The organism is Flagellimonas nanhaiensis, from assembly GCF_003382275.1.
GTDB lineage: Bacteria > Bacteroidota > Bacteroidia > Flavobacteriales > Flavobacteriaceae > Flagellimonas > Flagellimonas nanhaiensis.
The window spans coordinates 1-115,343 of the sequence record NZ_QTJX01000006.1; the positions used below are offsets into that span (position 1 = coordinate 1).

Sequence of the window (115,343 nt, forward strand, 5' to 3'; positions counted from 1 at the left end):
TAGATCAAATCTGGGCAGTCCATTTGCCATGGTCAGTTTCATCCGGCGAAGGTGGGTCAGTTTACCCGGCTTATCCACTAAGGACTTAGGAAAATGATAAACCATAGCATCAACCAACTCTTTAATTTCTTCTAATTCATTATGTCTTGATATGGTAATTCTAACTCCGGTGTTTTTTACTGGAACTGCTGGAAAAATACCAAGATTGACGAAAAACCCTTCTTTCATTAACCGATTGACAAAGTTATAGCCAGTTCTTGGCATGCCTGTTCCAATGTAAAATACAGGGGTATTGTTATTGTCGATCAAAGGTAAATTGGTTTGTTTCAAAAGATCGTTGAAGTATTGCGTTCTTTCCTTTAGTTCTTTTTGGAACTTGTAGATTTCGGGTGACAGGTGAATTTTGGCCGAAGCTGTAGCCGCTGCCACAGATGCAGGTTCTAATTGGGCAGAAAAAGTTAAAGGTCCACCAAAGGTTTTGATTTTATCATACATCTTTTTATCCGAGCAAGCTAAAACAGCTCCACTAGCTCCGAAGGTTTTACTAAGTGTTCCAAACAATAACATTTGTTCATTCACTTCTCCTACCTGACTGAGAACATATCCCGTTCCATTTTTGCCCGTCCAACTCATTCCATGAACATCATCGAAATATAGGTGTAACTGTGAATATTTCTTAGCCAACTCCATTAATTCATTAACAGGAGCGTAGTCACCATACATGGAGTATATACCATCAGCCATATACCAAATTTTTCTCCTAGTATTGGAAAGGGACTTTATTTTATCTTCAAGCATATCTAAATGATTATGTCTAATCATTTCAATAGGAACACTTCGGGTTTTTAGAAGCTTCGCTGCGCTCTGTACGCTCCAGTGGACTTGATGATCTAAAATGATTGCGTCCTGGTCATCTACTGCACTGGGTATAACTCCCAAATGTCCAAGTGTACTATTCTTGGTAATTATTATTGGTGTTTGGTACATCTTTGCAACACATTCTTCTAATTCCTTGTAAAGAGGGTGTGATATGTAAGATTTGGAAAGTGGGAATTGAGTACCGTAACGTGAAATAGCTGAAATAGCTGCATCCTTCAATCGTTTATCCTGTTCTAGTCCAAGATAACCTGTAGTGCCAAAGTGAAACAACTTATTTCCTTTGATGATTATAGTTCTTCCAGGAAACTCATTTTCATCTGCATATAAATGTAAAACGCCTTCCTGTTTTGCATCGGTAAATACTTCATTTACCGTTTCTAAAAAATTGTTGTGCTTGATTTTTGCCATGTTCTATAGATTAAAGTCATAAAATTTAATGGCATTTGTGGGAAAATAAAAAGATGACGTTAATTCTAATCCCTTAGAGTCAAGTTTTAATCCGTAACAGTCAAGAAAATAGCACTATAAATGCCATTCAACGGGTATTAGTGAAGAATCAATTATTGATAATTTTGTAAATTTACAAAGAAAATTACCTGTTTTCTATTAATCATGTTAAATTATCTCAAAAATGAGTATGCAGAGTATATTCAACATGACGGCATAGTATGTATCACCTATAAAAATGGAATTAGTATAAACTTGGACGCCGCCGTTAAAATTGTTGAAGATAGGCTCTTGTTTCAGGAAGGCGACCCTTTTCCTGTATTATGTGATATTCGAGGTGTAAGGGAAGTAGACAAATCAGCCAGGGACTATTTAGCAATGGAAGGTTCCCTGTTAATAAAAGCTGTTGCGTTTATTGTGGAACCACCCTTGTCCGAAATCTTATCTAAGTTTTATCTTAAAACAAGTAATCCGCCCATACCTACAGAACTGTTTACTGAAAATTCAGAAGCGATGAATTTTTTGAATAAGTATTTATAGAGCGATATTAATTACATAATAAAATGAGTGCCCTTAGTAAGAGTGAAAGAATGCGAAGGATTAACCAAATGCTTTTGGAAATGGCAGGCGGGAATTTCTTTTTCAGACTGCCTCGAACAGATAAAAACGATAATCTTGAAGCATTAGGCTTAACTCTAAATATGCTTGCGGAAGAAATTCAAGAATCACTCATTCATCAGGGTTACGCAAACTCAAAAGGCATTACCAAACATATTATTCAGCTCTGCTTCATGTTGGATTCCAAGGGGAAAATTCGAATGATCAACCAAAAAGTTAGCACTCATCTTTCATTTTTGTACGCTGATATAATCGATAAGTCTTTTGAATCATTTTTAGATGAACCTTCTAAATTGAAGTGGAATCAGACATGGAGGTTTATAAAGAAAAAGAACTTCTATGATACATCTATTGACCTAACATTTATTTCAAAAGAAAAACTATTATTGCCAAATACTTGCTTTATAACAACATTCAGAGGTAAAACAGAGCAAGAAAGACAAACCTTTATTACCGTAGTACACCACATTAATGGGTATCATGAATTAGAAAAAAATCTTGAAGAGGGGGTTATTCAGTTTAAAGAAAAAGAGAATACACTTGCAGTTTCAGCAACAAAAAAATCTCAAAAACCAAAATTACGATTGAGTTTTGATGATATAAAAAAACTAAGAGAAGCGCATTCCATTATTATAAATAATCTTGAACAAGAACTTCCTTCCTTAAAAGATTTTGCCCTTCAGTTAGGTACCAATGAGTATAAATTGAAATACGGCTTTCGAGAATTATATGGGACAAGCGTATATCGTTTTCAAAAAAATGAACGACTTCGAAAAGCAAAAATGCTCATTCAATATAGTGGATTGACTTTTGAATCAATCGCCTTTAAAACTGGATTTAAAAGTCACGCGCATTTTACACGTACCTTCAAGAAAAGATACAATTTCTCACCACGAGAGTTACGAAAAAAGACCCAAAAGGACAGAGAACTATAACCAATACCCCTTCTGTCCAATAGATTAATCCCTTATAGTCAAGACTTTATCCCTAAATAGCAAATTTAAGTATCGATCTTTACCATATCAATTCAAATGATATGAATCGCTCTTTTATCTTCACACAGAAATACTTAAAATTCGTTAGTTTTTTATACATTATTTTGTTTGTATATACTGCCACGAGCAAGCTAATTCATATTGAGCAATTTCATGTACGTGTTGCAAAGATGCCGTTCATATCCGAGTATTCCAGTTTGATAGCGTGGAGTGTTCCTGCTATAGAAATTTTAATTGCCGGACTGTTTCTTTTTCCTAAATACATTTTGTCAGCCTTATATTCCAGTTTTTCCTTAATGTCAATTTTTACAGTCTATATAATTATAGTGTTAAGATATAGTGATTCTATTCCTTGTTCATGCGGTGGTGTTATTTCAACCATGAGTTGGAAGGAACATATATCTTTTAATTGCGGTTTTATAGCCCTTTCACTTATTGGAATTCTGTTGATTGAAAAAAACAAAAAATATGTAACAAATTGAAAATACTGATCAGTGGGAGGGGAAGCCGAAAACCTCAAAAATAGAGTAGGCTAAATTTAATTTAAAAAAAATGAAAAATAAACTTAAAAAATTTGTACTGCCAGCTTTCGCTCTTTTAATGGCAGTTAGTTTGGCATTTGCTACCGACGCAGAAGCATTCCTTGAAACTGGTTACATTCAAGGTCCAACAGGGCCAATTCAGGTTCAAGTTGATTGTAAATCAGAAATTATCGATCCTTGTCTTTATCTTGGTCAACATGTTTATGAGGATCCGCAGTTCTCAACGCCTATGAGAAAATCACAGCCATAGGGTTTTATGTAAAATGAAAAGGTGTCTTAAATAGACACCTTTTCTTGACTAATTCAAATAAAAACAAAATGAAAAAAATCATTTATCCAATTCCAAATACTTCCTTATCAATGGCTCCAATCGTGCTCCTCTTGCATTTTTATCAACTATGATCCCATCCTTATTTAATAACCATACCGTAGGATAAGAATTGATATTATACAGTGAGTGATAACTTACAGTTACATTTTTTCCTTTATCCAAATACTGTGGCCATGTTGCACCTTGCTTTTTAGTAATTTCAAGAACACGACCCTTTGACTTATCATTGTCCGCCGCTAATCCAATCACTTCAAATCCATGTTGTTGATATTTTTCATACATCTCTTGGACATGTGGCATCTCTCGAATACAAGGAGGACATCTAATAGACCAAAAATCAACAAGCACAACTTTACCTCTCATTTTACGCAAGTCTATTACAGAACCGTCGATAGCTGTAAATTCCATCTCTAATGGTTTGGAATAATCGATACTCTTTAAGGCAGCCAAATTAGCCCTAGCCATTTGATTTATTTTTTTATATCCTAGGGGACTATCCAACGATTGGTCCGAACTTGTCATTTGTAAAAAACTCTCCCAATAAGGCTGCGCCAAACTAGGTGATTTCTTAGATACTAACGCAATGAGTTGTTGAACGTAGGTTGCTATTATTGGCAAATCTGCATATCTCCTCACAAGATCCATTTGCCTTAATCGAAAAGGTTCCCAATAGTGCTTATCAAATTGCTCCCAATATCCGGCTTCCTTACCTTCTTTTTGTTTGTACAAGCCATTATATAACTCAAACGCCTGACGAAAATCTCGTGCTATAAGGCAAATCTCTATTAATAATTTTCTTTCCTGAGGTGCATCGGATTGAATAAATTCATCAGCCAATTCATTCCCTTTTTTCAGCCACTTATTTTGTGCATCCTTATCAATAGGCAACGACCTTAAACGTTCAAAATAAATGGGAGTACTATATGGTATTTCTTTTTCAAGGAAAACAGTCAAACTATCCGGTATTTTTTCTTTTAGAAAACGAGGTTCAAAATACATGTTAAAGAAAAACTTAAGTACCTCAAAATAATGTCTGTCTTCGGGATAGGACTCTAAAAAATTCTGCGCCAAACGAACTCGGTTTTTAACTACCCTCTCTTCAAACCTTATTTTTTCTAAAAACGAAGATTTTTCATAACGCTCACATTCTTCAGGATAATCACAAAAAAGTGCCTTCAAAGAATCAATTTGTTTAAAATCCTTTTCTGCTTGAGGATTTATTTCTGTAATATCTCTCTGATTAGTAGTGTCTGTTTTATTGTTTTCTGAGCAAGCAATAAACAGAAGCGATACTTGAAGCAGTAGAGCTATTTTATAAACTTTTAACTTCATAATATTCATCTTTAGTTTAACTCCATAACATGCTAATACCCTAAATTTTGCGGTAATAGATTGGGGTTGATTTCTAATTCGGACTCAGGAATTGGAAGTAGTATATGTGTTTCCTGCCAATTTGGTTTTACTAAACCAAGAATCGCCCCTGCATTCCCCGTTCGTTTTAAATCAAACCACCGGTGGCCTTCCTCTGTAAACAATTCCACGCGGCGCTCTTTCAGAATTGCCTCCAATAATTCATTCATGGAATTTGCAGTTGTATTGGGTAATCCAGCCCTGTTTCTGATTACATTTAAATCCAGTTGTGAACCTGAATTATTACCCAATTTAGCCCTAGCTTCAGCCCTTATCAGGTATTGCTCTGATAATCGAAATATGATGGAATATTCCAATGACTCGGTTTCGGTAAAGGGAGCTTTGTATTTATAGGCATAATGTAAAGTAACAGTTCCATCGCTGCTTGTTGCACTATTTGTCCAGTTGTTTAACCGCAAATCTCCAGGTTCAAAGGCATCTAATAAGGTAGTGGTCAACGCATATCGTTGCCCAGGAATCACTTGAATTATTAACTCATTAGCTTCATGGGTATTTATGGGATTATCCCCTGGCTTCAATTGCCAAAGTGTTTCTGAAGATTCCTTTAGAAAAACATTATTAATGTCAGATTCCAAAGAATGATTGGCAATGAGTTCACTTGAAGTCGTTTCTGCTAACTCCCAATTTTCGGTGTACAAATACATTCTAGCTAACAATGCCTTAACTACTGACTGATTCGGAAAAATATTTTCACCCGAAGCAGGAGTGTTTTCTAATAGCATTTCCGAACTTACCAGGTCAGAAATAATATTATTGGTTACTACAGATACTGGTAATCGTTCTACCGAATTATTTTCTAAATAATTGGTTGTGGTGATATAAGGAATATCACCATAAATGGCAGATAATAAACTATGCACATAAGCTCGAATAAATAGAGCCTGTCCTTTAAATCTATCTTTGTCATCGATGTTCAAGGAATTAGAGTTATCCACTCCTGCAATAATATCATTGGCGGCATATATCACATTATAACCGTTACTCCACCATTCTAAAAGAAGTGAATTTGAAGCAACAACGTTATGATTGTACAATTCCGCACTATTTACATCAAAACCATAATAATCAAGTTCATCACCGTAAATACCCATTAATGTTGTCAAGCCAAATCTTCCTGATACGATACCTTGTTCACGCATTTTAAAATAGATATTGGCAAGAGCTGATTCAACAGTGGCAGGGTCATTGAATACGGTTTCCGAAATCAATAAGTTCTTCGGTGGATCAGCTTCTACAAAATCACTGCATGATGTCAAACTGAAAATCATTGTGAATAGAAGCAGGCCGCTTATAATTCTGTGCTTAAAAAAGTTATTCACCAACTTTTTAATGCATATTTTGTTTTGTATATAATTCATAATATTTTGTGTTTCGTTAAAATTTTACCTGAAGTCCAAGGGTAATTTGCCTCAATGGTGGTAATCTTATACTTGAAGGTTGTTCTGGGTCCGGTCCATCATAATTTGTAAAGGTTAGTAAGTTCTGTCCTTGTAGATATACGTTTATGTCCAGAGCATTATTAATGGTAGGAAGCTGATAGTTCAAAGAAATGTTTCTTAATCGAATAAATGAGGCATCAGACACAGCCGCATTACTATCACTTTGATTCAGGTCACTCGGACCAACGCTTGGAGAAAGACCACCGGAGGCCAATTGTACCGAATTTGTGTCACCTTCTCCCTGCCATCTATCAAGTAAACTAACTGGGCCATTACCTCTAAATCCGGGAGTTGCTCGCCATCTTAAATTATTGAATGCCCTTTGTTTTTTAAACTGAAATAAAAAGTCAAGGGAAACATTCTTATAACTAAACGTATTACCAAACCCTCCATAGAATTTTGGCGCAAAGTCCTCAACCCACTGTCTATCATCAGGATTGCTAATAGCACCATCATCATTATAATCTTCAAATTGATAAAGACCCGTTTCTGGATCAACTCCTAATGAGTTATACAGTTTAACAATAGTTAGCGGTTTGCCAATAATAAACCGATTTGCAAATGCTGAATTTTCTAAGTCATCAAATTTTATCAGTTTGTTCTTGGGAATTGTCAAGTTGATTGTTGTAGTCCATTTAAAGTTTTTACTTTGAATGTTAATTGTTCGCAAATCCAACTCAAAGCCTGTATTCTCAACAGTGGCATCAAAATTCCCAGTTAGCTCTGAAAAGCCAGTGGTTGCAGCCAAAGGAATACCGATTAATTGGTTTGAAGAACGATTCCGGTACCAGGAAGTATTTAAAAATATGCGATCATTGAATAAGCCAAACTCCAATGCCGCTTCCAATTTTTGATTTTCTTCCCATCCAAACAGAGGGTTGAAAATCCCTGTTGGTTCTAAAATTGAAATTCCGTCATAATCAAAACCGGAGACGTTATAAGTGTCAAGGTATCTGTAATTTCCAATGTTATCACTTCCAGTAGTTCCATAGCTGGCACGCAACTTCCCAAAACTTAAAACGGAACTATCTTTAAAAACCTTCTCGTTTGAGAATATCCACGCCAATCCCACTGCACCAAAATTCCCGAACTGTTTTCCTGGACCAAAACGTGAGGAACCATCTCTACGCCCAGTTACGTTTATAATATATTTTTCTTTCCAGTTAAGGTTGATTCTACCAAAAAATGCCTGATAATTATATTCACTATCCGCATCCTCTAGGATTTCAATGGTCTCTGCTGCTGTTAAGTTTTGTATTAGATTATTATTTGGAAACCCTGTTCCCCGTTGTACTAACTGTTCAGAATTTTCTCTTTGAAAAGTTGACCCCAACAAAACTTTTAGTTTAATATTGTTCCATTGTTTTGACCAATTTAATTGAGGCTCAATTATCCATGATTGACGTTTAGAATTATTCATAGTTATTGAGGAATAATTTTGTGGTGTAAATCCGAATGATGGGTTTCGCGCAGAGGATGGAAGTGTCCTATAGGATTCCAAATCGGAGGTATTGAATCCTAAACTTGTTTTGAATTCAACATTTGGAAAAACCATATAGGACATTCCTGCATTAGTAATTAGGGTGTTTATTTTTACTTCATATACCTCTTCAAGAGACGCTAAGGGGTTATTCCATGTATTATTTTCCCAATTCAAATTGTCTTCATCATCAAAAAGCATAGGGGCATTTGGCTCTAGTGTATATGCTTGGCTAGTAAAGTCAGATCTTGGTAATAGGTTTTTTTCATTAGTATAAATGGTAGAAAGATTTATCTTAAATCGACTATCATTGGATTGGTGATTTATGTTGTTGTGGACAGTTGCTTTTTTATAATTGGCATCACCAGGAAAAACGGTGGTTTCTTTTTGATAGCCTCCGCTAATCAAAAACTGGGTATTCTGACCACCGCCTGAAACGGATAACTGTGCATTGTTTCTATAAGCTGTACCACCGATTAACTCTCTTTGCCAATCCGTATAACGGGTGTTATCCCAACTTTTAACATCTGGCCAGAAAAAATCGAATGCTGGATTGTCAAGAAATGGACCAAAACCATCGTTTGTAATTCCTTCTCTACGTAATTCAAGATATTGTTCCGTATTTAAGAGTTCTAAAAAGTTAGTGACTTTTCCAAGGGTACTGCCAATATTGGCCTTGAACTGGGTTTTTCCAACTTTACCTTTTTTGGTGGTAATTAATACTACCCCGTTCGCTCCCCGTGATCCATAAATAGCTGTAGCATCTGCATCCTTTAATACTTCTATACTTTTAATATCATTTGGATTAATAGCATTCAATGGGCTGATATTACCAGTAAAGATTTGTCCAGAAACGTCATTAGAACCCAATGATTGGGAACTGTAGGGAACTCCGTCTATAATAAATAAAGGGTCGGAAACACCATTAATAAAGTTCTTTCCTCTGATTTCAATATTAAAACCTCCTCCAGGAACACCAGATGATTGTACAATATTTACACCTGACAAATGACCTTGCATTGCAGCCAATGGATTATTTACAGGCTGCTTCTCAATGGACTTGGCTTTAATAGTTGCAATGTTTCCAGTGCGTTCTTTTTCCTTGACAGAGTAGTATCCTGCGTTTAATGTGATTTCACCCAACTGTGTGACATCATCCTCTAGTTGAACATTAATTTCTTGTCTTTGATTTATTGAAATAGTGAGGGTTTTGAAACCCAATGCGGAAAATACAAGTGTGTCATCTGGATTCGCTGAAACTTCATAAGAGCCATCAAAATCTGAAACGGCTCCTTTTTTGGTATTTAGAACCATGATGTGCACCCCAGCAATTGGTTGACCGTATTGGTCAGCTATTTTCCCTTTTATCAATTGATTTTGATACGCAGGCGTTGCCGCTAAAAGGGTTGTTAGAAAAGGGGTAAGAAATAGGAAGATTGTATAGGATAAGCACTGCTTACCTATACTCAGTTTGTTTATTTTCATAATTTTGTATTAGGTTGAACAATAAATTTTGTTTAATTATTAGCCTCCTAATAACCGTTCGAAAAGTTGGTTAGGAGGTTTTTTTGTATCTTATCTACTCATAGGCAATACTTTTGGTTTACTTGAAAAAATGGATAATAGTCTACTCGGACCATTTAGGGACTTGTTCTATGGATACAAAACAAGAGTCCAAATGATCTTGGTAAATCATGTCATCATTAGGCTTTAATCGTGATTTGTCCGGATTCAATTAAGCGTAGAATCGTTAGTTATGGGATAAAAATGGAATCGTAATCCGGAAAAGTGCAGCGTGATTCCCATAACTTATAAGCCTATATAGGGCATTTGGGCTTTTTTATATAAAGCAATTCGTAATTGGATTTACCAGACTGATAGATAATTCCGCTCCAATGATTGGGATAATTTGAATCAAATATTTTCAGGTATGGCGAACTAATTCTCAATAATTGTAAACAATTGGTTTATAAAACAGCCTTTTTAATTCTTGCGATTTCAAGGATAAAATTTAAACAAGTGCTAAGAAATGTTGAGTTAATCGACCAAAAAAATGAGCGTGGAACTCAACCTATCAGAAAGAGGGCTCTGGTAAGGGCCTTGCAACGATAAGAGAGCCCACGCCCGGGTCGTGAGCAAATCTACTTATCATCTCGTTGCAAAATTTACCAGATTTTCTTTCAGAGAATCAAAGCGACAGCTTCAAATATTTTAATACGAAGAATCGCAAAATTATTAAACAGTGTGCAATATATAAAAAATATTTTAATGCGGCAACAGAACACCGCATTTTTTTAACATAATTATGGCACTTTCAGAACTCAATAGAGTGAATGAAAAAAGAGTACAAAAAAGAGGTTTTAATTCTGTTTGGCAAACGTCTTAAAGAGCTTAGATCGCAGAAAGGTTTAAGTTTAAGAGAATTGGCGAATGAGTGTGATTTAGATAATAGCTATATTAGTAAAGTTGAGAAGGGTAAAATCAATATTCAATTTGGAACTATTGTTGAATTAGCTGCTGGCCTTAAGGTTCATCCTCACGAACTCTTCAAATTTGACCACGAATGGAGAGATGAAGCTTTTGAATAAGCACTCTAAATTTCCAACATCTCATATTACTATATTCCGGCACTAAACCCCATTTGCTGCCGAAATATAGTTTTTGTACTTTTGTGACAAACAATTGATTATCACAGAAACCACATTACATATAGACGCTCTTAAAAAACGATTTATAAACGTTGAGTCCATTTCCGTAAAAGATATTTTTCAATTCTATCGTAGTAAAGATGAATTTGTAAAAAAGAGTACCGTAGATTGGCGTATATATAAGCTCGTTGATAATGGTATTATACAACGTATCGGTAGGGGTAAATATAAATTCGGAAAGCAAAAGGAATTTACACCCTTAATCTCAAAATCCACAAAATCGTTATATAACAAGCTTAAAAGAGAATTCCCTTATTTGGAAATTTCAATCTGGTCTACTGAATGGTTAAGAGACTGGATGCTCCACATCCCCAGGAATCATGAAGTCATCATAGAAACCGAAAAAGGCACTGAAGAAAGTGTTTTCTATTACTTGTCCGAAATAAGGAAAAATGTGTTTTTAAATCCTTCAATTGACATATTGGACATGTATGCCAATGAGGATAAGGATAAAATTATAATTAGAAACCTCATAACTGATGCTCCTCTTCAAAGAACAAACAATGTTCAAATTCCATCCATTGAAAAAATAATTGTTGATTTAATTCTTGACACAGAGTTATATTCTAACTACCAAGGAAGAGATTTGGAAAGCATTATTGAAAATGTCTATAACCTATATTCTATAAAAGAGGATAGACTTTTACGTTATGCCAAACGCAGAAGAAAAAGAGAATATGTCGAAAGTGTGATAAAAGATATTGTTTAAATGATAGCACTCGATAGCCTTACTCCCGATTGGATTACATCTAAAATTAAAGAGTTCAAAGCTGACCCCATTATTGTAGAAAAGGTAATTCGCGCATTGGTTCTATTGGAAGCTCTAAAAAAGGAAAAGCTAGAATTTATTTTTAAAGGTGGTACTGCTCTAATGCTTATGATTCAGGAACCCCGACGATTCTCAATAGACATAGACATCATTGTAGAAAATAAGAAAGCTGATATTGAGGGATTATTAAATAATATCGTCGAGAGTACGGATTTCGTTAAATGGGAAGAAAATAAAAGACAGACGGTTTCAACCATCGAAAAGGCACATTATAAGTTATTTTATAAACCAGCCGTAAAAACGAAAGGGGATCTTAATTACATTCTCTTGGATATAGTATTTGAAGATAACCCCTATGTAGATGTTCAGGAAATTGATATTTCACATTTTCTATTGTTAGAATCAGGGTAACCTTTAAAAGTAACCACCCCAACATTGGGAGCTATCTTAGGAGATAAATTAACAGCTTACGGACCTAATTCAACAGGTGTTCCGCTCACAAAACCAATGGAAGCAATGAAGCAGATATACGATATTGCCGGGATTTTTGACCGTTTAGAATCTCTTAAAGGTGTAAAAGAAAATTTTATGAAAGTCGCACAAACCGAATTGGTCTATAGAGGTTTCAAAACAGAAGAATATGAGGTTATTTATAATGACATTGTAGATACATCCCATAACTTTTGTGTTTACGGAAGACTTAATAAAAAGACATTTGCTATAATGCGTTCTGGAGTAAGTAGGCTTAATAATTTTATTTATGGAGATCGCTTCAGGGAGCCCCAAGCCCAAATTGCTGTTGCTAAGGCATCCTATATTGTAAGTAAGCTGGAAAAAGACGAAGAGAGTTTAGAATTATTCAACCCAGAAGTTGATATGAAAGATTGGATTATTAGTGATCACAACTATTCGGCTTTGAATAAACTAAAAAAACACAACCTAGAGGCGTTTTATTATTGGTACAAAACTTTAGAAGCTTAAGCTAGCACTTTTTCGGCAGCACTTTTTATCTCAAAGATTTCTTGTCCTTCGTCCGGATAATGACATAACCAATCCTGTTCATCCAACCAATTGATGTAATCCTTATCTTTTTTCCATACATCTTTAACAAGTTGCCCTTTGTATTTTCCAAATGAAAACACTACACCTTTCCATTCACTCCTGTTACTTCTTGATTCTACATTCGGTTTAAATAATGCGTTGTATTCATTTAAAAGTCCTTCTTCTCTGCATCTATAATAGAGCCATTGAGGACGATACCCTTTTGCCTGCCTTCTTTGTTCCAGAATCTTTACCTTATCTACATTTGAGAGTTTGGCAAAATTATTTGAATGGGACTTACGAAAAGATCCAGACCTAAGTGATCTGAACAATAAAAATTCAAATATTTTTATAATAAATACAAACGCTATTCTCATGATTTGTTAGATCGGTTAAACAATTCAATTTGCAACAACTAGAATCAAAAACTAAACCAAAATTTAATTATTTATGGCATTTGCCCCAATTTATATTACTTATAATGAAGAGATTAACCAACTACTGATTGTTAAAGTTATCTCTTAGTTTTCTACACAGGTTTGAGTATAAAAGCATATAAGAACTTTTACTTATCGGTACATTAAAATCCCATTCCTCCAAATCTTTTAGTACTTCGCTTTTTCCTGTAAACCTATAAACCATAAAGTCAAAACTACTGGAATCCAACAATGCCTGTTCAGAGGAATTAAACAAGTCCATTGCCTCCTTATTCGCTGATAAAATATATTCCATTGTTACATTCATAAAAACTTGTAGTCAAAATCACCAAGGTAGAACAGTCTTTAAAATCATCCAAATCAAAAAGTTTGGTTTCCAGAGACTTTAATGAAATAATCCCTCACAGTCAAGATTTAATCCTTTAAAGTTAAAATTTGAAAGCTTTTCAAAACATTTAGAAACCTAACTTTTCCCAATATCAAATCTCTACAGCACAAGGCTTCGAACACCTCTAATTGAGGTGTTATCGAAACCAGGAAAGTTGCTCTTGATTATTAATTCTAGGGTATCAACTACTTCATGTATAGCCAGAGCCTATAAAAGCTCACGCCAATTGGCGTGAGCTTATCCGCTTATCACCTCTAACGTGAAAATTACCTGTTCTCTATTGGAGGATCAAAGAGACATATATAATGTGTATGCAAACATAACTAAAATTATCTGATTGTTGGCACAGAAACCAACATCAATTTATTTCATTCTTTAGAAATTAACGGTTTGCAAAAATTACCAGATTAACTTGAATAGTGAATTAAAAAATAATGAAAAATTCAGAATCTTATTTGGCGAAAACTTAAAAAAGATACGAAAGTCTAAAAATTTGAGTTTTAGGAAACTTGCGCAACGTTGTGACGTGGACCATGCGAACCTTAATAAGATAGAAAAAGGCACAATCAATATTTCTATGAATACCATATATGAGATTTCAAAGGGATTGGATATTCAGCCCAAAGAACTATTTGATTTTGAGATAAAATATGATATCGATTAAAACTATTCATGTATAACTTTGAGCCAATGCATTCTTTTATTTAAACATGGATTTAACTTCACTATGAATCTTTATGAAGTTTTTCTCCAAATCCAACGGTGTAACTTCTACTGACTTGGGTAGCTTCTTTTCAATCTGTGGGCGTTTAAACCTCACTTTTCTGTCTTTACCATCAGCAAAAACAATAAATTCACCTTGTTTCAATCTAAAGAAGATCTCTGCTCTTCTTTTCGGAACCTCTCTTTCTCCTTTAGTGATTCGAGCTTCCCATGACAGTCCGGTTCCCTTGCTAACACTCCTGGTTGGATTCTTAACAATCTCAAAGAAACGTTCGTAATATTTTGCGGTGTCCGGGTCGTTCACCTTTCCAAAAAACTGATACGAGAGATTACTGAGTATGGCTTTACTAGCTTTTTCTCCATATAGCATGTCATTTTGAATCTTATCCTGCATCACATAAACAGTGGAAATATTATAGCTTCTAAGTGTGGCCGGTATACGATGCATGTGCAACAACCTAATTGTTGATGCTTCCTCTAATAACAAAAATGATGGCAACCTGTTTCGCTCACTCATTTGTTTGGAAATAGTATGTAATACCGTAGCTATTACAGGTGATAAAGAGGCATCCTTTTTCGGGTTGTTAACCACACAAACCACAGAAGGATTTTCTGGGTTGTTGATGTCCAATGGAATATCATCCGAAGACAGAGCCATGAATATTTTTTTGGTGCTGATTTTTTTAAAGGCGTTTGCCAATGTACTTTTTACACCTGCTGTTTGACGTTCTGAACCCACACCACTAATAAAGGCATCTGCCATAGCTCTCGAAGTAATGTTGCCTTTCAGAAATTGTAATAGTCCTTTTGTATTGAGTTGTTGATATAGGGCAATTAAATGAGGTATTGTGCAATAGTCCTCATAATCTGTTTTTAGCCGCCAGATCAAACCGCTAATGAGCCCTTCAACAGCGTCCTTAAAAAATCGGGATGTACTATTATCATCGGAGTCTTTTGTCTCTAATAAGTTTTCCAGAAGTACCCTTGAAACTTCATAAACACTTTCTTCATCGGGTAAGTATTTTGGAGCAATGGGATTAACTCTGTAATAAATTGGGTCGAAGGACACAATGTAGAATTTGTTACCGCTGTTCAGGTATAGGGGATAAGCCATTTCTGTTATCTCAAAATTCTTATAATCATGAATAACTCCGCAAAACCTGTTATTTTTAAAATGCTTCATCAATCCAAAAATGATGCTCTCGGTCTTTCCGCTTCCTGCTGCAGCAATGATCGAAATACCCCTGCGAATGTTTTCAAGAACCAACTTGGAACCCCTGGTTTTCATCACTACTTTGTACTCCTTAATAATTGACGGACTTTTAGCGTTAACTCCGCTTAGGGCAAACATTACAACATTGATAAATTGCAAGGGAAGGAACATAAATATCAGTGCTTTTAATAACGACTGTAAATCGAGCTTGGTCGAATTAATTGCTGCTGCAAGAACCAGGAACAGCACTATTTTCAAGAACCCCTGTTTGACAAATTTGTTAAAGGCATAACTTATGAGTCCACCAAAGACCAATGCCGGAATAAGTATTTGAATTTGAACGTTCATAATCTAATCTAATTTAAACTCCAATGGAGCCAGAGTTAATAGCAGTTTCCACACCTCTTTTGAGTTTCATTAAAGCCTTATAAGCGAGCTGAACTTTATTGGTTGGGATTGTTGGAACATTCACCCCGGATTTAAATAACATTTTAAAAGCTGCTTGCTTTTCTGTTGTTGGCAATCCTGCCAACATAGCAAAAAACTGTTTTGGGTTTTTATCCAAAACATTTCTCGCCTTGTAACTCTCTACGAAGTTTCGTTTATAATTAAATTTCTTATCGAAAGTCTTTTCTGCAGCCGCAAAGAATTTGTCCCGGTTAAAACCTTGTTTTACTTTTTGTCCGTTTATAATGGTTTCTGCCTCCTTGTTTTTGGCCAGTGGAGATAGCTTATTTGAATTGGTTGCATCCTTATGGCTCACAATGATATGGACATGATTTTGCATGCCCTCTTTTTTCATTCCCCTTACAATTCGTTTGCCATTGATCTTATGAGGGGCATCCATTTCCAACCGTTTGATCTCTTTTTTAAGCACCTTGATATTCCCTTTAGCTTTACCAGATTCAATATCCCTTATCTCCCCTTGAAGTTTTAATATTTTCGTAGCGTAAGGTTGGTTTTCCCTAATCTCCTTATCGTTCCCCTTAAAGGTTCTTTCACGCTCGATCTTTGCAAAGTATTTTATGTCATCTATCTTTACTTCATTATTCCTATGAAATGAGGCAGCATAGTCTTTCATCATTTCCCTTATATATTCGCGTAACTTTTCAGGGTCATTGTTAATTGCTTTCAGTTCCCTTTGTGATGGACTGACCACTATTGAGTAAAATTTCGGATCTTTCTTGTTGAGCTTCGTGGTGTTCTTATCTATTTGTTCAATAACTTCTTCAGCGCTAATGCGATCATTATATTGATTAAAGAATTGTTCCTGATGTTCGGGGCTTATTTCCTCATTTTCTTTTTCCAGATATTTGACAAAATCACTAACGCTTCCACTAAAGTTTTCACCTTGTCGTTGTGCGCTGATTGCTATATACATACTTATAAATTTTTAATGGTTCGTTTATACTTTTCTATTTCCTCGGGGGTAAGCTCCATCTTCAGATAGTCCTTCCCAAAACTCACCTTGACTTCCTTTACCTGTTCCAGCACATACACAAAATCCAACTTCAAGGCTTCCATTTTTTCCATCAATCTCTCATACCTTATTTTTGGAATCGTAGTTTCTTCAATCCATTCTTCACTGCTGTCCTGGTCCTCAAATTTCTTTTCGATAAATTCAAAATCTTCTTCAAAATCTCCACCCCCATTCTCCGGTGCGAACTGCTGATCGAACAAAGATTGGAGCATTGCAACGGTGGGTAATGTTTGGCTCTTTTCAATATCCCTGATAATGGCAATGGCATTGCTAATTCTTCTTTTAATCCTGATTTCAATGGCAGCTAAACTACCATCGATGGAATCCAATGGAGAGATTTCATGCACCTCAAAAAAGTCCAGCATGGCACTCAAGGTTTCTGTATTGGACATGCTGAGTGTTTTAGAAAGGGTTCTGAACCTAAGCGCTGTTACCTTCTTAATATTGATCCCGGAAAACTCATATTTTGAGAATTTTTCCATTTTTTGCTGCAAATAATTACCTGTTTACTGGGGGTCTGGGCGTTTTTGCTGCAAACCGCCATATTTCACTTTTTACCCAACCCTTGAAAACCCTCATAAACAGGGGCTTTTCGCAGAAAATGGAGAATGTACCGGTGCGCCAGCACGGTACCCTCTTGCTTCTCCTTTTCGTTCGCCCTGCGAACAAAAATCCGAACCACTTGATTGTACCAATCAGTGGCATTGCATTCTAACAAGAATTGAAATGCATGGTCAAAAGGAAAGTCAAATCAAAAAATGGAATGACCATACATAGCCCAATCAACGGACTTGTATAAATATACCATCGTTTGAGAAAAAATGAAAATGTAAAACTATGCCAAATGAATACAATTGATGGCAATAGAAATTAAATTTCCAACAAAGGAAATTCAAGGCGTCACATTTAATAGAAATGACCATTAAAAAAGACTCTTTTTCAAGAGCCTTTTTGTAATGAGTTGATGTTAAAAATCAACTTAAATTAGGGTGCTGTTCTTTCGAGTATTCAAATTTGAACAACCACAAATTAATAACCAGATAAAAAGATTTGTCTGATACATTTTGCTCTGAGGTTTTAATAGCTTGTGATCTTCTCGCTGGAATTTCCAACACTCTTTTTACTCTTGCTCTTGTTTCCATAATGTAAATTTTTGAATTATCAATTATTTTACTGGAGACCTGGTTCCTTAAAAATTTCATCTAAAAAGGAAACGGAATAAATTTGCGTCGGCTGAGGATGTGGCTTTATGCCGTAGTCTTTTTTATGGGAATATTTTTCAGGGACTAACTTGCAGTCAAATGAATGTTAATTGACTATAACGGATAAAAACTTGACTCTAAGGGATTAGAATAGACATCACCACTTTGTATTCGTACATATAGATTTATATTATGTGCTTTTAATTTTCCGCACTATGAAAAACCAATTAATGTGTTTGTTTATTACGGTGTTCTTTTCTTGTTCAGAGCATCATACGACACCTAGTGAAGTTGCTCAAGTCGTTGTTGAGAGCTTTTATAAAAAGAACAATGATGCTCTTAAAAAACATACCACCAATGAAAGCTTTGAGTCCTTTTTATCGATTCAGGGATTTATTACCGACTCTGAAAATAAAGCTTCCGATTTTGCAGTAATTGAGGAAATAGCCGAAGGAGATATTGCGTGGGTGAAATTCACAACCTCCTATGAAGACAAACCAGAAACGTTCAAATTGGTTCTTGTTGATGGACATTGGAAGGTAACTGAAAAAGGGTTAAGGGAAAAGCCCCCTTTTGAATAATCAAGCCCCAAATTGGTTTTTGTGGGTTCGATACCTGTGAAAAACAAGAACACAAAAAATAGCCTTATGTTGTTAAGACTATTCCCTGTTTAATTCGTTTATATGCTAAAAGTATATTTATAGTTGTATAGATTCCTCATTACCTCTGAATCCAATACATTGGTATATTTTAACTGATTTCCTTCCGCATAGGCTTTTATCTGTTCCCCATATTGATGTTCCACATCTTTTTTAGACATTTCAAAAAGTCTTTTTTGGGTTTTGTCATCGAGGTTGTTAAAATTCAGGTGTATCATCATTCATGACTTTAAATTACAATAACCCCTCATCTGCAAAACTTAGGTACTCACCATTTGAACTAATTATCAAATGGTCTAACACCTTAATATCAAAAAAATTAGATGCTGCCTTAACCTTTGAGGTTAGTTCCAAATCTGCTTTACTTGGCTTTAGTTGCCCAGATGGATGGTTATGCGACATAATAATTCCAACGGAAAGAGACTTTAACACTGTTGCGAATAATATTCTAACATCCACATAGGTTGCGGAAATACCGCCTTTGGAAATTTCATAAATTCCTTTGACCTTATTCGAATTGTTCAACAATAAAATTTTGAAACTTTCTTGTAGTTCGATTGTTCCTTTGTCCCAAAATTCAAAAAGAAGTTTCGCAGCATCCTTAGAGCTGCAAATTTTTGGAGCATCAGAAATTTTAATCTTCTCTTTATAACTGATTTGTATTTCGTTGACTTTGGTTTTCATGATTCATCGATTTTGATTGAAAATGACAAAGGGTGAAACCTCGAATAGTAACACCCTTTTGTAATCTCATTAGTCGTTACCTCCCAACAAAAGGATTTCAGAAACAACCACTTCAGTAACATATCTTTTGTTACCTTCCTTATCCTCATAAGACCTAGAGGTCAGTTTGCCCTCTATGGCAATTTCTTTGCCTTTGGTTACGTACTTTTCAATGATTTCGGCTGTTTTACCCCATGCTACAAGGTTATGCCATTGGGTATCGGTTACTTTTTCTCCTTTACCATTTTTGTAGCTTTCATTGGTTGCCAATGAAATTTTAGCTACTTTTTTACCACTTTCTAAGTCTCTGATTTCTGGCTCTTGTCCAACGTTTCCGATTAACGTTACTTTGTTTCTTAATGTACTCATGATTTTAAAAATTTTAAGATTAATATTTCCCCAATTCGTTTTAAATTTTATGGGGTGTTTGTTTGATTCCTTGCGTGCGTAGCACAATAAATCAAGTGGGTTTTGTCAAGACTTTTAGGGAGAAATCAGGAGTGTATGCAACGTAGTTTTTACCTACGGGCTAAAAACAAGGCAGTAGAAACCTTATTTATTTCTAAAACTTGTACCAGTCTTGACAAGTTCCATAATGTCGTTAGCAATTCTTTCACACTGCCATACAAGGAAGCGTACGGGAAGTTAAGCGAGTGAAGTGTGGTCGTGCTGATTAGAATTGGTTATGACATGCCTGTTTTTCGATGCCCCGAAAAACCTTTTGGGCTTTATTTATTATTAACCCCATAAAATTATTGAGGTGGAAGTCTGGTTTTTTTGAGAATTATCGAGCAAAAGTTCAAGAGGCTTTTGCCGTTAATTCGGTTAAAAAAAATCACACTTTTACCTTTCCTATTAAGTCTCGTATAAGCTAGTAAAATCTGGAAACGTTTTGTCTGATTACCGAATTCCATTTGATGCACTATTTAAGGCGGACTCTATTTGCAATTTTGGACTGTAAATGAGGGGTTCCGTTCCAGTATAGCGGATCGGCTCCCGATATGAAAGGAGAAAATTGCGAATTGTGTCCAAGATTTTTGTAATGAAGCTCTTTTACCGAAATGGAGTAAAACGGAATGAAGCGTAAAAGTGCTGAGGCAAACAAATTGAACTCTTCTCCGTATATGGACAAGAGTTTTATTGATGTTGGTATATTAGCTCATGTTTTTAATGAATATTAAATCTAGAAGTACTGTCTTGGAAACAATTCAGCAAATAAAAAAGAGGAATCCCGTAAAAGGTATTCCTCTTAATTAAACAAAGATTATGCGCTGAGTGCTTTCACCTGTTTTTGAAGTTCGGCAACACGCTTTTCAAGACGTTGTTCGCGTTCACTTCTCTTGTCGGCATAAGCTTTCTCAATTTTTGCAATCTCTGTCTTATGGAAACCCTGCATTGCCGTGTAAAAAGAAATGTTTGTATAGTTGTTTATGTGATTGCTCTCTCCAAAATGAACTTGCTTGGTAAGTATAAATCGAATGAGCTTATGAAGCTTTTCTTTTTTGAAGTTCTTTTTAAATTGTTCTACTTGAACTTCTCGACTAACATTAGATGATTTTCCATAAAACGCTTTAAAGTTCTTCTGCTGTTCAAAGTAGCCAATATTGTTCTCAAAAAGTGTAATTGAAAACGCCACCATTTCATCTACAGTTAGTGGCTTTTTGGAATTTATATAATCCGTTTCTCGAATCATTTTTACCACTTCTTCAAACTGTTTGTTGTTCTCAATTTCCTTCTTACGTAATTCCCTGGCGTTTATTTTAGTAATTTGTTCTTCTGGAGTACAGTCTTCCATTTTCCTTTTTTCTATAGGAATTGTGGTCGGAGTAGTTTCAGTTTCTTCCTCCTGTTCAATTTTAACGAAAATCTTCTCGAATTTGTAACTGCCAGTATCAAAATAATATCCTTTTACAAACCCGTTTTCCTCAGCAGCATTAAACTGTCTTACTTCTTCGTTATAATCTTTAATCGCATCATTTAATTCCTCCTGAAGCTCTTGTTCGGTAAATTCTTTCCAATGGTAATCTTCTTTGACGCTTTTAGCAGTTGGCTTTTTTGGTCTTTTCAAAATGTCAATATCATCTAAAAGATAAACCGTCATTCCTTCTTTTTCCATTTGAGAAATTATGAGTTGATTTCCGTCTTGGTTAACCCAGTGTCTTCTTATATCAGGAACCAAAATTCGATTTTCTTTTTTAGCTCTTTCGATAAGATTTAAAAACACTTTCAACTTTTTGGTTTCATAACATGCTGATTTAGTACAAATCATTTTGCCATCACCGAATAGACTTCCCTGATTAATCGCATTGAAGGGGCACAAACTGCAAGCACCAGCTTTTGGAACTAGCTCTTTGTCATCGACTTTAAAAGGTGCCTTTGATAAGTCGTAGGTATTGTTCTCAATCATTCTTTTTATCTGACCGGCATTAAATTCCTTTCCCATTGTCTCCAGCATCATCTTTTGGTCTTCCGGTTCAAAAAGAGCCACACCAACACCCAATGAAAGGTTCATTTTGCCATTTCTTACGAAGCGTTTAAACCCTTCAATGAGTCCTGATAATTTGATACGTTGACGAACAAAACCTTCACCTCTACCTAGTCGCTTCGCAATCTCAGCAGATGTATATTTTTCCCTTAAAAATGCAATTGCTTCTGCTTCCTCAGTAGGTTCAACATCCTGACGCTGCAAGTTTTCGATAATTTGCAATTCCAGAACGTTGTTGTTTTCATATTCGCGGATAATTGAAGGAATCGTTTGTTTACCCGCTATTTTACTGGCACGAAATCGTCTTTCACCCATTACAATAATGTACTCCTTCTTGGACTTTCTGACTGTTATGGGTTGAAGTACGCCGAACTCCTTAATGCTGTCTGCCAAACCTTGCAAATTCAATTCATTATATGATTTCCTGGGTTGCTTTGGGTCGGGCGATATTAAACCCAAGTCCAAATTTTCAATCTTTAACTCAGGAATAACCATAGAAGTGGTCACATTTGAATCTTCGTTAGTGCCAGGTTGACTTCTTCTAGCAGTCCTTTTTGTTGCTGCATTACTTTTTACTTTTGTTTCCATGATTAAATTTTTTGTGTTAAACAATATTTAAGCATGGCTCCAAACGGAAGACAAAATTTTGGAGCGGAAAGGAAACGGAATAAATAAGCATGGGATAAAGAGGGGCTTTATGCCGTAGTCTTTTCCGAGAAAGATTTTGCGAGTTTAACTTTCGGGAATATTGTGTGATTATAAATTTACCTGACAAAAAAATAAAAGAAAATCGTTGCAACGGCTGTATTAAGAACCACTATACACGCACAGATTGCCCAACTAAATTGTGGAAATCCGTCAAACTGCAAACATTTTCATTTTTGTCAATACCAATATAGAATATGCCACCTTCGCGATAATTCTGACCACTTTTTTAAATCCATCTGTAAGCAGGTGTTTAAATTCTATAACGTTTTGTTTCTGTAATTTTTGCAACGGTATGTTTTTAAAGTTTTAAAGTTATTAAACTTGTATCCATTTCTTTTTTCAGATGGCTGAATAAGATGGATTGAATCTTATTCTAGAGTGATTTCAAATACTTCATGGAGTTGCGGGATATGGACGAGCCACTGTTTCTCATGTTCCAGTTTTACACGAAAGGCATCCATGGCAATGGGTTCCCCATGTATCAAAAACACTTTTTTTGGTCTACCCTCTAGTTCGGACAGCCAGTCCAATAATTCGCCCTGATCGGCATGGGCGGACAAGCTCTCAATATGATGGATCTGCGCTTCCACCGGATAATACTTGTTATATATTTTCACCTCATGAGTCCCTTCCAGCAGTTGCCTTCCTCTTGTTCCTTCTGCCTGATATCCAACCAGTAATACATGAGTAGAAGGATCATCTATTATCTGTTTCAGGTAGGTCAATACCCGTCCTCCGGTAACCATGCCACTGCCCGCAATCACAATTTTAGGGTTTGGGCTATCAATGGTTTTCCAGGTATCCTTATAGGAGGTGATAATGGTCTGGTGCCTATTGATATCGGCCATTGTTTCCGGTGTCAATTTATGCCAGGGGGTAAACCTTTCAAAAACGGAAAGCACATTGTTCCCCATGGGGCTATCCACATACACCGGGACATCTTCAATTCGTTTTTCAGAATGGAGTTTCCATAAAAGGTACATTAGTGTCTGTTGTCTTTCAACGGCAAAAGTTGGAATTACCAGTGTTCCATTCTCGTCAATGATCCTATCAACCAACTCAATGAGTCTATCGTTCACATCATCCAGGGGATGCAGTTTGTTTCCATAGGTGCTTTCCATGAACAGGTAATCGGCATGAATCGGTTTCTTTGGCGGGAACAACAGCACGTCATTAGGTCGACCGATGTCGCCCGAGAACACCATGGTCTTCCCATAGATTTTCAACTCTATGAAGGTTGCCCCTATGATATGCCCGTTATAGGAGCATTTAAAACCTATATGCTCCGACAACCATTCCCACTGGTCCAATGCAACCCCTTTAAAATAATGCAAGGTCTTCTCAACATCCCTTTGATCGTACAGTGGCAGAGCCGGTTGGTGCTTCGAGTATCCCGCTTTGTTGATCTCTTCAGCCTCTTCTTCATTGATCTTAGCGGTATCCTCCAGAATGATCTTGGCAATAGACAATGTTGGTGGTGTCGCCAAAATCTTTCCTTTAAACCCTTGCTTTACCAATTTTGGCAAATATCCTGTATGGTCCAAGTGTCCATGTGTCAATAGTACAAAATCAATTTTGGACGCATCAAAGGGAATGGGTTCCCAGTTGAGTAGCCTCAGTTCCTTTAGTCCTTGGAACAGGCCGCAATCGATAAGGATATTCATATCGGGGGTTTCCAATAATAGTTTTGACCCGGTCACGGTCTTGGCGGCACCTAAAAAATGTACTTTAACTGTTTTCACGATGTACTAAATTGCAAAGTTGTTTCATTTCATTGATAATTTTTGGGGTTCTCGATTCCGAAATCCCGAGATGGTCCAGCAGGTAGCTGTTTTCAAGCAATTGCTTGGCCAAAACGACATCCTTTTCCAATAAGAATTTCTTCTCGGTGTTTGTCAACAATGTTGAAACGGTTATGGGATACAGGGCAAGTCGGTCAATCCGATCCTTGAGCGAATTCCCTTCCGGGTAGCTCCAGGCCAGCAGGTTCAGGTTATTGCATTTGGCATACTGCGTGGCATCATCAGTGAACCGGGTATTGGTGGCTATCCAAATGCCTTCCAGGAGGCTCTGTTTATCCTCTTGCCATACGGCCTTGATATCGTTGTATCTTGAATGGATATAAAGGGGGATCTTAACATCACAATTGCGACCTTCCTCACTATGGAACTTGCACTCAATGAGATTGGTCATCCCATTTTTATTGACCATGACATCCACTTCATGGGCAATACACTTTCCTTGTACCGATTGTCTTATTTCCACCTTGTAACCCGAATACTGGAACAGCGCGGCTATGAAGTTCTCAAAGGGAAATCCGGTAGGACCCAATTCGAATATGGCTTTCTTAAGTTTGAACCTGGAGGCATAGACATGTTGTTCATTTTTTAAGAGGGCAAACGCCCGATTGTATATCTCCCTTGTTGAGATGCCCTGGTAGAGCTCATCCCTAACGATATCGATAATCCTTTGCACCACATGCTTGTCAGCTCCCGTCCTGGCCAATGAAGAGCGAAGCTTGCCGATTGAAAACCTGGCCTTTTCGCCATTGGCCTTTACTATTTCTATGGATTGTAATGTCATATTTTTATGGAAAAGCTACCATCCGGTAATATAATCGTGGTCATAATCAAACGGATGCTCTTTCAAGTAATCGAAAAGGGCCGCTTTGAACACCTGTACCTGCTTTCGCAGTATTTGGACTTCTTTTGCAAAGGCTATATGATTTTTTATATATGCAGGTTCCTCCAAGGAGTCACTTTGGAGCAACTTTGCCAAATCTTTTTCATGCTGCCCAAGATTTCCCAATACCTCTTCAGACAGCATCTTATTCATATTTTCGACATTCTTGAAAATCGCTTTTGCCTCAAGTCCCTTACTAGAGGTATCGTCCAATCTTTCATCAATCAAATCCTTTAAAAATGAAAGTTCATAATGGAAGAACTTTATTTCACTGATCCATGCTTTGGTTTCAAAGTGGATGGTGTCAAGCCCTATGGGAAGTAAATGGTCTGATTTCATTTTCTGTTGATTTTTAACAATTATTTAATGGGCACGACCAACAATGGGATTGGGCAGTGCTTTACAAGTTTTAAAGCGATATTCCCCATGAACATATTCTCCAACATACTATGACTATGGGTACCTATGACCAACAAATCCACTTCTTTGTCCTTGACAAAGCTCAGGATGGCATCTTTGACAGGGCCATTCATAACCTTTGTTTTAATAGACCCATCCCCTAAATGAACGGAGGTAGCTTTTAAGAATTTCTTAGCTTCATCTTTTAGGTTTTTGACACTTTTCAGGTTACTGTCGATCAAAAATCCTGAATACCCCATTATAGGATCATAATCTACTGAGTACATGGAAACATCATATACAACATGCACCAGGACCAGCTCTGCATTCAGAGCCTTTGCGTGTTGGTAACCAACTGCGGCGATCTTTTCAGCAGCAGGGCTTGTATCCAGCGCAATACATACACGTTTTTTCATTTTTTTTAGTTTATTCATTGTGCCAGAATCTCTCCCCGGTCATTGAGGACAATCCTATAATTTTGATTTTCAACATCAAAATCTGCCTCCCACTTATCTTTATCCAATTCCCTCCACACAACAAATTTTGCATTGGGAAATGTTGCGTTCAGACTTCTTACAACCGTCCTATTCGGTTTCTTTTGAGCAAAATCCACAATCCCAAAAATCAAATGAGTTAAGATTTTAACAAAAACGTTTTTCATCTTAAGGATCAACTATCAATCAAAATTTGCACCGGGTATCTTACATAATTTGCTGTGGCGGTTTACTCAACCCCATGGTCAGGTTCTTACTGAAATTGCCACAACAACACCTTTGACCAAACATTATAAAGGTACATACAGTCTCTGTTACGAACTGCTACTTAAGTAGCTAACCCAGGAAAAATAAAGGCGGGTTTGGTCGGCCAAAAGCATTTTGGTTCTATGGACGAATACATCGTTACTTAATATGATTAAAAGATTCATCTTGAGATCCTTGTCTTAATTTCATCCATCCGTTCCAAGGTTGCCTGATAGCCAATCTCAAATAGCTCTTCAGATTTTTTAAATGAAAAGGCACTGTATTTAAAGGCTTGCGGTGTTTCAATGGCAATGTGACATTTAGCAAGCCGTTCCTGGATTGTATTCCAGACGGCCAATTGCAAACATCGTTCGGTGATGGACAAAGCCCCTTTGATGCGTTTCACTTCCATATGGTTATTGATACTCACACCAATAACCACATCACAGTTGTCCAATAATGGCTCGACCGGTAAATTGTTGAGCAGTCCTCCGTCCACATAGGAATGGCCGTTCATTGTTATGGGTTTAAAAAGCAAAGGAATGGCACAGGACGCGCAAACCACATCGATCAATTGCCCTGAACCAATAATCTCCGATTTTCCTAAATTCAGATTCGTTACGGAAATATGCAAGGGCACCTCCAAAGTGTCAAAATCATCCTCAAGATAATATTGCAAAAAGGTTTTCAGTCTTGTCATTTCCGTCAATCCTCTGTTGATGAGTCCTATCTTGAAAACTTTTAAAAACCTATGACTTCTGGCCAGTTTGAGAATTTCAATCGGTGTGATCCCCCCGCAATACAATGCCCCTATTAACGCTCCTGCGCTTGATCCGGCAACTCGATCGGGAAAAATACCGTTCTCATTTAAAGCATGTAGCACCCCGATATGCACGGCCCCCCGAGCTGCACCTCCGGAAAGGACTATTCCGATTGAATCATCCATAAATACTTTCTATTTTAGAGGAACCCATACGTTCGGCGGCTCTCGCAAAAATGTTTTTCATACTTCCGAATTTTATACTAAGCTTCATATTACAAGTACCAACACCATACTCTGAATAGTTAAACACAGTGCTATATTTTGCGATTACCATAGCGATATATTTACTAAAGAAAACCAATGTTCTTTCATGGAGCTCCGTGGGCTTCCCGTTTTATATATTGATCCCAAAAACATACCCCACAAAAGCGGTCAATCCCATGGCTACGGTACCCCAAAATGTAATTCTCCATATGGCCCTGGATATGCTGGAGCCTCCCATTCTTGCTGACAGAATTCCCAAAAGGATCAAAAAAACAATTGCGGAACCATATAAATAATACGCCATATGGGAAAGTGGAAGAAATAAGGTCACCAATAGTGGCAATGCTCCTCCAGCGGTAAATGCCGTTCCAGAGGCGAATGCGGCCTGCAACGGATTTGCCTGGCTAATTTCATTTATACCAAGTTCGTCCCTTATGTGTGCCCCTAGTGCATCGTGAGCTGTCAATTCTTTGGCAACGAGCATAGCGGTTTCCTTTTTCAGCCCCCTACTTTGATAGATCTCTGCAAGACGTTGTAATTCAACCTCGGGCGTTTCCTCTAATTCTACTTTTTCACGTTCAATGTCGGCATTTTCGATATCGGTCTGAGAGCTCACTGACACATATTCCCCAGCCGCCATGGACAAAGCACCAGCCACCAGACCTGCCAGGGTCGCCAATACCACCGTGACCCTAAGGTCGGATGCCACTGACACCCCAATGGCTATACTTGCTGTGGAAAGGATTCCATCATTGGCCCCTAAGACAGCAGCCCTCAACCAATTGCTCCTGTGGATATAGTGGTTGGCCAAATAGTGTTCTAAAACATCTTCCATAACTCTGTTTCGTCTTATGTTTTAATCAAAGAAGGCTGATATCAGTACTACCGATACTATGGCCAATGACTTTGTGGCCCTAACAGGTAGGTTCCAAAAGTTGTCCTAACATCAGGGCCGCTTCCCGATTCTCTTCTCAAGTGTTTCTCATTTTGTATCCCAATTCATGGTGTTGTAGGTCCTTGTCCTCCCATTCTGCCATTTCCTTAAAAAATTGGGCCACGTGCTTTATGATCATTTCTTCTTTGATTTCATCAGGGTTAAAAATATTTATGGGTTCCGGCACCTGGCTCTCCATAATATTTTCAATAACAGGTAAAGCTATCCAAACTGATACTTTTCCGTTATAGATCTGCGTATAACAGAGGTATCCTCCATCTTTAAGAAAGGGGCGTTTGGTATTGGCAATCCGCTCATAGATGCCACTTTCCCGCTCTCCCTGTGTGAGGCATACCATTTCCATCCCTTCCAGTTTCTCCTCTTTATGGACTTCCGCGTTTACTCCTGTTTCCCTGATAATGGTGTTAAGAGTGCGAACAATCAATCTTTTGGTTTTTTGCCAGCAGTCCCTATTCTTTTGTACATTGGAAGCGGCTGTATCGTATTGTTCCAATTGTTTGTGAACCTCGCTTAAGTTCATAGCTGTATCATTAAAGTTATATTTACATTCCTCAAAAGAACATTACATCCGGTTAATATTGCGATGTATTGATCATTATCCTTTGGAACATCCCTTAAAGTTAAACACTAAGTTTCTGGTGAACTGCTACTTAAGTCACTAACCGTTAAAAAAAGACAATGTCTAATGGTTAATCTATGGAAAACCTGTTCTCTGAAATGTTCAAAAGGGTCTGAATATTTGCTATCTCGATATGTTTCCGTCCGGTTTGGATGGCTCCAAGTTTTTTAAGGTGCTGGATATGCCTATTGATGACGGCCCTTGTAGTACCCACGAGGTTTGCTATTTCCTCATTGGAAAGATCGTTAATGATTTCAAGCTTATTGGACTGCTCATTAATATTTCTCAACAGGACTTTACACAGACGAATCAAGGTACTGTTCAGGTTTGATTCTATGGAACTGTCTTCCAGTAGCCGTATTCTGTTTGCCAGGTAATGAAAAAAATTATTGTGGGCTACTGGGTTGACTTCAATCCAATGCCGCATTGTGCACAAGGGCAAGCTCAAAATTTCCAAATCTGTAAAAGCCTCCCAATAGACTATGTGGGGATTGGCATCGAATAAGGCGATCAAATCGAAAAGGTCACCTTCCTTTAATATAAAAATGGTATACTGACGGTCCAATAATTGATTTCTCCTGTATATCTTTAACTTTCCCGAAAGTATATAATGTATATACTCGGATTCCGTGCTTTCCTTGAATGTGTTTTTGGGCCATTTTTTTAGGTTCATCTCCCGCAGCAATGTATCAAGGACAGTCCGGTCAAGGCCGTCAAAGAGTTTGGAATTTCTAAAAGACTCCATACCTCTAAAATATAATGTACTATCCTTTTCTATCATCACGTTATAAATGACTCCCTAAAGTTACAAAACTCCAAGTTCATTTAGAAGTGTTATTTGCGCTGTTCCGGTCAGTTGTCGGCCATGGTTTTTACAAGGGTCACCAAGCCGATACCCAGAATGAGCAAGAGCGATATATTCTTGAATTTTTGTTGGGGAATATGGCTTAGAATTTTTTTCCCGATCAGGGTTCCCAACCATCCAATAACAATTAAAAAAGGAAGGTATAAAAGATCGTGTTTATGGATATAGCCATTTCCATAATAAACAAATGTGCGGGCAAAGTCTATCACAAAATCGATAAAGGCCGAAGTAGCAATAAATGCGCTTTTCTCCAGATTAAATGCTGCCATGGTCAGGCCTCTAATTGCACCTCCGGTTCCCAACAGTCCCGCTGAAAATCCGGACAGGACCCCTCCTGTTATCGCATTTCTTTTGTTGGGCATCACAATGATTTGTTTCTTTATTAAAAACAGTGTACTGAACACAACCAAAAAGAGGCCCAGTACAATCTCCAACACACTGCCCTCAACATATTTTGAAAGAAAGCCTCCAATCACCACAAACAGAACAGAAGGCAGTCCAATATTAAGAAGCAGTTTTTTATCAAGTCCTTTTTTGAACAAAACTATTTTACTGATATTACTGGACAGATGAAAAATAGCGGTCAATCCGAGCACGGATTGAAAATCAAAAAAGAAATTGCCTATGGGCACAAAAAAGACCGAAGAACCAAAACCTCCTATTGTACCAGCTATTTCAGCCAGCAATGCAAGTAATATGAATATATAGCTTATATCTTTCATTTATCCAATATACCATGGCATAAGCCATCCCAATACCATACCAGGGGTAGATCCATTACTAATTTGGACAAAAACGAACAAACCATCTTCTACTTAAGTAGCATAATCCAGATATTTTCGGAAGGAGCATTTATTGCAATCTTTAAATCTATAACTTAACTTTAAACCTAATTAGTAAACATTCTTTGAAGACTTACAAGCACTAATGTTATCTTTTTATTTGTAAATACGAAAGGGGATTCCTGTTTCTATTCTATGTAAAAAAGATGCTTTTCTGCTCTTAAAATGTTATTTTATTTTTACGAGGTTACTTCAAATCTGTATTTGAAGGGCTCTACAAATATTATTAAGTATCGAATGAATCTAATTGACATCTAATAATATTAGATAACGAAAAAAGCCGTATGTTGTACATATGTTGTACTTAAACAAAAAAAGCTTCTCATTTTTGAGAAGCTTTTAACATTTATTTAAGAAATAAATAAGTGCGGGTGAAGGGACTCGAACCCCCACGCATCGCTGCATTAGATCCTAAGTCTAACGTGTCTACCAATTCCACCACACCCGCAGGACATTATTTTTTTAACAATATTTTAAGAACTTTTCCTTGGCTAGATCCTAAGTCTAGCGTGTCTACCAATTCCACCACACCCGCGGAAAGGAGTGCAAATATAATTCAATTTTCCGATTTGCAAATGTCATGTTTTCAAAAACTTGTTTTTTGTACTTTTAGTACCCTTTTTATACAATACATGGAAAATATTAACGACTACATCAACACCAACAAAGACCGATTTATCAACGAACTTATTGAACTTCTAAAAATTCCTTCCATTAGTGCGGATACTGCTTTTTCGCAAGATGTACTTGAGACGGCGAGAGTCGTTGAAAGATCACTCTCAGAAGCGGGGTGCGACAATACCGAAATCTGCGAAACCAAAGGATATCCAGTTGTTTATGGAGAAAAAACCATCGACCCCAACCTGCCTACCATATTGGTATACGGCCACTATGATGTACAACCGCCAGACCCAATGGATCTCTGGGAATCCCCTCCATTTGAACCCGTGATAAAAGAAACCAAATTGCACCCAGATGGTGCCATTTTTGCACGGGGGGCCTGTGATGACAAAGGACAGTTCTACATGCATGTAAAAGCTGTGGAGTTTATGATCAAGAACAATACATTGCCCTGTAACGTCAAGTTCATGATAGAAGGTGAAGAAGAAGTGGGCAGTGACAGCCTCGCTGATTTTCTGAATGACCATAAGGACAAACTGGCCAACGATATTATTCTGATTTCCGATACAGGAATGATGGCAAACGATGTTCCTTCCATTACCACTGGACTTCGGGGGCTTAGTTATGTGGAAGTTGAAGTAACAGGACCAAATAGGGACTTGCATTCAGGAATATATGGAGGTGCCGTTCCCAATCCGATCAATGTATTGTCCAAGATGATAGCTTCCCTTCATGATGAAAACAACCATATTACCATTCCCGGTTTTTACGATAAGGTTGAAGCTCTATCAAAAGAGGAACGTGCCGAAATGGCCAAGGCCCCTTTCGATATAGAAGATTACAAAGAAGCTCTTGACATAGGGGATGTTTATGGAGAAGAAGGTTACTCAACACCTGAACGTTACTCCATTCGACCCACCTTGGATGTAAACGGTATTTGGGGCGGATATACTGGCGAGGGTGCCAAGACCGTAATTGCAAGCAAGGCCTATGCAAAAATTTCCATGCGTTTGGTTCCCCATCAAAATCCAGATGAAATTACCCAGATGTTTATGGACCATTTTCAGGCCATTGCCCCTAAAGGGGTCAAGGTAAAAGTTGCGCCACACCACGGCGGACTGCCTTATGTTACCCCTACGGATAGTATTGGGTATAAAGCCGCGTCCAAGGCCTATGAAAAAACCTTCGGAAAAACTCCAATTCCAGAACGTACCGGAGGAAGTATTCCCATTGTGGCTCTTTTTGAAAAAGTCTTGGAGAGCAAGACCATTCTCATGGGATTCGGGCTCGACAGTGATGCCATTCATTCTCCGAATGAACATTTTGGTGTCTGGAACTTTTTAAAGGGCATTGAGACCATTCCATATTTCTATAAATATTACACTGAGTTGGCCACAAGCTAATACGTAAAAACTGAAAAATGTCAGGCAAAAGTCTACCCATATTCATACTTGTAATTTTGTTTGCTTTTATAGGCTGTGAAGAAGTCAAAAAGGAAAACACCGACGAAACAACAAGTTTGTCAATGGATATTGAAGTCGAAAGAAAGGCTATTTTGGAAACGCTGAACAATGAGACCAAGGCTGCTTTTGAAAGGGACTATGATGCATGGCAGCAGAAATGGGTTCATGACCAAAGCATAACCAAAACATACCTGAATTTTTCTGAAAATACCTTTTCCGAATCAATTGGTTGGGACGAAATAAGTCAGTTTGTGAAAACGTTCATGGAAGAGCATCCTGAACCTGAGCCAGTTCCTGATTCATTGGAGAAAATTGATATCAGACTTTATGGAAATGGAGCTTGGGTGACTTATGAGCAACAAGATTCATTACGTGGCCTGAAACGAGAAACAAGACTCATGGAAAAAGTTAATGGAGATTGGAAAATTGCAGGCATGCAGACTACCATCTACGGGTTTGATACGAACGAAAATCAGTAAACAAATCAGTTGAGAAATAAAAAAACCACTTCTTTCGAAGTGGTTTTCTATTGAGTTTGGCTAGTTAAGGCAATTGCGAATACCCGTTCCTGGTCTTCCACAGGAAGTACTTCTCAAAAAGTACTTTGGAAAAGTCATAAATTACATTGGGTATCATAATTGCAAAATTCCGAGGCTTGAACAAGTGATCACTGATAATAATCACCTCTTTTTTACCGGCATCCATTACACAGATTCCTGGTATTTTACCCCAAGCCTTTCTTTTTAACTTGGTTTTTCCTTTCGTTACCCTAACAATGTTCTCGGCCACTATTTTACCCGTCTCATCTGAAGGATAGCCCGTTTTAGGACCGGAAAAGGGCACATTGCCAGGTTCAAAAGGAAGTTTTACATCCACTGCAATACCTGCAGACCAAACATTGGGATATTTGGGGTGTCTATAATCTTCGCCTACAGGCAAATAACCTGTCGCGGTAGGTTCCAGTTCTGGCGAGTTCATCACAAAATCAACTCCAACAAAAGGAGGCATCAACATAGTGAAATCACTTGGGAGCACCTCATCGGAGCTCAATACAACGGTATCCTTGGTCACTTCCTTGATACCCACCTCTGTACGGTAATGTATGTTGAACATCTTCATGAAGGACTTGAGCATGGTCTCACCTCCTGTCATACCATCAATTCCAAAATGCCCAAGGAAAGTTTCCGGTGTAACCCAATACAGGTCTACCTTCTTCCTGATCTTTTGTTCTCTCAACCACTTTTCAATATTGAAAAGAAACTCATAAGCCGCACCCATACAGCCAGCATTTTGTGTTGCACCAATTACAATAGGACCAGGATTCTTTTTAAAGTCCTCAAGGGCCTTTCTTGTTTTCATGGCACCGTCTGGTGTTCCGATATAATGGGCATGCTCGGCTACTCCAGGGGCCACATCAAACTTAACCTTGGGTCCAGTAGAAATAACTAAATGATCATAAGCATAATCACCTTTGGTGGTCATGACCACTTGACTTTCTGGGTCAACCTTTAGTGCTTCGGCCTGAACAAACTCCACACCTTTCTTTTCTAAGATGGTATCTTTTCTAAAAGAAATATCCTTGATCTCGCGGCGCCCAAATGGCACCCATATCAATGAAGGAATAAAAAGAAACAATGGGGATTTATCTATCACAACAACCTTATGTTCCTTTTTTCCTTTTCTCTTGATTTCTAAAGCGGCGGTGAGTCCAGCAAAGTTTCCGCCTATTACTACGGTAGTTGTCATCCTTTCAAATTTTATGAAATAAAAATACGTTTCAATACGCTCAAAAAACATGATAAAAGTCAGGTATTAAACCATAAATAAATGACTTTCAATTGGTTATAATCTCCTAAAAATCAGTTTTCAACATTTTATATGTAACAAAAGTGACAAAACTGCGTTCTAATAAAGGCAATCAAAAAACGAACACTATGATGATGCAACGCTTCTTTATTTTCTGCTCTGGAGCAGATACGGATATCCTACAAACATGTTCCAATGGGGAACGCAACAAATATGTTGGCATTGGAGCCACGGTTTTCTTTACCGCGGTCATGGCTTTCATTGCAAGCGGTTATGCCCTGTATACCGTTTTTGACAATATATACACCTCTATTTTCTTTGGTTTGATATGGGGCCTGTTGATTTTCAATCTGGACCGATACATTGTATCCACCATTAAAAAACGGGATAGTTTTAAAAGTGAACTGACCCAGGCCGTTCCACGAATCATTTTGGCAATCATAATTGCAGTGGTGATTTCAAAGCCCTTGGAAATGAAAATTTTTGAAAAGGAGATTGACCAGGTTCTCCTAGAAGAGAAAAACGCCATGACCCTTTCCAATAAGGAGCAACTGGCACTGCAGTATACTCCTAAAATTGAAAGTCTGAATCAGGAAATTGCAAATTTGAAGAGGGAGGTTGTACAAAAAGAGGTCGAGACCAATGCGCTGTACGACGTCTACATTTCGGAAGCCGAAGGAACCGCAGGCACCGGGTTATTGGGCAAGGGACCTGTTTACAAGGAAAAGCGCGAGAAGCATGACGCCTATTTGGCCGAGCTCAACACCTTGAAAGAGACAAACGCAACCAAAATTGAAAATTTGGAATCCCAAATCGCCGCTTTGGGTACTGATTACAATATGGCGGTCACCAATTCCCAACCTATTATTGATGGTTTTGACGGCCTCATGGCTAGAATCAATGCGCTTGGAAAACTGCCCTGGTTTCCCTCATTCTTTATTTTCTTGTTATTCTTGGCCATAGAAACAGCCCCGATCATTGCCAAACTATTGGCCCCTAAAGGGGAATACGATTATAAATTTGAGGAACAGGAAAGTGTAGTGGCCACCTGGGTTACCCAAAAAGTGGAGCAACGTAAGCTGCTACTCTCCACAGATGGTGCATTGAATGAGAAAATCTATGCCGACATCAAAAACGAGGAAGAGTTGTACCGCTATAAAAAGGAGAAGGCAGAGGAATTGCTCCGTCTCCAAGCTGATTCATTTCATAAGGTTCAGATAAAGGGACTATAACCACTTTACAAGGACAGTTTTAAAGGAAAACCTGTAACTTCAGGCGCTTATGCTGAATCCTCATCCATATTGGGTGATATAGATATTAGAACGATTCATATCCTTAAGTTGTACAAATACCAAAAAACAAAAGAAATTGACAAAAAGTATTTATAGATCAATAGTTGTAGCACTCAGTATTATTACAATTATTGGTTGCAATCAAAAAAAATCAGTTAAACAGAAAAATACATCTGAAATAGTTGAATACCATGCTAAAGAGTTTTTGGATGATGACAGAATTCATTCCGTTTCAATAGCGCTTTATGATAATGGGAAAGAGTATACTTTTCATTATGGGGAACAAACGCCAAATAAGAACAACCCTCCTACCGATAACACCCTGTATGAGCTTGCCTCAGTGACCAAAACATTTACTGGAACCATGGTTGCCAAGGCAGTTCTTGATGGTAAAGTATCACTCGAAACCGACATTAGAAGCTATTTGCCTCAAGAATATCCAAATTTTGAGTTCGATGGAAAAATAATAACCCTAAAGGATATTGTTACCCATACAGGTGGTTTCCCCAACTTTCCACCATCGATGGAAAATGAAGACAAGTTTTGGGAAGGTCTGCACCAGATAAAAATTAGTTCTAAGCCCGGAACGGAATTTGCCTATTCAAATACAGCTCCTGAAATTACTGCTTATATCATTGAACAGGCTTATGGAGTTCCCTATCAAAAACTTGTTCAGGACTTCATTCTGGATCCAAACGAGATGGTTTATACCAAATTTACACTTAACGAAAAAGACAAAAATTCGTTGATACAAGGTTTTAATGGAGATATAGAACCGCAAGAGCACCTACAGAACAATCTATGGGGTGGAATTGCAGGCTTACATTCAAATACAACAGACCTGATCAAATACATGAAGTACCACTTGAACGAAACAATCCCTGAAGTCAAAGAATCACATAAAAACTTTTTTAGCACCCAACACGGATTCGACATTGGTTACCATTGGAATATTTTAGAAATAAACAATGAAGTGTGTTATCGCCACCATGGGGGAATTTGGGGAATGCAGAATTGGTTGATGATTTTTCCTGAATCCAACGTTGGAATTGCAGTTTTATCAAACGCCAGTTTTGAGGGGATAGACGACAAGCTTGAAAAATTAGCATTGAACATCAAAAAGGAAATGAAATAACCGTAGTTCAATTGTGTTTTGGTCATCCAGACCTACTGAACATTAACTGCTCTACATTTTTAAACTGAAAATCTGTAACTTCACTTAGCTGTGCAGAACCCGTCCGAACGGCACGGGCGGACTTGTTTCAGTATCGGTAGATATAGCCCATTAAAACGAGACCATATCTTAAACGTTGGCAAACATTAGGAAAAATGACCCGAATTTTAATATTAACACTTATGCTATCATTTTTAGGATTTGGAAAAGGCAAAGCGCAGGAAAAAAAATCAACGGAAAAACAAAAAGGGATAATTGGCAGATATTATGAAAACGACTCGCCTGTTATTATGAAATTTGTGAACGAACTGCCGAATGAAAATACAATAAAAAAATTGCCATTTCTGACCGTTGTTTCCTGGAAATATGAAGGAACCAAAAATAATGGAATGCCACCTAAGGAGATTAACGAAAGAATGATTATTCTGGAAGAAGCATTGGAAACTTCAATGAATGAAACGGACATTTTTACTCACGCATACAGCAGAACTGGAAATAATTTGAAAGAGCTGGTTTATTACACCACCAAGCAAGACGATTTTATGACAATGCTAAATCGGACTTTGGAAAAACACGATGTTTATCCGATTGAAATAAATTTTTACGAAGACAAAGAGTGGACTGACTTTCAAAAGGTACTGAATGATTTCAAAAATAAATAACGTTTACCAACAATGTATAACCGTAATTACGGCGGATTCGACTTCGCCCGAACCCACTCGGAATTGCTAAAGGCTGCACTTAACCGACAAACAGTAATTTAAAACCCGTAACGGACAGTTATATGAGACCGATAAGTGTACCCTGTAATATCATTCAAGGTTATTTACAGCTTCCAAAGCCTGCTGAAGACTATCTTTCCAGTGTGGAATTTCAATACCAAAGGTATTTTTGATTTTTGATTTGTCCAATACACTGAACTTTGGGCGTTGTGCTGGTTGGGGATATACTTCAGAGCGGATAGGTTTCAAATCAATAGTAATATTAGATCCATCAAAGATAGTTTTAGCAAAGTCGTACCAACTAGCCACCCCTTCATTACTATAATGATACACTCCGTATTCGGTGTTTTCTGTTTCAATTAAATGAACAATCACTTTTGCAAGGTCCAGAGCATAGGTCGGCGTTCCCACCTGATCAAAAACCACCGAGAGTTCCTTACGCTCATTTCCTAACCTGATCATAGTCTTCATGAAATTATGGCCAAATTCAGAGTATAGCCATGAGGTCCTTAAAATGAAGTATTCCCTGGTATTATTGACTATGGCCTGTTCACCTTTGTATTTGGTATCGCCATAAACACTTATAGGTCTAGCGATATCGTCCTCAACATAAGGAGTCTCTTGAAAACCATCAAAAATAAAATCTGTAGAAATATGGATTAAAGTAACTTTATTCTCTTTGCAGGTGATGGCCAGGTTTCGAGCACCTACTACATTGACCTGATGAGCAATCTCCTTTTCTGTCTCTGCTTTATCCACGGCCGTATATCCCGCACAGTTTACACAATACGCATAGTTTGAAGACTTGAATTCTTTTTCTACCGCCTCAAAATCGGTAATATCCAGCTCCTTCTCGGTCTTGAAAACCAAATCCAGACCTTTGGTCTGCCCTTGATCTGCGAGTAGTTTTATACTACTGGCCAACTGTCCCAATGCTCCGGTCACCAATACCTTTATAGTACTTTTCATTCTGATTAGTTGGGAACGGTCATTTTAAATGAAGGCAACTCTTTGTCCTTTGCAGAAATGATCAATTCTTCCTCTGGCAGCATCCAATCTATATTCAACGTGGGGTCATTATAGATTATCCCGCTTTCCGAAGCAACATTGTAGAAGTTATCGCATTTATACGCAAAACGAGCGGTTTCACTTAAGGTCAAAAAACCGTGTGCACATCCTCTTGGAATGAACATTTGTTTTCTATTATCTGAAGAAAGTATGGTGGAAACCACCTTTCCAAAGGTTTTGGAATCTGGTCTAATATCCACTGCCACATCCAATACCTCACCCTCAATTACACGTACCAGTTTGGCCTGTGCATGTTCTCCTTGTTGATAATGGAGTCCCCGAAGCACTCCTTTTGTTGAAAGTGATTCGTTATCCTGAACAAAATTGGGTCGTACACCAAGGAGTTCTTCAAGTTTTTTTTGATTGTAGCTTTCAAAAAAATAACCCCTTTCATCCTCAAAGACTTTTGGAGTGATGATAAAGCAACCTTCTATTTCTGTTTTTTGCATTTCCATCCCTAACCTAAAGTCTCCAGTAATCGCTTGCTATAACCACTCTTTAAAAAAGGTTCGGCTATTTTCTTAAACTGCTCTTTGGAAATTAATCCCATCTTATAGGCCGAAGCTTCAATAGAGCCTACCTTAAGACCTTGTCTTTCTTCAATGACCTGAACAAATTGGGCCGCTTGCATCAATGATTTAAATGTACCTGTATCCAACCAAGCGGTTCCCCTATCCATAATGCTCACTTTGAGCTTTCCTCTCTTTAAATACTCTTGGTTGACATCGGTTATCTCCAACTCACCTCTGGTGCTGGGCTGAATGGCCTTGGCTATTTCAACCACATCATTGTCGTAAAAATAAATTCCAGGAACTGCATAATTGGATTTGGGCTTTTCGGGCTTCTCCTCAATGGAAATAGCATTGCCAGCTTCATCAAATTCTACCACTCCATACCTTTCTGGGTCATTTACGTGATAAGCATAAATAATACCGCCATCTGGGTCATTATTGGACTGCAGCAACTTCTCCAAACCGGTTCCATAAAAAATGTTATCACCTAAAATCAAGGCTACCTTGTCTTTTCCAATAAATTCCTCTCCAATAAGAAATGCCTCAGCTAAACCGTTAGGGTGTTCCTGCTCGGCATATTCAAATCGGCATCCATATTTTTTACCATCACCCAATAATTTTTGGAACAGGGGTAAATCCGAAGGTGTGGAAATAATCAGGATTTCCTTTATTCCAGCTTCAATGAGCGTGGAAAGCGGATAATAGATCATGGGTTTGTCATAAATGGGCATCAATTGTTTGCTCACCGCCAGTGTAACGGGGTGCAATCGTGTACCAGAACCTCCTGCCAAAACTATTCCTTTCATGTCTTTAGTTTTAAGCCAACCCCATGGCTTTTTTGTTTATGATTTTTTCCAAATACCAATCTACAGTCTTTTGTATACCGGTTTCAAAATTCTCATCAGCCTTCCAGCCCAACTCACTTTCAATTTTGGTGGCATCAATGGCATATCTGAAATCATGCCCTGCCCTATCCTCAACAAAAGCAATCAATTGTTTATAGGATTCCCCATTGTCCCTAGGATGTTTTTTGTCCAGAATATCACAAATGGTTTGGGCAATATAAAGATTGTTCCTTTCATTCCTCCCGCCAATATTATAGGTTTCTCCTGAAACTCCTTTTTCATAGGCCAAAGCAACTCCCTTACAATGATCTAAAACGTACAACCAATCCCTAATATTGGAACCATCTCCATAAATGGGAATGGATTCCCCAGCCAATGCCTTGCGAAGAATTGTAGGAATCAATTTCTCATCGTGTTGTTTTGGACCGTAGTTATTGGAGCAATTGGTAGTTACTACATTCATACCATAGGTATGATGGTAGCTTCTAACTATAAAATCTGATGACGCTTTTGAGGCACTATAAGGACTATTAGGTGCATATGGTGTTGTTTCCGCAAAAAGGCCCTCTTTTCCAAGAGTACCATATACCTCATCTGTAGAAACATGATGAAATCTGGATTCCCTATATGTTTCTTTATATTTTCCTGGAGCCTCCATCCAACGGTTCTTGGCCGTATCAATTAGATTAAATGTGCCAATGATATTGGTCTGCATAAAAGCATCAGGGCCAGCAATGGAATTGTCTACATGGGATTCAGCAGCAAAATGGACTACACTGCTAATATCATACTTTTCAAAAATTGTCTCAACCAATTTTCTATCACAGATGTTCCCTTTTATGAAAGTATAGCGTGTGTGGCTTTCCACCTCTGCTAAATTCTCTAGGTTTCCGGCATAGGTGAGTGCATCCAGATTAACGATATGGACATCCTCTCGCTCCCTTAAATAGTAGGGAATAAAATTGGAGCCTATAAAACCAGCTCCTCCCGTCACCAAAATATGCTGCATAGCAAGATTGTTTCAATCACAAAGTTACGCAAGTAAAGGAGAATCACATTTTGCCCAATTCTTCCCTTAGCTTTTTGGTCAACCCTGAAACTACCAATTCGTATGAGTGATCAATCAGTTCGTTGATTAAAGCTGGAGGTAGATTTTCCAAAAAAATGGTATTCCAGTGTTTTTTGCTCATGTGATAGCCCGGGATAATATCTCCATCGTGTTCTTCACGAAGTTCCACGGCCCGTTCTGGGTCACATTTGAGATTGCACTGTGGCGGTAGGCGCTCCAAAGCGATCAGGGCAAACATTTTGCCCATGACCTTGAATACCAAAGTATGCTCGTCAAAAGGAAATTCTTCGGTGACTCCCTTTTTGCTCAAGCAAATATGTCTCAATTCCTCAACATTCATTCTGGTATCCCAAATGAATCATAAACAATTACCTTTTCCCAGAGATCTTTACATTCATCAATAAAAATCAGGTGTGCTTCCTCTGCCTGGTAAGCTTCTTGGGCTTCGGCTGATTCAAATGTCACAATAAGTGAATAGGTGAAGGAGCCATCCACCACATCACGTATAGCTTTGGGCGGTGTCCCTATAAAGTTGGTCTTGGCGTACTTGGAGTTTTTAAGGAACTTTTTTAGCGAAGCTTCAAATCTGGTTTTGTCCGCACTGTTATCTGGATTTTTAAACCAAAAATATACGGTATGCGCAAAGGCAGGGTCAAAGGTTTTCATGTGGTCTTTGGTTTGTGCGCAACTGGTGGAAATTATCCCCACCAATAGCAAGATTATAATTTTTGTTTTCATATGGTTTTTATTCGTCTAAAAAGTGTTTTTCCCTATTTGAAATTTCGAGCGCGGAGTAATCCAACTTCCAGCCTATGGTCTCCACTATCTTCTCCACCAAAAGTACAGCTTGCAACGCTTCTTTTTTTGCCGTTTCCATTAAACCGCTTTCTGGTATTTTTTGTTTGATATGTTCTTTGGCTTCTTGATTAAGGTTGGTAAGGTCATCTGGAGAGAAGCTGTTGAAAAGGCCATTTTTAATATCATAAAACTGTAAGTCAGGTTCAATTGACAACACTTCTGGTTCTGGAAAGTTCTCCAAAATTATCCGTTTGTTCGAGTTGTCGGCCTTTAAATCCAGCTTGGTCAAATCATAACCAATCTGAGCCTTGGCCTTCACCACAATAAGCGCCTTTTTTTTGCTTCGCAAAAGGCTCATCAACCCTTCCTTGGTATTTTCATAATGATAGATCTCTGCAAAATCTCCCTCCACTGAAACCAACTTGCAGACACTACGGATTTTGTCGAGTAAAACCGTAGATTGTTGTTGGGTAAGCTCCTTGTTTTTTTTCCTTCGGAAAAGTGAAAAGAGCCAATACATCAATATTGCTCCAAGAACAAGACCCAAAAAAACTTCTATGATATCATCCACACCCTAAATATATGAGTTTACGCAATTCTTCAGGTTAATATTTTGTACAATACCGGTCTGCTCGGGCTTGCGTCATTTTCAAATGGAGCCACTTGAAGATTCAAGAAATATGTGCCATCTTCAACATCATTGGGCACATAGATGAACTCCGTAATGGTGGCACTCAATCTCTTCTGGCCATTTGTGCCCCAAAATGCATTATGTGCCAACATTGCCCCTCCGTCCTTTTCCTTGTCTACCGAAGGAAGGTCAACCAAAACATGTTCCACTTCTTTCTTTGCCAAGTATTTTGCGGCATCTTCCAAAAGATACGGTGGATTGGTATTTGAGTATTTCCTTGAACGTTTGTCCGCTAAATTGGGAAGCGTTCTAATGACCAAAGCTTCTCTTTTCTTATTTCCCAAAGCATATTTCAATTGTTTCTCCGAAATCACGAAATCATTGCCCATTTGTTCTGGAGCCACGGTTATGACTTCTGCCAAAAAGAAAAAGCGCTTTAAGTTCTGGTTTATCGAATGAAACGCTTCAGTAATATGACCCAAACATTCGGTATGCGTCACATGTGAATGCGGGTTGAACCAAATATCGTTGAAGTTGGTGGACCCTCCTTCAGAGACTTTACCAATAAACCCTTTCTCTCGGTGTGGCACCATCTTTGGATCGTCTAAATACCAGGCATTTATGTTGTTTTCTCCGCCAATCAATGGAATGGAAATGTCTCGGGGTTGCGACAAATCTACTTTGTAGTTTCTGGAATTGTGTTTAATAGTGGCAATCATAATCCCAAGTTAATCATAAATAAATCCGAAGCAATTCCATCTGCCAAAAACTTTCCTTTTTTGGTTGCCAACAACTTTCCATCTTCTGCAACAAGCAAATTGGTGTCCAAATATTTTTTTGATTGTTGATTGAGGTATTCCAAATAGTTATCTCCAAAATCTGTTTTGATCTTCTCCAAAGAAACTCCCCAAATAGTTCGCAAACCTGTCATTACATACTCATTGTACCTATCCATTTTGGATAAGGTTTCCACTTCGTTCGGAAGCTCATCCTTTTCCAAAGCTTTGATGTATTTGGTATTGTTCCGCACATTCCAACTCCTCTGCTCACCATCAAAAGAATGTGCGGATGGGCCTATTCCCAGATACTTTTTTCCCTGCCAGTAGGAAGAGTTGTTTTTTGAAAAGAAACCTGGTTTTCCAAAATTGGAAATCTCATAGTTTACAAAACCTTCCTTCTCCAACTTATCCGCTAGAATATAAAATTGTTCTTGGGCCTGTCGCTCATCCACATCTTGAATAATTCCCTTCTCAATAAATTTTTTGAGTGCTGTTTTGGACTCAATTGTAAGAGCATAACTGGAAATATGGGGAAGCTGAAACCCCAAGGCCTTTTCAATATTGGTTTCCCATCTCTTGTTGCTCATTCCTGGAATGCCATAGATCAAATCAATGGTGATATTTTCAAAATGTTCTTGTGCCAATCTGATACAATTTTCGGCCTCCTGGGCATTGTGGGCCCGGTTCATGAGTTTCAAGTCTTCATCAAAAAACGATTGGATTCCTATGCTCAACCGGTTAATTGGACTTTTAGATAATTGCGTTATGGCCTCTTTTGATAAATCATCGGGATTGGCCTCCAAGGTAATTTCAGGATTGTCGATCACATCATAGTTCTGGTACACGGATGCGATTAAACCCTCAATTTCCTCTGCACTTAAAATGGATGGGGTCCCTCCTCCAAAATAAATGGTCTCAATCTTTTCTTTTTGAAGTTCAGATTTACGCAATTCAATCTCACGTTGAAGTGCGTTCACCATAGCATCTTTTTTCTTGAATTGTGTGGAGAAATGAAAATCACAGTAATGGCAAGCTTGCTTGCAAAACGGGATATGGATGTAAATACCAGCCATTCAAATAACAATAATCAATTGACAATAATCACTTGACAATTCTTGTGGTTTTAAGTATTGAAAACATGATTTTTGAAAGTTCATCGGCTTCTACAATTAATTTCCTTGCAATTTCGTTTGAAACGTATTCCGAATCCTTTAGCAGGGACAACCAGTATTTTACCTCAAGACTTTCTTTGTACGCAATGGATATTTTGGCTGAGAAATCAGCCTTTGAAATTACACCATTTGCTTCCGACACATTGGCACCTATTGAGGTTCCTGAACGCAAAAGTTGTTTGGATAAAACATATTCTTTCTTATTTCGAGTAATCTTCTTGTGTAATTGTATGATGTTCAATGCAAAGTCATAGGATTTTTTCCATAATACGTTCTCTGAATGCATAAAAGTAGGTTTTGATTAGGGCAATTATATTTCAATGGAAACTGTTCATTGTTAATTGGTCATTGTCTCATTTAACTTTATTTGGGTTCTGCTTCACAAAAGCTTCCCAACCCGTATAGCTTTTGCCCACATCCAATCTTCCTTCATTGTAGAAATGACACACAGCCGCGGCCAACCCATCTGTACTATCCAGGTTTTTGGGCAAGGTCTTTAACTTAAGTAAACTTTGTAACATTTTGGCCACTTGCTCCTTGCTTGCATTTCCGTTACCGGTGATGGACATCTTAATCTTTTTGGGCATGTATTCGGTAATGGGAATCTGACGAGAAAGGCCTGCCGCCATCGCCACACCTTGTGCACGACCCAATTTTAGCATAGACTGCACATTTTTACCATAAAAAGGGGCTTCAATGGCAATTTCATCTGGATGAAAAGTATCAATCAACTCCAAAGTACGTTCAAAAATGAGCTTCAGTTTGGTATAGGGATCCGAATACTTTTTGAGCATCAGTTCATTCATCTGCACAAAGTGCATTTGTTTGTTGACCACTTTGATGATGCCAAAACCCATAACGGTGGTCCCTGGATCAATCCCTAATATTATTTTTTCCTTTATCAAGCCGTTAATTGGTATTGAGTATAACTGGAATCCTAAATCTCATGCTAACAGGACTTCCCCGCTTTATGGCGGGAGCCACGGTCAAATCTTTCAGCTTGCTCCTAATCTGGTCGTTGAGCCCTTCAATTTCTTCAAGCACCTGTGAATTGTCGCCTATTTGCTCTATGGTGATAAATCCGTGTTCGTCCACTTTAAATTCGATGACAATGGTATCATTTAAATCGTTTTGGACCTCAAAACTTAAACTGTCCAATGCTTGCGAAGCAATTTGTAGCATCTCTGCCTGAAAACAATCCCTTTGAATCTCTTTAGGAGCCATTTCATCACAAGCTTCAAAAAGTGGATATTTGTCCACGTCGTTCCAATCTATGGACAAAAGTTCATCGTCCACAAGTTTCTGGGTCTGGTCTTCCTTAGACATGAAAAGCTCGCATGAAGCAAGCAAGGCAACACAGGAAAAGAACAAAAACTTCCGCATAATGACCCCAAAGAATTTGGCTGAAATTACGACTTTTTAATCATTTAAATAATGCTCTTTGTTAATGCAACTGGCCATCCTGTAACAAATTGGGAGTATCTTTGTCTAACAAGCAAACACCCTAATGGACATAGCTTTAACGCTAATAGGTTTTTTTCTGATGCTCATAGGTATTTTGGGCAGTTTCCTTCCTGTTTTGCCCGGACCACCGGTAAGTTGGGTGGGATTGCTGTTGATCTATCTCACCAAAGCCATTCCAGATGACTGGTGGGTATTGGGAATCACCCTCTTTATTGCTCTTTTTATTACCGTTATGGATTATGTAATTCCCGCGATGGGCACCAAAAAGTTCGGGGGCAGCAAAGCTGGTATGTGGGGCACCATTGTTGGTCTCTTGGTTGCTATTATTTTTCCTGTCTTTGGGCCATTCGGAATTATCATCTGGCCATTTATAGGGGCGTTGGTGGGAGAATTGTTGAACAAAGCCAACCAAAAAACCGCTTTGAAAGCGGCTTTTGGTTCCTTTTTAGGGTTCTTGACCGGTACTTTTATGAAACTTGTGGTTACAATTTTCTATGCCCTATTTTACGTTTACCTAGCGATAAAATATGCAGGTGAAATATTCACTTTTTCCTAGTCCAACCACTGCACTTTCTCTTCAATAGGGGTTCTTGTCGACGTTTCTACTTCTCCATTGTAGTTCCCCATATAAAGAAAACCTAGACACTTTTCACCTTCTTGTAAGTCGAAGAATTCATCCATATACTTGATGAGACCCGGAGAGCTCCAATAACATCCTATCCCCAGTTCCGTACAACAAAGCCACATGTTTTGGACCGCCATGGCCGTTGCGGCCAATTCCTCCCATTCCGGTAAACTTTCATTGGGGTCTCGTTGCATACAAATAGCGATTACAGCAGCAGAACGTGTGGGGTTATCCTGTAGTTTTTTGATTTTAATCTGTTTAGGTTTAGGGTCAACCTGCTGGTATTTTTCGGAAAGAAATTCACCCAATTCCTCTTTCTTTTTTCCCATAAACACCTTAAACCTCCAAGGCTCTGTTTTTTTGTGCGTAGGCGCCCAATTGGCCGCTTCCAAAATTTGATGGATTGTCTCCTTGGCAATGGGTCTGTCATTATATTGAACTGGAAAAACACTACGTCGGTTCTTGATTAAATCAAATATCATAACTGTTTTTTTTGAGCTTATAAAGTTAAGCTATGCTTCGCTTTTCTTTAAACTTCCAGAAGCAAATCCAAACAATTTCGCAAAGCAGGATTTCTATTATCAGATTTCCAGACCATAGATAGTACCGCTTTTTGTTTGATTCGCTTTAGTTCAATGAATTTCACTTTCATTTGGAAACCATACTGCAATGCGGTTGGCACAATGGCGATACCCAATTTATTCTCCACCAGCTTGAAAATGGTCTGTGCATGCACAGACTTATGGGAAACGTTGGGGGTAAATCCACCGTCCTCGCAGATGCTCATTACCGTATCAAAATACAAGGGACTATAATCTTGTGAAAAAAGAATAAAGTTGTCCTGGGCCACTTGCCTTATTCCCTTAAAGTTTTTTTCATCCAAAGGATGATCTTCAGGCAGAACCAAGGAAAATGTGTCTTCAAATACTGGTTTTATTTGAAGGCCCTTGGGCACTCTGGCCATACGAACAAATCCTAAATCCAATTTATCCCTAACAATAGCACTTATTTGGGCCCTGTTGGAAAGCTCATCTAAACTTGTATGTATCAAAGGATGTTTCTCCTTCATATCCAAAAGCAATTTGGGAACCACATTTTGCATGGCAGAACCCAAAAACCCAATGCGCACCTCTCCCATATGTCCTTTGCCCACCAACTTCAACTGTTTCTTGGTTTGCTCCAAATGGTTAAGGATAAATTCAACTTCTCCTTTCAGATAATTTCCCGCAGGTGTCAACTCCACCTTCTTTTTATCCCGCACAAAAAGTTGGGTTTCCAGAATTTCTTCCATTTTCTTAATCTGAGTGCTTAATCCAGGTTGGGAAATAAAGAGCTTTTCAGCTGCTTTCCTATAATGCAACTCCTCTGCAACAGCCAAAAAGTAAACAAAGTGTCGTAGCTCTAATTGATAATCCATAGTTATTAAATAATACAAAAATAAGTATTGGCAATTATTAATAATACATGATAATTTTATCTTATTCAAATTAATAGCATGCAACTACCCGAAACTTTTCATTTTGGCGAACATCATCTTACCACAGGCATAGCCATTGGTATAGCCGAGCACAAGATAAAAGCTGTACTCACCGACTCCTGTTTGGAAAAAATAAAGGCCAGCTGTCAACGAGTTCAAAACATTGTAGACAAAGGAGATACCGTGTATGGAATCAACACTGGGTTCGGTCCTCTGTGCAACACCAAAATTTCCAAGGAAGACACTAGAATATTGCAATCCAATATTTTGCAGAGCCATAGTGTGGGTGTTGGCACCCCGATTTCCGAGCAATTGGCCAAATTGATGCTCATTCTTAAAATTCACGCCCTATCCAAAGGGTATTCTGGTATTGCCGAAACCACAATAAAACGTATGCTTTGGCATATGGAAAATGATGCTATTCCTGTAGTGCCTTCTCAAGGTTCCGTGGGTGCATCTGGAGATTTAGCACCACTATCGCATCTGTTTCTTCCTTTGATTGGTTTGGGTAAAGTAACCTATCAGGGAAAAACCATCTCAACACAAAAACTCTTTGACAAAACAGGATTGACTCCACTGGAATTGGGCCCAAAAGAAGGTTTGGCATTGATCAATGGCACCCAATTCATCGCTGCCCATGCTGTACTAGTAGTTCAAAAGCTCCAACATTGTCTTAGGCATGCCGATATTATCGGAGCCATGATGATTGAGGGACTCCAAGGTTCCATAAAACCATTTTTTGAAGAGCTACACCAGCTCAGACCCTTCAAGGGGAACCAACATGTGGCTGGAAGAATTAGAACTTTGTTGCAGGGTTCTGAAATTTTAGAGGACCATATTGATTGCGAACGAGTGCAAGACCCCTACTCTCTTCGATGCATTCCGCAAGTTCACGGAGCTTCCAGAAATACCTGGTTACATCTCAAAGAACTCTTGGAAACCGAATTGAACTCGGTAACGGATAATCCCATCATCATAAATGATGAACTTACCATTAGCGGAGGTAATTTTCACGGACAACCTTTGGCCATGGCCTTGGATTATGCCGCACTAGCTGCTTCGGAATTGGGTAATATATCCGATCGAAGAATATACCTCGCCCTGGAAGGCAACAGTCCCGGGGTTCCCAAATTATTGATGGAGGATACCGGAATCAACTCAGGATATATGATCTTGCAATACACCACAGCCGCCTTGGCCAGTGAGAACAAAAGTTTGTGTTTTCCCGCAAGTGCCGATAGTATTCCAACCTCGTTGGGACAGGAAGACCATGTGAGCATGGGGTCCATCAGTGGGCGAAAAGCACTTCAAATTATTGAAAACGTCGAAAAAATATTGGCCATTGAACTATTGACGGCCGCCCAAGCTTTTGAGTACAGAAAGCCTCTAAAGTCTGGTGTTTTATTGGATGAAATTCATAAATTCCTGAGAACCAAAGTATCTTTTGCTGAAAGTGACCGGGTTTTTGCCGATGACATCGAAAAGGGAATTGAAATTATTCGCAAAAGTGAGATTATCGGTTTGGTAGATAAAACCATGATGAAAAAGAAATTACAGTGGGATTCACCCCATCTGAACGAATTTGAAATGTATTGATATGAACAGACCTTTATTAGTTGGACCGTTTACCCAGTTGCTTCCCATGACCGATTTACCTTTAAAAGGTGCATTGGCCGATGAACAATTGACCATCATTGAAAACGGTGGGTTGATCATTTCCAATGGAAAAATCCAAAAAGTTGGCCTCTTTGAAGATTTAAAATCGGATAATGTCGATATTCATCATATTGAGGGAAAAACTGTGTGCCTTCCTGGATTTATCGATGCCCACACCCATATTTGTTTTGGGGGATCACGTGCCAAGGACTACGCCCTCAGAAATGCCGGAAAATCCTATTTGGAAATTGCAAAGGCCGGAGGCGGAATTTGGGATACGGTAACCCAAACGCGTAAAGCCACCCAAGAAGAATTGATTGATGGGATACTTTCCAGAAGCAACAACCATCTTCAAAATGGCATCACCACTATCGAAGTAAAAAGTGGTTATGGTCTTTCTGTGGATGAAGAACTAAAAATGCTTAGGGCCATAAAACAGGCCGGTGAAAAATCACAGGTAGATTTAATCCCGACTTGTTTAGCGGCACACATCAAACCCAAAGATTGGAATCAACAAGTCGACTACCTCGAAGAAATTGCTTCTACTCTGTTCCCCATCCTGAAATCAGAGAATTTAGCATATAGAATCGATGCCTTTGTGGAGGACAGTGCTTTTTCGGAAGAGGAAATCGTGCCCTATTTTCAAAAAGCCCAGGAAATGGGATTTGACATCACTGTGCATGCCGATCAGTTTACTACTGGAGGCAGCAAGATTGCCGTCGACTTTGGAGCGGTTAGTGCCGACCATTTGGAAGCCAGTACGGACAAAGAAATTCAGCTTTTGGCTCAAAGCAATACCATAGCCATGGCATTGCCCGGAGCTTCCATCGGATTGGGATGCGATTTCACCCCGGCCAGAAAACTTTTGGATGCTGGAGCTGCTCTGGCTATTGCCAGTGACCACAATCCCGGGTCCGCCCCCATGGGAAATCTATTGACCCAAGCCAGTATTTTGGGAACTTTTGAAAAACTCTCCAACACCGAGGTATTGGCTGGAATAACTTTTAGGGCCGCGGCGGCACTTCGCTTGAATAACAGAGGTCATTTGACGGAGAACACACTTGCCGATTTCATTGTCTTTCCAACCGACAATTATCAAGAAATCACCTATCACCAAGGGCAATTAGGACCTTGTGAAGTATGGAAGAATGGAGAACAGGTAACGTCATTCTGAACTTGTTTCAGAACTAAATAAATAGAATAATGAGACCCTGAAATAAACCTGTCTGCCGACAGGCAGGTTCAGGGTGACCAAAAGAAATCATGACAAAACAAGAGTTTAAAGCCAGCATTCTACAAGGAATTCCTTCGGAATTGCCTTCAAAAAAAACATATCCAGAGGCAGGAAATCCAGCTCCCAAACGAAAGGACATCCTTTCCAAGGAGGAAAAAAAATTAGCGGTACAAAACGCCTTGCGCTATTTTCCAGAAGCTTGGCATGCTGAACTTGCCAAAGAATTTGCCGAAGAGCTACAAACTTATGGTCGAATCTATATGCATCGATTTAAACCTAGCTATGCTATGCATGCTCGGCCCATTTCAGAATACCCATCCAAGACCGAACAGGCGGCCGCCATCATGCTGATGATTCAAAATAATCTTGACCCAGCGGTGGCACAACATCCTGAAGAATTGATTACTTATGGAGGTAACGGAGCGGTATTTCAAAATTGGGCGCAGTACTTGTTGACCATGAAATATTTGGCCGAAATGACCGAGGAACAGACTTTGCACATGTATTCGGGCCACCCCATGGGACTGTTCCCTTCCTCCAAGGAGGCACCAAGGGTAGTAGTGACCAATGGCATGATGATTCCCAACTATTCCAAGCCGGATGACTGGGAAAAATTCAATGCGCTGGGCGTTACCCAATACGGACAGATGACCGCTGGCTCTTACATGTACATTGGTCCACAGGGCATCGTACACGGAACTGCCATTACGGTCATGAATGCCTTCCGAAAAGTATTGGAAAAAAATGATTTCCCTAAAGGGAAAGTGTTTCTAACTGCTGGATTGGGAGGCATGAGTGGGGCTCAGCCCAAAGCAGGAAACATAGCAGAATGTATCACTGTTTGTGCCGAAGTTAATCCTGAAGCGGCCAAAAAAAGACACCAACAAGGCTGGGTGGATGAACTTATTGAAGACATGGACACTCTCGTCTCCAGGACGAAGCAAGCAATCGCAAACAATGAGACCGTTTCTTTGGCCTACATCGGTAATGTGGTGGAGGTATGGGAACGTTTCTTCGAAGAAGAAATTTTTGTCCATTTAGGATCGGACCAAACCTCTTTGCACAATCCTTGGGCAGGTGGTTATTATCCAGTAGGGCTTTCTTTCGACGAAGCCAACACCCTTATGGTTCAAAATCCATCAGCTTTTAAGGAAAAAGTACAAGAATCCCTTCGAAGACAAATCGATGCCATTAACAAGCATACTGAAAAAGGCACCTATTTCTTTGACTATGGAAATGCCTTTTTACTGGAAGTTTCCCGTGCAGGAGGTGATGTGATGGCTGATAATGGAATCGATTTTAAATACCCCTCCTACGTTCAGGATATTTTGGGACCCATGTGCTTTGATTACGGTTTTGGGCCCTTCCGATGGGTCTGCACCTCTGGCAATCCAAAAGATCTGCAAAAAACTGATGCCATAGCATTGGAGGTGATGAAAAACATCAAGGCAGAAGCCCCAGAGGAAATCCAACAACAAATGCAGGACAACATCAAATGGATTGCTGAAGCTGAACAGAATAAATTGGTGGTAGGCTCGCAAGCCCGAATCCTATATGCTGATGCGGAAGGAAGAAGCAAAATTGCCGAAGCCTTCAACAATGCCATTGCGGAAGGAAAAATTTCCGCTCCCGTGGTTTTGGGTAGGGACCATCATGACGTGAGTGGTACCGATTCTCCCTTTAGGGAGACCAGTAATATTTATGACGGCAGTAAATTCACTGCCGATATGGCCATTCATAATGTGATTGGTGATAGTTTTAGGGGTGCCACCTGGGTATCCATCCACAATGGTGGTGGTGTTGGATGGGGCGAGGTCATCAATGGTGGCTTTGGAATGGTACTCGACGGTTCCGAAGAGGCTTCCGTTAGATTGAAGCGTATGTTGTTTTACGATGTAAACAATGGTATTTCCCGAAGAAGTTGGGCCCGCAACAAAGAAGCCCTCTTTGCCATAAAGCGAGAAATGGACCGAACTCCAGATTTAAAGGTAACTTTGCCCCATATCGTTGAATCTGATATTTTGGACAATCTCTTTTAGTTCTATGAAGCATTACAAGGCTCCCATAAAGGATATTTGGACAGGACGGGTCTCCAATAAATGGTTGTACCTTCATGAAAAGGTGCATTGCACCCCATTGGAGGAACTTCCTGAAGCCCAAAAAAAGTCCATTGCCCTATTGGGTTATGCTTGTGATGAGGGTGTAAGTCGAAACCAAGGCAGACCCGGAGCCGTAAACGGGCCGGATGCCATCAAAAGTAGCTTTGCCAAAATGCCCAATCATCTTCCGGGACAAGTTCTTTTGCATGATGTGGGAAACATCACCTGCGACAATGGAGATATGGAAGCCGCTCAAGAAACTCTTAGCGATACTGTCCTTACTTTATTACAGAAAAAACAGTTCCCTATTGTTTTGGGAGGCGGACATGATGTGGCTTATGGCCATTACCATGGTATTGAACGCTATTTGGACACCAAAAAAGAAGCACAGACCATTGGCATCATAAATTTTGATGCACATTTCGACCTTCGAAAAAATACAGAGCAAAACAATTCTGGAACTCCATTTTACCAAATTGCCATGGAGTGCCAAGAGGAACATATCGATTTTAATTACCTCTGTCTCGGCATACGAAAAGACGCCAATGACAGAGTCCTTTTTCAAACGGCCCGTGATTTAGATGTTACTTATGTGATGTCAGATACCTTTCAAGCGCCTTTTTTGGAAGAAATCAACACATGGATTCATGCCTTTGTCAAAAATGTGGACCACGTGTACGTTACCATTGATCTAGATGGGTTTTCTTCGGCCTATGCACCAGGGGTCAGTGCTCCCTCCCCCATGGGTTTTACTCCCTATATTGTTCTAGAATGCCTAAAGACCATCATGGGTTCTGGAAAACTGATCAGTTTGGATATTGCGGAAATGAACCCCAAGTATGACATTGATGGACAAACGGCCAAACTCGCCGCTTCACTGGTTCATCATGTAGCCCACAGTATTGCAGGGAGTTGATTTTATTTCTGATTGTCATTCTGAGCAAAGCGAAGAATCTATGGTGTGAACATAAATCACATAAAGATTTGACACGAATTTTGCCAATCTCCACTAATACCTGATGACATTGAACATTCTACACTTTTTTATCTCCCTCTCAACCGCTCCTTAGACTGCGTTCAATGCGATATAGCTCGGGGGGATAACCGCCCATCATTTATGTGAAATCCCATAATTAGCTCTCATAAACAAAAAAAGCCTTCCAAATGGAAAGCCTTTCATTGGCGAGCATCACTTTGATGCCCCAACTTGATTCCAATCCTATGGATTGAAATCCAACACAACAAGGCAAAGATAGTAAAGGTTTTTGATTCGCCAATTGGTTAGGCGATCAAACCGCCTTGATTACATAGGTCACTATGCCCCAAATCAATAAATCACTGTCTTTGGACACTGGTATGGGTCTGTATTTTTCATTTTCGGGCATCAATGTAATTTTCCCTTTTTCTATATGCAATCTTTTCACGGTAAACTCTCCATCTAAAAAACAAACAGCTATCTTACCATGTTCTCCCTCCAAACTTCTATCGATTACCAGTAAGTCTCCATCATCTAATCCCGCTCCTACCATGGATTGCCCACTGACCCTTGCATAAAAAGTGGCTTCCTTGTTTCGAATCAATGTACGATCCAGACTAATACGTTTTTGTTTAAAATCTTCAGCTGGCGATGGAAACCCAGCTGATACGCTATTGTTGGACAATAGGATTTCTTGACCTTCATCTTCATTTGGCTCAAAAAAGATAAGAGAATTGATTTCTGGCGTTTTTTTAGAGGTCATTTTACTGTAATAATCTCATTGATGTCTGTAGTATATCTTGGGGAAAGGTGCTCTTGGCGCATTTTCCAAGTTCGCTCCAAGTCCTGATTGGCTATTTTAATCTTATATCCATATTTGTCATTCACCTTGTCCATAACCTTCATAATCTCATGGTGCTTCGGATTTTCCGTCAAGAATAAATCTAATTGTCTTTCGTTAGTAGGCACCAAACCTGATACAATCACCCCTGCCCTTTTGTATTTTATTCCTGGTCTGAAAATGGAAGCTGCTGCTTCAACAGCATAATTGCTTATGGTCAAACTTGAATCTGTAGCATAGGGCAATGTAACAATGACACTGCTTCTGTCCTGTGGTTCGTTCTTTTTGTGCCTATTGCTTCTCAAAAGTACCACAACATGATTGCAGCTACTGTTCTGGGCCCGCAACTTTTCGGCACAACTGGATGCAAAAGTGGATATGCGCTCTTTGATGTCTTCAATATTGGAATAGGTGTATTCGAAACTTCGCGTGGTTGCAATGGCCTTTTTATCGCGGGTATCGTCATCCAAATCCAAGGTTGGGGTGCCCTCCAAATCCTTTTTCAACTTCAGACCAATGATTGCCATTTGTTTTCTTACCCATTCATCGGGCAGTTGGATAAAGTCATAAGCCGTTTTTACGTTCTGGGTCTTTACCCGCTTTAGATTGCCATGGCCAATACCCCAGACACTTTCAATTTTGGTCCATTTTAGGGCTTTGAGGTGCCTTTCTTCAGATTGAATAACATATACTCCTCCTGTTTTTGACCTTAACTTTTTGGCAATTTTGTTGGCTACCTTGGCCAAAGCTTTTGTAGGTGCAATCCCAATACTGATTGGAATTCCAGTACACTTTTGAATTGTTTGTTGGATTTTTCTTCCATAGTCATCAAAATCATAATTCCTAAATCCATCAAACTTTAAAAAGGCTTCATCAACGCTGTACACCTCCATCTCTGGTGTAAATGTCCCCAGGATATTCATTACCCTGGTACTCATATCACCATATAAAGGGTAATTTGAGGAAAATACCTTTATTCCATTGTCCTCACAAAATTTTCGGTATTTGAATGCAGGAGCAGCCATAGGCAGACCCAATTTTTTGGCTTCATCACTGCGCGAAATAAAACAACCATCATTATTGGACAAAATGGCCACAGGAACATTATTGAACTGAGGCTGAAAAGCCCGTTCACATGATGCATAGAAGTTATTGCAATCTACCAAAGCAAACATGTTGTAAATTACTCGATTTTTAAATTTTGATAGGCTATTTCAGCTGAAATTCGTCCTATCGTGCTAACTTTACCTTATGAAAATTGATTTTCGCACAAAAAAAGAAAGCAATTCAATACAAGAAAAAGACTTTCTGGCCCTACTTCCCGCGGATCGCTTTTATAGGTTTCTTGAAATGGCCGAGCGATTAAAGAATTTTCCTGTCAAAGAAAGCAAAGTTTCAAAAACAGAAAACAGTTTTGTAATAGAGATAAAAACATCCTGACTTGCACCAATGGAAAGAAAATATTGACGTATTCTTAGAGCTTGCCAATAAATTTGAGGTAAGGATGATTATGATTGGAGGAGGTGCGGTTAACTTTCATGGATATCAACGACACTCGGCAGATGTTGATTTTTGGATTGAGACTACTGATGAAAATTTTGATAAGCTTGCGAAAGTTTTTAATACGATGGGTTATGAAATAGATGAATTTCCCATCGAAGTAAAAAATAAAGAACAAAACATATCCATTAAATTCTCCCCAATAGACTTAAACCTTGAATTAATCACCAATTTTTCCCTAAATAACAAATCTTTTGATGAAGCTTATGATAAAGCTGAAATCGTAACCACTGAAGGGTCAAATTTGACATGGCGTGTTCTATCATTAGATGATTTGATAGATAGTAAAATCAAATCAGGGCGACCTAAAGATATGTTAGATATCCAAGAACTGAAACGGATAAACGACGAAAAATAGCCTATTTAAAAGCAGGGATTCCCGTAATGTCAGCACCTGTGATCAATAAATGGATGTCATGGGTTCCTTCGTAGGTAATCACACTTTCCAAGTTCATCATGTGGCGCATGATACTATACTCTCCAGTAATTCCCATTCCACCTAAAATTTGACGCGCTTCTCTAGCAATTTTTATGGCCATATCCACATTGTTACGCTTGGCCATTGAGATTTGTGCCGTTGTAGCCCGTCCTTCATTTTTTAACTGTCCCAATCGGAAAGCCAATAATTGTGCCTTGGTAATCTCTGTAATCATCTCGGCCAATTTCTTTTGTTGTAATTGATAGGCAGCAATAGGCTTACCAAACTGGATACGTTCCTTGGCATATCGCAATGCGGTGTCGTAGCAATCCATGGCTGCGCCAATGGCCCCCCACGCAATTCCATATCGAGCTGAATCTAAACAGCCTAGTGGGGCACCCAAGCCATTTTTACCTGGTAATAGGTTTTCTTTTGGGACCTTTACATCATCAAAAATCAGCTCTCCCGTTGCAGAGGCGCGTAGCGACCATTTATTATGGGTTTCCGGAGTGGAGAAACCTTCCATGCCTCGCTCCACAATTAATCCGTGAATCCTACCTTCTTCATTCTTGGCCCAAACCACTGCAACATCAGCAAATGGCGAATTGGAAATCCAAAGTTTGGCCCCATTCAGTAAATAATGGTCCCCCATATCCTTGAACTTGGTTTCCATTCCTCCGGGATTGGAACCGTGGTTAGGTTCAGTTAGACCAAAACAGCCCATCCATTCTCCCGAAGCCAATTTAGGCAGGTATTTTTTGCGTTGCTCCTCGTTACCATACGCATAAATAGGGTACATCACCAAAGAGGATTGTACCGAAGCTGTAGAGCGCACCCCACTATCTCCCCTTTCAATTTCTTGCATGATCAACCCATAGCTGATCTGATCTAGTCCGGCTCCACCATATTCTTCAGGAATGTAGGGTCCAAATGCACCGATTTCGGCAAGTCCACCAATGATTTGCTTTGGAAATTCCGCTTTTTGGGCGAATTCCTCAATGATGGGAGAAATATCTCTCTTCACCCACTGACGGGCAGCATCACGCACCAGTTTGTGCTCCTCGGAAAGTAAATCATCCAAATTGTAATAATCAGGTGCTTCAAATAAATCGGGTCTCATACAAAAAATTTTTGGCCAAAGGTAATGATGAAATATAACAATATGGAAGTGTATTGTTACATTTTTAAATAAAATGCTTTGGTAAGCTCAATATACTGTTTTGTGTATTGATGGCGAGCCAATTCAATAACCAATTCGTTGAATTTAGTTTCAGTTTTTGAAAATGTAAGCTCAATCAAGCTCCTCTTCACTTCTGCTTCTGGTGTTCCTTTCACATGGGTTATGCGGCTAGGATGCAATCCGACCATTGTGGCCAAATGGAGAAAATCCAGCTCCTGCTTGTATGGTATTATCACAGAAAATATCCCATCTTGAGACAACAGCTTTGATACTCCTTGTAGCAATTCCTGGAATGGCAGTGAGTTATTTTGACGCGCCAAATCACGCGCGACATCACCACTCGCCACCTCCTCCACATAAAAAGGCGGATTGGAAACAATCAAATCGTATTCGTCATCAATCTCGTCCATAAACTCATCAAATCCGGCATGATAACAAAACAACCTATCAGCCCATTGTGAAGCCTCAAAATTCTGAACACATTGTTCGTAAGCAGCTTCATCCAATTCAATGGCATCAATGAGTTCTGCGCTGGAACGCTGGGCCAGTTGCAAGGCTATCAGTCCAGTTCCGGCACCAACATCCAAAATAGATTGTGGATTGTTGCGCAACGAAGTCCAAGCTCCCAACAACACCCCATCTGTACCCACTTTCATGGCACATTTGTCTTGTTCAACCGTAAATTCTTTGAATTTAAAAAGCTTGTTCATCCAATCTTCCGGGTTCTCTTGTTTCCGTTCCTTCCAATTCCAATAACGAATCTCCCAATCTCTTCCTCATGCCATTGGCCAAATATTTAATATGGGCAACCACATCCGGATTTTCATCTGCTACATTTTTTGTTTCGCTGATATCGTTCTCCAAATCGTATAATTCAATTTCCTCCATATCAATCATGCGATAGTTACCCGGTAACCCATCCCCTCCTGGTTCTTGCCCATCCATGGTCCTGTAGCGATGCGGAAAATAGAGCTTCCATTTTCCATAGCGAACCCCGAACATCTCATTTACCCGATAATAAAAGAAATAGGCCTCCTGAGGGCTCTGTATGCTCTCCTCTGTCAAAACTTTCAGCGCGCTTTTTCCATCGATGATTCTTTTTGGTAATTCAGCCTTGGTAAGTTCTGCTATGGTCGGCAATATATCGATTGCCATTATGGGGACATCAATGGTGGCTCCTGCCTTGAACATTGCAGGGTATTTCATAATAAACGGCTCTCGCTGCCCTCCTTCCCAAGCGGTGCCTTTTCCTTCCCTTAAGGGAAGGGCGCTACCGGCATGGTTGCCATAGGATAACCATGGTCCATTGTCCGAGGTAAAAATCACAATGGTGTTTTCTTCCAGCCCATTATCCTTGAGTGCTTTCATGATTTCCCCAACAGACCAATCAATTTCCATAATCACATCACCATACAACCCCCGTTCAGATTTACCCTTGAACTTGTCGGAGACGAACAAGGGAACATGTGGCTGGGGATGTGGCACATACAAAAAGAAAGGTTTGTCTTTATTTCTTTGGATGAAATCCACACTCCGCTCTGTAATTTGGGTGGTCAATTGAGATTGTTCTACCAAGGTGTCAATCACTTTTTCATTTTCATACAATGGCAAGTCCGGAAAATTAAAAATAGGCCCCTGTTGAGGATGATAAGGCCACATATCATTGGAATAGGGAATTCCAAACCACTCATCAAACCCATGCCTAGTGGGCAAAAACATAGGATGGTGTCCTAAATGCCATTTTCCAAAAATAGCAGTCGCATATCCTTTGTCCTTGAGCATTTCCGCTAAGGTAGTCTCTTCTTCATGTATGCCGTGGGTATTGTCCGGACCAAGGGCATTGTGTATTCCTATTCGGTTAGGGTAGCATCCCGTTAAAATTCCTGCTCTTGATGCAGAGCAAACGGCTTGAGCTGAATAATAACTGGTCAATTTAATTCCATCAGCGGCCATTTGATCCAAATGGGGCGTCTCAATATTGGGTGAACCAAAAACACCTACATCTTGATAACCCTGGTCGTCTGTGAAAATCAACACAACATTTGGGAGACCTTCCCTTTTTACTTTTTTATCCTGCTTTTCTGCACAGGAAAGCAAACAAAGACTGATAATTACAAAGTAATAGCGCAACATAGACAAAGAATCAAAGATGATTATAAATATAGGTTTAAAATCAAACTCAGCTAAACAAAGACCAGTTTTGACATACTTCTGAACTTAAAATTGAGCCGGTCAGTTCAATATTTCCCTCTTTCAATTCAATTGTCCGTAAGCTAACTGCTTTTCACCCTAGTTTTAGTATTGACAAATGTTTAATGAGTCTTATAATGAATCGTATTCGAACCTCTTTCTGTAAAGTTTTATTGATAACATGTTGTATCACTTCCGGACAAACCAAAAAAATCAGTTCCATTGACCATAATGAACCTTATCTACTTTCCAAAGAGGAGATAAGTCAAGATTTTGACTCACTGGTTCATTTTGTTGAAAACACACATCCAAAAATGACGCATACCGTGAACATTGCTGATTATGTGAAAGCCAAACAAGAAATCAGGCAATCCTTAGCGGACATGACAACGAAAGAGGCATGGAGACTATTCTCCAAGCTCAATCCCATATTCAATGATGCCCATTTTGGGTTGATGGTTCCAGAAAGGAACCCTGACTCCTTAAACATTAACACCTATATTGAAATCATAGGAAACGAAGTTTATGCCGGGCCTCATCAATATTCCAAAAAAGTTAAAGTATTCTCCATTGGAAATCTGGAGATGCAAAAGTTTTTGGAAGACGCGCGTAAAATTGTTCGAGGAGAATCCAAGGAGCTAAAAAACTTTGTCATTCAAAGAAGGTTTTCGCATTACCTGGATTTGTTTGACGTAAATCCCAACTCTGACCCTTGGGTAGTCTTGGAAGAAAAAATACCGATACCCACCAATTGGACACAGCTTTCCCATTCATTTTCCAAAAAGGGAAAAACAAAAAATCTGTTTGAATACAAATATCTAGGGAAGAAAAAGGCCTTGTTGACGATAAGAACATTTGACAAAGCTAAGTTGCAAGAGTTTGAGGAATTCTTGGAAAAATGTTTTGAAACCATTTTTAGAAAAAAAATTGAAACTCTCGTTATAGACGTATCGGAAAATGGAGGTGGAGCTAGGGAGCTTAGTGACAAATTACTTTCTTATTTGACCACTACAAAATATACTCCCACTTCCAAAATAACTGCTCGTGTGGCCAAAGAAAACATAAATCGATTGCCTCATTTGAAGATTGGAGATACCATTACTTTGGACTTTCCGCAATGGACCGAACCCAAAAACGACAAAATTTTTGAAGGCAAAATTTTCGTGGCCATCAATGAAAGAACCTACTCGCAAGCCCTTGTGTTCTCCTATATTGTCCAAGATTTCAACATTGGAACCCTAATGGGCAAGGAAACCGGAGGCAGGTCAAATCAATCTGCTCAGGTCAAAAAATACATTTTGCCAAATTCAGGGATTACTGTGCTGAGCCCACTTTACATATTTTATCGACCCAAGCATGCAAAAGCAAATCGAGGAGTTGTTCCCGATATAGAAGTGGACCTTCCGCTAGAAAAAAAATCGTTGAAGAATATCGTTTCCAGACAATGACCTGCCCTCTTAGTCTTTCAGATACAAATCCACCAAACCTTCTGGAGCCTTTACATAAATGGTTTTGGCACCCCGGTCCACTTTGGTAATGATGTCATCGGTAATGGGAATCAACAGTTCCTTACCATCTTTCTCGGCTTCAAAAAGTTCTTGGGATGCACTGTCGTTAACAGCTTTGATGATTCCAATATCACCATGAATCTCATCCATCAAAGTAAAACCAATAACTTCATGAAAATAAAACTTGTTTCCTGATAGTTGTGGAAGCATTTCCAAGGGAAGATATAACTCAGAGCCAATGATCTTATCGGCAGAAGATTCATCCTTTACATCTTCAAAATCTATGCGAAGCAAGGCCGATTTGTGCAATCGGCAACGGTCAATAAAAAATGGAATCAGATTGTTTCCCAATGAAACAAAAACTGATTCCATGTTTTCGTAGATTTCGGGCTCATCGGTATCGAGCTTTACCAATACCTCCCCCCTAAAACTGTATTTTGATACGACTTTGCCCAGGTAGAAACAATCTTCCTTGCGCATCGTCTAAAATCTTACTCTTCTTCCTTGCTAGCTTCAGCTTCCTCAGCAGGAGCAGCCTCTTCGGCCTTAGCTTCAGGTTCCGCAGCTTCTTCTTTAGCAGGCTCTTCAACAGCAGCAGTTTCTTCTGCAGCTGCCTCCGCTCCTTCAGCAACTTCTTCCGCAGCCTCTTCTTCTACTTCTGGTATGGCAGCAGCAGCTCTTTTTTCACTGACCTCTTTCTCAGCTTCCAAAGCTTTTGCCTTAGCTTCAGCTTGAGCTTTGCTCAATCCATCTCTCTTAGCCTGAACAGCTTTTTCCTTTTCTTCCAACCAAGCGTTGAACTTTTCTTCCACTTGCTCCTCGGTCAAAGCTCCTTTGCGAACTCCACCCCATAAATGATGCTTCAACAAAACTCCTTTATAAGAAAGGATAGCTCTTGCAGTATCGGTAGGCTGTGCACCGTTTTGCAACCACTTTACCGAGTTGTCCACATTGATGTCGATAGAAGCTGGATTGGTATTGGGGTTATAAGTTCCCAATTTTTCCAAAAATTTACCATCTCTTTTTGCTCTTGAATCGGCGGCTACTATCCAATAGAAAGGTTTACCTTTTTTACCGTGTCTTTGAAGTCTAATCTTAACTGGCATATCACATTAATTTGTAGGGTGCCCGACCCTGGTTATTAATTCTTTTTAAATCGCTTTCTGTTAAAGCGGGTGCAAATATACTTGATTTCTTTTAATGTACAATGCCCTAATCGACTTTCTGCTCCCTTTCAGCCAATTGGTCTTTACCAGGAATCAAATTAGATTTGTGGACTTTCACCAATTCTTGAATTTGACCAATAATTTCTTCATTGCCTTTCGCTACATTGAACCGTTCTGAAGGATCATGGTTTAAATGATACAATACCGGGGGATCATGTTCTTCACGCTCTCCAAATTGACCATAAACACCTTGAGTAATAAAATGCGCCTTATAATCACCAAGACGGGCAGCATAAAGTTCTGTTCCCCGATAATACATAATGTGGTTACGGGGACTTGGTTTGCGCTCTATCAAAGTTGGACCTAAATCATAGCTGTCCATAACACGATCTTGTGGAATGTCAATCCCAGCCATGGCACTAAAGGTCGCAAAAAGATCCATTGCAGAACCTATATCCGTGACCAACCCTGGCTTTATGTAACCGGGTCCCCAAAAAATTCCAGGCTCACGCATGCCGCCTTCCCAGGTTGAACCTTTTCCCGCTTTTAAAAGGCCAGCGCTACCACCACTATTTTTGAAAGGAAGCCAAGGCCCATTATCGGAGGTAAAAACCACAATGGTGTTTTCGACCAATCCCTCTGACTTGAGTGTCTCTAGGATTTGACCTACCCCATGATCTATTTCCTGAACCACGTCTCCATATAGTCCACGTTCACTTTTACCTTTGGCCTCTTCAGAAGCGAACAAAGGAATATGGGGGAGGTTGTGCGCCAAATAAACAAAAAAAGGTTTGTCCTTATTCTGCTTAATAAAAGAAATAGTTTCCGCACTATACCGCTTGGTAATAGTGTTCTGATCTGCGGGTCTTTCAATAATTTCCGTGCCGCGCAGCAAGGGTACATTAAAATGTTCGGTTTTTAAGTCATCGTTCTGCAGATTCCAATATCCACCTTTTGGGTTCTCAACTACCCAATCCATATCATTAGAGTATGGGATACCATAATAATAATCGAATCCGTTATTAGTGGGCAAATATTGTTCTCTATGTCCCAAATGCCATTTTCCAATAGCCGCAGTGGTATATCCTGCTTTCTTCAATTGCTCCGCAAGGGTAATTTCTTCGGCTGGTAATCCATTCTTGGAATCTGGAAAAAGGACACGATTTTTATTACTGGTCATTCCGTTTCTGATAGGTAGCCTACCTGTAAGAAGGGCTGCTCTACTGGGCGTACATACACTTGCCCCTACATAAAAATTGGTCCACTTTTGTCCTTCATGGGCCATACGATCCAAATTTGGAGTGAGAATGGTTGGATTCCCATAACAACTTAAATCGCCATAACCCAAATCATCAGCAAAAATGACAATGAAGTTAGGCGGCCTATCTTCCTGTTCTGATTCCGGTTTTGACTCAGACTTACAAGAACTAATTATCCAAAAACCCAATAGCAAAAAACAAATGGATAAGGCTTTGCGCCAAATAGTGCTTTTCATTATAAAAGTTGGTTTTAAACGCTAAAGGTAACGAATGCCATGCATAAGATTAAACTTGTAATTTTCCTGGATACGTTGATAACTCATAAAAACTACTTTTTAAAATAGTGCTGGGTTTATCTATTTTTAGTCATTTATTTTTTGCTAGCATAAACGATTTATGTACCTAATCTTTGATACCGAAACCACAGGTTTGCCCAAACGTTGGGACGCCCCAATTACCGATACGGACAACTGGCCACGATGTGTTCAGATTGCATGGCAGTTGCACGATGAGTTGGGGAACTTGGTGGAGCATCAGGATTTTTTGGTACAACCCGAAGGATTTAATGTTCCTTATGAAGCTGAGCAGGTGCATGGAATCTCCACTGCACTTGCCGAACAAAAAGGGTCAAAACTCATCGAAGTTCTAGAAGCTTTCAACAACGCCCTATCTCGAGCCAAGTTTGTGGTTGGTCAAAATGTAGATTTTGACATCAACATTATGGGCTGCGAATTCCATCGAATGGGGGTTGAAAACTCATTGGCCAATTTGCCCGTGTTGGACACCTGTACGGAATCTACAGCCGAAATGTGCAAGATTCCTGGAGGTAGGGGCGGTAAGTTTAAACTACCCACATTGACAGAACTCCATGAGCACCTTTTTGGAGAACCTTTTGCTGAAGCACATAACGCCACAGCAGACGTTGAGGCCACTACCCGATGCTTTTTGGAATTGGTCAGGAAAAAGCATTTTACCATTGAGGAACTTGATGTTCAACCCGATTACTACGAGCAATTTTCTGAAGCTAATCCCCAGGAAATTGAACTTATCGGGTTAAAGCACATCAACCTTAAAAAAGCATCCAAGGCTATTGCAGATGCGCTTTGGGAAAAAGATACTGGTGAGATTTCGGAAGCAGAAATCAATGAGAACATTGAGAGCCTGGTCGAGGCTCCCTTTGCACACCTACACAATCACTCACAATTTTCGGTACTTCAATCCACCATAAATATTAAAAGTTTGGTTAAGGCTACTGCTGAACATGGAATGACTGCCGTTGCCCTTACCGATCACGCCAATATGATGGGTGCCTTTCACTTTGTGAAAGAAATAAAGGCTCACAATAAAGGGGTCCAAGAAAGGAATAAAGAACTCGAGGAAAAAGGAGTACCTGCAACCGAACAAGAAATCACCCCCATTGTTGGATGCGAATTCTACGTCTGTGAAGACCATACCAATAAAAATGTTAAGGACTACGGGTATCAAATTGTACTGTTGGCAAAGAACAAACAAGGCTACCTCAATCTGGCCAAAATGTCCTCCATGGCCTATACAGATGGTTTCTATTATGTCCCCAGAATCGACAAAAAAATTGTAGAGCAATACAAGGATAATGTCATTGCTCTCACAGGAAACCTCTATGGTGAAGTCCCCAACAAAATCCTGAATGTTGGCGAAAAACAGGCTGAAGAAGCACTAATCTGGTGGAAAGAACAGTTTGGCGACGACCTTTACATTGAAATGATGCGTCATGGGCAGGAAGATGAGGACCGCGTAAATCAAGTGCTTATCCAATTGGCCAAAAAGCATAATGTGAAGCTCATCGCTACCAACAACACCTATTATTGCGACAAAAAGGATGCTGAGGCACACGACATCCTCCTGTGTGTCAAAGATGGCGAAAAGCAAGCGACACCCATAGGCCGAGGCCGGGGATATCGCTACGGGCTCCCCAATCAGGAATACTACTTCAAATCTTCCGAAGATATGAAGGAGTTGTTCAAAGACGTGCCGCAGGCCATTTTGAACATCAAGGAAATCATAGACAAAATTGAGGTTTATGATTTGGCCCGGGACGTACTCCTTCCAAAGTTTGACATTCCCCAAGAATTCAAGGTTGAAGAAGATACTCTAGATGGAGGAAAACGTGGCGAGAATGCCTACCTGAAACATATTACCTATCAAGGAGCCGAAAAACGGTACGGAGAAATCACAGCCGAAATCACAGAACGTATTGATTTTGAGTTGGGCACCATTGAAAACTCAGGTTATCCTGGGTATTTTTTGATTGTGGAAGATTTTATCCGCGAAGCTCGCAACATGGGAGTCTCCGTAGGTCCAGGACGGGGCTCCGCAGCAGGATCTGTGGTAGCCTATTGCTTGGGCATCACAAATATTGACCCCTTAAAGTATGATCTGCTTTTTGAGCGTTTCCTGAATCCGGACAGGGTGTCCATGCCCGATATTGATATTGACTTTGATGACGAAGGTCGAGGTAAGGTCATGGACTATGTCATCAATAAATATGGAGCAAACCAGGTGGCTCAGATCATCACCTATGGTACCATGGCGGCCAAATCCTCAATTCGGGATACCGCAAGAGTTTTGGATTTACCGTTGAATGATGCCGATCGCATTGCAAAACTCATTCCCAACATGTCCAAGTTGGGCAAAATCTTTGGGGTTGATGAAGCAGATCTGAAGAAAAAATTCCGTTCAGATGAACTGGACAAAGTGCATCAATTGTTGAATATCTCCGAAGGAGATGATCTAGAGGGGCAAACCGTAAACATGGCCCGTGTTCTGGAAGGTTCCTTACGAAATACGGGAATCCATGCCTGTGGGGTAATCATTACTCCTGATGACATTACAAACTTTGTTCCTGTAGCTACCGCAAAGGATTCTGATCTTTACGTAACCCAGTTTGATAACTCCGTGGTGGAGAGTGCAGGTCTTCTAAAAATGGACTTTTTGGGATTAAAGACCCTGACACTTATCAAGGATACGGTAAAAATTGTAAAAGCGCGGACGGGAATCGAATTGATTCCGGACGAATTCCCTTTGGATGATGAAAAGACTTACGAGCTTTTTCAACGTGGAGATACCGTGGGGATATTCCAATATGAATCTCCCGGGATGCAGAAGCACATGAAAAACCTAAAACCTACGGTTTTTGATGACCTTATCGCCATGAACGCCTTGTATCGCCCAGGTCCCATGGAATATATCCCAAGTTTCATCGCCAGAAAACATGGGGATGAAGAAATCACCTATGACCTTCCAGACATGGAAGAATACCTTAAGGAAACTTATGGAATTACGGTATACCAAGAGCAGGTGATGTTACTTTCACAAAAACTGGCCGGTTTTTCCAAAGGTGATGCCGACGTATTGAGAAAGGCCATGGGGAAAAAGATTTTTGCCCTTCTACAGAAATTGAAACCCCAATTTTTGGATGGTGGTGAAAAAAATGGGCATCCCCGAGATGTTCTGGAGAAAATTTGGAAGGATTGGGAAGCCTTTGCCTCCTACGCTTTCAACAAGAGTCACTCTACATGCTATGCATACATTGCTTACCAAACTGCTTATTTGAAAGCCCACTACCCTGCTGAATATATGGCGGCTGTGCTGTCCAACAACATGAACGACATTAAGCAGGTTACCTTCTTTATGGAGGAATGTAAGCGAATGGGATTGGAAGTATTGGGGCCAGATGTGAATGAATCTTACTACAAGTTTGCGGTGAACAAGGACAACGCGGTACGATTTGGAATGGGAGCCATTAAAGGAGTGGGACGTTCCGCAGTGGAGACCATTGTGGAAAATCGCAAGGAAGATGGCTCTTATAAATCAGTTTTTGATTTGGCAAAACGAGTCGATTTACGGTCCGCCAACAAAAAATCCTTTGAAAATCTTGCTTTGGCAGGAGGGTTTGATTCCTTTGGAGATACACATCGCGCTCAATATTTTCATCATGAAGGCGATGGTATTACTTTTTTGGAAAAAGCAGTCAAGTATGGTGCAAAATTCCAGGAGAACGAAAATTCTTCCCAAGTAAGCCTTTTTGGAGATGCCAGTGAAGTCCAGATTCCAGAGCCAGTTGTTCCTCCTTGCGAAGACTGGGGCACCATGGAGAAACTCAGAAGAGAAAAAGAGGTTGTGGGAATCTACATTTCTGGACATCCTTTGGATGACTTTAAAAAAGAAATTACCGCGTTCTGCAATAGCAGTGTTTCTGCTTTTACCAATCTGGAAGACTATGTGAACAGGGAGCTTTCCGTGGCCGGGGTCATCACAGACGTGCAACATAGAATCTCAAAAAATGGAAAAGGATGGGGTCTTTTTACCCTGGAAGATTACACCGACACCCATGAGTTTCGAATTTTTGGCGAGGAATACCTAAAATTCCGCCACTTTTTAATGATCAATTCGTTTGTCTACATCAAAGCTTTCGTTAGAGAGGGATGGGTCAATAGGGAGACAGGCAAAAAAGGAGATCCACGGTTGCAGTTCAACGACTTTAAGCAGCTTCAGGATGTAATGGATGCCTATGCCAAAAAATTGACTATTAAATTGAACATTGACCGTCTGCAGGAAAAACGCATTCAGACCATAAAAGATACTCTACGATCCTATAAAGGAGATCACCCTCTCAATTTTGTAGTGTACGAAATGGAGGAAGAAATCAAACTGAACCTATCCAGTAGAAAACAGAAAGTAAAGATCAATAGCGAACTACTTTCTATGCTAGAATCCCATGAAATTCATTATAAACTAAACTGACACCTATAATTTATGTCAATGGTGCAATAATAAAAATGAATGTTTGGGCGGTAAGGAACATGGACATTATTTGACTAACTTTGCGAACAATAAAATAAATAAAATGGCACTAGAAATAACAGATGCAACATTTGACGAAGTAGTATTAAAAAGCGATAAACCTGTAGTTGTTGACTTTTGGGCAGCATGGTGTGGACCTTGTAGAATGGTAGGCCCTATTATTGATGAGGTGAGTACAGAATATGAAGGTAAGGCCGTTGTTGGAAAAGTAGACGTTGATGCCAACCAGCAGTATGCCGCTAAATATGGTGTGCGTAACATCCCAACAGTATTGGTTTTCAAAGATGGTGAGATTGTGAATCGTCAGGTTGGGGTATCTCCCAAGAAAGTATATACGGATGCTATCGAAGCAGCGTTGTAAAATTATCCTTAACGGATTTTAAAAAAGGTTTGGCAATTGCCAAGCCTTTTTTGTTTTATCTTGGGCATAGAATCTTGTTATGGAAGTAAGATCAGAGCTTCAGAAGGCACAACTTTTTCAAAACCTGGAACTTTTGGCAAATCAGATTGTTGAAGGTTTTATCAGTGGCATCCATAAAAGTCCCTTTCATGGGTTTTCAGCTGAATTTGCTGAACACAAGATTTATAACTCAGGAGAGAGCACAAAGCATATAGATTGGAAGCTATATGCAAAAACGGACCGGCTGTACACCAAAAAGTATGAAGACGAGACCAATTTAAGGTGTCATATGATACTGGACAACTCCTCATCTATGCACTACCCCAGCATAAAGGACCTTTCCATTGATAACCTCAACAAAATTGGGTTTGGTGTTTTATCCATTGCAGCCTTAATGCAGCTCTTGAAAAAGCAACGTGATGCTGTTGGCTTAAGTGTTTACTCCAATGAGTATAATTTTCATGCAAAGGAGAAAAACAGTGAACGTCATTTTCAGATGTTGTTCTCCAAACTGAACGAAGTAGCTGCGACACAAAGTACCTCTGAAACTACCAAAACATATACTTTTCTACATCAAATTGCCGAAAAGATGCATCGCCGGAGCCTCATTTTTTTGTTTTCGGACATGTTCCAGACCGAAACTGATGATGCCCAGCTTTTTGATGCGCTTCGTCACCTTAAGTACAACAAGCATGCTGTGGTGCTTTTTCATTTGCTGGATAAAAAGCATGAGCTCGATTTTGAATTTGAGAACACCCCTAAACGCTTTGTTGATGTAGAGACGGGCTCACACATAGATCTTTACGCCGAGAACATCAAAAAGGCCTACACACAAAAAGTGAGGGAATACCAAGAAAATCTAAAGTTAAAATGTGCGCAGTACAAGATTAAATATGTTGGTGTGGACGTACAATCCAACTTTTCCCAAATACTGAACACATTTGTGGTTGAGCGGCAAAAATTTACTTGATTCTAATTTTTAAAAAATCTTTTGTTGAATCCGAAACGGAAATGTATATTTGCACTCGCTTTGCAAAAAGTAAATGAACAAGATTTGAATCTGACTGTTGTCAGAGTCTTTTTTAGATAAAATCATTGGTCTGGTAGTTCAGTTGGTTAGAATACCTGCCTGTCACGCAGGGGGTCGCGGGTTCGAGTCCCGTCCAGACCGCCAGTAAAATCAAGGCCTCCGAGAAATTCGGAGGTTTTTTTTTGCAGCTTGACCTAACTTTACCCTAACTATAATTTTTTTAACAAAATTTAACAATTTTATCATTCCGGAAACTAATAGTAACAAGAAAAAAAGCTAAATATTATGTTTAGCTCATCTGTCTTCTCATCAAGAGGATTTGAAATTTTGAAAAAATGATTTAATCGGGAAGCTCAGCTTGATAGAGCAACTGACTTCTAAGCAATCGGCAGCAGACTTGAATCCTGCCGTAGTCACTATAAAAGGGACTTCCTAAAGGAATGTTCCCTTTTTTTATTCTGATTTATATTCTACCTTATTTGATGAAACATATGGACATTCTTTAACAAACTAATTGGCGTTAAATTAATTCAATTAACATTCTCTAATGAGCGCTACTCCACCGTAAATAACTTTCGGTTTTACTCAGCCAAGCTGATTTTCATAATAGGAACTTCAATATCTATAATAATGGTTTTCGACTTCATTGAGTTAAGTCATGAATTTAATTTGCCTCATGATTTTAATTTCCAAAACCGAGCAGTTCGTAACTAATTCTTCATAGTTCAATACTTCTTTTCATATGGCTAGTCTATTTCAAATACCTTTAAGTTAGCAATCTTTTGGGTTTTGATCTCATTTTAAGATTGTTTGAATTAGCTATCAAGAATCCCTCTTCGGAGGGATTCTTTTTTTACTATTTATTTATTGTAAGAGATTAATTTTATTTGTCTATAATATTCGTAAACTGAAGCGAATCCAAGTCTTTGAAGAATGATTAGGGCCATTTTATTTTTATCGTTTTTTACATGTATCATATATAATAGTTTCTGTCAAGCCAAGAGTATAGATTTCCTAATCGGAGAATGGACCATCGAAACTCGGTTTAAGATGGGAGAAAAATCAATTGTTAAGCTTGCATATCTAAAAGCATCCGAGATAATGGACGGAAAGGGAATTCTTATTGAGGAAAAACACGAAAGAATAACGGAAAAGGAAACCTACTTTTATAATATGACTGTACTTGTTTCTGATAAACCTAATTCTTGGAAAGGGATTTCAAATAACTCACTTGGGAATAGAAAATTCTTGAAAGGCCATTTCGTGGATAACAAATTGATTTTGTTGATAGAAGGAGAATTGTTCGACAAGAAATATTCTAAAAACAGGATGGAAATTGAAAAACTGGATTTAGGAGGGTTTGAATCCAAATTGTTTGGCTGCGAGAATGGCAATAAATGTGAATTGATTTACTCTTTTCGTACAAAATAATCCCTAACACACAAGAACCACAAGTGGTTGGGCAGATAGTCAATAATTTTTACAAATTTCTTTTCGGTCAAACATTTTGTAGATAAGAACCTTAGTATTCAAGAAATTTATAGAAACTCCAAAATGACATTAAAGTTCATAGCATCATAATGTAGTAATCTACGCCTTATTGATTTTTGTCTTTTAGGCTTAACATTAGCTCACTTAATTCCTCTTTATTAATATACTTTCCTCTGAGGAAAACTGCTTCAATCTTTTGTGTATTTCTTATATCTTTTAATGGATTCTCATTTAAAATAATAACACTCGCCGATTTTCCTTCGGATACTTGGCCGTATAAATCTTCTTTTTGCATAAATATTGCTGGATAATAGGTGGCACTCCTCAACACCTCTAAAGTTGACATACCAGCATTGTTCATGAGAACAAGTTCTTCATGTAAACCAAATCCAGGATAACAGAAGGGGTTTGGGAAATCTGTGCCAGCCAATATCTTTACGCCACGCTCTGACATTCTCCCTAATAAAGAAGTTTGAAGGTCAAAAAGACGCTCAAATACCTCGTAAAATTCTTCACTTTTATCCCTGGTACTTCCAGTCCAAGATTGTCTCGTATGCAAAGGAATATACTCTAGTTTGTCATCAGTCAAGAATCCCTTGTCCAGCTTTGTGGATGTATTTTTTAGCACAGAGAGCGTCGGACATATCCATGTATCGCTTTTTGCTAATTTTTCACACAAATCATCAAATTTCTTAGAATCAAAATTCTCTACTAAGAAGCTGGCTCTTCCAATTCTATTCATTGGGTCGATGCTATCCAGTTTGAAAGGTTTTGAGCATGATGCTTCTAGTATACCGTTCAAATGTTCTATGCTTTGTTGCCCCAAAGCCAAGGCCTTAGCCATCGGAACTTTTAAGGGTAAGTGTCCAGCAAATGGAATTCCTAGTTTCTTACTTTCCTGAGCTATTGCTTCATAACTTTCCTTAGATAGGTTTGTGTAAATTTTTATAAAATCTACACCCTGACTTTTTTGTTCCTTAACAGCACTGACCGCTTCCTGGGGGTTCTTTACCTTAGTAGACCAAGGCCAGACAGGAGGGTAGCCATCAATGATATCTCCAGAGGTATATATGTCAGGTGCTAAAATCGAGTCCTTATTTATTAGTCTCCTTATCTCAAAGATTGTATTTGGCACCCCCCACATTTCCCGAATACCAACAACCCCATTCCCTATTAGCAGGGGATTGACAAAATCATGGTTAAGACTGTAATGAGCATGCATATCCCAAAGTCCAGGAATAATATATTTTCCTGTACCGTCGATTATTTTAGTTCTTGAATCACCCTTTACTTCAGACAAATGAATTTTACCTATACGTTCTCCAACAATCTCAACCCAACAATTTTCTATGGTTTCACCATTAACAACATCAATTAAGTTGACATTTTCAATTAAATAATCTGCTTCATTTGTGATTGGAATGCATCGAATAAAGAGAGAAATCAATAAAATCAAGCATACTTTTACTCCTGTCCTTCTATAATCAAGAAATTGGATTGGGAATTTTTTCATTAAGCGGTATGCTTTAGATTTTATCTTTTCGGTATAGCGGATTCTCTTCATTGGTAATATTTCTTATTTGGTAAATTGTGATAAAGTTTGGATCAGATTCAACGTCAATCCTTAACTTGCTTGGATATTGATCTACTTCAAGGAAATTATCACCTAGGTAGAGTAACTCTGATTCGTCAACCCCTATTGACGGCTGCATGAAAATCTTTCCGCCTCTTTCGAATACTGTCATGTTTTCCCCAAAAACAATGTGCTGATAGCTTCCCAACAGCTTATCCTTTAGGTCTTTTGGAATCGGTTCCGTTACCACATTCAAATCACGATACCAATCAAGTGATTTAAATATAGAATCCCGTAATAAGTCCAATACGGGTATTCGGTTCTGATTTGGGCCGTTGCCGAAAAGAACAATTCCTTTGCCCCCTTCCATAGTCGCATAGACATGCCCTCCGGTTCCAGTATTTGCTCCACCATGCGAGAACCACTCCTGGTTACAGAAACCATACCTCCTTTCCCATCCCATGCTCCATCCTCCCATCACTTTTGATGTAACGATATCAGTTACTTTTTTGGCAACACTGTGAGAAATCACTCGATTATTTTTATTTCTTAAGGCATTTTGAAGCTCAATCAGAAAAATGGACATATCTGTTGGGTTAGACCAAAGCCCAGATGGTGCCACTTGAGGTGTGATTGGTATACCAGTATTGATAATATTGGCGTTTTGATCATGTGCCTTGGCCACATTCGACAAAAATCCATCCTCATTGGGCTGCTTCATTGTGGTCCGTTTCATACCAAGTGGGCCAAATATGTATTCTTGGGCAAGATGGGCCAAAGGGAATCCCAAATGATCTTCGATGGCGACTTGGGCAATGACGTAACCTCCCCCACTGTATCGCCAGTGGGTTCCAGGATAGAAGGTTAGTTCCAAAGCAGAATTGTTTGCAATTTCACCCTCTAGACTCTCAACCAAAGTTGGTATGGTATCACCAAGATAATAGTCCGTAAACCCGTGTTGAGAGGTACCGCCAGTATTACTTAGTAAATGCTTAAGGGTCAAGATTTTTTCAGCACCAAAATCATTTTTGGGGAGATTCCAACGTTTCAAATATTTTGAAACTGGCGCGTCCAGATTAATTAACCCTTCCTCTTCTAGCATGGCTAAAAGGGTGGCGGTCACTGGCTTTGCAATCGAGGCCGTTGAAAAAGCTGTTTCAAAATCAATTTTTGAATCTGTGTTGGCCACTTTGTGACCCCAGACATGTCTCCAAACAATTTCGTAGTTATCAAATACGGCAACGCTTAAACCAGTTAGATGAAATTCTTGCATGGCATGAGAAATACTTTTAATCATGGAATCATTATCCAATGGAGAATGACATGACTCCTTTTGCCGATTTAAGGAATCTTTCTCAAATTTTTGGCCTAAAGAATGTGGCTGTGAAAGTATAAAAGCGAAACATACCAACCAAAGTTTTACCAAGCTGATACTTCTAGTAGAGGGAAGCATGAAATAAGAAAACAAGCACATACAATTCGTTTTTATTAAGCTTATGTTGCAATAAAGACCTTCCAGAAAACGAAAGGTTACACGTATTGTAATCAAGGTCAGATAATTGGTTATGAACACCTATATATAAGTTATAAAGGTTAATCCAAGGCTATCTGTTAATCTGCTTTCCCTCGATGTCATGTTGAGTTTCGGTTCTTCTCCAATTAGCGTCGTATGTATATCTCATTTCATGTATTCCCCTTCCTATTGTAGGTGTTCCATCGGGTAAGAAATTTTTAAATCCAGTGGGTCTATCCAAATCGTCATACGTTCTTTTTTGAGTATAAAGTAAGCTATCATTTCCTTCTATCCTATCTATTTCTATAAGTCTCCCACGGTCATCATATCTATGCGGATAGCGATCTACAAGATTGTAATCTACGTCCCAAAAACTAATCTCCTTCAGTCGTCCATCGGAAGAGTATACACTTCTCATTTTTGGAGGTCGCCAATCGACTAATTCTGCAGTTTCATCCAAAAAGGTAATTTCAGAGATATAGCCTTTTTCATTGATTTTAAAATCAACAATAGCCGGCCTACGTTCTTCGCTAGTCAGTTTTTCTTCATTTAAATCATAATAACGACTCTGAACGAAATCCCCCCAATCATTGTAAAATCTTTTGTTGATTTGGGAATTCCGTCTATCACTCATTAGATTTCCTTCAGCATCATAACTTTTGTACTCTACAAAATAGCCCTTTGAATTATGACTGTGTTCTCCTCTATGTACCATCGGGTCATTTCCTTCAACGGGGTTACCATTCACATCAAAAACCGACCAACCTTCGAAGTCTCCTGCGCTGTTATACCTGAGTTCATCATAGGCCACTCCTGTGGAATTGTTGGTCAATTCTCCTTCCAATCCATAATTGTATAGCCTCTTTATAAAGCCCCTTTCATCATACTCCATTTGAACTGCGTAAAACTCAAATTCCGGGCGAATCCTTGCTTGTTCCCCATCGATATTAAATCGTTTTTCTTGAACACGTCCATTACTTAGTTTTTTCCATTCATAGTTATGAATCCCCCAATCGTTTTCTATTGGTGTGTCATTTCGGGAAAAGAAAGCAAGGTTTACTCGTTCACCATCCACATAATTATAAATTTCTTTAAAAACTAGTCCTGACACGGTCATCGGTTCATTCCTTATATCAAAGAAAGTTCGAATTTCTTTATCCTCTAGGTATTCAATTACAGTTTTCGGCGCGCGTAAGAAATACGGGAAAAAAACCCGGTTCGTGGCATCATGCGGAAAAAGATTATTTCCCCTCCTATACTCAATAAGAACCGGGCGATTTTCTGAATCATATTGAACCTTGAAATGAAGACAATGTTCTGCTTCTTTTTCAGAGATTTGATGTGCCCCTTTTATTGGTGCATATGGCGACTCTCTAAAAACCATCATTCTATAATATTCAACTCTTACAACTTCTTGCAAATTGTTTGTCCTCTTGTCAAATTGACTTGAAAAGGCAATTAAAATTGCTACTAAATAGTATAATGGTTTCATAATATTTAATCTTTAATAATTAAGCTTTCAACTTTGTTGATGTTATCGCGCAACTCTTCTTCATAATAATACACATCTCTAAGACCTCCGTCGAGAAGTAGTTCTAATTGATTATTATGAAATTCTAATCGTTTATTTGTGGTATTGCCATAACTTAAAATGCCCTTTGCCTTAATTCTGTCACCAAACTCTACGACCAAACTAAATGCAGTGCCACCCAATAATTTATATTTATTGTCATCAGTGGGCATATAAAAACCAGCATTGAAAGCACCTAGTTCGCCTAAGCCCAAACCACCATCAAACTCTTTCCCTGAATATTCTATCTTGTAGACCTGTCCAGTGCTAATATCCATTTTCCCATGTGTAGAAACAACGTTCTTTGCTGCCTTAAGCAACTGCTCTTTGGCGTTAAGAGTTAACGTATTAGGAGTGTTTAGAATATCATTGGAATCAAAACCATTTTCAAAAATTGTGCCCGCTTTTCTGGCAAGATTGTACCAATTAATGAAAAGAACCGCACCCTTAGAACCAGGCTCCATACTTCTATCCCATAGCATTAAGACTGTTGCCGCTTCCTGTAAAACCTGCTCAGCGGAATTGATTCCATAATTAATCAATTCATCTATTGTTCTATCAGCAATCTCTAAGTGTGTGGAGGCCTGAAAATTAATAACGTCTTTGAAACTAAGTTTGTCCTTTGCAGTGATCATTTTTATGGACTGCCTAGATCTTGGTCCGAAATAAGTAAAAGGTTTTTCAATTATGTACCCAGGAAATTCATTATGGAATTGAGGTAAAGGGAACGTACTAGTAAATGGACCATCATTCGAATTGGCCAAAAAACCTGATTTTGGATTTATAATCTTTGGAAGGTCTTCGTATTCAACATACTCTTCAAATTCCACATTCAACTCATCTGATAATATAATTCCCGACCAATCTTGATACGAACTTTCTTGTCGTTTTGGTATTATACCATTGTATAAATAAAAAATGTCCCCATACTTATCCGCATATACAATATTTTGCAAGGGCAATTGAAGCTGTTTTGTAGCGTTCTGAAATTCATCCAAATTTGTTGAATTGCCCATATCGAAGAATTGCTTAATGAAATTCGGCCGATCAAAACCAGATAATCTTAAGACCAAAGCCTTATCTTCTTTTTCTTCGATTATATACCCTAGGTTTGTTCTTTTAACTTCAATTATTTCATGGGTTTTCTTTATAGGGTTTAAAATGGTGTCTTTTGAGGTTTCAAGTGGGTGCCATTCCTTTTGAATTCGATATTGGCCTTCTTTTAATTCTACCTCAATTAGGTCCATTGCATTTGCTTGATTAAAAGTCATACCCCAACCCAAGGATTCATTGAAGCCCATTGCGATTAATGGAAGTCCAATTGGTGCGATACCATATAGATTCAATTTTTTACTCATTAAATGGCTCTCAAAAAAAAGATAGTTATCAAACCAAGGAGGATGTGGTTGGACGAGCAACATTGCATTTCCACTTTCTGTCTTTTGAGGACCAAGAGCCCAAGCATTAGATCCTGCTGATTTCCAATTATTGGATTCGGACTGCAAAGAAAAGGCCCCTACCATTAAATGGTAACTCACTTGAAGGTGGGACAATACATCAGTTTCGTCAATTGGTAGAATTATTTTCAATTCATCATCTATTTCCTCTTCATTTTTTCTACAATAATCATTTATACCATGGACAAAGAGTGTGAGTAAATCTCGAGTCTTTGCATCCATTGTAACCAGCCAGTTTTGAGATCTAGTTTTAACACCTAATTTTTTAACCAATAAATCATTATTATAATTCTCTTCTCCACCCCAGTACTCTGATGCATTTCCTCTGGATTTGCCATATAGTTTGAGTATTTTGTTGCCATGGGCTTCCATCTGGGAATAGCCAAAGCCATAGAAAAGGTTCTTCTCATCACTAGCTTTGATATGGGGTACACCCCAATTGTCCCATACAATGGTTACATTATCCTCATCGTTACCACAATAGAAATACAGTGCCATTATTAAAATGGTTGAAAGAAGAAAAACAACAAATAGCTTTGACCTACTCATTTTTAAAATGGTTTTAAACTAAACTATGTTTTAATTTTTGGTATGGTGTTCGAATGCATCCATCCGAACATGAAATTCATTTCAGAGATCTGAATCGTGAAGGGGTAATACCTGTTTTTTGCTTAAAAACGGTATTGAAGACGGAACGTGAATTGAACCCGACTGCATACATGATTTCTTTTATGGACATATCCCTGAAATTCAAGAGTAACTCTTTTGCATCCCTAATCCTGTAAGAATTTATGTAATCGTAATAATTAGTATGAAATCCTTCATTAATTACTTGGGAGAGGAATTTAGGTTTCATCCCTAATTCCTTAGCCAAAGTATTTAAATCCAAATCAGGGTTCAGATAAGGTTTCTTAACATTTAGGTGCTTTTCTACTGTTTCTTTAGACTCCGATAAACCAATAATTTTTGTGCCAGTTGTACTTTTTTTGCTAACCATAGCAATGTCACTAGAATTTAATTGTTGAAATAAGCTTGGTTTTTTAAGGCCCTGGAAGATGATGATATTTACCAAAAGAAACACACCGAACTGTACGACATATTCAAGGTTGATATCAAGCACTCCAAGGTATAGATTTGCTCGTTTAGATTGCCACATGTCGATTAGAACGATTACCAGTGACACGAGCAAAATAGTCTTTAACCAATTGACCTCAGTATCAAAGTTTTTAGAAGAGACTTGTTGTATTACCCTTTTATATCTGTAAATTTCTCGGTATGCAAAAGCACAATAAAGCAGCATTAGTGGTAGAAGCCAAAACCCTATATGGTTACATGGACGGAAACCATAAAGAGTTAATGCGATTATCAAAAAGAAGGGCATAAAGTGTAAAGAATCGATATAACCAAAACTTTTTCCCTTCTTCAAGTGGTAGCGCACATAAAAAAAAAGTAGTGGTCCATACAAGTAACCGTATCCACAGCTATATAGAGGAAGCGTTTCAGTATAATAACCGTTTGTATAAAGAAAGTTGTATATAAAATGCAAACAAATGGTCAGCAGAAGAAGTGCAAGGAAAGTATTGCTCCTGTTCTTACGATATTTTGGTGTGAGAAGGACAATAAGAAAAAAAAGGCTTTGCCAAATAATAAGAATATGAATGATATTTACAACTTCGAATTCCACCTTGGCGTCGTACTTTGGCTAAAACTAATAATTTAACCTGGATTATTGATTTCGTAAAATCCGTGCTTTCAAAATCGATAAACCTGGGTAAGTTTTGTCAATCTCACCGGCTTCTTGAAGAGCCTTAATGGCCAAATCATCATCTTTGGATAAGTAATGTGCGAATGCTAAATTATACCAGCTTTTTGCTGTTTCTGGGAATATTTCTAGGATTATCCTAAAAACTAAGATTCCTTGTTTATAGCGTTTCGAGTTAATAAGATTTAGCCCCGCAATTTCCAATCGATTTTGAAAATCGAAATGTTGGAATCTTTGATCTTCAATTAGATTTAATAACATTTCCCTTAACCCTCGCATATCCCCAGAAAGAAATAGACTTTGTAGGGTTTCCATGGGATTGAAAATAAAATCACCTTCTTGATATTTATATTTTAAAGCTTTGGATAGATAAGGATCTTTTCCTGCCTTAAATTGCTCAAATGTCAACTCTACCGGCAGGTGGGGGAAAGTCCATGGTGCATACTCCCAATCAGGTTTATCTTGCCACCAAGCAAAAGAAAGATTCACAATTATCCCACTATTTGGAAGTCTTAGTGGGTAGGTATCTCCAAAAAAGTTTACATTTTCAGCTGTTGGTTCACCAACAAAAAGGACATTGGTATATTTTTCAAGTTCATTGACTAGATTCTGACAGGCAGAGAACGTTCTTCTTCCTATAATGGCGTAAAACTTACCCCTAATATTTATTTTAGGGGTTTGTAGTATATTTTTAATAATGATCTGATTTTTCCGGTTATTTCCTCCACCATTAAGTCGTAAGTCAAGAATAAATCGCTTGACATCATTTGTATCAATAAACTCAAATATACGTTGGTAAAAGGCGTCCATTGTTTCTTTAGGACCATCTCCAATCTCACTTTGTCTAACATAAACTGTTTTCAGGGATTCAATATATTCAAAATCATAAGGTTCGTTCATGTATCGTAAATATAGTGGTACGGTAGAGTTTTGAACTGGCATCCATTCACCATCGAATTTAGTATGTCCATATCTGACATTGTTCTGAGTGTTCGACCATTTCTCACTACCGAATGAAACCTCGATTGTAACATGATTTGAGGTCAATAATTTAAAGGTAATGGTCCTCTTTAAGGTCGAAGTTATTCCTTGGGCATGCAAAACCTCGGGAATCGTTAAATAAATAAGACCATAAGCTTTAAAATATTGCTCGTTTTCTACTGGCACTATAGGTCGAATTTTGTCGAGCACCTCGTCTATTGGAACGTTTTCAATTGAAATTACCTTGCAACCAAGAGCCCTGGAAAACTTCGGCTTGACTCCCTCAATGTATATACCGTCGTTGAAATAGTATAGATTCAATGGCACCCGATGTAAATCTATCTCTTGCTTGTTGTATTCTATTTCTGTATGTCCATAGCCAAAAGCTGAAACAGCTTTTGCCAATCCAAATAGAATTTGGTGATTTTCAAGTCCTTTAATTTCTGCCAAAAGGGAATCGACTATTTTGTTCCAATCTTCTCTTTTGGTTTTTTTAAAGAGGAAGGGAAAATTTTGATTTACCTCCTTTCGGAGGTAATTTATGTCCTCCTTCCAAAGATTAAATTCGACATCTCTTTGGGAATAACCTTGATTTAAAAAACTAATCAATAAAACGAAAAGACATAAAGCATAGGTCCCATTTTTCGGATATTTTAAGCAACGTAATAGCATCGAAAATCAATTATTATCAAAATTGGAAGTAGCGAACCGATCTCTTTCAGCTTCATTTTGGCGTGGTGCTGAATTGCCTTGTGACCACAGTTACATTAGCAACTGCCAACGGCGAAGCTTGTACTATGTTTTAAAACATAAGTATTTTACTCTATTAATTTTTCGTTGTTTTTCCTTCAACAAGTTTTTCTATTTACAACTAAAATTTCTTTTTGAACATTTACTGCAGTTTTTGCATATCGTATTCAGTATTCTCTTTAAATTTCCATAGGGTGTCATTTTCTTTTATAATTCTCGTAAAAATGGCCCACGGAAAACACAATTATGCTATAACAGTTCCGGAAAGTTTATTAATAAAGAGATAACTGGACAAAAGTCTAAGGTTTCTTTCCTCATAGTAGATATACTTTTTAAGATATACCATTTTTTTAAGGCATTTTTTAACCCATTGAATGTCCTTTTATCCTTATTGGGATAAACTAATGCAATAACAGGCTAAACCCTTTACAGAATTAAAGGGAAGAGATTCCTTTTTGTAAACAAGTGAAAAACCCTTTCTTAGGAAAGGGTTTTTCATACTGATCAAAATAATACTCATATTCTTGTGAATCGTAACACAACTTCATAAGGGGTTGCTCCACAGTCTGAAGTAATTTCATCATTAAAAATTACTAGGAATTCACTATCATCTGATGGATTAAAGGTACCTACGTTATCACCACTTTGTTGAACTATTGCAGTACTACATGCAGCACCTGACAATGACTGATTAGGCACCAAAATTCTTCCACAAACTAAATCGAAAGTAAGGGTTCCGGTGAATGGCCCTAGGCTAGTTAGATAGGTACTTACCGCAACTGTTCTTTGTGTACTTGAAGCAGCAACAATAGTTACCTCTTCATCATCAAACGCATTGGCACCACCAAATGCATCGAAAACACCTGAAATGTATTCCATTTGATAATTTCCGGCAAATAAAGATTCATCTAATTCGCATACTACATTTGCAGGATAGCTAAATGGCGAATTGAAAAAGACCCCTGTTATGTTCCCTTCCAAATTACCTGAAGAAAAGACTGACCCATCTGTCAAAATCAACTCAAGTCGTATTCTAAATATATCACCTCCGTCTATTTCCGTTTCTGTATTTAGACCTAAGAGACTTATCAATTCGCTTGCCGGCACATCGATAATGCTTCTTGGCAATCCATCCGGGCCCAATGAAAATTCAGAAGCGGAGATTGTTTTTACCTCGACCTCCGGTTTGTTATTCTCGCCATTCCCCGGAGTAAAATCTTGAAACTGGGCATAAACAACTACTTCTTGCAATAAATCACCATCTTGATCATCCCATTGCTCAACTTCTATGGTCCAGGATGAGCCTTCAATGTTATTTAAGTCAATAGTAGGTGAAATTAAACTTATAGTCCTTAAACCTCCAGCAGTTCCTATATTGTCCGTCACTTTCTCAAAAGTCAGCTTTTCGTCTTCCGTACATGAAAAGAAAATAGCTATTAATGCTAAGTATGTTACTTTAAAAAACTTTTTCATTTTTTGTCTATTTATTAATCAATAAAACCTGATGGATTGGTATCCCAAAATACTGTAATCGATAAGTCAGTTTTTTGTTCAACGTTCGAATTCAAATCCGCAAAAGAGGCAGGATAAAAGAAACTTCTTATAAATGGCCCTGGATCCTGCAATTCCGTGGGTTGTAAATCAGGTTTTCCAGTTCTTCTATATGTATTATAAGCTTCAATTCCATTACCCCATAATGCTATAAAGTACTCTTTGGCTATAACAGCCATTCTTTCATCTTGGCTACCTGCACTATCATATAGGCTTAATACAGTATCAACATAATCATTTATATCTTCGGGTGTAGCCGCCAAATCTGCGTCAACATTCTCAGGACTAAAATTTATCACCTTGTCTATCGACTTTCGAACGGCAGTTTCCAGATAAGATCTAGCATCCCCTGATGTATTCAAATACAATGCCGATTCCGCCAACATAAAGTCAACATAGGAGGATAATAGTACTGGTGATATACCAGCTCCTTGCAAGCCAATATTTCTGTTGGTAATAGTTTGAGCGGAATTGTCATCGAAGAGTCCACCAACAGGATAAAGACCAAAAGTAGTACGCAAACCCCTATCAGGTGGAATACCATCTGCGTCACCATGTACCCTTCCCCAAAAACCTTCATTTGAAAAATTGCACCATATATCATTAGGTCCGAAATGTGGAGGAGGAGATTGAGTAATACAAGATTGTTCGTTAACATCTGTTGTGTTTTCTGAGCTTTGTCGGTAGAAGTAATACCTCCATCTAGGGTCTTGAATACCTTTTTCTTCGACCATCCAGTACATATACGTTGTGTTCATGTATTCGCCAGTGCCATTGTCAAAATTTGGTCCAAATTCGGGATGACGGCTATCAGGTTGTGTATCATTACTTGACCATTCGATTTGAAAGTCATCATCCTCATTTTGAATATAATTACCAGAAGAAAGGATTTCATTAATTTTGGCAGCTACAGTGTTGTCCACGAGTCTTGTCTGTAAATACAATTTTAGTTTTACTGTATTGGCGAGTCTAATCCATTTATCTTCATCACCACCGTAAAACCTGTCATTTGAGGGCAGCGCAACTTCATCTTTTGAAAAATCGGTGATAGCCTCATCCAATAAAGACAACATATTTGCATAAATCTCAGCTCCTGGGTCTGGAACTGGATTTGGGAAATTTACACCATCGGTAGCTTCTGAATACGGCACATCTCCAAAAAAGTCGACCAAGTTTGCCATCATCAAAGCCTCCAATACCTTAGCTATACCTACATGGGTATATAATTCTTGTTCTTCTGCCAGGGGAACCATTGTCCTTATGTCGGGTAGGGCAGTGGAATATACTGCTCCCCAAAGAGGATCGAAATCTGCTGGATCGTAGGCGTTTTGGTAGGTTGGGCCAAACATATGCATTATTCGGGTTACTTCCATCCCAAACTCATTCAAACATCTGGTGTCCAATGGATTACCTGCGACTTGCGCAATAAATCCTGCTTGAATACTGTTTAAGAAAAAATCTATATCTGATTGTTGCGGACTTACGGCATTCGGATTATCTAAAATTTCTAACTGAGTTGACTCACATGAATATTGCATAGCGCATAATAAAAAAGCGGCTAGCAAAACTGCATTGTTAAATCTGTTCTTTATAATTCTTTTCATAACGATTATATTAAAATGTTGCTCTTAAAGTAAAACCATATCTTCTAGCAGATGGTCCAGAAATAAAGTCTATCCCCTGACCATTTCCTACTCCAGTACTTAATACGTTAGTATCAAAATTCACATTCTTTGGAAAATTAAAAGCTCTAAACCAAAGGTTAGAACCAGAAACTGTGAATGAGAGCGCACCAAAAGGAGTTTTGTCCAGGAATTTTTTTGGAAATGAATAACCCAAGCTTGCTTCATTAAGTCTTAATGTGGTGCCATCGTATATGGCCCATTCATTAGATCCAAATCCCAGATTATTGAAATAAATCCTTGTGGTAGTCAGTTGGATGTCATTAGGCGAGCCATCTTGTTTAACTCCAGGCAGAACATATGTTTTCTCCCTATCCAAAGGCCTATCTGCATCAACTACTCCTCTACCGACCAAAGCCCTTGCAGTTTGGGAATATACCTCTCCTCCGTGCCTATACTGCCAGCTCATATTGAAAGAAAAACCTTTAAAGGAAATGCCATTATCTAACGTAGCAGTCCAATCCGGATTAGGATCTCCTAGGAATTCAGTACTACTTGGCCCGGTAATATAATCCCCGTTGTTATCAACAGTTAACTGACCATTTGTTCTTACAACTCTATTGCCAAGAAGAACTCCAACTGGCATTCCTTCGACTGCATAATTTGCAACTGTACCGGTAATTGTTGGTGTTAAACTGATGTTTTCGGTACCTTCGGGTAACTCCGTAACTATATTTTCATCGGCATAAAAATTACCACTCACATTCCAAGCAAAACCGTTTTGACTTGAAAAAGGAGTAAAGTCAAAATCAACTTCTATACCTTCTGCTTCAAACGCACCAGCGTTTATAGTTCGTGATGTAAATCCTGTCGAAGGATCAAGACTTTGATTAGTAATTAAATCCCTTGTTTCACGCTTGAATACACTCACATTTAGGCCGAGTTTATTATTGAACAGCCTTGTGTCCATACCAAGCTCGTATTCTCTAATTGTTTCGGGCTTTAGGTCCGGATTTCCCAAAACATTGGAAACGGCATTGCTAGAAATTACATTTCCGCCTCGATCAACAAACAACCTTGCATTCAGAGCAAGTACATTTCTAGTAGTGTAGGCACCTGGGAAACCTGCAGAGGTGCCGTATCCAAATCTCACTTTCATGTAATTCAGAATATTGCTTGATTTTAGACCATCAATTGCTGTTGTTGGGATAAAAGATAGACTTACCCCTGGGTATGTAATACTATTATTTTCCCTTTCTAAAGTTGAAGTCCAATCTGTCCTTACGGCCCCGTTTAAGTAAAGAAAGTCTTTATATCCAAGGGTTACATCACCGTAAACCCCCAGAGTGTTAATCTCGCTTCGGTTTGAAAAGTTCCCTCCATCACTAAAAAAACTTCCTGCTGAAGAGCTATTTACAAAATTGAAGTGCTCTAAAACCCCGAAAACAATCTGGTTTGTGCTTTCAACACCTGTTTGCTGGAATTCATCTCTTCTTGATGTGGCCCCCAGGATTACCTTTAGGTTTAAATCCTCTGTGATGTTCTTATCCCCGTTCAGGATGAAACTGTGGTCCCAAGTGGTGTTTCTTCTGGTAATAGTCCTAAAAATACCTGTAACGTCCCCATCAACACCGCCACGATTTTGCCCGTTTGTGTTAAATTCGGTGTAGGTGTCAATTCCAAGGCGGTACGTTGCAGTGATCCAATCATTAAACTGATAGTTTACATTGAGATTTCCAAATACGCGATCAGTATCTTGGGTAGCCTTAGCATTGGCCACGGTCCACCTAGGGTTCTGAATATCGTTCCCCGACCTATAATAAACACTTCTTCCGTCCAATGATTGGAAGGGAAGACCAAATAAATCAATATTCCTTGGGGTATATAATACATCCCCGAATACGGAACTACTATTGCTAATCACACCACTACCAGTTGAAGCCGCAACTGGTGGTGACTTAGCTCCAGTACGCGAAAAATTCAAAGCTCCATTAATGGTAAATTTGTTGGTCAACTGAGCAGTCCCTCCCACACCAAATGTATTTCTCAATAAAGAATTTCCAGGCGTAAAGCCTTGATCGTTCAGATAGCCATAGTTCATATTAAAACTTGTTTTTTCGGAACCGCCACTTATGTTTATTGATGTGCTAGTTGTAATCCCTTGTTTGAAAAACTCTTCAACACTATTGTATGGCCGATATTCATATGGGGAATTGGCTATATCTTCAAAGCCCGTAACCAAGGACTGGTCATTAAGCTGAGAAAGAGGATTTACAAGAAAAACCTGATTTCCCTGTCTATTTAGGAACAAGGGATTAGAATCAATCGCTTGGTTGCTTAAATCCCCAGGATTAAATGATGGACCATGATTGCTAAAGAAAAACCCAAGGTTTTGGTGAAAACCACCACCATAATTGTCTTGGTAGTTTGGAAGAATCGCATCTGTGAAGAAAGCAGATTGAGCCACCGTAATTTCCGTTTTGTTTTTGCCCGACGCTGTACTACCTGATTTTGTTGTAATAAGTATAACACCGTTTCTACCTCTTTCACCATATAGTACTGACGCACTTAAACCTTTTAGAACAGCAACCTTCTCAATGGAGTTCGGGTCGATATCCAAGAACCTGCTTGATTCATTTATTCCATCGAAAAATGCATTTTCATTGTTCGTGGAACCATCGAAAGGCACCCCATTGACTACAAACAGTGGTTGATTATCGCCAGTAATCGAGGCAAACCCCCTAATTAAGATATTTGTACCAGATCCGGCTAAGCCATTTGTAGATGTTATATTAAGTCCAGCTGCTTTACCTCTGAGCACTCTTCCAAGGTCTCCTTCAGGACGGTCTTCTATTTTATCATTTTCAAGTTCACTGATGGCATAACCCAAAGAGCGCTTTTCTCGTCTAATACCTTGGGCAGTTACGACAACTTCCTGCAATCTGGAAACGTCTTCCGTCATAACAACGTTCAGAACATTGTCGTTGGGAACGGGCAGTTCTTGGCTAGCAAATCCTATGTAACTAAATACCACAATATCGCCTTGAGTGGCACTTATCGCATAATTACCATCAAAGTCTGTCTGAGTGCCCGTATTTGTACCCTTGATTATTACGTTGACACCAGGTAAGGGCAATCCTTGGGAATCAGTGACATTCCCTGTCAAAGTGTTTTGGGCAACGGTAATATTGGAAATCCGATATCCAATCTTGTTAACCCCCTCGTTCCCGTATATAAAAAATGAGGAAATGCCGAAGAAGATTAACCAGTAAGAAGAAAATTTCATAAGGTTAAATTTTAATTGAGTTAGTAATTTTCCTGAATTCATCCTTTGGGCAGAAAAGACAAGTTCGCGGACAAAAATGAAGGACAACATCAATAAGAATACTATCAATCAAAAAGCGATCTATGTTTAATCTACTCAGTAATTAATGCCCCAAAGTATGGCAATGCTATTGTAGTAATTGAGAGAAATAAACGAACACCAAAGAATTTGTTCCTAAAGCACTTATATGACGAATGAAGGTCTTATGAATTTTTTAACATTATTGTTTCTGCTGTAGGATATTTGGTTAGGCTCTAAAAGACACATTTTATGGGTTATGACGGAAATAACAATATTTGATGAAAAGTAACCAAAGACCTTTTATGTGTTATGAAAGGTAAATAAGGCGGCATAAAAGAGCCATAACATGTCTTGAAGGGTTATCTTGGAAGTATTACCTTTTTTAAAAATATTGTTTATTAGAGTTTGTATGATTAATCAATTGATAAAAGTTGTCATTGTTGACGACGAAGTATTGGCTAGGCAACGTATAAGGATTCTCTTGGCAGACTATGATTTTATTGAGATTGTGGATGAATGTGCCAATGGCAAGAAAGCCATAGAATCGATTAATGTTCATGCTCCCGATTTGGTATTTATGGATATTCAAATGCCGGACATGTCGGGATTTGATGTTTTGGGTAAATTAAATTCTAATTTGTTGCCGTTGGTGATATTTATTACTGCTTTCGATTCTTATGCGATTAAAGCTTTTGATTACTTCACTCTTGATTATCTCGTAAAGCCATTTAGGGATTCAAGGTTTAAGGAATCCCTAGAAAAAGTACTTAAATATTTTGGTGATTCAGATGGAAAAAATATGATAAAAAGATTGCAACACCTTATCGAAAGTATTCCTTCTGAATCCTTTGATTCAAAAAACGATTCCAAAATCATTCTTAAATCCGGCTTAAATTATGTTCTAGTTGAAATTGGAAAAATATCCCACATAAAATCCTCAGGGCCTTATATCGAGGTGCTAATGGAAAACGGTAAGAAACATTTACATAGATCATCCATGGCAAATATATTAAAAGAAATAAACCATAAAAGCTTTGTGCAAGTTCATAGATCAACCATTGTAAACCTTGACTACACAAGCGAAATATCAAGTACCGGTATGGGAGAAATTTTTGTTTTATTGAAAAACGGAGTCAAACTTAACGTTGGAAAAACCTATAAGAAAAGTTTTCTTAAACGTTTAAACATCAGTGAAAGTTAAATGCCAAAAGTCAGAAAATCAGATTTCGGAATTATTAAAGTTATACTTCTTTTTAACCTCTTACATTCCTTGGTCCTATTAGGGCACAATGCCTATTTGAAACATAAGGGATACCTTTTTAATATAATGGAGTGGGGGGACTTTATATTCTTTCAATTTTTCGTGGACTTTATTTTCAGCTCTATATTCTTTATTGTAATATCTGAGATTGTCGAGAAGTTCATACGGAATGGTGCAAGGAGAATATATGTGGTTTTGTTTCATACCGTGATGATTTCACTTTTTACGATACTCATAAAAGTGCCTAATGAGCTCCTATACTTATGGACAAGTGGTAAGGAAATTTCAATCAATCAAGAATATCTAAATGTAGTTTTCTCAGGAGTTTTAGTATATGTACATAGGGACTTTCTTCTGTACCTTTCCATGATTTTCATAATCCACTTGTTGAACTATCATAAGAAAGAGGAAGAGCAGAACAAGAAGGAAGGTGAAATGAGAGAATTATTAATTGCCACCGAACTAAAACAGCTTCAATCAAGTATAAACCCACACTTCTTGTTTAATGCCCTCAACGCGATAAGTACCTTAATACGTGAGTCCAACCATAGAGCCAAAAACGCCATAGCAGATTTAGGGGTTTTACTGAACGACATTCTAAACGATGATAGCAGTAACTATAACACTATTGAACAAGAAATAGAACTTATCGATAAATATTTGAAAATTATTATGCTTAGATATGGTAACTCCATTCGTTTTACCAAAAAAATCTCACAAGTTTCTAAAAACATCTTAATACCGCGCTTTATAATCCAACCATTAATTGAGAACGCCATAAAGCACGGTTTTCATGATAGGGAGCAACTGAATCTTTATCTAGAGATTAATCAATCAAATAATGTAGAGATAATAGTATCAAACGATGGAATCCCATTTAATTTTTCCAAAATGGTTGATAATCGTGGATTAGGGTTGAGCAATGTAAAAAAACGTCTTGCACTTCTTTTTCCAGATAGACACGATTTCTCCATTAACAACACAAATAATATGGTCAGGATAACTCTCCGGTTTCCAATATTGAAAAATGATTCAACTACTGGCACATGAAAAATCATTTAAGAAGAAGGATTTTAGAAGTGAGATGACGATAAGGAAGCAACTTTGGGGATATCTATTACCAACGAGGTTTTGATTCGAACTGGTAAATGACTTGGCCTATTTAAATATGGAAATTTTGAATCAAATATTATGTGAATCCAAAAGACAACTATTTGTCTGATGCAAAAATGGTTTCTTAAAATACAGACTTACCGTTCATCTGCTTAGATTGATGAGCGTGATTTGGCAACTCAAGATGAAATGGCTCATTTACATAACGCTGTTCTCTTACTGTGGACTTTGGTCCCAGAAAACAATTGATTTACGGTACGAGCCTTTGGATTCCCTGTACCCCAAAGCCGTGGAATTTTGGCGAATGGATTCAGACAGCGTATATCCTTATGGAGACGAACTGCTTAGGCGGGCCCGGCTTTCCGGGATACCGAGCCGTTACATCCATGCCTATCATATTCTATCATTGATTACTCTGGGAAAAGAATCCCAAAACTTTACTGATAGCCTTTACCAATTGGCAAAATCGACAAAGGATGCCAAATATGTGGCCACTGCCCTTTTTTTAAAGGGCCGCAACGCCTACGATGCAGGACAGTATAAAAGCTCTTTGGACGAGTACCTAAAATGCAATGAGCTTTTACGGCACGACGTAGACAGTGTACGACTGGAAAACTTGGTACGCGACAATATCGGTTTGATCCGTATCCTTGTCGGTGACAACGATGGTGCGGTCAAAATTTATAGGGATCTGTTGCGCTACTATGGAGAACGTGACAACAGCGGCCAGAAATATCTTTGGGCATTGTTTTCCTTGGCAGTAGCCCACCACCAGAATGGGGATTTTAGTGTTTCACAACAACTGGTCCATAAGGGCCTGGGACTGTTGGAAGGAACGGAAAATGGACCCATACCCTATTTCCTTTCGGTCTATGGTGCCAATCACTATGGGATGGGCGATTACCAGACCGCTATCGCCAATCTCCACAAAGCGAATACCTCGTTCAAAAAGCAGGAGGATGCCATGAGACAGGCCATTGCCCACTACTATTTGGGCAGTGCCCACCATGCCCTTGGAAACACGGATAGTACGCTGTACCATATGCAAAGAGTGGATGCCATCTATGAGAAGGACCCCAAAAGCCTGTACCCGTTAACTCGTGGCGCATGGGAATACCTACTGGGAACCGTTCGCGAAAATGGGGATACTGAGGCTGAGCTACGATATATCTCGAAGCTTCTTGCCATCGACAGCATAATTAGCGGTAATTTTCGGTATGTCAACCTAAACCTTACCCAAAAGTATGACATGCCCAGATTGGTCAGCGAAAGGAATGCCCTGGTCAACAGATACAGAAGCCGCAACCGTCACTATCTAATGGGTCTGGCAATACTGTCGATAGTACTATTGACCTTTTTTATCTTCCGTAAAAGAAGGTCCAAAGACCCAGTGGCCAAAATATCAGCAGAAAATAATGGGACAGGGAACAAAGTCCGGCAGTCTTCCAAAATGACCATAAGCCCTCACAAGCTCAGTACCATAGCCGACGGCCTTGCTGACCTGGAGGGGGAACGTTTTCATTTGGAGCTGGGAATCACGGTCAAAAAAACCGCCCGACTGCTCGGGGTCGGAGAAAAACAGCTCTCCATTTATCTGAACAGGCATGTGGGCATGACCTTTACCCAGTATGTCAACGGCCTCCGGGTGGAACATTTCCGAAATAGGCTGCGCTCCGATTCCGACTTTGTAAAAACGTACACCTTGGATGCAATGGCCCAGGAGTGCGGTTTTAAGAACAACAAATCCCTCAGCAAGGTCTGCAAGCGAAGGCTAGGAAAGACATCTTCGGAATTAGTACGGGAAAGTAGAAATCCCCTTTTCTGAAAAGGGCGCCCCTTTCCGAAAAAGGGATGTCCCCTTTCGCGAAAAGTGATTTTTTTGATTGTGAAAGAAGGGGGGCTTTGGATAGCTTTATCCCGTTCAATCTTAAAATCATATACAAATGAAAAAGCAAAAAAACACTGTGACAGGCAATGACCTGAAATTGGAAACCTTCAAGGTTATGGAAATGCCCCATCCCGAAAAGATACAGGGCGGTGATGCCGGCTGGACAGTCCGACAGGACAAGGATCGCAATCGTTGATAAAAAAGGGTTAACAAACTTTAAACAAGACCAATGGTCAATGGAAAACTAATCTTGGTGGTGCTTTCGGTGCTACTTCTACTTAATGGATGTGGTAGTGGGGGCACCTCAGAAATTCCCGAGGAGGCCGAGCAAACGGGCTGGCAACATTTGGATTTGAAACGCGACTCTATCATTGGCATCAGCCTGGAAAGGGCATATTCCGAACGTGTAAAACCCAATGGCAATGAAGTGGTCGTTGCCCTTATCGATAGCCCTTTGGACATCGACCATCCCGACCTCAAGGCTCAAATATGGATCAACGCGGATGAAGTGCCTGACAATGGCCTGGATGATGATGGCAACGGCTATGTTGATGATGTGCACGGCTGGAATTTTTTGGGCTATGGTGATGGCCAAACACTGCGCTTTTCGAACTATGATTATATCCGGGCCATAAGGCGATTGGAACCGAGGTTTGGGGGAATCGACAGTACAGAAGTGGAACCAAAGGATTCCCTTGAATATAGAATGTACCAAAAAGCATTGAAGCTAAGAGAAAACGACATACCTGACATCCAGGGGGAACTTGATTATTATTCGGGCCAACTGGAAGTTTTTAATGAATGCACATCGCTGTTTGAAATGGCCTATGATACCAATTCAGGTCTTTTCAATGGGGCTCTCCTGGATACTTTACAGCCAACGACCGGGCGCCAAAAGGAACTTTTGGAGCAAGTCAAGGACTATGCCTATTACGGTTGGTATCCCTCGATGATGGAAAGCTTCAAGTGCCAGGGGGAAATGCGAAAGGCCGTCTGTGGAAACATCGACGCCGAGCCAAGGTCCGTCATTGGTGACGATATTTATAACCTTTTGGACATCCGAGGCCACCATCTAGTGGACGCACCGGAGGGTTGGATCAGCCATGCCACCCAGGTGGCCGGAATCATGGCCGCGACCCGTGACAACGGCTTTGGTATCAAAGGGGTCAGCAATAGCATCCGTATCATGCCCTTGGTCATCTTTCCGGAGCGGGGCGATGAGACCGACAAGGATCTGGCCAATGCCATCCGATATGCGGTGGACAATGGGGCACAGATTATCAATTACAGCCATGGACGCTATTATGTGGAACGGCCGGATTTTATCTGGGAGGCCCTGGAATATGCCGAGCAGCATGGCGTTCTGATGGTCACCGCTGCGGGAAATACGCCCGTGGACATCGACAGGCCCGAGGATTCGCCCTACCCAAGGGACAACCCGGATAACGGGGAAGAGCGTCTGACCAACCTGATGAAGGTGGCGGCCTCCGCAAAGAAATTGGAATGGGTCAAGCCTTCATGGGCGAGTTATGGGAAGAAGAATGTGGACCTGTTCGCACCGGGACGACATTTGCTCACCACCAATTCAGGGGAGCGCCCCTACTTTACCATCGGGGGTTCATCACTGGCATGTGCGCTCACCTCCGGGGTGGCTGCCCTGTTGTGGTCCCAATATCCCGATTTGGACCACCAACAGATAAAGACCATTCTCATGCTGTCCGGTACGCGAATCGAGCAGGAGGTGAAAATGGGGGAAGACATCACTGTGCCTTTTTCGGAACTATCAAGGACCGGACGTATTTTAAATGCCCATGATGCCCTTTTATTAGGGCGTGAGGCCAGTACCCTAGACTGATGGGCCTGTTCGGTTTCAGTCGAAGGGCCTTTCCCTTTGCCCTACAATGGGATGCCATGGACTGCGGTCCGGCCTGTCTGGAGATGGTGGCTCAATTTTATGGCCTGCGGACGGACCGTGCCCAGCTCCGGCATTGGAGCCACCTGGAACACAATGGATCTTCTTTTGCCGGATTGAAGGAAGCTGCTGAACAATTGGGTTTCGATGCCCTTCCCGTTGAGATAAGCCACCGGGAGCTTCGCAAGGAAGCTCCCTTGCCCTGTATCCTACACTGGGAGAACAAACATTTTGTGGTACTTTATGAGTTCCAAAAGGGAAAGGTGGTCGTCGGCGATCCTGCGCAGGGTGTGCTAAAACTTTCCTTTGACGCTTTTTTGGGGCATTGGCTTCCAGAAAGGAAGGCCGAAAAGGGCTTTGCACTCCTGTTGGAACCGCTTCCCGAAACAGAACCCATATACCCACGGGAGAAGCATATCAGGGGATTTTCCCGCTTATGGGGCTATTTCAAGGGCTATCGGAAAGTGGGCCTGCAATTGGGGATTGGGCTGCTCTTCGGCAGTCTGGCTCAGCTGGCCCTGCCCTTTCTGACCCAGGCCCTGGTGGACTACGGGGTGCAGTTCCAGGACCTCCATTTTGTGCATATCGTACTGTTGGCCCAGGTGATCTTTTTCGTTTCCCTCTCCTCGGTAGAGATCATCAGGGGATGGATTCTGTTGCATCTGACCCAAGAGGTCAACCTGCGGTTGGTGTCGGATTACCTACGGCGGTTGCTCCGTTTGCCCATCCCTTTTTTTGCCTCCAAGCATTCCGGTGACCTTATCCAGCGGATACAGGACAATAGAAAGGTACAGGAGTTTGTCTCCTCCCAAAGCCTGGGTACGCTCTTCAGCACGGTAACGCTCTTGGCATTTGGGATTGTTTTTTGGTACTATAACATCCAACTGGCCCTGGTCTTTGTGATGATGTTGTTGGGCTATGGGCTTTGGTCCCTTTACTTTCTCAAAAAACAGTTGCGTTGGGACCACCAACGCTTCCAACGGGAATCCGAGACCCAAAGGACCATCTGGCAGCTTGTCCGCGGCATTGTAGCCATTAAGGACAACCTGTCGGAAAAAAAACATCGGACATTATGGGCCAAACTGCAGCGCAAACTCTTCAAGGTCCAGCATGCCCAACTTGCATTGGTACAAAAACAACGGTATGGTGCCCTTTTCCTGCACCAACTGGGATCGTTGTTGTTGCTGTTCCTTTCCGCCCGTTTGGTCATCGAGGGCCAATTGACCCTGGGGGCCATGCTCTCCATCCAGTTCATCATCGGGCAGGTGGGGCTGCCCTTGGGCCAGATTGCCCAGTTCTTTGTGGAGTTGCAGGCGGCCCGATTGAGCCTCGAACGGATGGAAGAGGTCCATGCCCACCCCGTGGAGGAAATGAAGGGAGCCACCCCGAATGCAAAGGGGAGTATTCACATCGAAGACCTCACCTTCCGGTACGGCCCTAAATCCCGGCCCTTGGCCCTGGACAGGGTCAGCTTTACCATAGCCCATGGGAAAACGACCGCATTGGTGGGGGCCAGTGGCAGTGGGAAGACCACGCTGCTGAAACTGCTCTTGGGACACTATCCGGATTACGGGGGAAGGATACGATTGGAAAGGACCGATTTACGGCATGTTTCCAAAGGGGAATGGCGCAAGGCCTGCGGTGCGGTGATGCAGGAGGGCTTTCTCTTTGAGGACACGTTGCTGTCCAACATTACCGAATCCAAACAGGGACGGATCGACGAAGGGCGTCTGCAGGAAGCGATACAGTTTTCCCATCTGGAAGAGATGGTCAATGGACTCCCCTTGGGCCTACAGACCCGAATCGGGGCGGATGGTGCATCGCTCAGTGGCGGGGAACGGCAACGGGTACTATTGGCCCGTGCGCTCTACAAACGACCCAGTTTCTTCTTTTTGGACGAGGCGACCAGTGCCATGGATACCCAACTCGAACGCAAGGTAATGCAAGGCTTACATGGATTCTACAAAGGACGGACCGTACTGGTCATTGCCCATCGGATGAGCACCGTGCGCAATGCCGACCTTATTGTGGTGCTGGACAAGGGTATGGTGGTGGAACTGGGAACCCACAGGGAACTGGTGGCCCAAAAGGGACATTACTATGGACTGGTACAATACCAATTGGAGTTGGGCGGATGAAGGACACACAATTCCATAGTCTGGAAGAATATCGCAAATCCCATGAAGGGATGCCCGGCGCATTGCTAAGCTATGGGACCTATGCCATTGTCGTTTCCACGATGCTTTTGTTATTGATTGGCCATTGGATCTCATACCCCGATGTAGTATCAGGGCCGGTAAAGGTGATGGGGAGCAATCCCGTGGTATACCTCTCACCCCAACTGGACGGCCGCATCGGTCAGCTTTTCTGCAGGTCGGGGGATATGGTGATGGAAGGGCAGGTCCTCTTGGAACTGGACAATCCCGCACAGTATGCCGACATCCAAAGGGTACGGCAATGGCTCGATACCTTGGGGCTAGCGGCAAGCGATACCCTTCCACCTGACCATATGCATTTCCCAAAGGTGATGCAGCTCGGCAAGGTACAGCCCTACTTTTGGGCGTTTTTGGAACAATGGAAGCAAAAACTGCTATGGCAACGGTTGCGACCCGACGACATGCACGGCTCCATTACCCGGGACCGTACGTCCCACAATTCGCGATGGCTATTGGATTCCGAACGTTTGGAGCGTGAACTTGAAAATACCGTCAGATTGGGGGCCAAAGATGTGGAACGGTACAAGACCCTTTACCAAAAAGGGGTGGTCAGCACCTCGGAATATGAGGAGCGGCAACGGCAACAGCTTCTTCGAAAACAGGAACTTACCGCGCTGCGCCAGCGTATGGCGGAGACCCGGTTGTTTATCCTTTCCCAGGAGGATGGACGGCTTCTTCAGGGACTGGAACTCTCCCGGGAACAGGGGCTGTTGGAGGACAGGCTCCGCCATACCCGTTCGGAACTGCTGGGTGCCTTGGAAGCGTATGAACGAGATTATGTATTGGTGGCCCCAACATCCGGAACGGTCAATCATTTGCAACCCTTGGCACTCCGTCAACAGGTATTTGAGGGGAAGCCCTTGTTTGCCATATTTCCCCAAAAAAACGAATCGGGCATCGGGCAGATGGAGGTAACGGCCATCAACAAGGGCAAGGTCCGAAAAGGGCAAAAGGTGCTGTTGCAACTGGAAAACTATCCCACATCCGAATATGGCACTTTGGAGGCCCAAGTCCAGGGGGTGAACCAAGTTCCCCATCCAGAAACGGGTAGCTACGGAATCACATTGCGAATACCATCCATGGAGACCAGCTATGGAAGAACCCTCCCATTGGACGGCGTGTCTTTGGGCACAGGGCGCATCGTTACCGAGGAGATGAGCTTGTTGCAACGGCTCTTCCGAGGTATTCGGGCACAGTTCCAACGGAACTGAGTCAATTACTTGCCCATCCGTGCCATCTGTGAGGCGTAGGCCCGGTCAAGAAACTCATACAGCAGGTATTCGAATTGGCCATGGTCCGTCAAAAAGCATTTGTTGACGTGCATGTGGAGGATATCCCTGATGATCTGGGCCTTGGAGGTTTGGGTATCTCCCTCGATGTCAGATAGGCCCTTGGCCATTGTTTGTCCCAAGGGGTATTGCCTTTCAACGTTGATTTTTTCGGTATCCTGGGGCAGAATGATTTTAGGATTCAATTCCCGATAGGCCTTCGAAATGGCCTTTCGGGAACGCTCGGAAAACTCCAGACGATCCTTAAAGAATTTTTGTTGTTCCTTGATAAACCTGTGTTGCTTCGCACAATCAGGATAGACGGCTGCCAATAGCCGGGGCCATAGATTGGCCAATCGCAGCAACCTCTTTTCCTCGGACAGCCGTTCCCCAAAAAGGCCGTGCGCATGCACACTTTGAAGATGGAAGAGCTGAAGGACCGTTTCCATATTGAGGACCCCGTAGCGTTCAAATTCCGGGACATAGGGCTTCCACTGGATTTTCCAAAGCTTTCGAGGCTCCAGATAGGGTTGCATATGTGAGATGATATGTTCCTTGATGACCTGTTGTTTCAAGGAATGCACCAATATCCGGAACCGCATTTGGGGCAGACTGTCCCAATACCGGACAAAGAACCAGGAAGCGATCCATGGCCGAAAGGCATCGGTCCGAACAATGGGCAGTAGGTCCCGCATCCCTATATCATGGGTCATTTGGGGCGTGCCCCAAATCTCCAGAGAAAGCCAATGCGGGGCGTTATTTCCCATCACCGGTTGTTTTTTTAAGGAAGGAAAACTGGAGCTCACTGGCATAGGCATTGCCATGGGTATCCCTGACCACCGGCCCGCCAGGGGGCAGGTATTCCTTGAAGACCAAAGGCCGATCACCGGGATGCCGCTTTATGAAGATTTGCATAAGCCTCAGATCTTTGGTATCCAACACCAAGCGTTGGTCGTCAAGGGACCAACATATTTTTTTTGGCAGGTCGTGATGCTGGCAGAATTTAGGCCACTCGGTTTTAAAAGTGTTCCGGCAATGGATCATTGCTTTTAGTTGGTCAATGGATTCTTGGGCAAAATGCCATTGTCGTTTGGCAACCAACGCATCCCTGTACAGCACCCGCGGAAGCCGTAACGTGCTCTCCGGCAACGGTCCCCAATCAAAGTGGGCATAACGGCGTTTCCCACCAAATTGGTGGTCCCCCAGAAAACGGTAGAGTGCCAAAGGACTTCGGTGGTGGTCGTGGGCAGTGGTCAGATATGGCTGGACAGGCCTGCGCGATGTACCTTCAATCAGGACCAGACCCTCCTCGGTGTATTGCAGCCACAGGTCATCCAAGGAAATAGGATTGGTCTCGTCCTTTCGCCTTCCATTGTTCAAATGGAGGATATGCATTCGCAACATCGTACGGCAGGTCACAAGGGATTCCTTTGCTGGGGGAAGATAGGCCACTTCCATCGAAAGGGCATTGTTGCCCCTTTCTTCAAAATTGCAAATCTGTTCTGTCCATTTTTTGAATGCCACGTTTCCAAAACCGTGTCTGGCGTGCAACACGGCGGCCGAGGCACCGCCAAAGGAGAGCGGATGGCAAAATGTTTTTTCGCCCCAACGGACCCATTCCACCAGACCAAAAAAGGAACGGCCAAAACCAAAATCGGGCGGCACAAACGACTTTAGGTCCTCATCCTGTAATTGGATAGTATCGTTTTCAGGGTTGGCTTTCCATTGGGCCCAAAGCCATTCCTGGGCGGGAGTGTATTTCGGTGGATTGCAGTTTTGTTTTGGTGCAAGTCCAAAGGGCCTGATAAAGTTGTCGCCTTGGCGGTACTGACCAATGGGATAGCCCAGGCCATATTCACCATCCATGGCATCCACCAACCGCACTTTTTCGGTTCCGAATAGGGTATGGAATGCCTTGGTAAACTCAGCGTAATCCGAATTTTGTTTGCCATTGGAAAAGAGGCCGGAAACCTTCAGGGCATCCCTGAGCTGATGCTTCAGGCGATGGTCCAATTTGGCCCGTTGGAATTGAGGATAGCTATTTATAAAAATGTTCATTTTATTCCTTTCGCTCTCATCTTCGTGTACGGTGATATGGGGATGGAACACCGAGGGAGCCGTTTCGGAAAGCAATATCTTGCTGTCAACCAGCTGTTGTAAATAGGCGTTGGACAGTGCCCGGGAATGTCCCAGATTTGAAAGGGTGGCAACCAACGCCGGTTTGGTGACCCCATTTTGTGCCCTTTCCAGCAGTCGTTCAAGTGCCTTGGTCCGAGCCACTTCCCGGAGACTTGGGTTTTTTCCGGATTCGTTGAAATCCCAATAGCGCCAGCAGTCCTTTCCTGAATAGAGCATCGGATTTGGGAACCAAAGGGTCTTTTCATCGTTCGGTCCTAGTCCATCGGAATCCCTTTTACATTTCAACTTGATCTCGGATCTTTCCACTGAACCACGGATGTTTTGGAAGCACAATTCAGTAGTGTCCGCGAAACGCCCTAGGGCGGGCCCGGCGAACAGACCAAAGGGCGTTGCCCTGGTACGGCTGCGGATATGGTATTTCATCAAAGTGTACCATAGGCCATCTGTTTTTTTGGGGTCATTGTTCTCCAACCATCTCTCGATTTCATTTGATAGTCCCGGGGCAGCATGTTGCACGGCGCTACGGAAAGGGATTTCGGACCACAACTTACCAATACCAGTTAGGGTAGGTTCCCATTCGGGATTGGGGCCTTCGCTTCCCAAGGGTAAAAAGGGGATACGCACAATAAAGGTGTCGTCAATGGAATAATGGTCGAAAAGATTGCTGTCGCTTTGATCCACAAGGGGCTTTTGTTGGGGAATGTAGTCCGATTACAGACCCCGGACAATCTTTTTTGGAAAAGGGATTTCCCTTTGTCGGTATTTTCGTTCGCTTTTCGGGATTGGGGCGTTGAAACCCGAGAAAAAATGACCTTTGAAGCGTAATTTCATAGGAGGTTATCAATACCAAAAACACCCTTACTACTATGGAGGTTTCCACCATCATTTCGGAATTTGACGAAGCCCTTGGCAATCTGCGCCAGGAAGGGCTCTCGGTGCTGGAACGTGCGAATAAGGGAATCGGCCTTTGCAGGAAGACCCTGGGCCTATTGCGTAACGAAGTGGTAGCCAAGGGCTTTCCAAACGAAATTTCGGAAATCCATTTTTTTAAGGAAATCAAACCGATTCCCATGCAACATTTGGTATACTATACCGAAGTCCACAAGTGCGAACTGAAACTGCCCAGGCTTGGACTAAAATCCCAACTGAAGTTTCTCCAAATAGAAAGGAAGCGTCTCAACGCCTTTTTTGGGTCGCACTTGGAATTCCATCGTTATCTATTGGAAGGGCGAACGGGCCGGGACACCCATTATTTTACTAGGGAAAAGGGAATGGTTCATCCCATTCGGGAGGGTTATTCCTATCGGTACGACAACGAGTTCGAGACCTCCCATGACATGCTCTTGGCCACTTTCAAGGGCCTTGAACGGTATGGCAATTATCTAAAAGAAATGGAACACCGGTTGACAGCCTTGGGAACGGGAGTTACCAGAACCCCCATGGATGGAGCCCCTGCCTTTTTGTTCACCTTGCCGGATACCGCCGCTGTGGAGCTGGCCTATGCGCTTCGAGAGGCAAGGGCGATCAACCACGGGGATTTCGAGATCAAGGCCTTTGTGGAATATTTCGGGAAGGTGTTCGGCTTTGAGGTCAAAGAGCCCTATATGCTGTTGCACCAGATTGCCAACCGAAAGAAGGAACGGGCCAAATATCTACGGAGGTTGCTCGATGCCTTCCTTGGCTTTTTGGACGGAAGGGATGCCTGAGTTTTTATATAGTTGTTATCTACTATATAAAAACCAGATTGTCCGATTTGTGACATTTTTTCAGAACGATTATGATGATATTTTTATTGAAGTAGGTCATTTCGGTCTGCCATTTGGCGGATTGGTAAAAACTATATAGTCGTTATATACTATATAAAAACTTCGCTTAGGGATAGTCAAATTTGTACCGAAAACAACAAGGACCCTCGGGTTCCCATAAAAAAACAAAGACCAATGCCCACATCCATCGTTACCACAGAAGACCTTGAGAAGTTCCAGCAGGAGCTCCTTGGGGAGATCGGACGGCTTTTGGACGAAAGGACAAAGCTGGCCAAACCCAAAAACTGGTTGCGCTCGACGGAGGTGATGGACCATCTGAAGATCAGCCATGCTACTCTCCAGAATCTGAGGAACAACCGGACCATTCCCAGCTATAAGATCGAGGGACTGATCTACTATGACCGTGAGGAGATAGATGCGATCATCGCCGAAAACCGGTTGTTCCCCATAATCCAACAGTAGATGAACTATATCCAGCACTTGAACGCTCGTTTTGTGGATTTCTATGGGGATGACCGACTCCATCCCGGACATTTCTCCCTCTACATGGCCCTGTTCTTTTATTGGAACCTGCACCGCTTTCCAGAGGAGTTTTATGCCAATCGTGCCGAGTTGATGACCATGGCCAAGATCGGTTCCAAGTCCACCTACCACCGCCTCCTCAAAGAGTTACAGGATTTTGGCTATATCGAATACCTTCCCGCCAAAAGTCCCCACGAACTTTCAAGGGTCGCACTATCCCAAAACTGTACCGATAACAGTACACTGATGGGACGCACCCGTACCATATTTGGGACGTACCGTCCCAAATCTGTACCGGACACCTTATATAGAAAACAATACAAACCCAATAAACGCTCTTTGGGAGCAAAGCCCAGAAGCCAATTGGAAGTATTGGATTCTTTTAAGGAAAAAAAGTATGATCTGGAAGAGGCCTTCAAATTTTTTAACCACTACCAGGCCATCGGTTGGAAAATCGGCGGCAAGGTCACCATCCAGGATTGGAAGGCCGCGGCCGACAATTGGATGCTAAAGGCGCGGGAACTGGCCCGTGAAAGGAAGGAAAAAAGGGCTTTGGGCAGCGGGGACCATTTGATCACCACAACGGAAAAGGACTATGGCGAACCCCTCTAAGATAACCGAAGGCAGCGTGGTCTATTCCCTTGGGGAACTCAGCGGCAACCGGGTGGACTACGATTTCAAGAAAATCATCATCTACCTAGAGGCCAAGGGACGGTTGCTCTTCGGTAGGCAGTTCAAGATCTACGATGAGGACAGGGAAATCCTCTTCAAACTTTGCAGCTATGCGATCCGTGACTTCGGGACCTGCCGCAAATTGGGCATCGACCCCAACAAGGGCATCCTGCTCTCCGGGCCGGTGGGCTGTGGTAAGACCAGTCTGATGAAATTGCTCCGGTATGTGACACCACATTTCAAACCCTACGAAATGATGCCCTGCCGCAATATCGTTTTCGGTTTCAACCATATCGGCCACCGCATCATCGAGGATTATGGGGATGGGAGGTTCTATTGTTTTGACGATTTGGGCATCGAGCCGATGGGAAGACATTTCGGAAAGGACTGTAACGTGATGGGGGAAATCTTGCTTTCCCGGCACGAGCTGTTCCTGAATTCGGGCCTCCGCACCCATGCCACCACCAACTTGAACGCCCAGGAACTGGAGGAACGCTACGGAGCGCGTGTCCGAAGTCGGATGCGGCAGCTGTTCAACTTGGTGGCCTTTGACAAGGACTCCAAGGATAAACGCACCTAGGGATCATTGATCCTTTTATTATAAAAATTAAAACTGAAACAATAAGGATTTCCGGCAATTAAGGAATTACAAAACAAAATGAACAATGAAAATAGCAAGCTTTAACATCGAGAATTTGTTCCATCGCGATAGTGGATTGGTGCATGGGAACAAGAGCAGAAACTTCCAATCCTGGGTGGACGAGTTCCACAGGCTGATGGGCAAATCGCTCCGGTCGGATACTGACTATAGCCGACTGCGCGAACTGGCCTTTCTGTTGGGGTTCACTTCAAAGGCGACCGAACCTTACCTGGTGCTCCGTCAAAAAGGGGGACAATTGTACGTCAAGCCCAGGGGAAGCCAAATGGAGGAGCGGGCCACGGACAAAGTGGGCTGGAACGGATGGGTACAGGTACATTCCCTTCCCATTGCAGAAAAGACCTTAAAGAACAAGGCCTTGGCCATCGCCACCGTGAATCCGGACGTGTTGGTTTTACAGGAGGTTGAGGACGGGCTTTCCCTGGCCGAGTTCAATGCGATGACACTGGTGGAACATGGGATGGCGCCTTTTGAGCAACTGCTCCATTTGGAGGGAAACAGCAAAAGCGGGCTCGGCATGGCCATATTGACCAAGAAGGGCTATGAAGTGGACTCCATAAGGAGCCATGCCCATAAAAAGGGTGCGGACGGTCAGCATCTTTTCGATATCGATTGTCCGGAATATACCATTATCACGCCAAGAGGGGAATCTGTAACGGTCATCAACGGCCATTTTCCGAAAGGGGGTACAGATAATCAAGATCATTCCCGAAGGAAGGCGCAGGCCGAACACGCGAAAAACCAGTATAAAAAATTACTGATGTCTGGACACGAGCACGTGCTGATCTGTGGTACCCTGAACGATGTCCCCTATAGTGATGCCCTTTCACCTTTGCTAAGGGACACCCGTTTAAGGGACATATCCAAGCATGATGGTTTTGAGGTGGATTCTGACAGGGGCGGTGATGCCACCTACTTTCGGATGGGGGCCTATCGTAAGGGTGTCAACCTGAAGCAACGGGACTATATGCTGTGCTCCCCCGTACTTTTTGCCAAAATGGATACCTGTGGCATGAACCGTCGTGGGGTATGGCCCATCAAAAAAACCCAATGGAATGTCTATCCGACCGTTACCTCGAAGGAGAACCAGGCCAGTGGACATCCTTTGTTGTGGGCTCAATTCCAGAATTTATGAGCCACGTAGAAGGGAGCGCAGGGATTCCCATAAAGCCAATATGATGGACTTCAATTGCGCTGCCAATTCCTTGAATACCTCAATCATGGTCAAAATATTCATGGATGCTTTCCAAAATGGCTAGGGCAAGACCCGTGCGCCCTTTCTTGGTCTTAAGATAACCGGACTCCTCTGAGTTGGATAGGAATCCCATTTCCAGGAGAATCGATGGACATAGTGCACGGGTGTCTCGAAGCACCTGAAAATTGGCTTGTTTGACACCACGGTCCTTGAACCCGAGTTTGTCCCGAAGTTTTAGGACCACTGACCTAGCCACCGATTCGGACGCTTTGGCATATGGGTTTTGGGCACTCTGGAAAGGCCGCCATACAAAGACCTCCAACCCTTGGGCCTTTGGATTGGGGGCATGGTTTCCATGCAGGGATACATAAAGCTTTGGGACTAACAATTTCGCCAATCTTGTGCGGTCACCTAGGGATATCAGGGTATCGTTATATCGGGTCAGGTAGATCTCCAGGGTATTGCCATGGAGTTCGCGGTTAAGCTGGACCACCTTCTTGGCCACCTGGAGGACCATCTCCTTTTCAAGGATGCCGTTGGTGCCCACCGCCCCGGAATCGACCCCTCCGTGGCCCGGGTCAAGGATCACCCGGATTGTTTGGGCCTTCTCCTGTGCATGGATTTTTATATTCCAAATGGGAAGCTGGATTAATAGAAGCAGGAACAGAAATGTAGTATAGCTTTTCATCATGGTCATGACTTTTATCTACTGCACAATTTTCAATGATTTGTGAAATTAGATGTGAATAATTTAAATTTTAACTCTAAACAGTGTTAATTTTTACATTTTATTCGATGATATCATAAAAACGTTGGAGATTTCGTATAGAAATGTTCCGGGCCTCATCAGCCGATCAAGGAGCATGGAGTTATTCATCAATCATTAACCCGGCCGGACCCGTTCCTATCGGTCAAGGTTCGGCCTTAAACGAACACTTATGAAAAACCAACGAAGGATAGCCCTGCTATCAATGTCATTGTTGACCGTCTTGCCGCTCCAGGCCCAGATCGGGGGCATCGAGGATTCCGTAAATGAAATCTCTGACACCATAAGGGTCATCTTCCCCATTATCCTGGGGGTTATCTTTTTGATCGGATTCCTGTTCAATGCAGGCCATTTCTTTGGGGAGAATGCCGATATGAAACGGGGCATCACCCGCGTACTCGTCTTTGTACTTATCGCTGGGGCCGTCGTGGGCATCTTTACCTATCTCATCACCTTGGTCGTCTAGCCACATTGTGGACTTATTTAATTAAACCGTATGAAAAAGTACCATATCCATCGGGACATCCGGGCACGTGCCTTGATCTTTGGTCTTCCCGTATCTTTTTTCGCAATCCAGATGCTGGGAGTCATCGCATCCCTTTTGGTCATTATCTTCTCCTTCAGCTTTGCACTGATATTCGGGGCACTTATGGGGAACGGCCTGCTCTACGCCGTATTGTTGAAACTGGAGAACCGACCGGATCTATTGGCCAACCCCAAGGTGTTCCCAAACGCCATCTCCAACAAGAAAACTAACCTGTTGCACTATGCCGATGAATTTTAACGATCATTATCCCTTGGTGGACATTGAAGGGAACCGGGCCTTTGCCAACAACGGTAACATTATCTTGGGCTATCGATTGGAGCTTCCAGAGATCTATTCCCTTTCGGAGAAAGATTTTGAGGAACTGCATGGTACCTGGTTCCAAGCCCTGAAATCCTTGCCGACCGGAACAGTAGTGCACCGACAGGATGTTTACCTCAAAAAAGCTTTTGGGGCGGCAAACCTTCCCAACACTACTTTTTTGGAACGGGCGACCCATCGTCACTTCAAGGGGAGGGAATACGTTTCCCATTCGGCTTATCTCTTCTTTATCTGGCCAAGAGCCAAGGGACTGCACAGGGCCAAATATATCAATCCGTTCAAGCTGGTTCCAAGGACGTTGAGCGGAGAACTCTCGGAAAGTGCCACCTCCTTTGTACAGGCCGTGGGGGATGCCGTCCGCTTTCTCTCCAACAGCCCGAAACTGGAGTGCCATCCCTTGAACCAAGTGGATATCCTTTCGCTTACGGATAACTATTTCAACGGGTACAATGAAGGCTGTGATACCGACATTCTATTGGAAAAGGACAAGATTCAGATTGGGGACCACCATTTTGGGGTATTGGCCCTGAACCATGAGGCCTGTTTCGGGGAAACGGTGCGGACCAGTACCTTCAATCCCGCCCTGACCTCTGACGATTTCAGTTTTCATCAGGGTTTCATGGACAGTCTAGGACTGTCCCTGGACGGTAATCATATGGTCAACCAGATTCTATATCTGGATGACCGCCACAAATGGCGCAAAGTTTTGGAGAAGCGAATCGAGGAACTGGCCAAGAGTTCCAGTTTCGGTTCGCGTAACAAAGTATTGCACGAAAAGATATCCAAAACACTCGATGACATCAATCGGGACGATTCCGCACGGTTGGTCCGGGGGCAGCTCAACATCATCCACTGGGGCCGGGATGCCCGGGAACTGGAACACCTGGCCTCCGAGATTAAGGCCCGGTTCAAGGAACTTGATATGATGCCCTATGCCCCGAAAGGACAAGAGCGGGCAAACTATTTCCTGAACAGCTATTGGGGATTTTCCTCCAATTTCTCGGACAGTGACCTTTTTGTGGCCGACCTCAAACATGCGCTCTGTCTCTATGGCAATGCGACCAACTACAAATCGGATGCCCATGGCATCGTCTTCAACGACCGCCAGCACAACATCCCGGTGCTCAAGGATGTTTGGGATGAGGGAAAGAAACGTATCAAGGCAAGGAACTTTGCCATTTTCGCCCCTACAGGGGAGGGCAAGTCCTTTCTGGCCAACAACATCCTACGGCAATATTTTGAGCAAAGGGTGCGGCTCGTCATCATCGACCTTGGGGGCAGCTATGCCAAGTTTGCCAAGCTCTATCCCGATGACTATACGATCCTTCGGTACGAGCATGGAAAGAACCTAGGCATCAATCCCTTTTATATAGCACAAGCTGACGATGTCAGCCCCGAGAGACTGGAGGACCTGATGGTGTTCCTGTTCGAGCTGATGGGCGGTTCCTCCAAACCCAACAAAGGGGAGGCAGTGGCCCTCAAACGGATACTGCATTCCTATTACCAGAAAGTGGACAAGGACCATTCTTTGACCGGATTCTATGGGTTTGTGGAATCCAACAGGGAAGGGCTATTGGAAAAACTGGGAATCGACACGGCCTATTTCAATGTGACGAACTTTCTGCACATCCTTTCGGAATATGTCGGGGAGGGACTCTACAGTTTCCTGTTCGAGGTGGACGGTGACCAATCCTTTCGATTGGAGGAAAAACGGTTGATTGTATTTGAACTGGACGAGGTATGCGACAACAAGGAAGTTCTCTCGGTGATGCTCAAGCTCATCAAGTCGGCCATCCAGCGCACTATTTGGCGGAACCGTTCGGAGCGGGGCATCATCCTCTTCGATGAGTTTGCCAAGCAGCTCAAGTTCGAGAACGTATTGGAGAGCGTGGAGTTCTACTACCAGGCCATCCGGAAACAGAACGGGGCCATTGGCATCATCTTGCAGTCCATCAACCAATTGCCGGACAATTCCACATCGGCCGGCATTTTGGAAAATACCCAGATCATCTATAGCCTTCGCAACGAAAAAGGTTATGATGCGCTGGCGAAAAGGCTCAACCTATCATCCCACGACCTGGACCAACTGCGTTCCATACGCAACGACTTGAAGGGGGAACGCAAATACACGGAGATCTTCATCAAGATCGGCAGCGAGGGCAATGTGTTCCGATTGGAGGTCCCGCCCGAGGTGTATGCGGCCTATCTCACCGATGGTATCGAATCCGAGCGCATCATGGCCCTTTATGAATCCGAAGGCTGTATGGAAAAGGCCATCAAAAAATTCTTGAACCCAAAAAATACAACAACATGAAGAAAAAACTTATAACATTTGGACTGGCCCTAGTCTTGACTCTTTTCTTGCCAGGCCGTACTACAGCCCAGGGTATGCCGGTCTATGACAATACGAACTTTGTCAGCCTGGTCAAGCAACTCGTGGAATCCGCCAAGCAGACCGTCGAACTGTTGAAGATGGTGGAGCACCTGCAAGAGGCCAAGGAAAAGTTGGAAAAAGTCAACAATGCGGTACGGCAGTACCAGGCTGTTCGGGACATCACCCGAGACAACCAAAGGTTGGTGGATTTGGTACGGAGCGATCTTAGGGAAATATTGAACTCCCCCTATATCCATCCCGACGAGGTGGGCATCATCTCACGGGACTTTGATGCCATCATCGAGAATTCCCTTGGCCAACTGGAGTTTATGGGACAGGTGCTGAGCAATGACTATTTGAACATGACCGATGCCGAACGGCTGACCATCTTGGAGGGACATCGGGAGAGTACACGGCAAATGGTGGCGGATATACGGGTCAAGAGAAAGCGGTATGCCCTGGTCATTTCCTTTAGGGAGATGCGGGACCGTATCAACAATCGCGAAACCAATTTCTGAAAAATGTTCCTATCCATCGGACTCGAATATGTGGATACGGTCTTTCAGACCATTAAGGACAGCAATTTTGCCACCTATGCCATAGGGGGCATGAAGGCCCTTGCCGTAATGTTCTTCCTGGTCAACATCCTGAAAAAATACTATGAGGGAGGAGCCAATAGGGAAGGGATGACCTGGGGGCTGACCCCGACCGATCTAATCAAGAACTTTGCCGTAGTGTTGGTGGTCATCTTTTCCACCGAGGTACTGGACGCTTTTGATGCCATTTTGGTGGCCATAGAGGGTCAGTACCGGGACACGGCCCCAATCCTACTTCCATTACAGTTACAGGAATTGGCCATCGAGGAAGAAAGTACAGGCCTTCTGGATGCCACGGCACGGGCAATGGCCCTTTTGTACGAATGGCTTGCCACCCCCTTTTTGGGTCTTAGGACCCTGGCCTATGCCGGGGGACTAATCCTTTGGATATTGGATTTGTTCATCTATCCCCTTTTCTTGGCCGAGCGATATTTCCTGTTGGGGATCATGCAGGCCTTCTTTCCATTGGTCACCAGCATGGCCGTCTTCGAAAAGTTCAGGGAAATGGGTTATCGCTTCTTTCGGCTCTACGCCGCGGTCTATATGATCGTGCCCGCCTTTTTTCTGGTCAATGTCTTTGTGAACGAGCTCTACCAGGAGGTCACCGATAATTTCTGGCCGAACCTATTCGGGACAGACTTTGGGAGCCAGCTCTTTGCTCCGATAATTGAACTGGCTGTAGTCGGTTTTATCATCCTGCTCAAGTTCAAGCTCTATAAACGGGCGACCAGTTTCACCTTTCGCCTTTTTGCCAGCGGCTAAGTCAGTCGATAATGGACATTAATCAATAAAAGATAAAATGAAAGCAACTTACAAAAACATCACCGAGATTCTAAGGCTCAATCGCTTTGTTGTAATAGCGGTCACAACACTCTGCCTGCTAACAAGCGGATTTTCGCTCTGGACAGCACACCGGGCACAACGGACCCTCTTGGAAAGTGCTTTTGCGGTCAATACCGACGGTTCCGTAATCCCCCTGAAACTGGTCGAACAGCGGGAGAACCTGGAGGTGGAGGCCCGCTCCCATCTTCAGCTTTTCCATCAATATTTCTACGGCATCGATGAGAGCAACTTTGAAAGGAACCTCGAAAAGGCCCTATGGTTGGGTGATGGTTCGGTCGATGAAGCGTACCGCCAGAAACGGGCGGATGGCGTATACAACCGCCTCTTGCAGTATTCCTTGGTGCAAAACATCATCAATATTGCAATCGAGTTGGAAATAACAAAGGGAGGCAATGCCTCCTTTGAAGTGGAGACTTTGTTTGAGATAGACCGTGGTGCCGTTACCGACCAATACCGTTTGGTAACCACTGGAAAGCTCATAAATGTGGACCGCCATTTCCCCAACAACACCCACGGATTGTTGATCACCGAATTCTTTGAAAAGTCCCTGCAGAAACTAGAGAATGAAGATAAAACCAACTGATATGAAAGCACAGAAGAACAAGATCATCTTTATCGCCGTCATTGCATTTGTCATGCTATTTATGGTCTGGTACTATATGGATGTCGTGGCCAAGGGCGACAGTGCCCGGGTGGAACTCCAACAGACCGAGGTGCCGACCTTGGAAGAGCAGCAAAAGGAGTACAGCTCCAAATTGGAGGCCGTCAATGACGTCAAGGAGGAAAAGGAGAAGACAGCCCCCAGTGTATACTCCGAGACCGATATCGATTCCACGGGTCTATACGACCCTGACCTAGAGGAGAAACGGCGGCAAAAACTAGTGGACAGCATCTACCGCCATGGGCGTATCAACTATACCCAGGTCCCGGAAAAAGTCGTACCAAACGGCTATCAAATGGGAATCAAATCCAGGGCACCATCAAAAAATGAGGTTCGGGAAACAAGGGATTTCTCTCAGGCCCATGCGGCCTTTTTCAATTCGGCACCGACCATCACCAATCCCGAAACGGAGTTGGAATCCCCATCCAATGATGCCTTTATCATCGTGGAAGTGAACGGAGAACAAACGGTGCGCCAAGATGAACGCTTGGAACTGCGTTTGGCCGTGGATGCGGAGATTGCGGGCCGTATCGTACCAAGGAATACTCTGGTCTATGGGTTTGTCACTTTCCAACCGAATCGTGTACTGCTCAACATCACCAATATCGAACACCAAAAGGTATCCTTGAAGGCCTATGACCTTTTGGACGGGAACGAGGGTATCTATATACGGAACAGTTTCCGGGCGGAGGCACAACGCGAGGTGCTGGACGACGTGGTCCAGGACATCAACGTGCCGGGCATGCCGCAAGTGGGAGGCATCAAACAGGTCTTCCGCCGAAACAACCGCAATGTGAGGGTCACCGTGCACAATCAGTACCAACTCATCCTAAAGGAATCATAGACCCTTTAAATTATTAGACTTATGAAAAAATTGATTTCGTTACTACTGGTTTTATTCCCAATGTTGACGGGGAATGCACAAGAAACCCTTTATGCCAATGAAACCCATGTGGTCACCTTGTTCTTTCCGAGTCCCATACGACAGGCGGTAACTGGGACGGAACACTTCACCTTCAGTTACAACCGTGATTCGGGGCAGCAATTTGGATTGCTACAAGCCAATACCGGAAGCGATAGCAACCTGTTCGTATTGACGGAGGACGGACGGGTGTATGCCTATGATTTGGTATACAGCAAACAGCTTATACAGAACTATCGTTTTGTTCAAATAGGTGAAAGTATCGGTCATGAATCACAGACCAAACCGGTACAACCATCAGAAGTGGTAGATTCGGTTCCCGAGGTCGGCAATCCATTGCTTGTTGGCCATGAAAACGAACTCATGGTGAAGGGGGCCGAGTACCTGTTGGGCAAAAAGAGTAGGATACTTCGAACCTGCCGTAAGGATGGCCTAGCGCTCCGGTTAAAGGAATTGTTCTATTATTCGGATAAGGTGTACTTGGAATTGGAAATCCAGAACCGATCAGAAATCGATTTTGAGATGGAAGCTCTTGAGATTTTTAGGGTTAACGGTCAAAAAGGCAAAAGGTCCTCCCATCAGAAATTGGAATTGAAACCCATTTTTAAATATCAGGACCCCAATATTATCCGAGTGGGCCAAAAACAGGCTTTTGTATATGTACTCCCCAAATTTACTTTGGGGGATTCCGAAAAATTGACTGTAGAGCTCCATGAGATAAAAGGCAACCGGATGTTACGGTTGATTTGGGATTAAAATTGCCAAACTGTCGAAAAGAGTGCTTTTCAAAATTATAGAGGATGCCCGCAACACAAGAACACAAGCGTTCCGTCTTCAACTTGAAAAAAACAGGGATAAAACATCGTATAAAAAAGTTACGATTATGCCGGTAGCAATAACATAGAAGAATCCCCGATGCAGTAATGACCGATCCTTTGAGGTCTGGTACTGTATTTTGGGATACAGCCATCGGAAATAATGGAATAAGATCCTAAGCACTATTAGACTAAAAAAGAAGACGTAAACGTATAATGCACTTTCCATTAAACGGCTGGAAAATGTATCATTGATGTAAGGACTCATTTTGTAACAAGTCCAAAAACCTATTGGAATGCCTAAGGTCCAAACGATCAGATCATAGACGGTATTCTTATGAATGCGAGATAGTTTGGAACAACGTTTGGCAAAAAAATTATCTATTTCGCTAAAAACCCCATTTGCCCAGGTATTGTCATAACCTTCAACACAGAATTTAGAATCGTTCGGTGTTGCATCACTTGGGGTAAAGGAAAAATCCAAAACTTTTGGTTTGCTAAAATCAATGAATACCTCAAAGCGGTTTCTAGGATAGTAATTGAACCTCGCTTTATACATTAAATCACTATTCACGTAAAGTGTCTTAATCTGCGCGGGGAAGGATACCGAATTAAATACTTCCTCTATCAAACCAAAAAGCTCTTCGCCATCATATCCGACTATCGTCAATTTGAGAGGGGCACAACTCCTCAAATCCTCTAAGGATTTTTCCAGCTTCTCAGCGGGAGTAATTGACCCTATATGGTTGCACTCCATTTCGCAGGCAGCATTTGCCCTTTCCTGTAAAATCTCAAGAAACCTTAACAGATCTTCCCTATTGATGGCCAAGGAATCAATTGGCTTACACAATCTATTTTTGACAACATTCTCAGGCATTTTTTTGTTGTTTATTATACTATTGTTCTGTTGCTAGTCTTCCAAACTAAAAACCAAGAACGAGGGACGCACCCCATTCCTTTTCCGATGGAATTCAGGTCCAATAAATATCTTTAAAAATTTCCTATTTCTTTAGGTCAGACGGCCTCTGCATATAAGTTAACTTCATAGGGAAAAGCAAAGGCACTGTAATCTTCCTCCATCAGCCAACGGCGCTGATCCTCTTTTCTCAGTACAATGGGCATTCGTTTCTTGTTGTTGTGAATCTCTGCCATCAGTTCGTTGGCCTCGGTAGTCACGATGCTGAAGGTGTCCCGTTTCTCCCCCGTGACCTTGTCGGTCCAATGGGAATAGATACCGGCCAGGGCAAAGATTTCCTGGTCCTTGGGCCGTATCAGGTATTTTTGTTTTTCCTTTCCCTTGGGATCCAGCCACTGCCATTCATAAAAACCATCGGCAATCACTAAGCATCGCTTTTTAGCAGAATTCCTATAGGAGGGTTTTTCGGTAAGAGTTTCCACCTTGGCGTTCAGGGTCGCCCGTTTGATTTTATCATCCTTCGACCAAAAGGGAATCAGGCCCCAATGGTACAACCGTATCTTTCCGGGGTTCTCATCCACGATGACGGGATAGGGTCTATGGGCAAAACCGTTGATTTCTTCTTGTGGTGAATATGCATCGGGTTCCAAAAAAGAGGCCTCAAAGGAAATCTCAATCTGCCCAAGATCGGCATTGAGTCGGGTTCGGTAGCACATACTATCAGTCTTAGTTAGTCATTCCCAAGATACAAAATCAAGATTGGATTTGTTTACGCTTGGCGGATTTGGCAAAGGCATCGCGTTGGAAGGTCGGTTCCTCCGGACTTCGGGGGTCGGCCCTAAACGGCATCTTTTTGGACCAGATAATGCTCATGCTGTAATGCCCGAACTCTTCTGTGACCCTACCATAACAGGCAAATACGCCTCTTCCATGGATTGGATATCTGTCCACCACATTGGTAAAATGGACGGCATCAAAGTACTGGCCCTCCCTATCGATAAAGGTACTAAGCCGCATATTCTGCCCGTGCTTGGTCGTATTGAAGCGGGTGTTGACCACAATGCCATAGAGCAGCATGGGTCGGTTGACATACTTGGGCATGTCCTTTGCCAAGAGTTCGTTCTTTGGTTGCTCCGAAATGATATCGAAATATTCACACAGTGGAAAACCCAAGAGTTCCATCTGGTCGTAGGCATCTTCTAGCCAGTTGTGCTCCAGCTTGGGAAGGGTAAATTCTTTGTGTTTTGGTTTGAAGAGCTTGGGATGGCCCGTACTCCGTTTGGTGGCATTGAGCTTGAAGATGGCCTGCCAGAGCAGTTCACTTTTCTGCATCCCCGTGAACCGAAAGGCCCCGATGCGGATCAGGATGGTCAACTGCTCCAGACTAATGGCCACCCTATCGATAAAGTCATCAAGGGAGGTATAGTTGCCATAGAGTTGACGTTCGGTCAGTAGCCGTTGAATCACCAAGCTTTCAAGATTCCGGAGATAGCCCAACCCAAGGTAAATATCCGCGCCATAGATACAGTTAGGATGTTCGCTCCGGTTGATACATGGGGCATGGATGGTGCCCCCGCACATCCGGGTTTCATGCAGGTAATGCTCCGTGGAATAGAAGCCACCCCCATTGTTGAGCACGGCCACCATAAATTCCA

General features: G+C 40.9%; 109 protein-coding genes and 2 tRNA genes (1 of these 111 running past the window's edge). 48 read left to right on the top strand and 63 right to left on the bottom strand.

All coding sequences use genetic code 11. The features are described 5' to 3' along the window. Positions 1–1,287, bottom strand: a 1,287-nt coding sequence (locus DX873_RS16860; RefSeq protein ID WP_116185670.1) for an aminotransferase class I/II-fold pyridoxal phosphate-dependent enzyme, incomplete at its 3' end; no start/stop codon positions are given. 204 nt (positions 1,288–1,491) lie between these two features. Between DX873_RS16860 and DX873_RS16865 the strand changes: the two genes are divergently transcribed. The 4 genes from DX873_RS16865 (at position 1,492) to DX873_RS16880 (ending at position 3,731) form a co-directional block, all read left to right on the top strand. Then, on the top strand, positions 1,492–1,866 hold the full coding sequence (locus DX873_RS16865; protein WP_116185671.1) for a DUF7793 family protein: 375 nt from the start codon (positions 1,492–1,494) through the stop codon (positions 1,864–1,866). Positions 1,867–1,889: 23 nt separating this feature from the next. Further along, positions 1,890–2,879, top strand: a complete 990-nt coding sequence (locus tag DX873_RS16870; protein WP_116185672.1) for an AraC family transcriptional regulator — start codon at positions 1,890–1,892, stop codon at positions 2,877–2,879. 101 nt (positions 2,880–2,980) lie between these two features. Continuing rightward, on the top strand, positions 2,981–3,421 hold the full coding sequence (locus DX873_RS19220; protein ID WP_116185673.1) for a MauE/DoxX family redox-associated membrane protein: 441 nt from the start codon (positions 2,981–2,983) through the stop codon (positions 3,419–3,421). 70 nt (positions 3,422–3,491) lie between these two features. Further along, entirely contained in the window at positions 3,492–3,731 is a 240-nt protein-coding gene (locus DX873_RS16880) for a DUF6520 family protein (RefSeq protein WP_116185674.1), read from the top strand. 78 nt (positions 3,732–3,809) lie between these two features. On the opposite strand, the gene DX873_RS16885 is transcribed toward DX873_RS16880, so the two are convergent. Genes DX873_RS16885 through DX873_RS16895 form a run of 3 tightly spaced genes read right to left on the bottom strand, consistent with a single transcriptional unit; the run spans position 3,810 to position 9,647 of the window. Further along, on the bottom strand, positions 3,810–5,144 hold the full coding sequence (locus DX873_RS16885) for a TlpA family protein disulfide reductase (protein ID WP_181899543.1): 1,335 nt from the start codon (positions 5,142–5,144) through the stop codon (positions 3,810–3,812). Between the two features lie 32 nt (positions 5,145–5,176). Beyond that, complete coding sequence (locus tag DX873_RS16890; RefSeq protein ID WP_116185676.1) at positions 5,177–6,601, bottom strand: RagB/SusD family nutrient uptake outer membrane protein; 1,425 nt, start codon at positions 6,599–6,601, stop codon at positions 5,177–5,179. Positions 6,602–6,617: 16 nt separating this feature from the next. Then, complete coding sequence (locus tag DX873_RS16895) at positions 6,618–9,647, bottom strand: SusC/RagA family TonB-linked outer membrane protein (protein WP_116185677.1); 3,030 nt, start codon at positions 9,645–9,647, stop codon at positions 6,618–6,620. A gap of 848 nt (positions 9,648–10,495) precedes the next feature. On the opposite strand from DX873_RS16895, the gene DX873_RS16900 reads away from it, so the two are divergent. The 4 genes from DX873_RS16900 to DX873_RS16915 all read left to right on the top strand — a co-directional run bounded on the left by DX873_RS16900 (position 10,496) and on the right by DX873_RS16915 (position 12,620). Beyond that, a complete protein-coding gene (locus DX873_RS16900; protein WP_116185678.1) occupies positions 10,496–10,750 on the top strand; it encodes a helix-turn-helix domain-containing protein in 255 nt (84 codons plus the stop codon). 94 nt (positions 10,751–10,844) lie between these two features. Beyond that, on the top strand, positions 10,845–11,579 hold the full coding sequence (locus DX873_RS16905; protein ID WP_147296682.1) for a DUF6577 family protein: 735 nt from the start codon (positions 10,845–10,847) through the stop codon (positions 11,577–11,579). Beyond that, positions 11,580–12,050: a nucleotidyl transferase AbiEii/AbiGii toxin family protein gene (locus DX873_RS16910; protein WP_116185680.1), complete on the top strand. Its 471-nt coding sequence runs from the start codon at positions 11,580–11,582 to the stop codon at positions 12,048–12,050. 24 nt (positions 12,051–12,074) lie between these two features. Further along, entirely contained in the window at positions 12,075–12,620 is a 546-nt protein-coding gene (locus DX873_RS16915; protein ID WP_116185681.1) for a hypothetical protein, read from the top strand. Here the strand turns inward: DX873_RS16915 and DX873_RS16920 are convergent. Beyond that, positions 12,617–13,057, bottom strand: coding sequence for an exodeoxyribonuclease X C-terminal domain-containing protein (locus tag DX873_RS16920; RefSeq protein WP_116185682.1), 441 nt, complete (start codon positions 13,055–13,057; stop codon positions 12,617–12,619). The genes DX873_RS16915 and DX873_RS16920 overlap by 4 nt on opposite strands. 121 nt (positions 13,058–13,178) lie before the next feature. Beyond that, the gene (locus DX873_RS16925; protein ID WP_181899544.1) at positions 13,179–13,379 is read right to left on the bottom strand and encodes a hypothetical protein; all 201 of its coding nucleotides are present in this window, start codon (positions 13,377–13,379) and stop codon (positions 13,179–13,181) included. A gap of 538 nt (positions 13,380–13,917) precedes the next feature. Here DX873_RS16925 and DX873_RS16930 point away from each other — a divergent pair. Beyond that, the gene (locus tag DX873_RS16930; protein ID WP_116185684.1) at positions 13,918–14,169 is read left to right on the top strand and encodes a helix-turn-helix domain-containing protein; all 252 of its coding nucleotides are present in this window, start codon (positions 13,918–13,920) and stop codon (positions 14,167–14,169) included. A gap of 36 nt (positions 14,170–14,205) precedes the next feature. On the opposite strand, the gene DX873_RS16935 is transcribed toward DX873_RS16930, so the two are convergent. The 4 genes from DX873_RS16935 to DX873_RS18970 all read right to left on the bottom strand — a co-directional run bounded on the left by DX873_RS16935 (position 14,206) and on the right by DX873_RS18970 (position 18,063). Continuing rightward, positions 14,206–15,789 carry a type IV secretory system conjugative DNA transfer family protein gene (locus DX873_RS16935; protein ID WP_116185685.1) on the bottom strand — a complete coding sequence of 528 codons (1,584 nt, stop codon included), beginning with the start codon at positions 15,787–15,789 and terminating at the stop codon, positions 14,206–14,208. Between the two features lie 13 nt (positions 15,790–15,802). Next, complete coding sequence (gene mobB / locus DX873_RS16940; protein WP_116185686.1) at positions 15,803–16,822, bottom strand: MobB family relaxase; 1,020 nt, start codon at positions 16,820–16,822, stop codon at positions 15,803–15,805. Positions 16,823–16,824: 2 nt separating this feature from the next. Then, the gene (locus DX873_RS16945) at positions 16,825–17,403 is read right to left on the bottom strand and encodes a BfmA/BtgA family mobilization protein (protein ID WP_116185687.1); all 579 of its coding nucleotides are present in this window, start codon (positions 17,401–17,403) and stop codon (positions 16,825–16,827) included. A 492-nt stretch (positions 17,404–17,895) separates the two neighbouring features. Further along, a complete protein-coding gene (locus DX873_RS18970; protein ID WP_181899545.1) occupies positions 17,896–18,063 on the bottom strand; it encodes a hypothetical protein in 168 nt (55 codons plus the stop codon). Between the two features lie 275 nt (positions 18,064–18,338). Here DX873_RS18970 and DX873_RS16955 point away from each other — a divergent pair, with 275 nt between their 5' ends. Continuing rightward, complete coding sequence (locus tag DX873_RS16955; RefSeq protein ID WP_116185689.1) at positions 18,339–18,704, top strand: nuclear transport factor 2 family protein; 366 nt, start codon at positions 18,339–18,341, stop codon at positions 18,702–18,704. Positions 18,705–18,802: 98 nt separating this feature from the next. Here DX873_RS16955 and DX873_RS16960 read toward each other — a convergent pair whose 3' ends face one another. The 15 genes from DX873_RS16960 to DX873_RS17030 form a co-directional block, all read right to left on the bottom strand. After that, complete coding sequence (locus DX873_RS16960; RefSeq protein WP_232520969.1) at positions 18,803–18,943, bottom strand: hypothetical protein; 141 nt, start codon at positions 18,941–18,943, stop codon at positions 18,803–18,805. Between the two features lie 73 nt (positions 18,944–19,016). Continuing rightward, entirely contained in the window at positions 19,017–19,466 is a 450-nt protein-coding gene (locus DX873_RS16965; protein ID WP_116185690.1) for a JAB domain-containing protein, read from the bottom strand. 69 nt (positions 19,467–19,535) lie between these two features. Beyond that, positions 19,536–19,874 (bottom strand): single-stranded DNA-binding protein, encoded by a 339-nt coding sequence (locus tag DX873_RS16970; protein WP_116185691.1) that lies wholly within the window; start codon positions 19,872–19,874, stop codon positions 19,536–19,538. Between the two features lie 895 nt (positions 19,875–20,769). After that, entirely contained in the window at positions 20,770–22,578 is a 1,809-nt protein-coding gene (locus DX873_RS16975; protein ID WP_116185786.1) for a ParB/RepB/Spo0J family partition protein, read from the bottom strand. Between the two features lie 488 nt (positions 22,579–23,066). Beyond that, positions 23,067–24,440, bottom strand: coding sequence for an MBL fold metallo-hydrolase RNA specificity domain-containing protein (locus DX873_RS16980; RefSeq protein WP_116185692.1), 1,374 nt, complete (start codon positions 24,438–24,440; stop codon positions 23,067–23,069). Next, entirely contained in the window at positions 24,427–25,281 is an 855-nt protein-coding gene (locus DX873_RS16985) for an ATP cone domain-containing protein (protein WP_116185693.1), read from the bottom strand. Before DX873_RS16985 ends, DX873_RS16980 begins: the two co-directional genes overlap by 14 nt. Before the next feature lie 15 nt (positions 25,282–25,296). Then, positions 25,297–25,719, bottom strand: a complete 423-nt coding sequence (locus tag DX873_RS16990; protein WP_116185694.1) for a hypothetical protein — start codon at positions 25,717–25,719, stop codon at positions 25,297–25,299. Between the two features lie 20 nt (positions 25,720–25,739). After that, complete coding sequence (locus DX873_RS16995; protein ID WP_181899546.1) at positions 25,740–26,195, bottom strand: universal stress protein; 456 nt, start codon at positions 26,193–26,195, stop codon at positions 25,740–25,742. Positions 26,196–26,209: 14 nt separating this feature from the next. Next, complete coding sequence (locus DX873_RS17000) at positions 26,210–26,440, bottom strand: hypothetical protein (protein WP_116185696.1); 231 nt, start codon at positions 26,438–26,440, stop codon at positions 26,210–26,212. Positions 26,441–26,700: 260 nt separating this feature from the next. Next, positions 26,701–27,465, bottom strand: coding sequence for a patatin-like phospholipase family protein (locus tag DX873_RS19170; RefSeq protein ID WP_116185697.1), 765 nt, complete (start codon positions 27,463–27,465; stop codon positions 26,701–26,703). 211 nt (positions 27,466–27,676) lie between these two features. Continuing rightward, entirely contained in the window at positions 27,677–28,381 is a 705-nt protein-coding gene (locus DX873_RS17010) for a VIT1/CCC1 transporter family protein (protein ID WP_116185698.1), read from the bottom strand. 136 nt (positions 28,382–28,517) lie between these two features. Beyond that, the gene (locus DX873_RS17015) at positions 28,518–29,021 is read right to left on the bottom strand and encodes a hypothetical protein (RefSeq protein ID WP_116185699.1); all 504 of its coding nucleotides are present in this window, start codon (positions 29,019–29,021) and stop codon (positions 28,518–28,520) included. Positions 29,022–29,190: 169 nt separating this feature from the next. Further along, a complete protein-coding gene (locus DX873_RS17020; RefSeq protein WP_116185700.1) occupies positions 29,191–29,901 on the bottom strand; it encodes a Crp/Fnr family transcriptional regulator in 711 nt (236 codons plus the stop codon). Positions 29,902–29,972: 71 nt separating this feature from the next. Further along, positions 29,973–30,707: a sulfite exporter TauE/SafE family protein gene (locus tag DX873_RS17025; protein WP_116185701.1), complete on the bottom strand. Its 735-nt coding sequence runs from the start codon at positions 30,705–30,707 to the stop codon at positions 29,973–29,975. A 486-nt stretch (positions 30,708–31,193) separates the two neighbouring features. Further along, a tRNA-Leu gene (locus tag DX873_RS17030) sits at positions 31,194–31,275 on the bottom strand. 184 nt (positions 31,276–31,459) lie between these two features. On the opposite strand from DX873_RS17030, the gene DX873_RS17035 reads away from it, so the two are divergent. Continuing rightward, positions 31,460–32,851 (top strand): dipeptidase, encoded by a 1,392-nt coding sequence (locus DX873_RS17035; protein ID WP_116185787.1) that lies wholly within the window; start codon positions 31,460–31,462, stop codon positions 32,849–32,851. Between the two features lie 17 nt (positions 32,852–32,868). Continuing rightward, positions 32,869–33,390, top strand: coding sequence for a nuclear transport factor 2 family protein (locus DX873_RS17040; RefSeq protein WP_116185702.1), 522 nt, complete (start codon positions 32,869–32,871; stop codon positions 33,388–33,390). A 64-nt stretch (positions 33,391–33,454) separates the two neighbouring features. Here the strand turns inward: DX873_RS17040 and DX873_RS17045 are convergent, their stop codons facing one another. After that, positions 33,455–34,657, bottom strand: a complete 1,203-nt coding sequence (locus DX873_RS17045; protein ID WP_116185788.1) for an NAD(P)/FAD-dependent oxidoreductase — start codon at positions 34,655–34,657, stop codon at positions 33,455–33,457. A gap of 191 nt (positions 34,658–34,848) precedes the next feature. Here DX873_RS17045 and DX873_RS17050 point away from each other — a divergent pair, with 191 nt between their 5' ends. From DX873_RS17050 to DX873_RS17060, 3 genes are all read left to right on the top strand, one after another. Continuing rightward, positions 34,849–35,949: a DUF4407 domain-containing protein gene (locus DX873_RS17050; protein WP_116185703.1), complete on the top strand. Its 1,101-nt coding sequence runs from the start codon at positions 34,849–34,851 to the stop codon at positions 35,947–35,949. Between the two features lie 136 nt (positions 35,950–36,085). Then, positions 36,086–37,144 (top strand): serine hydrolase domain-containing protein, encoded by a 1,059-nt coding sequence (locus DX873_RS17055; protein WP_116185704.1) that lies wholly within the window; start codon positions 36,086–36,088, stop codon positions 37,142–37,144. Between the two features lie 194 nt (positions 37,145–37,338). Continuing rightward, positions 37,339–37,845, top strand: a complete 507-nt coding sequence (locus DX873_RS17060) for a DUF695 domain-containing protein (RefSeq protein ID WP_232520970.1) — start codon at positions 37,339–37,341, stop codon at positions 37,843–37,845. 150 nt (positions 37,846–37,995) lie between these two features. On the opposite strand, the gene rfbD is transcribed toward DX873_RS17060, so the two are convergent. From rfbD to DX873_RS17120, 12 genes are all read right to left on the bottom strand, one after another. After that, a complete protein-coding gene (gene rfbD, locus DX873_RS17065) occupies positions 37,996–38,874 on the bottom strand; it encodes a dTDP-4-dehydrorhamnose reductase (protein WP_116185706.1) in 879 nt (292 codons plus the stop codon). 5 nt (positions 38,875–38,879) lie between these two features. Further along, positions 38,880–39,428 carry a dTDP-4-dehydrorhamnose 3,5-epimerase gene (rfbC, locus tag DX873_RS17070; protein WP_116185707.1) on the bottom strand — a complete coding sequence of 183 codons (549 nt, stop codon included), beginning with the start codon at positions 39,426–39,428 and terminating at the stop codon, positions 38,880–38,882. Positions 39,429–39,430: 2 nt separating this feature from the next. Next, complete coding sequence (gene rfbA, locus DX873_RS17075) at positions 39,431–40,291, bottom strand: glucose-1-phosphate thymidylyltransferase RfbA (RefSeq protein ID WP_116185708.1); 861 nt, start codon at positions 40,289–40,291, stop codon at positions 39,431–39,433. A gap of 10 nt (positions 40,292–40,301) precedes the next feature. Continuing rightward, positions 40,302–41,339 carry a dTDP-glucose 4,6-dehydratase gene (rfbB, locus tag DX873_RS17080; protein WP_116185709.1) on the bottom strand — a complete coding sequence of 346 codons (1,038 nt, stop codon included), beginning with the start codon at positions 41,337–41,339 and terminating at the stop codon, positions 40,302–40,304. Between the two features lie 43 nt (positions 41,340–41,382). Then, positions 41,383–41,739: an MmcQ/YjbR family DNA-binding protein gene (locus tag DX873_RS17085; protein ID WP_116185710.1), complete on the bottom strand. Its 357-nt coding sequence runs from the start codon at positions 41,737–41,739 to the stop codon at positions 41,383–41,385. Next, positions 41,736–42,137, bottom strand: a complete 402-nt coding sequence (locus DX873_RS17090) for a Dabb family protein (protein WP_116185711.1) — start codon at positions 42,135–42,137, stop codon at positions 41,736–41,738. The genes DX873_RS17085 and DX873_RS17090 overlap by 4 nt, the downstream gene beginning before the upstream one ends. A 7-nt stretch (positions 42,138–42,144) precedes the next feature. Further along, positions 42,145–42,768: a DUF4230 domain-containing protein gene (locus DX873_RS17095; protein ID WP_116185712.1), complete on the bottom strand. Its 624-nt coding sequence runs from the start codon at positions 42,766–42,768 to the stop codon at positions 42,145–42,147. 29 nt (positions 42,769–42,797) lie between these two features. Further along, positions 42,798–43,547: a cyclase family protein gene (locus tag DX873_RS17100; protein WP_116185713.1), complete on the bottom strand. Its 750-nt coding sequence runs from the start codon at positions 43,545–43,547 to the stop codon at positions 42,798–42,800. Beyond that, the gene (gene hemW, locus DX873_RS17105; RefSeq protein WP_116185714.1) at positions 43,544–44,680 is read right to left on the bottom strand and encodes a radical SAM family heme chaperone HemW; all 1,137 of its coding nucleotides are present in this window, start codon (positions 44,678–44,680) and stop codon (positions 43,544–43,546) included. The genes DX873_RS17100 and hemW overlap by 4 nt, the downstream gene beginning before the upstream one ends. A gap of 28 nt (positions 44,681–44,708) precedes the next feature. Beyond that, positions 44,709–45,065, bottom strand: a complete 357-nt coding sequence (locus DX873_RS17110) for a four helix bundle protein (RefSeq protein WP_116185715.1) — start codon at positions 45,063–45,065, stop codon at positions 44,709–44,711. 67 nt (positions 45,066–45,132) lie between these two features. After that, a complete protein-coding gene (gene ruvC / locus DX873_RS17115; protein ID WP_116185716.1) occupies positions 45,133–45,684 on the bottom strand; it encodes a crossover junction endodeoxyribonuclease RuvC in 552 nt (183 codons plus the stop codon). A 4-nt stretch (positions 45,685–45,688) separates the two neighbouring features. Continuing rightward, complete coding sequence (locus tag DX873_RS17120) at positions 45,689–46,162, bottom strand: hypothetical protein (RefSeq protein WP_116185717.1); 474 nt, start codon at positions 46,160–46,162, stop codon at positions 45,689–45,691. 124 nt (positions 46,163–46,286) lie between these two features. On the opposite strand from DX873_RS17120, the gene DX873_RS17125 reads away from it, so the two are divergent. After that, complete coding sequence (locus DX873_RS17125; protein WP_116185718.1) at positions 46,287–46,799, top strand: DUF456 domain-containing protein; 513 nt, start codon at positions 46,287–46,289, stop codon at positions 46,797–46,799. On the opposite strand, the gene DX873_RS17130 is transcribed toward DX873_RS17125, so the two are convergent. Together DX873_RS17130 and DX873_RS17135 are read right to left on the bottom strand one after the other, a co-directional pair. After that, the gene (locus DX873_RS17130; protein ID WP_116185719.1) at positions 46,796–47,350 is read right to left on the bottom strand and encodes a nitroreductase family protein; all 555 of its coding nucleotides are present in this window, start codon (positions 47,348–47,350) and stop codon (positions 46,796–46,798) included. The two genes, DX873_RS17125 and DX873_RS17130, sit on opposite strands and share 4 nt — an antisense overlap. Positions 47,351–47,397: 47 nt before the next feature. Continuing rightward, positions 47,398–48,285 carry a LysR substrate-binding domain-containing protein gene (locus tag DX873_RS17135; protein WP_116185720.1) on the bottom strand — a complete coding sequence of 296 codons (888 nt, stop codon included), beginning with the start codon at positions 48,283–48,285 and terminating at the stop codon, positions 47,398–47,400. Between the two features lie 78 nt (positions 48,286–48,363). On the opposite strand from DX873_RS17135, the gene hutH reads away from it, so the two are divergent. From hutH to hutG, 4 genes are all read left to right on the top strand, one after another. Next, positions 48,364–49,941, top strand: a complete 1,578-nt coding sequence (gene hutH, locus DX873_RS17140) for a histidine ammonia-lyase (RefSeq protein WP_116185721.1) — start codon at positions 48,364–48,366, stop codon at positions 49,939–49,941. A gap of 1 nt (position 49,942) precedes the next feature. Further along, complete coding sequence (gene hutI / locus DX873_RS17145; RefSeq protein ID WP_116185722.1) at positions 49,943–51,175, top strand: imidazolonepropionase; 1,233 nt, start codon at positions 49,943–49,945, stop codon at positions 51,173–51,175. Positions 51,176–51,264: 89 nt separating this feature from the next. Beyond that, positions 51,265–53,274 carry a urocanate hydratase gene (locus DX873_RS17150; protein WP_116185723.1) on the top strand — a complete coding sequence of 670 codons (2,010 nt, stop codon included), beginning with the start codon at positions 51,265–51,267 and terminating at the stop codon, positions 53,272–53,274. Between the two features lie 4 nt (positions 53,275–53,278). Next, the gene (gene hutG / locus DX873_RS17155) at positions 53,279–54,250 is read left to right on the top strand and encodes a formimidoylglutamase (protein WP_116185724.1); all 972 of its coding nucleotides are present in this window, start codon (positions 53,279–53,281) and stop codon (positions 54,248–54,250) included. Between the two features lie 373 nt (positions 54,251–54,623). Here hutG and DX873_RS17160 read toward each other — a convergent pair whose 3' ends face one another. Together DX873_RS17160 and DX873_RS17165 are read right to left on the bottom strand one after the other, a co-directional pair. Then, positions 54,624–55,073 carry a LexA family protein gene (locus tag DX873_RS17160; protein ID WP_116185725.1) on the bottom strand — a complete coding sequence of 150 codons (450 nt, stop codon included), beginning with the start codon at positions 55,071–55,073 and terminating at the stop codon, positions 54,624–54,626. Continuing rightward, positions 55,070–56,326 (bottom strand): Y-family DNA polymerase, encoded by a 1,257-nt coding sequence (locus tag DX873_RS17165; protein WP_116185726.1) that lies wholly within the window; start codon positions 56,324–56,326, stop codon positions 55,070–55,072. The genes DX873_RS17160 and DX873_RS17165 overlap by 4 nt, the downstream gene beginning before the upstream one ends. Positions 56,327–56,402: 76 nt before the next feature. Between DX873_RS17165 and DX873_RS17170 the strand changes: the two genes are divergently transcribed. Next, complete coding sequence (locus DX873_RS17170) at positions 56,403–56,591, top strand: hypothetical protein (protein WP_116185727.1); 189 nt, start codon at positions 56,403–56,405, stop codon at positions 56,589–56,591. A 1-nt stretch (position 56,592) separates the two neighbouring features. Then, entirely contained in the window at positions 56,593–57,069 is a 477-nt protein-coding gene (locus DX873_RS17175) for a nucleotidyltransferase (protein WP_116185728.1), read from the top strand. A gap of 1 nt (position 57,070) precedes the next feature. Here DX873_RS17175 and DX873_RS17180 read toward each other — a convergent pair whose 3' ends face one another. Genes DX873_RS17180 through DX873_RS17190 form a run of 3 tightly spaced genes read right to left on the bottom strand, consistent with a single transcriptional unit; the run spans position 57,071 to position 60,442 of the window. Continuing rightward, positions 57,071–58,249 carry an acyl-CoA dehydrogenase family protein gene (locus DX873_RS17180; protein ID WP_116185729.1) on the bottom strand — a complete coding sequence of 393 codons (1,179 nt, stop codon included), beginning with the start codon at positions 58,247–58,249 and terminating at the stop codon, positions 57,071–57,073. A gap of 56 nt (positions 58,250–58,305) precedes the next feature. Further along, complete coding sequence (locus tag DX873_RS17185) at positions 58,306–59,019, bottom strand: tRNA1(Val) (adenine(37)-N6)-methyltransferase (RefSeq protein ID WP_116185730.1); 714 nt, start codon at positions 59,017–59,019, stop codon at positions 58,306–58,308. Further along, the gene (locus DX873_RS17190; protein WP_116185731.1) at positions 59,003–60,442 is read right to left on the bottom strand and encodes a sulfatase family protein; all 1,440 of its coding nucleotides are present in this window, start codon (positions 60,440–60,442) and stop codon (positions 59,003–59,005) included. Before DX873_RS17190 ends, DX873_RS17185 begins: the two co-directional genes overlap by 17 nt. Positions 60,443–60,636: 194 nt before the next feature. On the opposite strand from DX873_RS17190, the gene DX873_RS17195 reads away from it, so the two are divergent. Then, positions 60,637–61,947 carry a S41 family peptidase gene (locus tag DX873_RS17195; RefSeq protein WP_181899547.1) on the top strand — a complete coding sequence of 437 codons (1,311 nt, stop codon included), beginning with the start codon at positions 60,637–60,639 and terminating at the stop codon, positions 61,945–61,947. 9 nt (positions 61,948–61,956) lie between these two features. On the opposite strand, the gene rimM is transcribed toward DX873_RS17195, so the two are convergent. The 3 genes from rimM to DX873_RS17210 form a co-directional block, all read right to left on the bottom strand. Then, entirely contained in the window at positions 61,957–62,487 is a 531-nt protein-coding gene (gene rimM / locus DX873_RS17200; protein WP_116185733.1) for a ribosome maturation factor RimM, read from the bottom strand. An 11-nt stretch (positions 62,488–62,498) separates the two neighbouring features. Then, positions 62,499–63,113: a 30S ribosomal protein S16 gene (locus tag DX873_RS17205; RefSeq protein ID WP_116185734.1), complete on the bottom strand. Its 615-nt coding sequence runs from the start codon at positions 63,111–63,113 to the stop codon at positions 62,499–62,501. Positions 63,114–63,219: 106 nt separating this feature from the next. Further along, positions 63,220–64,668: a sulfatase family protein gene (locus DX873_RS17210; RefSeq protein ID WP_116185735.1), complete on the bottom strand. Its 1,449-nt coding sequence runs from the start codon at positions 64,666–64,668 to the stop codon at positions 63,220–63,222. A gap of 160 nt (positions 64,669–64,828) precedes the next feature. Between DX873_RS17210 and dnaE the strand changes: the two genes are divergently transcribed. From dnaE to DX873_RS17235, 5 genes are all read left to right on the top strand, one after another. Next, positions 64,829–69,214 carry a DNA polymerase III subunit alpha gene (gene dnaE, locus DX873_RS17215; RefSeq protein WP_116185736.1) on the top strand — a complete coding sequence of 1,462 codons (4,386 nt, stop codon included), beginning with the start codon at positions 64,829–64,831 and terminating at the stop codon, positions 69,212–69,214. 103 nt (positions 69,215–69,317) lie between these two features. After that, positions 69,318–69,635 (top strand): thioredoxin, encoded by a 318-nt coding sequence (gene trxA, locus DX873_RS17220; RefSeq protein ID WP_116185789.1) that lies wholly within the window; start codon positions 69,318–69,320, stop codon positions 69,633–69,635. Between the two features lie 79 nt (positions 69,636–69,714). Further along, positions 69,715–70,644, top strand: coding sequence for a DUF58 domain-containing protein (locus DX873_RS17225; RefSeq protein WP_116185737.1), 930 nt, complete (start codon positions 69,715–69,717; stop codon positions 70,642–70,644). 127 nt (positions 70,645–70,771) lie between these two features. After that, positions 70,772–70,848 (top strand) — tRNA-Asp (locus DX873_RS17230). A gap of 789 nt (positions 70,849–71,637) precedes the next feature. Further along, positions 71,638–72,135 carry a hypothetical protein gene (locus DX873_RS17235; protein ID WP_116185738.1) on the top strand — a complete coding sequence of 166 codons (498 nt, stop codon included), beginning with the start codon at positions 71,638–71,640 and terminating at the stop codon, positions 72,133–72,135. 166 nt (positions 72,136–72,301) lie between these two features. Here DX873_RS17235 and DX873_RS17240 read toward each other — a convergent pair whose 3' ends face one another. From DX873_RS17240 to DX873_RS17285, 9 genes are all read right to left on the bottom strand, one after another. Then, a complete protein-coding gene (locus DX873_RS17240) occupies positions 72,302–73,759 on the bottom strand; it encodes an amidohydrolase family protein (protein WP_116185739.1) in 1,458 nt (485 codons plus the stop codon). After that, on the bottom strand, positions 73,722–75,065 hold the full coding sequence (locus DX873_RS17245; RefSeq protein WP_181899548.1) for a serine hydrolase domain-containing protein: 1,344 nt from the start codon (positions 75,063–75,065) through the stop codon (positions 73,722–73,724). The genes DX873_RS17240 and DX873_RS17245 overlap by 38 nt, the downstream gene beginning before the upstream one ends. Positions 75,066–75,372: 307 nt before the next feature. Continuing rightward, positions 75,373–76,773, bottom strand: a complete 1,401-nt coding sequence (locus DX873_RS17250; RefSeq protein WP_116185741.1) for an RHS repeat domain-containing protein — start codon at positions 76,771–76,773, stop codon at positions 75,373–75,375. Between the two features lie 5 nt (positions 76,774–76,778). After that, complete coding sequence (locus tag DX873_RS17255) at positions 76,779–78,857, bottom strand: penicillin acylase family protein (protein WP_116185742.1); 2,079 nt, start codon at positions 78,855–78,857, stop codon at positions 76,779–76,781. A 76-nt stretch (positions 78,858–78,933) separates the two neighbouring features. Continuing rightward, a complete protein-coding gene (locus DX873_RS18975) occupies positions 78,934–79,491 on the bottom strand; it encodes a helix-turn-helix domain-containing protein (protein WP_181899549.1) in 558 nt (185 codons plus the stop codon). A 543-nt stretch (positions 79,492–80,034) separates the two neighbouring features. Next, complete coding sequence (locus tag DX873_RS17270) at positions 80,035–81,237, bottom strand: hypothetical protein (RefSeq protein WP_147296685.1); 1,203 nt, start codon at positions 81,235–81,237, stop codon at positions 80,035–80,037. A 1,080-nt stretch (positions 81,238–82,317) separates the two neighbouring features. Beyond that, positions 82,318–83,274 carry a hypothetical protein gene (locus DX873_RS17275; protein ID WP_116185746.1) on the bottom strand — a complete coding sequence of 319 codons (957 nt, stop codon included), beginning with the start codon at positions 83,272–83,274 and terminating at the stop codon, positions 82,318–82,320. 14 nt (positions 83,275–83,288) lie between these two features. Beyond that, entirely contained in the window at positions 83,289–84,956 is a 1,668-nt protein-coding gene (locus tag DX873_RS17280) for a SusD/RagB family nutrient-binding outer membrane lipoprotein (protein ID WP_232520971.1), read from the bottom strand. Positions 84,957–84,966: 10 nt separating this feature from the next. Continuing rightward, complete coding sequence (locus tag DX873_RS17285) at positions 84,967–88,260, bottom strand: SusC/RagA family TonB-linked outer membrane protein (RefSeq protein ID WP_116185791.1); 3,294 nt, start codon at positions 88,258–88,260, stop codon at positions 84,967–84,969. A gap of 424 nt (positions 88,261–88,684) precedes the next feature. On the opposite strand from DX873_RS17285, the gene DX873_RS17290 reads away from it, so the two are divergent. The 7 genes from DX873_RS17290 (at position 88,685) to DX873_RS17315 (ending at position 97,921) form a co-directional block, all read left to right on the top strand. After that, entirely contained in the window at positions 88,685–89,521 is an 837-nt protein-coding gene (locus DX873_RS17290) for a LytR/AlgR family response regulator transcription factor (protein WP_147296686.1), read from the top strand. Further along, positions 89,522–90,631 (top strand): sensor histidine kinase, encoded by a 1,110-nt coding sequence (locus DX873_RS17295; protein ID WP_116185748.1) that lies wholly within the window; start codon positions 89,522–89,524, stop codon positions 90,629–90,631. A gap of 223 nt (positions 90,632–90,854) precedes the next feature. Then, complete coding sequence (locus tag DX873_RS17300) at positions 90,855–92,519, top strand: helix-turn-helix domain-containing protein (RefSeq protein WP_116185749.1); 1,665 nt, start codon at positions 90,855–90,857, stop codon at positions 92,517–92,519. Between the two features lie 118 nt (positions 92,520–92,637). Further along, a complete protein-coding gene (locus tag DX873_RS18980) occupies positions 92,638–92,778 on the top strand; it encodes a hypothetical protein (RefSeq protein ID WP_181899550.1) in 141 nt (46 codons plus the stop codon). Between the two features lie 33 nt (positions 92,779–92,811). Continuing rightward, positions 92,812–94,437: a S8 family serine peptidase gene (locus DX873_RS17305; protein WP_116185750.1), complete on the top strand. Its 1,626-nt coding sequence runs from the start codon at positions 92,812–92,814 to the stop codon at positions 94,435–94,437. Between the two features lie 83 nt (positions 94,438–94,520). Beyond that, entirely contained in the window at positions 94,521–96,632 is a 2,112-nt protein-coding gene (locus DX873_RS17310) for a peptidase domain-containing ABC transporter (RefSeq protein ID WP_417935345.1), read from the top strand. Next, a complete protein-coding gene (locus DX873_RS17315) occupies positions 96,629–97,921 on the top strand; it encodes an HlyD family secretion protein (RefSeq protein ID WP_116185752.1) in 1,293 nt (430 codons plus the stop codon). Before DX873_RS17310 ends, DX873_RS17315 begins: the two co-directional genes overlap by 4 nt. Positions 97,922–97,926: 5 nt before the next feature. On the opposite strand, the gene DX873_RS17320 is transcribed toward DX873_RS17315, so the two are convergent. Next, positions 97,927–98,745: a thiopeptide-type bacteriocin biosynthesis protein gene (locus DX873_RS17320; protein WP_181899551.1), complete on the bottom strand. Its 819-nt coding sequence runs from the start codon at positions 98,743–98,745 to the stop codon at positions 97,927–97,929. Continuing rightward, complete coding sequence (locus tag DX873_RS17325; RefSeq protein ID WP_116185754.1) at positions 98,735–100,798, bottom strand: lantibiotic dehydratase; 2,064 nt, start codon at positions 100,796–100,798, stop codon at positions 98,735–98,737. Before DX873_RS17325 ends, DX873_RS17320 begins: the two co-directional genes overlap by 11 nt. 185 nt (positions 100,799–100,983) lie before the next feature. On the opposite strand from DX873_RS17325, the gene DX873_RS17330 reads away from it, so the two are divergent. The 5 genes from DX873_RS17330 to DX873_RS17350 all read left to right on the top strand — a co-directional run bounded on the left by DX873_RS17330 (position 100,984) and on the right by DX873_RS17350 (position 104,870). Beyond that, positions 100,984–101,823 (top strand): RteC domain-containing protein, encoded by an 840-nt coding sequence (locus DX873_RS17330; protein WP_116185755.1) that lies wholly within the window; start codon positions 100,984–100,986, stop codon positions 101,821–101,823. A 234-nt stretch (positions 101,824–102,057) separates the two neighbouring features. Beyond that, positions 102,058–102,345, top strand: a complete 288-nt coding sequence (locus DX873_RS17335) for a helix-turn-helix domain-containing protein (protein WP_116185756.1) — start codon at positions 102,058–102,060, stop codon at positions 102,343–102,345. Further along, complete coding sequence (locus DX873_RS17340; protein WP_116185757.1) at positions 102,346–103,017, top strand: hypothetical protein; 672 nt, start codon at positions 102,346–102,348, stop codon at positions 103,015–103,017. Further along, positions 103,001–103,657 (top strand): ATPase, encoded by a 657-nt coding sequence (locus DX873_RS17345; RefSeq protein WP_116185758.1) that lies wholly within the window; start codon positions 103,001–103,003, stop codon positions 103,655–103,657. Before DX873_RS17340 ends, DX873_RS17345 begins: the two co-directional genes overlap by 17 nt. Before the next feature lie 85 nt (positions 103,658–103,742). Next, entirely contained in the window at positions 103,743–104,870 is a 1,128-nt protein-coding gene (locus DX873_RS17350) for an endonuclease/exonuclease/phosphatase family protein (RefSeq protein ID WP_116185759.1), read from the top strand. Positions 104,871–104,949: 79 nt separating this feature from the next. On the opposite strand, the gene DX873_RS17355 is transcribed toward DX873_RS17350, so the two are convergent. Further along, on the bottom strand, positions 104,950–105,621 hold the full coding sequence (locus DX873_RS17355) for an N-acetylmuramoyl-L-alanine amidase family protein (RefSeq protein ID WP_181899552.1): 672 nt from the start codon (positions 105,619–105,621) through the stop codon (positions 104,950–104,952). Positions 105,622–105,868: 247 nt separating this feature from the next. On the opposite strand from DX873_RS17355, the gene DX873_RS17360 reads away from it, so the two are divergent. The 8 genes from DX873_RS17360 to DX873_RS17395 are packed head-to-tail and all read left to right on the top strand — an operon-like array spanning position 105,869 to position 112,713. Continuing rightward, entirely contained in the window at positions 105,869–106,162 is a 294-nt protein-coding gene (locus tag DX873_RS17360; protein ID WP_417935344.1) for a hypothetical protein, read from the top strand. 30 nt (positions 106,163–106,192) lie between these two features. After that, entirely contained in the window at positions 106,193–106,480 is a 288-nt protein-coding gene (locus DX873_RS17365) for a hypothetical protein (protein ID WP_116185762.1), read from the top strand. Continuing rightward, positions 106,464–108,875 carry a TraG family conjugative transposon ATPase gene (locus DX873_RS17370; protein ID WP_116185763.1) on the top strand — a complete coding sequence of 804 codons (2,412 nt, stop codon included), beginning with the start codon at positions 106,464–106,466 and terminating at the stop codon, positions 108,873–108,875. The genes DX873_RS17365 and DX873_RS17370 overlap by 17 nt, the downstream gene beginning before the upstream one ends. Beyond that, the gene (locus DX873_RS17375) at positions 108,872–109,453 is read left to right on the top strand and encodes a TrbJ/VirB5 family protein (protein ID WP_116185764.1); all 582 of its coding nucleotides are present in this window, start codon (positions 108,872–108,874) and stop codon (positions 109,451–109,453) included. The genes DX873_RS17370 and DX873_RS17375 overlap by 4 nt, the downstream gene beginning before the upstream one ends. A 3-nt stretch (positions 109,454–109,456) precedes the next feature. Further along, entirely contained in the window at positions 109,457–110,293 is an 837-nt protein-coding gene (locus DX873_RS17380; protein ID WP_116185765.1) for a hypothetical protein, read from the top strand. A 37-nt stretch (positions 110,294–110,330) separates the two neighbouring features. Then, a complete protein-coding gene (locus tag DX873_RS17385) occupies positions 110,331–110,957 on the top strand; it encodes a conjugal transfer protein TraK (RefSeq protein WP_116185766.1) in 627 nt (208 codons plus the stop codon). Positions 110,958–111,009: 52 nt separating this feature from the next. Further along, a complete protein-coding gene (gene traM, locus DX873_RS17390; protein ID WP_232520972.1) occupies positions 111,010–111,879 on the top strand; it encodes a conjugative transposon protein TraM in 870 nt (289 codons plus the stop codon). A 21-nt stretch (positions 111,880–111,900) separates the two neighbouring features. Further along, positions 111,901–112,713 (top strand): DUF4138 domain-containing protein, encoded by an 813-nt coding sequence (locus DX873_RS17395; protein ID WP_116185767.1) that lies wholly within the window; start codon positions 111,901–111,903, stop codon positions 112,711–112,713. A 78-nt stretch (positions 112,714–112,791) separates the two neighbouring features. On the opposite strand, the gene DX873_RS17400 is transcribed toward DX873_RS17395, so the two are convergent. From DX873_RS17400 to DX873_RS17410, 3 genes are all read right to left on the bottom strand, one after another. Further along, complete coding sequence (locus DX873_RS17400; protein ID WP_116185768.1) at positions 112,792–113,649, bottom strand: hypothetical protein; 858 nt, start codon at positions 113,647–113,649, stop codon at positions 112,792–112,794. Between the two features lie 137 nt (positions 113,650–113,786). Continuing rightward, complete coding sequence (locus DX873_RS17405; RefSeq protein WP_116185769.1) at positions 113,787–114,404, bottom strand: SOS response-associated peptidase; 618 nt, start codon at positions 114,402–114,404, stop codon at positions 113,787–113,789. A gap of 37 nt (positions 114,405–114,441) precedes the next feature. Next, positions 114,442–115,343 carry the 3' end of a DNA polymerase III subunit alpha gene (locus tag DX873_RS17410; RefSeq protein WP_116185770.1) on the bottom strand. It continues 2,119 nt past the right edge of the window, so only the last 902 of its 3,021 coding nucleotides appear in the window; its start codon lies beyond the right edge, outside the window — the gene reads right to left on this strand; the stop codon is at positions 114,442–114,444.

Bases quoted from the DNA above. Each gene is read 5' to 3' on its own strand.
- DX873_RS17400 (WP_116185768.1), bottom strand. From the start codon at position 113,649: ATGCCTGAGAATGTTGTCAAAAATAGATTGTGTAAGCCAATTGATTCC.
- mobB (WP_116185686.1), bottom strand. From the start codon at position 16,822: ATGTATATAGCAATCAGCGCACAACGACAAGGTGAAAACTTTAGTGGA.
- DX873_RS17010 (WP_116185698.1), bottom strand. From the start codon at position 28,381: ATGGAAGATGTTTTAGAACACTATTTGGCCAACCACTATATCCACAGG.
- DX873_RS17365 (WP_116185762.1), top strand. From the start codon at position 106,193: ATGAAAAAGTACCATATCCATCGGGACATCCGGGCACGTGCCTTGATC.
- DX873_RS17295 (WP_116185748.1), top strand. From the start codon at position 89,522: ATGCCAAAAGTCAGAAAATCAGATTTCGGAATTATTAAAGTTATACTT.
- DX873_RS17110 (WP_116185715.1), bottom strand. From the start codon at position 45,065: ATGCATTCAGAGAACGTATTATGGAAAAAATCCTATGACTTTGCATTG.
- DX873_RS17130 (WP_116185719.1), bottom strand. From the start codon at position 47,350: ATGATATTTGATTTAATCAAGAACCGACGTAGTGTTTTTCCAGTTCAA.
- DX873_RS16990 (WP_116185694.1), bottom strand. From the start codon at position 25,719: ATGAAATCAGACCATTTACTTCCCATAGGGCTTGACACCATCCACTTT.
- rfbD (WP_116185706.1), bottom strand. From the start codon at position 38,874: ATGAAAAGTACTATAAAGGTATTGGTGACCGGAGCATTGGGACAGTTG.
- DX873_RS17025 (WP_116185701.1), bottom strand. From the start codon at position 30,707: ATGAAAGATATAAGCTATATATTCATATTACTTGCATTGCTGGCTGAA.
- DX873_RS17275 (WP_116185746.1), bottom strand. From the start codon at position 83,274: ATGAAAAAGTTTTTTAAAGTAACATACTTAGCATTAATAGCTATTTTC.
- DX873_RS17355 (WP_181899552.1), bottom strand. From the start codon at position 105,621: ATGATGAAAAGCTATACTACATTTCTGTTCCTGCTTCTATTAATCCAG.
- DX873_RS16935 (WP_116185685.1), bottom strand. From the start codon at position 15,789: ATGAACGTTCAAATTCAAATACTTATTCCGGCATTGGTCTTTGGTGGA.
- dnaE (WP_116185736.1), top strand. From the start codon at position 64,829: ATGTACCTAATCTTTGATACCGAAACCACAGGTTTGCCCAAACGTTGG.
- DX873_RS17210 (WP_116185735.1), bottom strand. From the start codon at position 64,668: ATGAAAAGCACTATTTGGCGCAAAGCCTTATCCATTTGTTTTTTGCTA.
- DX873_RS17250 (WP_116185741.1), bottom strand. From the start codon at position 76,773: ATGAAACCATTATACTATTTAGTAGCAATTTTAATTGCCTTTTCAAGT.
- rfbA (WP_116185708.1), bottom strand. From the start codon at position 40,291: ATGAAAGGAATAGTTTTGGCAGGAGGTTCTGGTACACGATTGCACCCC.
- DX873_RS17320 (WP_181899551.1), bottom strand. From the start codon at position 98,745: ATGGGAAATAACGCCCCGCATTGGCTTTCTCTGGAGATTTGGGGCACG.
- DX873_RS17035 (WP_116185787.1), top strand. From the start codon at position 31,460: ATGGAAAATATTAACGACTACATCAACACCAACAAAGACCGATTTATC.
- DX873_RS16885 (WP_181899543.1), bottom strand. From the start codon at position 5,144: ATGAAGTTAAAAGTTTATAAAATAGCTCTACTGCTTCAAGTATCGCTT.
- rfbC (WP_116185707.1), bottom strand. From the start codon at position 39,428: ATGGAAATGCAAAAAACAGAAATAGAAGGTTGCTTTATCATCACTCCA.
- DX873_RS17060 (WP_232520970.1), top strand. From the start codon at position 37,339: ATGACCCGAATTTTAATATTAACACTTATGCTATCATTTTTAGGATTT.
- hemW (WP_116185714.1), bottom strand. From the start codon at position 44,680: ATGGCTGGTATTTACATCCATATCCCGTTTTGCAAGCAAGCTTGCCAT.
- DX873_RS16900 (WP_116185678.1), top strand. From the start codon at position 10,496: ATGAAAAAAGAGTACAAAAAAGAGGTTTTAATTCTGTTTGGCAAACGT.
- DX873_RS16910 (WP_116185680.1), top strand. From the start codon at position 11,580: ATGATAGCACTCGATAGCCTTACTCCCGATTGGATTACATCTAAAATT.
- DX873_RS17370 (WP_116185763.1), top strand. From the start codon at position 106,464: ATGCCGATGAATTTTAACGATCATTATCCCTTGGTGGACATTGAAGGG.
- DX873_RS17090 (WP_116185711.1), bottom strand. From the start codon at position 42,137: ATGAAAACAAAAATTATAATCTTGCTATTGGTGGGGATAATTTCCACC.
- DX873_RS17255 (WP_116185742.1), bottom strand. From the start codon at position 78,857: ATGAGTAGGTCAAAGCTATTTGTTGTTTTTCTTCTTTCAACCATTTTA.
- DX873_RS17305 (WP_116185750.1), top strand. From the start codon at position 92,812: ATGGTCAATGGAAAACTAATCTTGGTGGTGCTTTCGGTGCTACTTCTA.
- DX873_RS17345 (WP_116185758.1), top strand. From the start codon at position 103,001: ATGGCGAACCCCTCTAAGATAACCGAAGGCAGCGTGGTCTATTCCCTT.
- hutH (WP_116185721.1), top strand. From the start codon at position 48,364: ATGCAACTACCCGAAACTTTTCATTTTGGCGAACATCATCTTACCACA.
- DX873_RS17125 (WP_116185718.1), top strand. From the start codon at position 46,287: ATGGACATAGCTTTAACGCTAATAGGTTTTTTTCTGATGCTCATAGGT.
- DX873_RS17300 (WP_116185749.1), top strand. From the start codon at position 90,855: ATGAGCGTGATTTGGCAACTCAAGATGAAATGGCTCATTTACATAACG.
- traM (WP_232520972.1), top strand. From the start codon at position 111,010: ATGCTATTTATGGTCTGGTACTATATGGATGTCGTGGCCAAGGGCGAC.
- DX873_RS16945 (WP_116185687.1), bottom strand. From the start codon at position 17,403: ATGGAAAAATTCTCAAAATATGAGTTTTCCGGGATCAATATTAAGAAG.
- DX873_RS17395 (WP_116185767.1), top strand. From the start codon at position 111,901: ATGAAAAAATTGATTTCGTTACTACTGGTTTTATTCCCAATGTTGACG.
- trxA (WP_116185789.1), top strand. From the start codon at position 69,318: ATGGCACTAGAAATAACAGATGCAACATTTGACGAAGTAGTATTAAAA.
- DX873_RS17040 (WP_116185702.1), top strand. From the start codon at position 32,869: ATGTCAGGCAAAAGTCTACCCATATTCATACTTGTAATTTTGTTTGCT.
- DX873_RS17000 (WP_116185696.1), bottom strand. From the start codon at position 26,440: ATGAAAAACGTTTTTGTTAAAATCTTAACTCATTTGATTTTTGGGATT.
- DX873_RS17085 (WP_116185710.1), bottom strand. From the start codon at position 41,739: ATGAATGTTGAGGAATTGAGACATATTTGCTTGAGCAAAAAGGGAGTC.
- DX873_RS16890 (WP_116185676.1), bottom strand. From the start codon at position 6,601: ATGAATTATATACAAAACAAAATATGCATTAAAAAGTTGGTGAATAAC.
- DX873_RS16995 (WP_181899546.1), bottom strand. From the start codon at position 26,195: ATGAAAAAACGTGTATGTATTGCGCTGGATACAAGCCCTGCTGCTGAA.
- DX873_RS17180 (WP_116185729.1), bottom strand. From the start codon at position 58,249: ATGAGACCCGATTTATTTGAAGCACCTGATTATTACAATTTGGATGAT.
- rimM (WP_116185733.1), bottom strand. From the start codon at position 62,487: ATGCGCAAGGAAGATTGTTTCTACCTGGGCAAAGTCGTATCAAAATAC.
- DX873_RS17225 (WP_116185737.1), top strand. From the start codon at position 69,715: ATGGAAGTAAGATCAGAGCTTCAGAAGGCACAACTTTTTCAAAACCTG.
- DX873_RS17405 (WP_116185769.1), bottom strand. From the start codon at position 114,404: ATGTGCTACCGAACCCGACTCAATGCCGATCTTGGGCAGATTGAGATT.
- DX873_RS19170 (WP_116185697.1), bottom strand. From the start codon at position 27,465: ATGGATGATTCAATCGGAATAGTCCTTTCCGGAGGTGCAGCTCGGGGG.
- DX873_RS17165 (WP_116185726.1), bottom strand. From the start codon at position 56,326: ATGTTTGCTTTGGTAGATTGCAATAACTTCTATGCATCATGTGAACGG.
- DX873_RS16965 (WP_116185690.1), bottom strand. From the start codon at position 19,466: ATGAAAACCAAAGTCAACGAAATACAAATCAGTTATAAAGAGAAGATT.
- DX873_RS17190 (WP_116185731.1), bottom strand. From the start codon at position 60,442: ATGTTGCGCTATTACTTTGTAATTATCAGTCTTTGTTTGCTTTCCTGT.
- hutI (WP_116185722.1), top strand. From the start codon at position 49,943: ATGAACAGACCTTTATTAGTTGGACCGTTTACCCAGTTGCTTCCCATG.
- DX873_RS17135 (WP_116185720.1), bottom strand. From the start codon at position 48,285: ATGGATTATCAATTAGAGCTACGACACTTTGTTTACTTTTTGGCTGTT.
- DX873_RS17240 (WP_116185739.1), bottom strand. From the start codon at position 73,759: ATGAAGAGAATCCGCTATACCGAAAAGATAAAATCTAAAGCATACCGC.
- DX873_RS17350 (WP_116185759.1), top strand. From the start codon at position 103,743: ATGAAAATAGCAAGCTTTAACATCGAGAATTTGTTCCATCGCGATAGT.
- DX873_RS17330 (WP_116185755.1), top strand. From the start codon at position 100,984: ATGGAGGTTTCCACCATCATTTCGGAATTTGACGAAGCCCTTGGCAAT.
- DX873_RS19220 (WP_116185673.1), top strand. From the start codon at position 2,981: ATGAATCGCTCTTTTATCTTCACACAGAAATACTTAAAATTCGTTAGT.
- DX873_RS16870 (WP_116185672.1), top strand. From the start codon at position 1,890: ATGAGTGCCCTTAGTAAGAGTGAAAGAATGCGAAGGATTAACCAAATG.
- DX873_RS16970 (WP_116185691.1), bottom strand. From the start codon at position 19,874: ATGAGTACATTAAGAAACAAAGTAACGTTAATCGGAAACGTTGGACAA.
- DX873_RS17120 (WP_116185717.1), bottom strand. From the start codon at position 46,162: ATGCGGAAGTTTTTGTTCTTTTCCTGTGTTGCCTTGCTTGCTTCATGC.
- DX873_RS16895 (WP_116185677.1), bottom strand. From the start codon at position 9,647: ATGAAAATAAACAAACTGAGTATAGGTAAGCAGTGCTTATCCTATACA.
- DX873_RS17100 (WP_116185713.1), bottom strand. From the start codon at position 43,547: ATGATTGCCACTATTAAACACAATTCCAGAAACTACAAAGTAGATTTG.
- DX873_RS16880 (WP_116185674.1), top strand. From the start codon at position 3,492: ATGAAAAATAAACTTAAAAAATTTGTACTGCCAGCTTTCGCTCTTTTA.
- rfbB (WP_116185709.1), bottom strand. From the start codon at position 41,339: ATGCAGCATATTTTGGTGACGGGAGGAGCTGGTTTTATAGGCTCCAAT.
- DX873_RS16920 (WP_116185682.1), bottom strand. From the start codon at position 13,057: ATGAGAATAGCGTTTGTATTTATTATAAAAATATTTGAATTTTTATTG.
- DX873_RS17335 (WP_116185756.1), top strand. From the start codon at position 102,058: ATGCCCACATCCATCGTTACCACAGAAGACCTTGAGAAGTTCCAGCAG.
- DX873_RS18970 (WP_181899545.1), bottom strand. From the start codon at position 18,063: ATGGAAACAAGAGCAAGAGTAAAAAGAGTGTTGGAAATTCCAGCGAGA.
- DX873_RS17020 (WP_116185700.1), bottom strand. From the start codon at position 29,901: ATGATAGAAAAGGATAGTACATTATATTTTAGAGGTATGGAGTCTTTT.
- DX873_RS17340 (WP_116185757.1), top strand. From the start codon at position 102,346: ATGAACTATATCCAGCACTTGAACGCTCGTTTTGTGGATTTCTATGGG.
- DX873_RS16925 (WP_181899544.1), bottom strand. From the start codon at position 13,379: ATGGACTTGTTTAATTCCTCTGAACAGGCATTGTTGGATTCCAGTAGT.
- DX873_RS17280 (WP_232520971.1), bottom strand. From the start codon at position 84,956: ATGAAAAGAATTATAAAGAACAGATTTAACAATGCAGTTTTGCTAGCC.
- DX873_RS16865 (WP_116185671.1), top strand. From the start codon at position 1,492: ATGTTAAATTATCTCAAAAATGAGTATGCAGAGTATATTCAACATGAC.
- DX873_RS17185 (WP_116185730.1), bottom strand. From the start codon at position 59,019: ATGAACAAGCTTTTTAAATTCAAAGAATTTACGGTTGAACAAGACAAA.
- DX873_RS18980 (WP_181899550.1), top strand. From the start codon at position 92,638: ATGAAAAAGCAAAAAAACACTGTGACAGGCAATGACCTGAAATTGGAA.
- DX873_RS17310 (WP_417935345.1), top strand. From the start codon at position 94,521: ATGGTGGCTCAATTTTATGGCCTGCGGACGGACCGTGCCCAGCTCCGG.
- DX873_RS17050 (WP_116185703.1), top strand. From the start codon at position 34,849: ATGATGCAACGCTTCTTTATTTTCTGCTCTGGAGCAGATACGGATATC.
- DX873_RS17245 (WP_181899548.1), bottom strand. From the start codon at position 75,065: ATGATTAAAAGTATTTCTCATGCCATGCAAGAATTTCATCTAACTGGT.
- DX873_RS17315 (WP_116185752.1), top strand. From the start codon at position 96,629: ATGAAGGACACACAATTCCATAGTCTGGAAGAATATCGCAAATCCCAT.
- DX873_RS17205 (WP_116185734.1), bottom strand. From the start codon at position 63,113: ATGCCAGTTAAGATTAGACTTCAAAGACACGGTAAAAAAGGTAAACCT.
- DX873_RS17285 (WP_116185791.1), bottom strand. From the start codon at position 88,260: ATGAAATTTTCTTCTTACTGGTTAATCTTCTTCGGCATTTCCTCATTT.
- DX873_RS17015 (WP_116185699.1), bottom strand. From the start codon at position 29,021: ATGAACTTAAGCGAGGTTCACAAACAATTGGAACAATACGATACAGCC.
- DX873_RS17375 (WP_116185764.1), top strand. From the start codon at position 108,872: ATGAAGAAAAAACTTATAACATTTGGACTGGCCCTAGTCTTGACTCTT.
- hutG (WP_116185724.1), top strand. From the start codon at position 53,279: ATGAAGCATTACAAGGCTCCCATAAAGGATATTTGGACAGGACGGGTC.
- DX873_RS17380 (WP_116185765.1), top strand. From the start codon at position 109,457: ATGTTCCTATCCATCGGACTCGAATATGTGGATACGGTCTTTCAGACC.
- DX873_RS17045 (WP_116185788.1), bottom strand. From the start codon at position 34,657: ATGACAACTACCGTAGTAATAGGCGGAAACTTTGCTGGACTCACCGCC.
- DX873_RS17360 (WP_417935344.1), top strand. From the start codon at position 105,869: ATGAAAAACCAACGAAGGATAGCCCTGCTATCAATGTCATTGTTGACC.
- DX873_RS17235 (WP_116185738.1), top strand. From the start codon at position 71,638: ATGATTAGGGCCATTTTATTTTTATCGTTTTTTACATGTATCATATAT.
- DX873_RS16975 (WP_116185786.1), bottom strand. From the start codon at position 22,578: ATGGAAACAAAAGTAAAAAGTAATGCAGCAACAAAAAGGACTGCTAGA.
- DX873_RS16985 (WP_116185693.1), bottom strand. From the start codon at position 25,281: ATGACATTACAATCCATAGAAATAGTAAAGGCCAATGGCGAAAAGGCC.
- DX873_RS17170 (WP_116185727.1), top strand. From the start codon at position 56,403: ATGAAAATTGATTTTCGCACAAAAAAAGAAAGCAATTCAATACAAGAA.
- DX873_RS16960 (WP_232520969.1), bottom strand. From the start codon at position 18,943: ATGTCTAAAAAAGATGTGGAACATCAATATGGGGAACAGATAAAAGCC.
- DX873_RS17160 (WP_116185725.1), bottom strand. From the start codon at position 55,073: ATGACCTCTAAAAAAACGCCAGAAATCAATTCTCTTATCTTTTTTGAG.
- DX873_RS17385 (WP_116185766.1), top strand. From the start codon at position 110,331: ATGAAAGCAACTTACAAAAACATCACCGAGATTCTAAGGCTCAATCGC.
- DX873_RS17195 (WP_181899547.1), top strand. From the start codon at position 60,637: ATGAATCGTATTCGAACCTCTTTCTGTAAAGTTTTATTGATAACATGT.
- DX873_RS17150 (WP_116185723.1), top strand. From the start codon at position 51,265: ATGACAAAACAAGAGTTTAAAGCCAGCATTCTACAAGGAATTCCTTCG.
- DX873_RS16955 (WP_116185689.1), top strand. From the start codon at position 18,339: ATGAAAAACCAATTAATGTGTTTGTTTATTACGGTGTTCTTTTCTTGT.